Origin of the sequence: Dactylosporangium sp. CA-092794 (assembly GCF_050948465.1) — a bacterium.
In the GTDB taxonomy this organism is placed as follows: domain Bacteria; phylum Actinomycetota; class Actinomycetes; order Mycobacteriales; family Micromonosporaceae; genus Dactylosporangium.
The window spans coordinates 10,393,092-10,508,434 of record NZ_CP192044.1; the positions used below are offsets into that span (position 1 = coordinate 10,393,092).

The 115,343-nt window shown below is 72.0% G+C and carries 100 protein-coding genes, 3 pseudogenes and 1 riboswitch (2 of these 104 cut by a window edge); of the genes and pseudogenes, 43 read left to right on the plus strand and 60 right to left on the minus strand.

Annotated elements, in window-relative coordinates; translation table 11 throughout:
* The 4 genes from ACQPXD_RS44765 to ACQPXD_RS44780 form a co-directional block, all read left to right on the plus strand.
* A protein-coding gene (locus ACQPXD_RS44765; RefSeq protein WP_432829266.1) for a hypothetical protein crosses the window boundary here: on the plus strand, positions 1–452 show its 3' end. The gene continues 2,584 nt to the left of window position 1, outside the view; only the last 452 of its 3,036 coding nucleotides appear in the window; the start codon falls outside the window, past its left edge; it ends in the stop codon at positions 450–452.
* Between the two features lie 157 nt (positions 453–609).
* On the plus strand, positions 610–1,335 hold the full coding sequence (locus ACQPXD_RS44770) for an ABC transporter ATP-binding protein (protein WP_432829268.1): 726 nt from the start codon (positions 610–612) through the stop codon (positions 1,333–1,335).
* Between the two features lie 4 nt (positions 1,336–1,339).
* Positions 1,340–2,077 carry an ABC transporter permease gene (locus tag ACQPXD_RS44775; RefSeq protein ID WP_432829270.1) on the plus strand — a complete coding sequence of 246 codons (738 nt, stop codon included), beginning with the start codon at positions 1,340–1,342 and terminating at the stop codon, positions 2,075–2,077.
* Between the two features lie 168 nt (positions 2,078–2,245).
* Positions 2,246–2,836 carry a TetR family transcriptional regulator gene (locus ACQPXD_RS44780; RefSeq protein ID WP_432829272.1) on the plus strand — a complete coding sequence of 197 codons (591 nt, stop codon included), beginning with the start codon at positions 2,246–2,248 and terminating at the stop codon, positions 2,834–2,836.
* A gap of 136 nt (positions 2,837–2,972) precedes the next feature.
* On the opposite strand, the gene ACQPXD_RS44785 is transcribed toward ACQPXD_RS44780, so the two are convergent.
* The 3 genes from ACQPXD_RS44785 to ACQPXD_RS44795 form a co-directional block, all read right to left on the minus strand.
* Positions 2,973–3,413 carry a hypothetical protein gene (locus tag ACQPXD_RS44785; protein WP_432829274.1) on the minus strand — a complete coding sequence of 147 codons (441 nt, stop codon included), beginning with the start codon at positions 3,411–3,413 and terminating at the stop codon, positions 2,973–2,975.
* An 818-nt stretch (positions 3,414–4,231) separates the two neighbouring features.
* A complete protein-coding gene (locus ACQPXD_RS44790; RefSeq protein WP_432829276.1) occupies positions 4,232–6,013 on the minus strand; it encodes an ABC transporter ATP-binding protein in 1,782 nt (593 codons plus the stop codon).
* Positions 6,010–7,884, minus strand: a complete 1,875-nt coding sequence (locus ACQPXD_RS44795) for an ABC transporter ATP-binding protein (RefSeq protein ID WP_432844188.1) — start codon at positions 7,882–7,884, stop codon at positions 6,010–6,012. The genes ACQPXD_RS44790 and ACQPXD_RS44795 overlap by 4 nt, the downstream gene beginning before the upstream one ends.
* Positions 7,885–7,992: 108 nt before the next feature.
* Between ACQPXD_RS44795 and ACQPXD_RS44800 the strand changes: the two genes are divergently transcribed.
* Both ACQPXD_RS44800 and ACQPXD_RS44805 read left to right on the plus strand, forming a co-directional pair.
* Positions 7,993–8,622, plus strand: a complete 630-nt coding sequence (locus tag ACQPXD_RS44800) for a TIGR03085 family metal-binding protein (RefSeq protein WP_432829278.1) — start codon at positions 7,993–7,995, stop codon at positions 8,620–8,622.
* A gap of 112 nt (positions 8,623–8,734) precedes the next feature.
* Positions 8,735–10,579 (plus strand): AMP-dependent synthetase/ligase, encoded by a 1,845-nt coding sequence (locus ACQPXD_RS44805; RefSeq protein WP_432829280.1) that lies wholly within the window; start codon positions 8,735–8,737, stop codon positions 10,577–10,579.
* Between the two features lie 843 nt (positions 10,580–11,422).
* Here ACQPXD_RS44805 and ACQPXD_RS44810 read toward each other — a convergent pair.
* Positions 11,423–12,898 (minus strand): PLP-dependent aminotransferase family protein, encoded by a 1,476-nt coding sequence (locus ACQPXD_RS44810; RefSeq protein WP_432829282.1) that lies wholly within the window; start codon positions 12,896–12,898, stop codon positions 11,423–11,425.
* 21 nt (positions 12,899–12,919) lie between these two features.
* Positions 12,920–13,843, minus strand: a complete 924-nt coding sequence (locus tag ACQPXD_RS44815; protein ID WP_432829284.1) for an EamA family transporter — start codon at positions 13,841–13,843, stop codon at positions 12,920–12,922.
* Positions 13,844–13,915: 72 nt separating this feature from the next.
* Between ACQPXD_RS44815 and ACQPXD_RS44820 the strand changes: the two genes are divergently transcribed.
* Entirely contained in the window at positions 13,916–14,875 is a 960-nt protein-coding gene (locus ACQPXD_RS44820) for a LysR family transcriptional regulator (RefSeq protein ID WP_432829286.1), read from the plus strand.
* A gap of 117 nt (positions 14,876–14,992) precedes the next feature.
* Positions 14,993–15,475, plus strand: a complete 483-nt coding sequence (locus ACQPXD_RS44825; protein ID WP_432829288.1) for a hypothetical protein — start codon at positions 14,993–14,995, stop codon at positions 15,473–15,475.
* Positions 15,476–15,504: 29 nt separating this feature from the next.
* Here the strand turns inward: ACQPXD_RS44825 and hisF are convergent, their stop codons facing one another.
* From hisF to hisD, 8 genes are read right to left on the minus strand one after another with little or no spacing between them, the layout of a single operon-like run.
* A complete protein-coding gene (gene hisF, locus ACQPXD_RS44830; protein ID WP_432829290.1) occupies positions 15,505–16,266 on the minus strand; it encodes an imidazole glycerol phosphate synthase subunit HisF in 762 nt (253 codons plus the stop codon).
* Positions 16,263–16,991: a bifunctional 1-(5-phosphoribosyl)-5-((5-phosphoribosylamino)methylideneamino)imidazole-4-carboxamide isomerase/phosphoribosylanthranilate isomerase PriA gene (gene priA, locus ACQPXD_RS44835; protein WP_432829292.1), complete on the minus strand. Its 729-nt coding sequence runs from the start codon at positions 16,989–16,991 to the stop codon at positions 16,263–16,265. The genes hisF and priA overlap by 4 nt, the downstream gene beginning before the upstream one ends.
* 18 nt (positions 16,992–17,009) lie before the next feature.
* Positions 17,010–17,324 carry a hypothetical protein gene (locus tag ACQPXD_RS44840; protein WP_432829294.1) on the minus strand — a complete coding sequence of 105 codons (315 nt, stop codon included), beginning with the start codon at positions 17,322–17,324 and terminating at the stop codon, positions 17,010–17,012.
* Positions 17,325–17,328: 4 nt separating this feature from the next.
* On the minus strand, positions 17,329–17,952 hold the full coding sequence (gene hisH / locus ACQPXD_RS44845) for an imidazole glycerol phosphate synthase subunit HisH (protein ID WP_432829296.1): 624 nt from the start codon (positions 17,950–17,952) through the stop codon (positions 17,329–17,331).
* 10 nt (positions 17,953–17,962) lie between these two features.
* Positions 17,963–18,106, minus strand: a complete 144-nt coding sequence (locus tag ACQPXD_RS44850) for a hypothetical protein (protein ID WP_432829298.1) — start codon at positions 18,104–18,106, stop codon at positions 17,963–17,965.
* Positions 18,103–18,717: an imidazoleglycerol-phosphate dehydratase HisB gene (gene hisB, locus ACQPXD_RS44855; RefSeq protein WP_432829300.1), complete on the minus strand. Its 615-nt coding sequence runs from the start codon at positions 18,715–18,717 to the stop codon at positions 18,103–18,105. Before hisB ends, ACQPXD_RS44850 begins: the two co-directional genes overlap by 4 nt.
* Positions 18,714–19,805 carry a histidinol-phosphate transaminase gene (locus ACQPXD_RS44860; protein ID WP_432829302.1) on the minus strand — a complete coding sequence of 364 codons (1,092 nt, stop codon included), beginning with the start codon at positions 19,803–19,805 and terminating at the stop codon, positions 18,714–18,716. The genes hisB and ACQPXD_RS44860 overlap by 4 nt, the downstream gene beginning before the upstream one ends.
* Complete coding sequence (hisD, locus tag ACQPXD_RS44865) at positions 19,802–21,103, minus strand: histidinol dehydrogenase (protein ID WP_432829304.1); 1,302 nt, start codon at positions 21,101–21,103, stop codon at positions 19,802–19,804. Before hisD ends, ACQPXD_RS44860 begins: the two co-directional genes overlap by 4 nt.
* Before the next feature lie 138 nt (positions 21,104–21,241).
* Between hisD and ACQPXD_RS44870 the strand changes: the two genes are divergently transcribed.
* The gene (locus tag ACQPXD_RS44870) at positions 21,242–21,970 is read left to right on the plus strand and encodes an LON peptidase substrate-binding domain-containing protein (protein ID WP_432829306.1); all 729 of its coding nucleotides are present in this window, start codon (positions 21,242–21,244) and stop codon (positions 21,968–21,970) included.
* A 641-nt stretch (positions 21,971–22,611) separates the two neighbouring features.
* Here the strand turns inward: ACQPXD_RS44870 and ACQPXD_RS44875 are convergent.
* Both ACQPXD_RS44875 and dnaE read right to left on the minus strand, forming a co-directional pair.
* A complete protein-coding gene (locus ACQPXD_RS44875; protein WP_432829308.1) occupies positions 22,612–23,706 on the minus strand; it encodes a hypothetical protein in 1,095 nt (364 codons plus the stop codon).
* Positions 23,707–23,969: 263 nt separating this feature from the next.
* Positions 23,970–27,278, minus strand: a pseudogene (dnaE, locus tag ACQPXD_RS44880) (DNA polymerase III subunit alpha); the annotation flags it as partial.
* 51 nt (positions 27,279–27,329) lie between these two features.
* On the opposite strand from dnaE, the gene ACQPXD_RS44885 reads away from it, so the two are divergent.
* On the plus strand, positions 27,330–28,694 hold the full coding sequence (locus tag ACQPXD_RS44885; protein WP_432829310.1) for a transaminase: 1,365 nt from the start codon (positions 27,330–27,332) through the stop codon (positions 28,692–28,694).
* On the opposite strand, the pseudogene ACQPXD_RS44890 reads toward ACQPXD_RS44885, so the two are convergent.
* Together ACQPXD_RS44890 and ACQPXD_RS44895 are read right to left on the minus strand one after the other, a co-directional pair.
* A pseudogene (locus ACQPXD_RS44890) lies at positions 28,669–29,460 on the minus strand (MinD/ParA family ATP-binding protein); the annotation flags it as partial. The gene ACQPXD_RS44885 and the pseudogene ACQPXD_RS44890 overlap by 26 nt on opposite strands.
* Before the next feature lie 419 nt (positions 29,461–29,879).
* Positions 29,880–30,713 carry a hypothetical protein gene (locus ACQPXD_RS44895; RefSeq protein WP_432829312.1) on the minus strand — a complete coding sequence of 278 codons (834 nt, stop codon included), beginning with the start codon at positions 30,711–30,713 and terminating at the stop codon, positions 29,880–29,882.
* Positions 30,714–30,782: 69 nt separating this feature from the next.
* On the opposite strand from ACQPXD_RS44895, the gene ACQPXD_RS44900 reads away from it, so the two are divergent.
* On the plus strand, positions 30,783–32,282 hold the full coding sequence (locus ACQPXD_RS44900) for a carbohydrate binding domain-containing protein (protein WP_432829314.1): 1,500 nt from the start codon (positions 30,783–30,785) through the stop codon (positions 32,280–32,282).
* A 5-nt stretch (positions 32,283–32,287) separates the two neighbouring features.
* Here the strand turns inward: ACQPXD_RS44900 and ACQPXD_RS44905 are convergent, their stop codons facing one another.
* The 8 genes from ACQPXD_RS44905 to ACQPXD_RS44940 all read right to left on the minus strand — a co-directional run bounded on the left by ACQPXD_RS44905 (position 32,288) and on the right by ACQPXD_RS44940 (position 40,896).
* Entirely contained in the window at positions 32,288–33,217 is a 930-nt protein-coding gene (locus ACQPXD_RS44905) for an RluA family pseudouridine synthase (RefSeq protein ID WP_432829316.1), read from the minus strand.
* A complete protein-coding gene (gene lspA, locus ACQPXD_RS44910; RefSeq protein WP_432829318.1) occupies positions 33,210–33,803 on the minus strand; it encodes a signal peptidase II in 594 nt (197 codons plus the stop codon). The genes ACQPXD_RS44905 and lspA overlap by 8 nt, the downstream gene beginning before the upstream one ends.
* Positions 33,767–34,195 (minus strand): TraR/DksA family transcriptional regulator, encoded by a 429-nt coding sequence (locus ACQPXD_RS44915; protein WP_432829320.1) that lies wholly within the window; start codon positions 34,193–34,195, stop codon positions 33,767–33,769. The genes lspA and ACQPXD_RS44915 overlap by 37 nt, the downstream gene beginning before the upstream one ends.
* 495 nt (positions 34,196–34,690) lie before the next feature.
* Entirely contained in the window at positions 34,691–36,211 is a 1,521-nt protein-coding gene (locus tag ACQPXD_RS44920; protein ID WP_432829322.1) for a potassium/proton antiporter, read from the minus strand.
* Positions 36,208–36,495, minus strand: coding sequence for a DUF167 domain-containing protein (locus ACQPXD_RS44925; RefSeq protein ID WP_432829324.1), 288 nt, complete (start codon positions 36,493–36,495; stop codon positions 36,208–36,210). The genes ACQPXD_RS44920 and ACQPXD_RS44925 overlap by 4 nt, the downstream gene beginning before the upstream one ends.
* A 1,638-nt stretch (positions 36,496–38,133) precedes the next feature.
* On the minus strand, positions 38,134–38,721 hold the full coding sequence (locus tag ACQPXD_RS44930; RefSeq protein ID WP_432829326.1) for an N-acetyltransferase family protein: 588 nt from the start codon (positions 38,719–38,721) through the stop codon (positions 38,134–38,136).
* A 13-nt stretch (positions 38,722–38,734) separates the two neighbouring features.
* Positions 38,735–40,126 (minus strand): hypothetical protein, encoded by a 1,392-nt coding sequence (locus tag ACQPXD_RS44935; RefSeq protein WP_432829328.1) that lies wholly within the window; start codon positions 40,124–40,126, stop codon positions 38,735–38,737.
* A 128-nt stretch (positions 40,127–40,254) separates the two neighbouring features.
* Positions 40,255–40,896, minus strand: coding sequence for a hypothetical protein (locus tag ACQPXD_RS44940; RefSeq protein ID WP_432829330.1), 642 nt, complete (start codon positions 40,894–40,896; stop codon positions 40,255–40,257).
* 704 nt (positions 40,897–41,600) lie between these two features.
* Between ACQPXD_RS44940 and ACQPXD_RS44945 the strand changes: the two genes are divergently transcribed.
* The 16 genes from ACQPXD_RS44945 to ACQPXD_RS45020 all read left to right on the plus strand — a co-directional run bounded on the left by ACQPXD_RS44945 (position 41,601) and on the right by ACQPXD_RS45020 (position 55,146).
* Positions 41,601–41,924 (plus strand): hypothetical protein, encoded by a 324-nt coding sequence (locus ACQPXD_RS44945; protein ID WP_432829332.1) that lies wholly within the window; start codon positions 41,601–41,603, stop codon positions 41,922–41,924.
* Positions 41,925–42,258: 334 nt separating this feature from the next.
* A complete protein-coding gene (locus ACQPXD_RS44950) occupies positions 42,259–42,492 on the plus strand; it encodes a hypothetical protein (protein ID WP_432829334.1) in 234 nt (77 codons plus the stop codon).
* The gene (locus ACQPXD_RS44955; protein WP_432829336.1) at positions 42,489–43,142 is read left to right on the plus strand and encodes a GOLPH3/VPS74 family protein; all 654 of its coding nucleotides are present in this window, start codon (positions 42,489–42,491) and stop codon (positions 43,140–43,142) included. Before ACQPXD_RS44950 ends, ACQPXD_RS44955 begins: the two co-directional genes overlap by 4 nt.
* 185 nt (positions 43,143–43,327) lie before the next feature.
* Positions 43,328–44,734: an APC family permease gene (locus tag ACQPXD_RS44960; RefSeq protein ID WP_432844190.1), complete on the plus strand. Its 1,407-nt coding sequence runs from the start codon at positions 43,328–43,330 to the stop codon at positions 44,732–44,734.
* The gene (locus tag ACQPXD_RS44965; RefSeq protein ID WP_432829338.1) at positions 44,731–45,330 is read left to right on the plus strand and encodes a GNAT family N-acetyltransferase; all 600 of its coding nucleotides are present in this window, start codon (positions 44,731–44,733) and stop codon (positions 45,328–45,330) included. The genes ACQPXD_RS44960 and ACQPXD_RS44965 overlap by 4 nt, the downstream gene beginning before the upstream one ends.
* A gap of 111 nt (positions 45,331–45,441) precedes the next feature.
* Positions 45,442–46,002 (plus strand): hypothetical protein, encoded by a 561-nt coding sequence (locus ACQPXD_RS44970; protein WP_432829340.1) that lies wholly within the window; start codon positions 45,442–45,444, stop codon positions 46,000–46,002.
* Complete coding sequence (locus ACQPXD_RS44975; RefSeq protein ID WP_432829342.1) at positions 45,999–46,655, plus strand: hypothetical protein; 657 nt, start codon at positions 45,999–46,001, stop codon at positions 46,653–46,655. Before ACQPXD_RS44970 ends, ACQPXD_RS44975 begins: the two co-directional genes overlap by 4 nt.
* A 591-nt stretch (positions 46,656–47,246) precedes the next feature.
* Entirely contained in the window at positions 47,247–47,798 is a 552-nt protein-coding gene (locus ACQPXD_RS44980) for a helix-turn-helix domain-containing protein (protein ID WP_432829344.1), read from the plus strand.
* Between the two features lie 242 nt (positions 47,799–48,040).
* Complete coding sequence (locus ACQPXD_RS44985) at positions 48,041–48,721, plus strand: hypothetical protein (RefSeq protein WP_432829346.1); 681 nt, start codon at positions 48,041–48,043, stop codon at positions 48,719–48,721.
* 141 nt (positions 48,722–48,862) lie between these two features.
* Positions 48,863–49,591 carry a GntR family transcriptional regulator gene (locus tag ACQPXD_RS44990; protein ID WP_432829348.1) on the plus strand — a complete coding sequence of 243 codons (729 nt, stop codon included), beginning with the start codon at positions 48,863–48,865 and terminating at the stop codon, positions 49,589–49,591.
* 300 nt (positions 49,592–49,891) lie between these two features.
* Positions 49,892–50,281 carry a transcriptional regulator gene (locus ACQPXD_RS44995; RefSeq protein ID WP_432829350.1) on the plus strand — a complete coding sequence of 130 codons (390 nt, stop codon included), beginning with the start codon at positions 49,892–49,894 and terminating at the stop codon, positions 50,279–50,281.
* A 380-nt stretch (positions 50,282–50,661) separates the two neighbouring features.
* Complete coding sequence (locus ACQPXD_RS45000; RefSeq protein WP_432829352.1) at positions 50,662–52,287, plus strand: FtsK/SpoIIIE domain-containing protein; 1,626 nt, start codon at positions 50,662–50,664, stop codon at positions 52,285–52,287.
* Positions 52,284–52,559, plus strand: coding sequence for a spread protein (locus ACQPXD_RS45005; RefSeq protein WP_432829354.1), 276 nt, complete (start codon positions 52,284–52,286; stop codon positions 52,557–52,559). Before ACQPXD_RS45000 ends, ACQPXD_RS45005 begins: the two co-directional genes overlap by 4 nt.
* Before the next feature lie 6 nt (positions 52,560–52,565).
* Complete coding sequence (locus ACQPXD_RS45010) at positions 52,566–53,141, plus strand: DUF2637 domain-containing protein (protein ID WP_432829356.1); 576 nt, start codon at positions 52,566–52,568, stop codon at positions 53,139–53,141.
* Positions 53,138–54,940 (plus strand): replication initiator, encoded by a 1,803-nt coding sequence (locus tag ACQPXD_RS45015; RefSeq protein ID WP_432829358.1) that lies wholly within the window; start codon positions 53,138–53,140, stop codon positions 54,938–54,940. Before ACQPXD_RS45010 ends, ACQPXD_RS45015 begins: the two co-directional genes overlap by 4 nt.
* Complete coding sequence (locus ACQPXD_RS45020; RefSeq protein WP_432829360.1) at positions 54,925–55,146, plus strand: hypothetical protein; 222 nt, start codon at positions 54,925–54,927, stop codon at positions 55,144–55,146. Before ACQPXD_RS45015 ends, ACQPXD_RS45020 begins: the two co-directional genes overlap by 16 nt.
* A gap of 67 nt (positions 55,147–55,213) precedes the next feature.
* On the opposite strand, the gene ACQPXD_RS45025 is transcribed toward ACQPXD_RS45020, so the two are convergent.
* The 15 genes from ACQPXD_RS45025 to ACQPXD_RS45095 form a co-directional block, all read right to left on the minus strand.
* A complete protein-coding gene (locus ACQPXD_RS45025; protein ID WP_432829362.1) occupies positions 55,214–56,674 on the minus strand; it encodes a recombinase family protein in 1,461 nt (486 codons plus the stop codon).
* 136 nt (positions 56,675–56,810) lie between these two features.
* Positions 56,811–57,563 (minus strand): hypothetical protein, encoded by a 753-nt coding sequence (locus ACQPXD_RS45030; RefSeq protein ID WP_432829363.1) that lies wholly within the window; start codon positions 57,561–57,563, stop codon positions 56,811–56,813.
* Positions 57,564–57,957: 394 nt separating this feature from the next.
* Entirely contained in the window at positions 57,958–58,755 is a 798-nt protein-coding gene (locus ACQPXD_RS45035; RefSeq protein ID WP_432829365.1) for a DivIVA domain-containing protein, read from the minus strand.
* A gap of 49 nt (positions 58,756–58,804) precedes the next feature.
* Entirely contained in the window at positions 58,805–59,110 is a 306-nt protein-coding gene (locus ACQPXD_RS45040) for a YggT family protein (RefSeq protein WP_432829367.1), read from the minus strand.
* An 18-nt stretch (positions 59,111–59,128) separates the two neighbouring features.
* Complete coding sequence (sepF, locus tag ACQPXD_RS45045; RefSeq protein WP_432829369.1) at positions 59,129–59,842, minus strand: cell division protein SepF; 714 nt, start codon at positions 59,840–59,842, stop codon at positions 59,129–59,131.
* Between the two features lie 124 nt (positions 59,843–59,966).
* Positions 59,967–60,674: a YggS family pyridoxal phosphate-dependent enzyme gene (locus ACQPXD_RS45050; protein WP_432829371.1), complete on the minus strand. Its 708-nt coding sequence runs from the start codon at positions 60,672–60,674 to the stop codon at positions 59,967–59,969.
* Between the two features lie 70 nt (positions 60,675–60,744).
* Positions 60,745–61,854, minus strand: a complete 1,110-nt coding sequence (gene ftsZ, locus ACQPXD_RS45055; RefSeq protein ID WP_432829373.1) for a cell division protein FtsZ — start codon at positions 61,852–61,854, stop codon at positions 60,745–60,747.
* Between the two features lie 328 nt (positions 61,855–62,182).
* On the minus strand, positions 62,183–62,941 hold the full coding sequence (locus tag ACQPXD_RS45060; protein WP_432829375.1) for a cell division protein FtsQ/DivIB: 759 nt from the start codon (positions 62,939–62,941) through the stop codon (positions 62,183–62,185).
* 13 nt (positions 62,942–62,954) lie between these two features.
* A complete protein-coding gene (gene murC / locus ACQPXD_RS45065; protein ID WP_432829377.1) occupies positions 62,955–64,400 on the minus strand; it encodes a UDP-N-acetylmuramate--L-alanine ligase in 1,446 nt (481 codons plus the stop codon).
* A complete protein-coding gene (gene murG / locus ACQPXD_RS45070; protein WP_432829379.1) occupies positions 64,397–65,503 on the minus strand; it encodes an undecaprenyldiphospho-muramoylpentapeptide beta-N-acetylglucosaminyltransferase in 1,107 nt (368 codons plus the stop codon). Before murG ends, murC begins: the two co-directional genes overlap by 4 nt.
* Entirely contained in the window at positions 65,503–66,897 is a 1,395-nt protein-coding gene (locus ACQPXD_RS45075; protein WP_432829381.1) for an FtsW/RodA/SpoVE family cell cycle protein, read from the minus strand. Before ACQPXD_RS45075 ends, murG begins: the two co-directional genes overlap by 1 nt.
* 1,356 nt (positions 66,898–68,253) lie before the next feature.
* A complete protein-coding gene (mraY, locus tag ACQPXD_RS45080; RefSeq protein ID WP_432829383.1) occupies positions 68,254–69,375 on the minus strand; it encodes a phospho-N-acetylmuramoyl-pentapeptide-transferase in 1,122 nt (373 codons plus the stop codon).
* The gene (locus ACQPXD_RS45085; protein ID WP_432829385.1) at positions 69,372–70,760 is read right to left on the minus strand and encodes a UDP-N-acetylmuramoyl-tripeptide--D-alanyl-D-alanine ligase; all 1,389 of its coding nucleotides are present in this window, start codon (positions 70,758–70,760) and stop codon (positions 69,372–69,374) included. Before ACQPXD_RS45085 ends, mraY begins: the two co-directional genes overlap by 4 nt.
* Positions 70,757–72,250 (minus strand): UDP-N-acetylmuramoyl-L-alanyl-D-glutamate--2,6-diaminopimelate ligase, encoded by a 1,494-nt coding sequence (locus tag ACQPXD_RS45090; RefSeq protein ID WP_432829387.1) that lies wholly within the window; start codon positions 72,248–72,250, stop codon positions 70,757–70,759. Before ACQPXD_RS45090 ends, ACQPXD_RS45085 begins: the two co-directional genes overlap by 4 nt.
* Positions 72,251–72,268: 18 nt before the next feature.
* Positions 72,269–74,122 (minus strand): peptidoglycan D,D-transpeptidase FtsI family protein, encoded by a 1,854-nt coding sequence (locus ACQPXD_RS45095; RefSeq protein ID WP_432829389.1) that lies wholly within the window; start codon positions 74,120–74,122, stop codon positions 72,269–72,271.
* 108 nt (positions 74,123–74,230) lie between these two features.
* Between ACQPXD_RS45095 and ACQPXD_RS45100 the strand changes: the two genes are divergently transcribed.
* Positions 74,231–74,434, plus strand: coding sequence for a hypothetical protein (locus ACQPXD_RS45100; protein WP_432829391.1), 204 nt, complete (start codon positions 74,231–74,233; stop codon positions 74,432–74,434).
* A gap of 349 nt (positions 74,435–74,783) precedes the next feature.
* Here ACQPXD_RS45100 and ACQPXD_RS45105 read toward each other — a convergent pair whose 3' ends face one another.
* The 3 genes and pseudogenes from ACQPXD_RS45105 to mraZ form a co-directional block, all read right to left on the minus strand.
* A complete protein-coding gene (locus tag ACQPXD_RS45105; RefSeq protein ID WP_432829393.1) occupies positions 74,784–75,335 on the minus strand; it encodes a hypothetical protein in 552 nt (183 codons plus the stop codon).
* A 17-nt stretch (positions 75,336–75,352) separates the two neighbouring features.
* A pseudogene (gene rsmH / locus ACQPXD_RS45110) lies at positions 75,353–76,306 on the minus strand (16S rRNA (cytosine(1402)-N(4))-methyltransferase RsmH); the annotation flags it as partial.
* A 194-nt stretch (positions 76,307–76,500) separates the two neighbouring features.
* Complete coding sequence (mraZ, locus tag ACQPXD_RS45115) at positions 76,501–76,932, minus strand: division/cell wall cluster transcriptional repressor MraZ (RefSeq protein ID WP_432829395.1); 432 nt, start codon at positions 76,930–76,932, stop codon at positions 76,501–76,503.
* Between the two features lie 394 nt (positions 76,933–77,326).
* Here mraZ and ACQPXD_RS45120 point away from each other — a divergent pair, with 394 nt between their 5' ends.
* Positions 77,327–78,571, plus strand: a complete 1,245-nt coding sequence (locus ACQPXD_RS45120) for a MurT ligase domain-containing protein (RefSeq protein WP_432829397.1) — start codon at positions 77,327–77,329, stop codon at positions 78,569–78,571.
* Positions 78,561–79,271 (plus strand): type 1 glutamine amidotransferase, encoded by a 711-nt coding sequence (locus ACQPXD_RS45125; RefSeq protein ID WP_432829399.1) that lies wholly within the window; start codon positions 78,561–78,563, stop codon positions 79,269–79,271. The genes ACQPXD_RS45120 and ACQPXD_RS45125 overlap by 11 nt, the downstream gene beginning before the upstream one ends.
* A gap of 715 nt (positions 79,272–79,986) precedes the next feature.
* On the opposite strand, the gene leuS is transcribed toward ACQPXD_RS45125, so the two are convergent.
* Both leuS and ACQPXD_RS45135 read right to left on the minus strand, forming a co-directional pair.
* On the minus strand, positions 79,987–82,824 hold the full coding sequence (gene leuS, locus ACQPXD_RS45130) for a leucine--tRNA ligase (RefSeq protein WP_432829401.1): 2,838 nt from the start codon (positions 82,822–82,824) through the stop codon (positions 79,987–79,989).
* Positions 82,825–83,014: 190 nt separating this feature from the next.
* The gene (locus ACQPXD_RS45135) at positions 83,015–84,490 is read right to left on the minus strand and encodes a protein kinase domain-containing protein (protein ID WP_432829403.1); all 1,476 of its coding nucleotides are present in this window, start codon (positions 84,488–84,490) and stop codon (positions 83,015–83,017) included.
* 279 nt (positions 84,491–84,769) lie between these two features.
* Between ACQPXD_RS45135 and ACQPXD_RS45140 the strand changes: the two genes are divergently transcribed.
* From ACQPXD_RS45140 to ACQPXD_RS45150, 3 genes are read left to right on the plus strand one after another with little or no spacing between them, the layout of a single operon-like run.
* The gene (locus ACQPXD_RS45140) at positions 84,770–85,813 is read left to right on the plus strand and encodes an AAA family ATPase (RefSeq protein ID WP_432829405.1); all 1,044 of its coding nucleotides are present in this window, start codon (positions 84,770–84,772) and stop codon (positions 85,811–85,813) included.
* Between the two features lie 2 nt (positions 85,814–85,815).
* On the plus strand, positions 85,816–87,114 hold the full coding sequence (locus tag ACQPXD_RS45145; protein ID WP_432829407.1) for a DUF58 domain-containing protein: 1,299 nt from the start codon (positions 85,816–85,818) through the stop codon (positions 87,112–87,114).
* Positions 87,111–89,597 carry a transglutaminaseTgpA domain-containing protein gene (locus tag ACQPXD_RS45150; protein ID WP_432829409.1) on the plus strand — a complete coding sequence of 829 codons (2,487 nt, stop codon included), beginning with the start codon at positions 87,111–87,113 and terminating at the stop codon, positions 89,595–89,597. The genes ACQPXD_RS45145 and ACQPXD_RS45150 overlap by 4 nt, the downstream gene beginning before the upstream one ends.
* Positions 89,598–90,349: 752 nt before the next feature.
* Here the strand turns inward: ACQPXD_RS45150 and ACQPXD_RS45155 are convergent.
* Positions 90,350–90,814 carry a hypothetical protein gene (locus tag ACQPXD_RS45155; protein WP_432829411.1) on the minus strand — a complete coding sequence of 155 codons (465 nt, stop codon included), beginning with the start codon at positions 90,812–90,814 and terminating at the stop codon, positions 90,350–90,352.
* A gap of 67 nt (positions 90,815–90,881) precedes the next feature.
* Here ACQPXD_RS45155 and ACQPXD_RS45160 point away from each other — a divergent pair, with 67 nt between their 5' ends.
* Complete coding sequence (locus ACQPXD_RS45160) at positions 90,882–92,189, plus strand: DNA polymerase IV (protein WP_432829413.1); 1,308 nt, start codon at positions 90,882–90,884, stop codon at positions 92,187–92,189.
* A gap of 152 nt (positions 92,190–92,341) precedes the next feature.
* Positions 92,342–92,725 carry a DUF3040 domain-containing protein gene (locus tag ACQPXD_RS45165; protein WP_432829415.1) on the plus strand — a complete coding sequence of 128 codons (384 nt, stop codon included), beginning with the start codon at positions 92,342–92,344 and terminating at the stop codon, positions 92,723–92,725.
* Positions 92,726–93,669: 944 nt separating this feature from the next.
* Here the strand turns inward: ACQPXD_RS45165 and ACQPXD_RS45170 are convergent.
* The 9 genes from ACQPXD_RS45170 to thiE all read right to left on the minus strand — a co-directional run bounded on the left by ACQPXD_RS45170 (position 93,670) and on the right by thiE (position 101,215).
* Positions 93,670–94,821 carry an alkaline phosphatase family protein gene (locus tag ACQPXD_RS45170; RefSeq protein WP_432829417.1) on the minus strand — a complete coding sequence of 384 codons (1,152 nt, stop codon included), beginning with the start codon at positions 94,819–94,821 and terminating at the stop codon, positions 93,670–93,672.
* Positions 94,818–95,534, minus strand: coding sequence for a class I SAM-dependent methyltransferase (locus ACQPXD_RS45175; protein WP_432829419.1), 717 nt, complete (start codon positions 95,532–95,534; stop codon positions 94,818–94,820). Before ACQPXD_RS45175 ends, ACQPXD_RS45170 begins: the two co-directional genes overlap by 4 nt.
* 3 nt (positions 95,535–95,537) lie before the next feature.
* Positions 95,538–97,085 (minus strand): phosphomethylpyrimidine synthase ThiC, encoded by a 1,548-nt coding sequence (gene thiC, locus ACQPXD_RS45180; RefSeq protein WP_432829421.1) that lies wholly within the window; start codon positions 97,083–97,085, stop codon positions 95,538–95,540.
* Between the two features lie 81 nt (positions 97,086–97,166).
* A complete protein-coding gene (gene thiD, locus ACQPXD_RS45185) occupies positions 97,167–97,958 on the minus strand; it encodes a bifunctional hydroxymethylpyrimidine kinase/phosphomethylpyrimidine kinase (protein WP_432829423.1) in 792 nt (263 codons plus the stop codon).
* A complete protein-coding gene (locus tag ACQPXD_RS45190) occupies positions 97,955–98,473 on the minus strand; it encodes a thiamine phosphate synthase (protein ID WP_432829425.1) in 519 nt (172 codons plus the stop codon). Before ACQPXD_RS45190 ends, thiD begins: the two co-directional genes overlap by 4 nt.
* Positions 98,467–99,240 carry a thiazole synthase gene (locus ACQPXD_RS45195; RefSeq protein ID WP_432829427.1) on the minus strand — a complete coding sequence of 258 codons (774 nt, stop codon included), beginning with the start codon at positions 99,238–99,240 and terminating at the stop codon, positions 98,467–98,469. Before ACQPXD_RS45195 ends, ACQPXD_RS45190 begins: the two co-directional genes overlap by 7 nt.
* Entirely contained in the window at positions 99,233–99,436 is a 204-nt protein-coding gene (gene thiS, locus ACQPXD_RS45200) for a sulfur carrier protein ThiS (RefSeq protein ID WP_432829429.1), read from the minus strand. The genes ACQPXD_RS45195 and thiS overlap by 8 nt, the downstream gene beginning before the upstream one ends.
* Positions 99,435–99,545, minus strand: a riboswitch (TPP riboswitch). It overlaps the preceding gene by 2 nt.
* A gap of 24 nt (positions 99,546–99,569) precedes the next feature.
* Positions 99,570–100,610 carry a glycine oxidase ThiO gene (gene thiO, locus ACQPXD_RS45205; RefSeq protein WP_432829431.1) on the minus strand — a complete coding sequence of 347 codons (1,041 nt, stop codon included), beginning with the start codon at positions 100,608–100,610 and terminating at the stop codon, positions 99,570–99,572.
* Positions 100,607–101,215: a thiamine phosphate synthase gene (gene thiE, locus ACQPXD_RS45210; RefSeq protein WP_432829433.1), complete on the minus strand. Its 609-nt coding sequence runs from the start codon at positions 101,213–101,215 to the stop codon at positions 100,607–100,609. Before thiE ends, thiO begins: the two co-directional genes overlap by 4 nt.
* An 18-nt stretch (positions 101,216–101,233) precedes the next feature.
* Between thiE and ACQPXD_RS45215 the strand changes: the two genes are divergently transcribed.
* Positions 101,234–102,211: an aldo/keto reductase gene (locus ACQPXD_RS45215; RefSeq protein ID WP_432829435.1), complete on the plus strand. Its 978-nt coding sequence runs from the start codon at positions 101,234–101,236 to the stop codon at positions 102,209–102,211.
* A 107-nt stretch (positions 102,212–102,318) separates the two neighbouring features.
* On the opposite strand, the gene ACQPXD_RS45220 is transcribed toward ACQPXD_RS45215, so the two are convergent.
* Positions 102,319–102,723: a hypothetical protein gene (locus ACQPXD_RS45220; RefSeq protein ID WP_432829437.1), complete on the minus strand. Its 405-nt coding sequence runs from the start codon at positions 102,721–102,723 to the stop codon at positions 102,319–102,321.
* A 175-nt stretch (positions 102,724–102,898) separates the two neighbouring features.
* On the opposite strand from ACQPXD_RS45220, the gene ACQPXD_RS45225 reads away from it, so the two are divergent.
* Genes ACQPXD_RS45225 through ACQPXD_RS45235 form a run of 3 tightly spaced genes read left to right on the plus strand, consistent with a single transcriptional unit; the run spans position 102,899 to position 104,517 of the window.
* Positions 102,899–103,264 (plus strand): hypothetical protein, encoded by a 366-nt coding sequence (locus ACQPXD_RS45225; protein ID WP_432829439.1) that lies wholly within the window; start codon positions 102,899–102,901, stop codon positions 103,262–103,264.
* On the plus strand, positions 103,257–103,694 hold the full coding sequence (locus ACQPXD_RS45230) for a hypothetical protein (protein WP_432829441.1): 438 nt from the start codon (positions 103,257–103,259) through the stop codon (positions 103,692–103,694). The genes ACQPXD_RS45225 and ACQPXD_RS45230 overlap by 8 nt, the downstream gene beginning before the upstream one ends.
* A gap of 19 nt (positions 103,695–103,713) precedes the next feature.
* Positions 103,714–104,517: a hypothetical protein gene (locus tag ACQPXD_RS45235; protein ID WP_432829443.1), complete on the plus strand. Its 804-nt coding sequence runs from the start codon at positions 103,714–103,716 to the stop codon at positions 104,515–104,517.
* On the opposite strand, the gene ACQPXD_RS45240 is transcribed toward ACQPXD_RS45235, so the two are convergent.
* The 4 genes from ACQPXD_RS45240 to ACQPXD_RS45255 all read right to left on the minus strand — a co-directional run bounded on the left by ACQPXD_RS45240 (position 104,500) and on the right by ACQPXD_RS45255 (position 112,311).
* Positions 104,500–107,955 carry an error-prone DNA polymerase gene (locus ACQPXD_RS45240; protein ID WP_432829445.1) on the minus strand — a complete coding sequence of 1,152 codons (3,456 nt, stop codon included), beginning with the start codon at positions 107,953–107,955 and terminating at the stop codon, positions 104,500–104,502. The two genes, ACQPXD_RS45235 and ACQPXD_RS45240, sit on opposite strands and share 18 nt — an antisense overlap.
* A complete protein-coding gene (locus tag ACQPXD_RS45245) occupies positions 107,955–109,850 on the minus strand; it encodes a DNA polymerase Y family protein (protein WP_432829447.1) in 1,896 nt (631 codons plus the stop codon). The genes ACQPXD_RS45240 and ACQPXD_RS45245 overlap by 1 nt, the downstream gene beginning before the upstream one ends.
* Before the next feature lie 5 nt (positions 109,851–109,855).
* A complete protein-coding gene (locus tag ACQPXD_RS45250) occupies positions 109,856–110,665 on the minus strand; it encodes a hypothetical protein (RefSeq protein WP_432829449.1) in 810 nt (269 codons plus the stop codon).
* 1,130 nt (positions 110,666–111,795) lie between these two features.
* Positions 111,796–112,311, minus strand: coding sequence for an SAV_6107 family HEPN domain-containing protein (locus ACQPXD_RS45255; protein ID WP_432829451.1), 516 nt, complete (start codon positions 112,309–112,311; stop codon positions 111,796–111,798).
* 647 nt (positions 112,312–112,958) lie between these two features.
* Between ACQPXD_RS45255 and ACQPXD_RS45260 the strand changes: the two genes are divergently transcribed.
* The 4 genes in view from ACQPXD_RS45260 to ACQPXD_RS45275 are tightly spaced (each overlapping or abutting the next) and all read left to right on the plus strand, a layout consistent with a single transcriptional unit that may run on beyond the window.
* Positions 112,959–113,447, plus strand: coding sequence for a YbaK/EbsC family protein (locus ACQPXD_RS45260; protein WP_432829453.1), 489 nt, complete (start codon positions 112,959–112,961; stop codon positions 113,445–113,447).
* Positions 113,444–114,304: a monooxygenase gene (locus ACQPXD_RS45265; RefSeq protein ID WP_432829455.1), complete on the plus strand. Its 861-nt coding sequence runs from the start codon at positions 113,444–113,446 to the stop codon at positions 114,302–114,304. The genes ACQPXD_RS45260 and ACQPXD_RS45265 overlap by 4 nt, the downstream gene beginning before the upstream one ends.
* Complete coding sequence (locus ACQPXD_RS45270; RefSeq protein WP_432829457.1) at positions 114,301–114,837, plus strand: GNAT family N-acetyltransferase; 537 nt, start codon at positions 114,301–114,303, stop codon at positions 114,835–114,837. The genes ACQPXD_RS45265 and ACQPXD_RS45270 overlap by 4 nt, the downstream gene beginning before the upstream one ends.
* Positions 114,834–115,343: the 5' portion of a carotenoid biosynthesis protein gene (locus tag ACQPXD_RS45275; protein WP_432829459.1), read on the plus strand. 228 nt of this gene lie beyond the right edge of the window; only the first 510 of its 738 coding nucleotides appear in the window; its start codon is at positions 114,834–114,836; its stop codon lies beyond the right edge, outside the window. Before ACQPXD_RS45270 ends, ACQPXD_RS45275 begins: the two co-directional genes overlap by 4 nt.

The window sequence follows — 115,343 nt, forward strand, 5'->3', positions numbered from 1 at the left end:
CGACGGCCGAGGACGACGAAGACGAAGACGAGGACGACGAGGACGCTCCGGCCGCCGAAGCCGACGACGAGGAGGACGACTCCGAAGAGGACGAGCCGATCGCCGTCGTGGACGAGGACGAAGAGGACGAAGACGAGGACGAATACGCGGTCGCCGCGCTCGCGCCCGGGGACATCGTCGAAGAGCGCATCGTCGTGTGGAAGCAGAAGCGGGCCGACCAGTTCCGGCAGCGGCTGGTGAAGGCCGAGTCCAAGTTCGTCGACAACCCGGTCAAGGCGGTCGCCCGCGCGTCTGCTGTGGTCAGCGACGCGATCGAGACGCTCGCCGAGAAGCTGCAGGAGCAGCAGCACGCCCTCAACCCGAGCAAGACGGCGAAGAAGCCCGACACCGAGTCGCTGCGGGTGGCGCTGCGGCAGTACAAGGACTTCCTCGAGCGGCTCCTCTCGCTCTGATCGTCGCGTAACACCCCGGCAGGGGGCGGACCGGACACCCGGCCCGCCCCCTGCCGCATTTCGGGGTTTGACCGGGCCCGGATATTTCAACTACCGTTGATTTCAACAGACGTTGAGTTTCTCCACGGCACCCCCCCGGAGAGAGTGAGGAGCCACGATGACCAACGCGATCGAGGTCGAGCACCTCGTCATCGCGCGCGGCAAGCGGCGAGTGCTGCACGACTTCACCTGCGCCGTGCCCAGCGGCAGCGTCACCGGCCTGCTCGGCCCCAGCGGCAGCGGCAAGACCACGTTCATGCGCGCCGTCGTCGGCGTGCAGAAGATCATCAGCGGCACCGTCACCGTCCTCGGCCACCCCGCCGGGTCCAAGCAGCTGCGCGACAAGGTCGGCTACCTCACGCAGGCACCGAGCGTGTACTCCGATCTCACCGTCCGCGAGAACACGAGGTACTTCGCCTCCCTCTACGGCCTCGCCGCCAACGAGGCCGACGCGGTGATCAGCGATGTCGGCCTGACCAGCGCCAAGGACCAGCTCGTCGGCCAACTCTCCGGCGGCCAGCGCGCCCGCGCCTCGCTCGCCTGCGCGATCGTGAGCAAGCCCCCGCTGGTGGTGCTCGACGAGCCCACCGTTGGCCAGGACCCGGTGCTGCGCAACGAGCTCTGGCAGCATTTCCACGCCCTGGCAAAGGCCGGCTCGACGCTGCTCGTGTCGAGCCACGTGATGGACGAGGCCGGCCGCTGCGACCGCCTGCTGCTGATCAGGGACGGTGACCTGATCGCCGATCAAACCCCCGCGGCGGTACGCCAAAGCGCCGGCACCGACGACCTCGACGAAGCGTTCCTCAGGCTCGTGCAGGCCCGCGACACGGAAAAGGTGGCCTGAGCAGATGTCCCCGAGACTGACCCTCGGCACCGCCGGCCGCATCCTGCGCCAACTGCGTCACGACCGCCGCACGATCGCCATGATCCTCGTGGTCCCATCGGTGTTGCTCACGCTGCTGCGGTACCTCTACAACGACAACCCGCTGCTGTTCGACCGCATCGGCCTCATCATGCTGGGCGTGTTCCCGCTGGTCATCATGTTCCTGCTGACGAGCGTCGCGATGCTGCGCGAGCGCACCAGCGGCACCCTGGAGCGCCTCCTGACCACCCCGATCGGCAAGGTCGACATCCTGCTGGGCTACGGCATCGCATTCGCCGTGGCCGCCGCGGTACAGGCGGCCGCCGTCTCGGCACTGGCGTTCTGGCTGCTCGGCCTGGACACCCTGGGCCCGCCGTGGCTGGTCGGCGTGATCGCCGTCGGCAACTCGGTGCTCGGCATGGCCCTAGGCCTGCTCGTCAGCGCCTTCGCCAACAGCGAGTTCCAGGCCGTCCAGTTCATGCCCGCGGTGGTACTCCCCCAGGTCCTCCTCTGCGGCCTCCTCCAGCCCCGCGACCGGATGCCCGACTGGATGCACGCCATCAGCGACGTGCTCCCCATGTCGTACGCCGTAGAGGCCCTCACCGAGCTAGGCACCCACACCGACCCAACCTCGATCATGTGGCGCGACCTGATCATCATCATCGCCTGCGTGATCGTGGCACTCTTGCTCGGCGCCGCCACCCTGCGCCGCCGCACCCCCTGACCTGCCCCTCCCCGCAGCACCGCCACGCCCCTGACCCGCCGCGCGCCCCTAACCCGCCGCGCGCCCCTAACCCGCCACGCACTCCCGACCCGCCACGCACTCCCGACCCGCCACGCACTCCCGACCCGCCACGCACTCCTGACCCGTCCCGCTCACAGAGAGAGGCTCATGGCCCGCACCGGACGACGCCCCGGCAACCAGGACACCCGAGAGGCCATCCTGACCGCCGCCCGCCAGGCCTTCGCCGAACGCGGCTACGACGGCGCGTCCATCCGCCAGATCGCCACCGGCGCCGGGGTCGACCCGGCGCTGGTGCACCACTATTTCGGGGCAAAGGAGCAACTGTTCCTGGCGTCGATGGCGGTCCCGCTCAACCCAACGGAGATCATCCCCAAGATTTTCGAGCCAGGCCTGGAGGGCGTCGGCGAACGTCTGGTACGCACCTTCATCAGCATCTGGGACTCCCCCGCCGGCAGCACCGCGGTCGCCCTGGTCCGCAGCGCGATGCAGCACGAGTGGTCGGCCCGCATGGTGCGCGAGTTCCTGGTGGCCCAGATCCTCCGCCGCGCCACAAAGGCCCTGAACCTGGACCCGGCCGAGGCCCCGAAACGCGCCTCCTTGGTCGCCTCCCAGGTGATCGGCATCGTCATGATCCGCTACATCCTGAAGCTCGAACCCCTGGCCTCCATGCCCCAGGACGAGGTGGTCCGCACCATCGGCCCAACGATCCAGCGCTACCTGGCCGACCCTCTCCCCTGACCCCGCCCGCGGCCCGCAACAGGGCCACCGGCAGATCCTCCCCCGACGCCCCGCCCGGCCCACCGGCCGACCCCGCGCCGACACCTCACAGCCGCGCAACCCGCACCGGCCCCCACTACGGGCAGCGGCTCCTGGCTCACGCGTCCTCCGGTTCCGCGCAGTACGTGCGCGCCTCGGGCGTCATCAACAGCCCGAAGACCATGACCGCGACCAGGGCCGGCACCACCCCGAACGGCGTCGGCGCCGGCAACAGCCACGCCAGCAGCGGCGCCATCGCGCCGACGAACGCCCAGAACACCAGGCTCGCCAACCAGGCCCAGTGCTCACCACGCCGCACCCGCACGCCAAGAAAGACCAGCGCAGCGGCAAGCGGCGAAAGAAACAGGACGGCGTTGAAGAACAGCACGAAGTCCAGGTACCCGGTCCCCCCTTGCGCCACGGGATCCACCTGCATCCCGGACAGCAACACCCCGAGCGCCGTCAACGCCAACGTCAACATGACAGCGCCGACAGCATTGAACCCCGTCACCGCGATCCGCACCGACATCGGCACGTACCGCCGCCCCCCGGCTGTCATGCGCACAAGTTAGCGTATGGCGGCCCACCTGGCCCGCAACGCACAGAGCACCCGAAAGCGCACGCCGCGCAAAACCCCAGCCCCACCCCACCCAACCACCGACCGCGCAGCCCCAACCCCAACCCCAACCCCGCGCACCGCGCACCGCGCACCGCGCACCGCGCACCGCGCACCGCGCACCGAGCACCGAGCACCGAGCACCGAGCACCGAGCACCGAGCACCGAGCACCGAGCACCGAGCAACCACAACACGTGGCCGGACACCCACGACCCGTGCCGATCGACGCGACCGGGCCGGATGTATGTCTCCGTGATCATGAAGCACGCCGTGGCGAACCACGGGTTTGCCATGATCCCGGAGACTTCTGGCACACGGGTGTACATCAGCACTCCGTGATCATGAAAAACCGTTGGTGTCACCAGCAGGTGCAGCATGATCGCGGAGACTTCTGCTCGCTGCGCCGTGCTCCGCAGCGTGCAGCGCCGGCCGTGTGGAACCTGATCGCGGCCCACCGTGTGAGAAGACCTGCATCGCGAATCGCACTCGCCGCGCGCGGCCTGGACGCGCAGGCGGGGCAGCCCGGTCACCGACGGGCAGCGCGATCCCCGACGCGCGGGGCGGGGGTGCGGGGCGGGAAGGCCCAACGACGGACGGCGCAGCCCGGCGCGGCACAGCCCGGCGCGGAAGGCGCGGCGCGGAAGGCGCGGCGCGGAAGGCGCGGCGCGGAAGGCGCGGCGCGGAAGGCGCGGCGCGGAAGGCGCGGCGCGGAAGGCGCGGCGCGGAAGGCGCGTGGGGGCGGGGGCGGGGGCGGGGCGGGTTAGCGGGTTTGTTCGAGCCAGGACGCGTACAGGCGGGCGTAGATCGAGGTGGGCTGGGTGAGCAAGGTGGAGTGGGGGCCGCGTTGGACGATGCGGCCGTGGTCGACGACGATGACCTCGTCGGCGGACTGGGCGGTGGAGAGGCGGTGGGCGATGGCGATGGTGGTGCGGCCGCGGGTTACGGCGTCGAGGGTGCGCTGGAGGCGGACCTCGGTGGCTGGGTCGACGGCGCTGGTGGCCTCGTCCAGGACCAGGAGGTCGGGGTCGGCGACGTAGGCGCGGGCCAGGGCGACCAGCTGGCGCTCGCCGACGGAGAGGGCCTCGCCGCGCTCGCCGACGTGGGTGTGCAGGCCGTCGGGCAGGGCGTCGAGCCAGTCGGCCAGGCCGAGCTCGGTGAAGGCGCGGTGGAGGTCGGCGTCGGTGAGGGTGGGGCGGGCGAAGCGGACGTTGTCGGCGATGGAGGCGTCGAAGAGGAAGCCGTCCTGGGGGACCATGACGACGCGGCTGCGCAGGGAGTCGAAGCGGACGTCGGGCAGGGGGACGCCGGAGAGCAGGACGCGGCCGGTGGACGGGTCCATCAGGCGGGTCAGGAGCTTGGCGAAGGTGGTCTTGCCGCTGCCGGTCTCGCCGACGACGGCGACGCGGGTGCGGGCGGCGACGGTCAGGTCGACGTCGGTGAGGACCTCGGGGCCGTCGGGGTAGGCGAAGTGGACGTGCTCGAAGCGGACGCCGATCGGGCCGTCGGGCAGGGCGCGGCCGGCCGGGCCCGGGTCGGCGACGTCGGGCTCGGTCTCGACGACGTCGAGCACGCGGCGCCAGCCGGCGATCGCGTTCTGCGCCTCGTTGAGCACCTCGGTGGCGACCTGCACCGGCTGGACGAACAGCGTGGCCAGGAACAGGAACGCGGTCAGCCGGCCGACGCTGAGGTGGCCGCCGATGCCGACCAGCGTGCCGACGATCACGACGCCGCCCAGGGCCAGGCCGGCGGCGAGCTCGCCGAAGCTCATGCTGATCACGTTGTTGGTCTGGGCGCGGAACTGGCTGCGGCGGCTGCGCTCGATCGAGGCGTCGAGCCGCTCGCCGGTGCGGTGCTGGATGCCGTAGGCGCGCACGACCGGGGCACCGACGACGCTCTCGGCGATGACGCCGAGCATGGCGCCGACGCTCTCCCGGACCTCGAGGTAGAGCACGCTGAGCCGGCGCTGGAAGAACCGCACGACGAAGGCCAGCGGCGCGAAGGCGGCGAAGACCACCAGGGTCAGCTGCCAGGAGTAGACCAGCATGACGACGGTGGTGACCAGCAGCTGCCCCAGGTTGACCACGAACAGCAGGCCGCCGAACTGCAGGAACTGGCTGATCTGGTCGACGTCGCTGGTGACCCGGGAGACCAGCGCGCCGCGCCGCTCGGACTGCTGGTGCAGCATCGACAGATCGTGGATGTGGCGGAAGGTGCGGGCCCGGATGCCGGCCAGGGCGGTCTCGCTGACGATGAACAGGCGCACGTTCATCAGATACGAACAGACCATCGTCACCATGAGCACGCCCGCCGTGACCGCCACGATCTCGGTGAGCACGCCGAGGTCGGGCCCGCCGGGCGCCCGGATGCCGCGGTCGATGCCCTGCTGGATGGCGACCGGGACGGCGACCCGCCCGGCGGTGGCGAGCACCGCCAGGCCGAGCGTGCCGGCCAGCCCGGTGAACAGCTCCGGCGACAGCGCGAGCCCGCGACGCAGGATGCCGGCCCGCGGCGGCGCCTCGACAGTGGTGGTGGCGGTACTCACGCGCTCACACTCTCCTCGTCGACACGGCCGTCGAGGCGGTCGGTGTCGAAGGCGTGCTCGCGCTCGCGCTCCTCCTCGGCCTTTTCGTAGGCGGTGACCAGATCGGCGTAGCCGGGGGCGGTCTCGAGCAGCTCGGCGTGCGTGCCGCGGGCGACGACCCGGCCGCGCTCCAGGTAGACCACCTCGTCGGCGAGGGCGATGGTGGCCCGGCGATACGCGACGACGAGGATCGAGGCGGTCTGGGTCTCCCCGCCGGGGCGGCGCGGCGCGGGCAGGGTCTCGGCGGCGGTGCGGCGCAGGGCGGCCAGGATGGCTGCCTCCACGCGTGGGTCGACGGCGCTGGTCGCGTCGTCGAGGACGAGCAGGCGCGGTGCGCCGGCCAGGGCACGGGCGATGGTGAGCCGCTGGCGCTGGCCGCCGGACAGCGACGTGCCGCGCTCGCCGACGGTGGTGTCGAGGCCGCCGGCGAGCTGGCCGACGAACCCGTCGGCCTGGGCCAGTCGCAGGGCCCGCCAGGCCGCGTCGTCGTCGATGCCCGGCCGGTCGAGCGTGATGTTGCCGCGGATCGTGTCGTCGAAGACGAACGGCACCTGCGCGACCAGCGCGGTGCTGCCGACCAGGGCGTCCTGGGTCAGGTCGCGCAGGTCGACGCCGTCGAGCGTGACGGTGCCCGTGGCCGGGTCGACCAGCCGGGCGGCGAGGGCGGCGATCGTCGACTTGCCGGAGCCGGTCGGCCCGACCAGCGCGACGGTGCGCCCGGCCGGCACGTCGAACGTGACGCCGGTGAGCACGGGCGGGCCGGCGTTGCCCTCGGCGTCGCTGTAGGCGAAGCCGACGTCGGCGAAGCGCAGCGCGGCCGGGCCGGTGCCGGTCGCGGCGGTGGTGCCGTAGACGGTGTCGCCCTCGGCGTCGAGCACGTGCCGGATCCGCTCCCAGCCCACCACGCTGCGCGGCAGCTCGGCGAGGACCCAGCCGATGGCCCGGACCGGGAAGGCCAGGACGGTGAACAGGAAGGCGACGCTGACGACCTCCTCGACCTGGACGGCGCCCTGCCGGAAGCGCCACCCGCCGACCACGAGCACGGCGAGGGTGCCGAGGCTGGGCAGCGCGTCGAGGATCGGGTCGAACATGGCGCGGACCCGGCCGACCCGGATGGTGGCGTCGCGCAGCTCGACCGCCTTGGCGGCGAACCGCTCGGTCTCCGACGCCTCGCGCCCCATGGTCTTGACCACCAGGGCGCCGTCGAAGCTCTCGTGCGCGACCGTGCTCACCTCGGCCCGCAGCTGCTGGGCCCGGGCGACCCGGGGCGACATGCGGCGCGAATAGGCCACGTTGACCCCGAGCAGCGCCGGGAAGATGGCGACGCCGACCAGGGCCATCGCCCAGTCGGTGAGGAACAGCGAGACGACCGCGGCGACGAGCATCACCACGGTGCCGACGGCGAACGGGAACGGCGCGATCGGATACCACGCGGACTCGACGTCGGCATTGGCGTTGGACAGCAGCGTGCCGGTGGGGTGGCGCTGGTGCCACGCCAGCGGCAGGCGCAGATAGCGGCGGGTCACGGCGCGGCGGTACTTCGCCTGAAGGTTGAACTGCATCGCGCCGGCGCCCAGGCGGCGACCGAAGATGCCCACGATCTTGCCCAGGCTGATCGCGAGGATCGCGCATCCGCCGAGCAGCAGCGTGCCGAGCGCGACGCGGCCCTGGTCGAGGGCGGGCACGACGATCCGGCCCACCACGGCGCCGGAGACGAACGCCGTCGCGATCGTCAGGATGCTGAACAGCACGCTGGCGACCACGGAGACCGCGAACATGTGAGGCTCGTCACGGACGGCGTGCCCCAGCACCCGTAACCCCCTGATGAGCACCTTGCCGCTGGTCACATCCGCCCCCAGTTTCCTCGCGCCGGTAAGTAACCCGGCGGCACGCCTACCTTACCGACGACCTACGACAATTTCGGGGCTAGCGTTACGCGCATGACGTTCTTCGCCCGCGCCGAGCGCGCGGTGCTGGCCGACGCGCTGCTCGCCGCCGGCCCCGATGCGCCCACCCTCTGCGAGGGCTGGGCCACCCGCGACCTCGCCGCGCACATCGTGCTGCGCGAGCGCCGGCCCGACGCCGCGGCCGGCATCGCCCTCAAGTCCGCGGCCGGGCACATGCGGCGGGTCCAGGACCGGCTCGCGGCCGGCGACTACCCGGCGCTGGTGGACCGGGTGCGGACCCCGCCGCTGTTGCTGCGGCCGGCGTTCATGGAGGAGGCGATGAACCTCGTCGAGTTCTTCATCCACACCGAGGACGTGCGGCGCGCGTCGGGTGACTGGGCACCGCGGGAGCTGCCGGCCGACCACGAGCGGGCGCTGGCGTCGTGGGCAGGGCGCTCGGCCAAACGCTCCGCCCGCCGCTTCCCGGCCCGCATCCTGGTCAAGACGCCGGGCACGGAGCCGCTGACGGTCGGCCCGGGCGAGGGCGAGCCGGCGCTGACCATCGAGGGCGCTCCGGGCGAGCTGCTGATGTTCTTCACCGGCCGGCAGGGCGCGGCCGCCGTGGAGATCACCGGGCCGGACGATCTTGCCGAGCAACTGCGGGGCGCGAGACTCGGTATCTAGGCATCGTTTCGGTTTCGGGTCTAGCCGGTAACGGGATCGACGGTTTACGGTCACGTAACCGACGGACGTGACGGCAGTCACGGGCGACGGCGCACGCCCCTGGAGGCCGATCATGACTGAGACGCAGCGGATCGAACTGCCGTACCGCTCGATCCCGGAGATGTTCCTGCACCGGGTGGCCGAGACGCCGGACCGCCGCGCGCTCGGTGGCCCCGCGCCCGACGACGCCGGCGAGCCGGTCTGGCTGACCTGGCGCCAGGTCGACGAGCGCGCCCGCGCGATCGGCGCCGGCCTCACCACGCTGGGCATCCAGCCCGAGGACCGGGTCGCCGTGCTGGCCAACACGCGCGTCGACTGGGTCGTCGCCGACCTCGGCATCATGCTGGCGGGCGCGGCGACCACCACGGTCTACCCGACGACCGAGCCCGAAGAGGCGGTGTACATCGTCGCCGACTCCGGCTCCAAGGTCGTCATCGCCGAAAACGCCGCACAGGCGGCCAAGCTCGACGGCGCGGACCTGCCGAACCTGCGGGCGGTCGTGCTGATCGACGGGGCTCCGAGCGGTACCGAAGCCATCAAGACCATGAGCCTGGCGGACCTGGAGGCGGCCGGACGCGCCGCGATCGACGCGGACCCGGAACTGCTCGACCGGATCGTGGCCGGCATCGACGGCGACCGGCTGGCGACGCTCATCTACACGTCGGGCACGACCGGCCGGCCCAAGGGCGTCGAGCTGTTGCACGCCGGATGGGTCTGGCAGGGGTACACCCAAGGCTCGACCGGCCTGCTCGGCGCCGATGACCTGCAGTATCTGTGGCTGCCGCTGTCGCACTCGTTCGGCAAGACGCTGCTGTGCGGCATCGTCTACGTCGGCCTGCCGACGTATGTCGACGGCCGCGTCGACAAGCTGGTCGACAACCTCGGCAAGATCAAGCCTACGGTGATGTGCGCGGCCCCGCGGATCTTCGAGAAGGTCTACAACCGCGTGGTGACCGGCGCGCAGGCCGACGGCGGCGCGAAGTGGAAGATCTTCACCTGGTCGGTCGGCGTGGGCAAGCGGGCCTCCGCGCTCCGCCTGGCCGGGCGCGAGCCGGGCGGCCCGCTCAAGCTGCAGCACGCGGTCGCCGACCGGCTGGTGTTCAGCAAGCTGCGGGCCCGCCTCGGCGGACGGATGCGCGTGATGGTCTCCGGCTCGGCGCCGCTGTCGCCGGAGATCGGCGAGTTCTTCTTCGCCGCGGGATTGCCGATTCTGGAGGGGTACGGCCTGACCGAGACCTCCGCCGGCAACTTCGTCAACCCCGAGGCCGGCCCCCGCATCGGCACCGTCGGCCAGCCCATCGGCGACCTGCGGGCGAAGCTCGACACCGACGGCGAGGTGCTGATCAAGGGCACGCCGGTCATGCGCGGGTACCACAACCTGCCCGACGAGACGGCCGCGGCGTTCACCGAGGACGGCTGGTTCCGCACCGGCGACATCGGCGAGTTCGACGACCAGGGCTACCTGCGCATCACGGACCGCAAGAAGGACCTGATCAAGACCTCGGGCGGCAAGTACGTCGCGCCGAGCTACATCGAGGGCCTGTTCAAGTCGGTCTGCCCCTACACCTCGCAGGCGATCGTCGTCGGCCAGGCCCGCAACTTCGTGACCATGCTGGTGACGCTGGACCCGGACGCGATCAAGGGCTGGGCCGAGGGCACCGCGCTGTCCGGGAAGTCGTACGCCGAGATCGCCGCCTCCCCCGAGGCCCACGCGCTGGTCGAGGGCTACGTCAAGGAGCTCAACGCCAAGCTCAACCGCTGGGAGACGGTGAAGAAGTTCGCCATCCTGACCCGCGACCTGTCCATCGAGGACGGCGAGCTCACGCCCTCACTGAAGGTCAAGCGCCGGGTCGTGGAGAAGTCGTTCGCCGCCGACATCGACCGGCTGTACACGGGCACACTCGCCGAGATCGGCTGAGCGGCAAGACCTCAATTCACACCCCACAGTGTCGTGGCCCCCGGGAACCGCCATCCCCGGGGGCCACGACGCGGATAGGGACGAATCAGCAGCACCCGCGCCGGTCCACACCGCCACAAACCCGATAAGTCGGGCGCTCCGCGCCACGACTTATCGGACATATCACGATAAAGCGCGATCTCTCCGCGCGGCTCGCGGTAAGTCTCCGTGATCATGATGCCCGCGCTGACCGCACACCGGGTTTGCCATGATCCCGGAGCCTTTCGGTACACAGGGGTACATCACCACTCCACGATCATGAAAAACCCTTGGCGTCGACACCCGGACGCGCATGATCACGGAGACTTCCGGCCGCCGCGGCGCGCAGCGCCCAACAGGTGGGACGTGATCGCCGACCCGGCCCACCCTGGGACGCGCAGACCGGGCACCACGTGGCCGCCGGCAGGCATCAGGGCCAGCGGCGCCGGCTCCAGAGTGGCGCCGGCCAGCGCCGGGCCCGGACGGAGCACGGCCCGGACGGAGCACGGCCCGGACGGAGCACGGCCCGGACGGAGCACGGCCCGGACGGAGCACGGCCCGGACGGAGCACGGCCCGGGCAGAGCACGCCCCGGGCAGAGCACGCCCCGGACGGAGCACGCCCCGGGCAGAGCACGCCCCGGGCAGAGCACGGCGGCTGCGGGCCGGACACCCCCGGACCGCACGCGGCGCATCACGGCCGTGCCGAGCGCCGGCCCGCAGCCGACCACGCCAAGCGCCGGCGGACGTGACCGCAGCCCGCCAACCGCCAGTGCGGAGCGCAGCGGCTGCGGGCCGGGCACCCGACCACCTCGGCTGAGGCCCGCTCAGGCGACCACCGCCGGCGCGGACCAGGGGTGCCGGCGCGGGCGGTCCAGGTCGGTGCGGGCGACGGCGAGCCGGCGGACCGCCTCGACCAGGTCGGCCTCGGGCAGCGTGTACGGCAGCCGCATGAACCGCTCCATCGTCCCGTCCGCCCCGAAACGCGGCCCCGGTGCGACCCGCACGCCCAGCTCCTCCGCCGAGCGGGCCAGGGCGCTGGACACCGGCGCGTCGAGCTCGGCCCACAGCACCATCCCGCCGCGCGGCAGCGCGAAGCGCCACTGCGGCAGGTGCTCGCGCAGCGCCGCGACGAGCGTGTCGCGCTGCACCAGCAGCTGCTTGCGGCGCGTCTCGACGATCGTGTCGCGGCGCAGCAGCAGGCGGGCGGCGACGAGCTGGTCGAGCACCGGCGAGGCCATGTCCACGCCGACCCGGGCCGCGGCCAGCCGGGCGATGAGCGGCGCCGGGCCGCGCACCCAGCCGATCCGCAGGCCGCCCCAGAAGGCCTTGCTCATCCCGCCGATGGTCAGCACCCGGGCGGTACGGTCGAACGCGGCGATCGCGGGCGGCATGGCCTCGTCGGTCAGGTCGGGGTCCAGGGGCAGGTCGACGAACGACTCGTCGACGATCAAGTCGGTGCCGGCGGCGTGGGCGGCGGCGGGCAGCCGCTCGCGCAGCGAGGCCGGCATGAGGTGGCCGGTCGGGTTGTGGAACTCGGGGATGACGTAGGCGACCCGGGCCTGCGCCGCCCGCACCGTCGACAGCAACAGGTCGGCGTCCCAGCCGTCGGGGCCGATCGCGTAGGCGCTCAGTCGCGCCCGGCCGGCCAGGAAGGCGCTCAGGGCGTTCGGATACGTCGGCGTCTCCACCAGCGCCCGCTGCCCGGGCGCGACGAGCAGCCGCAGCAGCAGGTCGAGCGCCTGCTGCACGCCGCCGGTGATCATCACCTGGTCGGGCTCGGTGGGCAGGCCGCGCTCGCAGTAGCGGCGGGCGACCGCCTCGCGCAGCACGAGCAGCCCGGCCGGCTGGTAGCCGGGGCCGCACAGATACGGCTCCAGGTCGGCGACGGCCTCGGTGGCGGCCGCGGCGAACTCGGGCGGGGCGGGCATCGCGGCGCAGCCCAGGTCGATCAGGTCGGCGTCGTCGCTGGGGGTCCACAGTCCGGAGGTGCCGACCCGGTGCCCGGCGGGCAGCTCGGTCCAGCTGCCGGCGCCGCGGCGGCTGGACAGGTGCCCGCTCTCGCGCAGTTCCCGATATGCGGCGGTGACGGTGGTACGGCTGATGCCCAGCGCCGCCGCGAGTTCCCGCTCGGCGGGCAGCCGCACGCCCAGGGCCAGCCGCCCGTCGATGAGCAGGCCGCGCACGGCGTTGGCGAGCACCACGTACTCCGGGCGGCGCCCGCCGGGGCCGCGCACCCCGACCGCGACTTGCCAGGCGTTGAGCATGCGGGCCATCTGGGCGCCACGGACGATCGCTGACAAGGCCACTCCCTCGATTGGCTTTCACACCCGGCTGATTGGCCTCAGGCTGGCATGCTCGGCGGCCGCAGGCAAGTCCAATCCCACGCCCGGCTTCCGCACCCCCGTCGCGCCGAGCAGCACCCCGCCCAGGATCGCCGCGCCGCCGGCCAGGTCGTACCAGTGAATCCGCTCCTGCAGGAAGACCGCCGAGCTCAGGATCGCGAAGACGGGCGCGAGGGCGGCGAACGGGGCGACGGTCCCGGCCCCGTAGCGGGCGATGAGCCGGCCCCAGACACCGAAGCCGAGCAGCGTGCTGAGGTAGGCGATGTACGCGATCGCGCCGATGGCGGTGAGGTCAAGGCCCTTGAGGGTGTGCCAGACGTACGCCGGGCCGTCGATGCTCAGCGTGAGCACGATCAGCGGCGGGGTGGCCACGGCGCTGACCCAGGCCATGAAGTTCAGCATGTCGGTGGCGGACGCCTTGCGCATGGCGACGTTGGCCAGGCCCCAGGCCGCGCCGGCGGCGACGACCAGCAGGAACGCGCCGAGCGGGCGGTCCAGGCCGAGCTGGGTCGCGATCAGCACGATCCCGGCGCCGGCCAGCACCACGCCGGCGACGCGCCGCGGGCCCGGCCGGTCGTGCAGCAGGACGGTGGCGAAAACGAGGGTGAAGACGACCTGGCTCTGCAGTACCAACGCGGAAAGACCGGACGGCAGCCCGGCCGCCATGCCGGCGAAGAGCAGCGAGAACTTGACCACGCCGAGCGCCACGCCGGTGGCGATCACCCAGCGCCACGGCACCTTGGGCCGCCCCACGAGCAGCACCGCCGGCAGCGCGGCGACGCCGAAGCGCAGCGCGCAGAACAGCAGCGGCGACATGCTGTCCAGTCCGATGTGGATGACCACGAAGTTGACGCCCCAGATCGCGGTCACCAGGATCGCCAGGGCCAGGTCGCGAGGTTTCATGGCTTCGATGATTGGCCCGCTGATCGTGAAGTACCATCGAAAAATTCTGCATTCTGGTTTTACTATTGCTTCATGCTTGACCTCCCCCGCCTCCAGGCGTTGCACGCGGTGCAGACGTTCGGCACGGTCACCGCCGCCGCCGCGGCGCTGCACCTCACGCCGTCGGCGGTCTCCCAGCACATCGCGAAGCTCGAGCGGGAGACCAAGGCCACACTCGTGGAGAAGGACGGCCGGCGGCTGCGGCTCACCGAGGCGGGCCGGGTCCTCGCCGAGCACGCGAGCCGGGTCCTCGCCGCGGTCGAGGAGGCCGAGGCGGCGCTCGCCGCGCACCAGGACACGGTGTCGGGCCGGCTGAGCATCGCCTCCTTCCCGACCGCGTGCCGGGGGCTGCTGCCGCACGCGCTGCGCCGGCTGGCCGCCGACCACCCGAGCCTGGAGCCGACGCTGTTCGAGTCCGACCGGCAGTCGAGCTTCGACGGCGTGCTGCGCGGCGTGATCGACGTGGCCGTCGTCGACGAGTGGCTGGACATGCCGGCCACGTATCCGCCCGGCGTGGCCAGCGCCGAGCTCGGGCTCGACGTCGGCGACCTGATCGTGCCGGTCGGGCACCCGCTCGCCTTCGGCACCGGGCCGGTGACCCTGGACGAGGCCCGCGACGAGCGGTGGATCGGTGCCGGGCCGGGCACCGTCTGCCACGAGTGGCTGCTGCGGATGCTGCCCGGGCTGCGGCCGTCGATCCTGGTCAACGAGTTCGAGACGCAGCTGACGTTCGTCGCCGAGGGGCTGGGCGTGGCCTTCGTGCCGCGGCTGGCCCGCACCACCCTGCCGGCCGGCGTGGTGGCCCGCCCGGTCACGCCGGAGGCGGCCCGCCGGGTCAGCGTCGCGTGGCGCGCGGCGGCCGGCATCCGGCCCGCGATCGGCGCCACGGTCGCCGCGCTGCAGGACGCGTGGCGGCACCGGGCGGCCTCGACCGGCCCCTTCGCCGACCGCCTCGACTGGGTGACCGGTCACGACGTCGTTCACGTGGTCTGACCGGGTGTCCACCCGGGACCACCTGCACAGACGCCGTGACCGGGCCCGTTACCGCGAGGCGTTCATTCATCGTATTCACTTGAGCGCGGTTTCGGGCCACCCCTTACATTCATTGCTATGGCCCTCTTCCGTTCCCGGACGGCGACCGGCGCAGGCATCCTGGCCGCGCTGCTCCTGGTGCTCATCTTCGGTAACCAGATCTTCACGGAATGGGTCGACCGGCACAGCGACGGTTCGACCGTATGGGGGTTTTTCCTGCGCATGCTCACGTGGCCGCGATGGTGGGTCAGTCCCCGGGACGACTCCGGCGCCGCGGCTCGCGAGCTGCTCGCGAACGACCTGCGGGCGCTGCTGCTCGTGCTCTTCGTGGCCCTGGTGCTGTCCGTCGCCGCCAAGTCGGCGTCCGGCGGCGGCGCGTTCGTCGTGGGCTGGGCGTCGCTGATCTTCGGCGCCGCGCTGGCCGCCTTCACCACCCAGTTCATCATCTCCGACCCGACGATGCTGCGTGCGCTGGCGGCCGCCGCCGACGCGTCCGGCTACGGCCTGTTCGTGGGCTGGCTCGTCGGCATCGCGGTGGCGGCCGGCAAGGGCGCCGGCTGAGTTTCTGATGCTGTCGTGAGGCCGGCCGCCTACCGCACCGGGTAGCCGGCCTCGCGCAGCGCTACCTTCACGTCGCCGATGGCCAGGTCGCCGAAGTGGAAGACGCTGGCCGCGAGCACCGCGTCGGCGCCGGCCCCGACCGCCGGGGCGAAGTCCCCGACCTTCCCGGCGCCGCCGCTGGCGATCACCGGGATCGTGACGACCGCCCGCACCGCTTGGATGAGCTCCAGGTCGAAGCCGTCCTTGGTACCGTCCGCGTCCATCGAGTTGAGCAGGATCTCCCCGGCGCCGAGCTCGGCCACCCGGGCCGCCCACTCCACCGCGTCGATCCCGGCGCCGCGCCGGCCGCCGTGCGTGGTCACCTCGAAGCCGCTCGGCTGCCCCGACGCCCGGCGCACGTCCAGCGACAGGGTCAGCACCTGGTTGCCGAAGCGCTGCGCGATCTCCGCGATCAGCTCCGGCCGGGCGATCGCGGCGGTGTTGACGCCGACCTTGTCCGCGCCGGCCCGCAGCAGCGTGTCGACGTCGGCCACGGTACGCACGCCGCCGCCGACGGTCAGCGGGATGAACACGGTCTCGGCGGTGCGCCGCACCACGTCGAGCATCGTGGCGCGCCCGTCGGAGGAGGCGGTGACGTCGAGGAACACCAGCTCGTCGGCGCCGGCCGCGTCGTAGGCCGCGCCCAGCTCGACCGGGTCGCCGGCGTCGCGCAGGTTGGCGAAGTTGACGCCCTTGACCACCCGCCCGGCGTCCACGTCCAGGCAGGGGATCACCCGCACCGCGACCGTCATTCCGACTCCTTCAGTGCCTGCAGCGCCTCCGCGACGGTGAACGCCCCCGAGTACAGCGCCTTACCCACGATCACGCCCTCGACCCCGGCCGGCTGCAGCGAGCCCAGCTGGCGCAGGTCGTCGAGCTTCGACACGCCGCCGCTGGCGATCACCGGCCGCTTGGTCCGGCCGGTCACCTCCAGCAGCAGGGTCAGGTTGGGGCCGGTCAGCGTGCCGTCGCGCATCACGTCGGTGACCACGTAGCGGGCGCAGCCGGCCCGCTCCAGGCGGTCGAGGACCTCGAACAGGTCGCCGCCCTCCTTCGTCCAGCCGCGCGCGGCGAGCTGGTGGCCGCGCACGTCGAGGCCGACCGCGACCTGCTCGCCGTAGGTGGCGCAGACGTGGTCGCACCAGTCCGGGTTCTCCAGCGCCGCGGTGCCGAGGTTGACCCGGGTCGCGCCGGTGGACAGCGCCGCCTTCAGCGAGGCCTCGTCGCGGATGCCGCCGGAGAGCTCGACCTGGCAGTCGAGGCGGCGCACCACGTCGGCGAGCAGCGTCGCGTTGGAGCCACGGCCGAAGGCGGCGTCGAGGTCCACGAGGTGAATCCACTCCGCGCCCTGCCGCTGCCAGGACAGGGCCGCCTCGAGCGGGTCGCCGTAGGTGGTTTCGCTGCCGGCGGCGCCCTGGACGAGACGGACCGCCTGGCCGTCGGCGACGTCGACGGCGGGCAGGAGCTGCAGAGCCATGGTTCGGGAGCCTCCGGGTCAAATACGGCGATCGAGGACGAGCACGGTGAGCGCCGGGGTGGCGACGATGATGAGGGCGCTGATGCCGATCCGGGCGGACGTCGAGGGTATGAACAGCCACACCAGAACCAGGGCCACCAGCACGAGGGTGACGATCACCGACCGCTGCGCGCGGGACCGGCGCGCGAACAGCTTACCGGTGCGGCCGACGCGCACCTTCGGCACCAGCCGCCGCAGCGCCGCCCGGCGGGCCCGTTTACGCTCGTTGCGCCGCATGCGCGCGGCCCGCTCGGCCTCCAGGAGCGCGCGCCGCTTCGCCCGTTCCTTGCTCACCGCGTCACAGCGTCCCGAGCCAGTTGGCCAGCAAGGTCGCTCCGGCGTCGCCGGACTTCTCCGGGTGGAACTGCGTCGCGCGCAGCACGTCGGTCTCGAAGGCCGCGACGAACGGCTCCCCGTGCACCGTCGTGGCCACCCGCACGCCGGCCTCCGCCTGCGCGTCGGTCACGGTCGGGGCATACGAGTGCACGAAGTAGAACCGGGTGCCCTCCGGCAGGCCGGCGCCGAGCACCGTGTCCCGCGGCCAGGTCACCGTGTTCCAGCCCATGTGCGGCACCACCGGGGCCTGCAGCCGGGTCACCGCGCCGGGCGCCAGGCCCAGGCCCTTGGTGACCACGCCGTGCTCCTCGCCGGAGGCGAAGAGGATCTGCATGCCGACGCAGATGCCGAGCACGGGCGCGCCCGAGCGGACCCGCTCGGCGATCGCCGGACCGGCCCCGAGCGCCTCGATGCCGGCCATGCACGCCGCGTAGGCGCCCACGCCCGGCACCACCAGCCCGTCGGCCCGCGCCGCCTTGCCCAGATCCGCGGTGACCTCGACGTCGGCGCCGACCCGGGCGACGGCCCGCTCCGCGGAGCGGAGGTTGCCCGAGCCGTAGTCGAGAATCACGACCCGTTTCGCCACGGTTACCCCCTTACAGCCACAGCAGGCCGCCGGCCGCCGACAGCGCGGCGAGCAGCAGCGTGATCACGAACGGCACCTTGGACTTGCTCTGCTGCCGCAGCGACAGCGCGCCGCCGAGCAGCACGCCGGAGAGCGCGAGCAGGGCGATGCTCACAGCGCGCCCTTGGTGCTGGGCACGGCGCCGGCATTGCGCGGGTCGATCGCACACGCCTGGCGCAGGGCCCGGGCGACCGCCTTGAACTGCGCCTCCACGATGTGGTGCGCGTCGGGCTGGGCACCGGCCCGGCCGGCCCGCAGGATGCTCACGTGCAGCGTCACCCGCGCCGCGTGTCCGAACGACTCCCAGATGTGGCGGGTCAGGCTGGTCGGGTAGTTGCCGCCGATGTGCGGGGCGATGTTCGCCGGCTCGTCGTGCACCACATACGGGCGGCCGGACAGGTCGACCACCGCCGAGGCGAGCACCTCGTCGAGCGGGACCTGGGCGTGGCCGTACCGCGTCACGCCGGCCTTGTCCCCGAGCGCCTCGGCGAACGCGGCGCCGAGCGCGAGCGCGGTGTCCTCGACGGTGTGGTGCGCGTCGATCTCCAGGTCGCCGACGGTGTGCACCCGCAGGTCGAACCCGCCGTGCTTGGCGATCTGGTTGAGCATGTGGTCGTAGAAGCCCACGCCGGTGGAGATCTCGCCCACCCCGGTGCCGTCGAGGTCGAGCTCGACGAGCACCTTGGTCTCCTTGGTGACGCGCTCGATTCGGGCGGTACGGCTCACAGCAGCTCCTCGAGTGCGTTCAGGAAGGCGTCGGTCTCCTCCGGCGTGCCGGCGGTGACGCGCAGCCGGCCGGGCAGGCCGACGTCGCGGATCAGCACGCCCCGGTCGAGCAGGGCCTGCCAGACGCCCTTGCTGTCGCCGCGCGGCGCGCCGAAGAACACGAAGTTGGCGTCGCTGTCGGCGACCGGCAGGCCCCAGCCGCGCAGCGTCGTCACGATCCGGTCGCGCTGGGTCTTCACCGCGTCGACGGTGGACAGCAGGGCGTCGGTGTGCGCCAGCGCCGCCCGGGCGACCGCCTGGGTCATGGCGCTGAGATGGTACGGCAGGCGAACCAGCTGCACCGCGTCGACGACGGCCGGATCCGCGGCCAGGTAGCCGACCCGCCCGCCGGCCAGCGCGAACGCCTTGCTCATCGTGCGGGTCACGACCAGCCGGGGGTACCGCTCGAGCAGGCTCAGCGCGAACACGGTCCCCTCGCGGGCGAACTCGGCATACGCCTCGTCCACCACGACGATGCCCTCGGCCGCCTCGGCGACCGCCTCGACCACCTCCAGCGGCAGGGCGGTGCCGGTCGGGTTGTTCGGCGAGCAGAGGAACACCAGGTCGGGCCGGTGCTCGCGGACCTTGGCGACCGCGTGCTCGGCGCTCAGCGTGTAGTCGTCGGCGCGCCGCCCGTCGATCCAGGCGGTGCCGGTGCCGGCGGCCAGCAGCGGATGCATCGAATACGACGGCGTGAACCCCAGCGCGGTGCGCCCCGGCCCGGCGAAGGTCTGCAGCAGCTGCTGCTGGATCTCGTTGGAGCCATTGGCCGCCCAGAGGCTGCGCCAGGTCAGGCTGGGACCGTTTGTCGCACGGCTCAAATACTCGGCCAGGTCGGTGCGCAGCGCCATCGCGTCGCGGTCCGGATACCGGTTGAGGTCGCGCAGAACCCCGGCGAGGGCCTTCTCCATCTCGGCGACCGCGGCGTCGGGCACCGGATACGAGTTCTCGTTGGTGTTCAGCCGTACGGCCACCTCGAGCTGAGGCGCGCCGTAAGGCGACATCCCGCGCAGCTCGTCGCGCAGCGGCAGGTCGTCGAGGGTCGTCATGCGCCGAACCGGATCTTCACCGCGGCGCCGTGCGCGGGCAGGTCCTCGGCGTCGGACAGCGCGACCACGTGCGGGGCGACCTGCTCGAGCGCGTCCTGCGAGTATTCGATCAGCTGCACGCCGCGCAGGAACGTCTGCGTCGACAGCCCGGACGAGTGCCGCGCGCAGCCGCCGGTCGGCAGCACGTGGTTGGAGCCGGCGCAGTAGTCGCCGAGCGACACCGGCGACCAGGCCCCGACGAAGATCGCCCCGGCGTTGCGCACCCGCTCCGCCACCGCCCGCGGATCGCGGGTCTGGATCTCCAGGTGCTCCGCCGCGTAGGCGTCGACCACCCGCAGCCCCTGCGCCAGGTCGCCGACCAGCACCGTCGCGGACTGCGGCCCGCTCAGCGCGTCGGTCACCCGCTCCAGGTGCTTGGTCGCGGCGACCTGCCGGGCCACCTCGGCGTCGACCGCGTCGGCGAGCTCGGGCGAGGTCGTCACGAGGACGCTGGCCGCCAGGGGGTCGTGCTCGGCCTGGCTGATCAGGTCGGCCGCCACGTGCCGCGGGTCGGCGCTGTCGTCGGCGAGGATCGCGATCTCGGTCGGCCCGGCCTCGGCGTCGATGCCCACGGTCCCGCGCAGCATCCGCTTGGCCGCCGTCACCCAGATGTTCCCCGGCCCGGTGATCATGTCGACCGGCACGCAGGCCGGCTCCTCGTCGCTGAAGCCGTAGCCGAACATCGCGATCGCCTGGGCGCCGCCGGCCGCGTAGACCTCGTCCACCCCGAGCAGCGCGCAGGCCGCCAGGATGTTGCGGTTGGGCAGCCCGGTGTCCTTCTGCGGCGGGCTGGTGACGGCGATCGAGGCGACCCCCGCCGCCTGCGCGGGCACCACGTTCATCACCACGCTGGAGGGGTAGACGGCCAGGCCGCCCGGCACATACAGCCCGACCCGGCCGACCGGCAGCCAGCGCTGGGTCACCGTGCCGCCCTCGGCGAGCACCGTGGTGACCTCGGCGCGCCGCTGGTCGGCGTGCACCTTGCGGGCCCGCGCGATCGACTCCATCAGGGCCGCCCGCACCGCGGGGTCGAGCTCGGCCTCGGCCCGCTCGATCTCCTCGGCGGGCACCCGCAGCTGTTTGACGTCGATGCCGTCGAAACGCCGCGTGGCCTCGCGGATGGCGCCGGCGCCATGCTCACGGACGGCCTCGACGGTCGGGCGCACCTGCTCGGTGGCGACGGACACGTCGATCGCGGCGCGGGGCAGCAGTCGGCGCGGGTCCTCGGCGGAGCCGCGCAGGTCGATCCGGTTCAACACCCTTGCGAGTCTATTCGGCGCCGCCAGCGCTTATGCGTCGCCGTCCCGCCTTGCGGGCTGTCGGATCTTCGCCGTGCTCCCTTTTCCGGACCCTGTCCTGAGGGGCCCGCCGCGCCGCGCTCGGTTACGCTTCGGCTCGTGGAGGCACCGAACGAACCGGAGCGCACGCGGACGCTCCTGCCGCTCTTTCCGCTGGGCACGGTGCTGTTTCCCGGCTTGGTGCTGCCGCTGCACGTGTTCGAGCCGCGGTACCGCACCCTCGTGCAGCACCTCACCGAGCTCCCGGCGAGCCTGCCCCGCGAGTTCGGGGTGGTGGCGATCCGCCGCGGCTGGGAGGTGGGCCGGCAGACCGAGGCGGCCGACGCGTCGATCACGGCCGGCGAGTCGCTGTCCCTGTACGAGGTCGGCTGCGCCGCGGAGATCCGCCAGATCACGGAGCTCCCCGACGGCCGCTTCGACCTGATGACGGTCGGCCGCCGGCGGTTCCGCCTGCTGGGCCTGGCCCGCAACGACACCCCGTACCTGACCGGCGAGATCGAGTGGCTCCCCGAGCCCAAGGGCGAGCCAGACCGCGAGGGTGAGCTGGCCGCCGGGGTGCTCGCCGCCTACCAGGACTACTTGCGCGCGGTCCGCGCCGACAACGACGGCGAACAGCTCCCCGACGACCCCACGGTCCTGTCCCACCTGGTGGCGGCGACCGCGTCACTCACCTTGGAGGACCGCCAGGCTCTGCTGGCCGAACCGGACACGACCAGCCGCCTGAAGGCCGAACGCGCCCTCCTCCGCCGCGAGGCGGCCCTGCTCGCCCAGGTCCGCGCCGTCCCGGTGGCCCTGACCGACCTGGCCGTCCCCTCCAGCCCAAACTGACCCACCCCACCCCGCCGCCCACGCCGCCACGGTCGAGGCCGCCGATGTGCGGCAGCCCCGCGGCGTCGACGGCGCAGGCGGGCGGGCGAGGTAGGCGGGCAGCGCGCGCGGGCGAGGTAGGCGGGCAGCGCGCGGGCGAGGTAGGCGGGCAGCGCGCGGGCGAGGTAGGCGGGCAGCGCGCGCGGGCGAGGTAGGCGGGCGGCACGGGCGGGCGGGGTAGGCGGGCGGCACGGGCGGGCGGGGTGGGTATGCGCGGCGGGCGCGACCGGCGGCGACCAGGCCCGAAGTGGCGGCGCGCCGCGGTGGCCATTGCCGGCGACCACTCCGAGCCAGACGGCTGGCGGCGTCGGTGACCACCGCGCGTGTCCGCGGCCGTCGTGGCCCCGGGTGAGCAGGATGTATCCGTGATCATGCGTGTTGCCACGGCCGCACCACGAGTTCGGCATGATCGCGGAGACATTTGGTACACAGGTGTACATGTTCACTCCGTGATCATGAGAAACCCGTGGTGGCGGTGGTGGGTTGGGCATGATCACGGAGACTTTCGGTCGCACCGAGCCCGGGGTGGCACTGGCGATGATCGGTGGCAGCGCAGCGCAGCGGAGCCCGCCGGAACGGCGGTTCCGGATGAAACGAAGACGTCAGGAGTGCGGTTGGTCGGACGCCTGCGCTACGCCGGGATCCGCCCAGATGGAACCCGGTTTGGAATGGCCATTGGGCCCCTGCCCGGCCGAACCCGGCGCCGAGGAGTCAGGCTCGGACGAGCCAGGCGGTGAGTAACCGGGCGCGGAAGATCCGGGCGCAGAAGATTCGCGGGCAGAAGATTCGGGGACTGACGCGTCGGGCTGGCCGGGAACGGGCGAGCCGGAGTCGGCGCCCCGCCACGGCGCGGAAGCGTCAGGACCAGCGTCCCACTGCGGCACGGACGCGTCGGGCTGAGCATCCCGCCGGGGCGCGGAGGCATCCGGGCGAGCTTCCCACTGCGGCGCGGAGGCGTCGGGCCGCGCGTCCCACTGCGGGGTGGAAGTGTCGGGGCCGGCGTCGGCCCGCGGCGGCGCGGAAGCGTCGGGGTGGGCTTGGTCGGGGTGGGCTTGGTCGGGGGTGGTGGGCGGCGGCGGGTCGAGGAGGTCCTGCGGCATCGTTTCGTAGCGCAGGGTCGGGGAGGCGTGGAAGCCGGCCAAGGCCGTATACACGGCGGCGGTGGCCAAGGCCTGGATCAGCATCGTGCCGCGGACCCACGGCAGGAAGCCGAAGGCCAGGCTGGACGTGCCCGTGCGGAGCTTCACCGGGCGGAAGATGTGGGTGTCGACCGGGGCGTGGGCGGCGAGGTCGAGGTAGTGGGCGTAGCCGATCTTGTTGCCGAGCCAGGCGCCCAGGACCGAGGCGGCGGCGGAGCCCACGACCAGGCCGGCCAGGACGATCGGGCCGCGGTAGCGGCGCAGCAGCAGCCAGGCGGCGACCGCGAGGATGATGCCCATGCCGATCGACATCAGGATGAACCAGCCGTCGTCGGCCCAGTAGCCCTCGGGCTCCGGCTCGATCGGATACGGGCCATACTGCGTCTGGACCAGCTCGACCTGCGGCGCCACCCGCGACCAGAGCAGCCCCAGCGGCGCGCCCAGCGCGGTCACGACCACGGCCGCTATCAGGGCGAACAGCACCTCCCGCCCGATCGGCACGCGGGCAGGCTGAGGAGCCTCCGGCTGTTCGACCGGCGAGGTGGGGGCGATGCTCACGCTCCCATCCTGCCAGGCGTCGCGCCCATCCCGGCAAGCGAGTCAGGGCCGCTCCCGCCCGGCGGCCCCGCCGCGGCCGGCGGCGAAGCCAGGGCGGCGGCCGACCCACCCGACGCCACAGATGCGTCGGCCGCGGTGGTGGGTGAGTCTGCGGGCGGATCGGCGGCGGCTGCCTTAGCGGGCGGGCCGTTGGGTGGATCGGCGGACGCGCCCAAGATGCCGGCCGCCGCCGCGGGCAACTCATCCGAAGAGCCGCCCGCGGGCGAGGCGGGCAAAGGGCTGCCCACCGGTGAGGGAGGTGGGGGGAGGGTGAGGTCGGGCAGGGTCAGGTCGGTGGCCATCAGGCGGGGGGCCTCCTCGCGGCGGTCGACGCGGCCCTTCACGGCCACCACGGCGTCCTCGGCGACCCACTGGTCGACCAGCTCGTAGGTGTCGGGGAAGAACATCACCTCGACACTGCCGTCGAGGTCCTCCAGGGTGGCCGAGGCCCAGGGGCGGCCCTGGCGGGTGACGCGGCGCAGGACGCCGGAGAGGATGCCGGCCAGGCGGACCGCGGCGCCGTCGGGGACGGCGCCGTCCTCGGCGAGGGCGGAGATCGGGCGGTCGGCGGCGGCGCGCAGCACGTGCTCCAGGCCGCGCAGCGGGTGGTCGGAGACGTAGAGGCCGAGCATCTCGCGCTCGAAGGCTAAGCGCTCCGGCTTGTCCCACTCCATGGCCGGGACCGGCGGGGCGGACATGAGCGGCGCGCCGAACAGGTCGAACTGGCCCATGGCCTCGTTGCGCTTGACGCTCATGACCGCATCGAGGGCGTCGGCGTGGACGCTGAGCAGGCCGCGGCGGGAGTGGCCGAGGGAGTCGAAGGCGCCGGCCTTGATCAGCGACTCGATGGTCTTGCGGTTGCAGACGACCTGGTCGACCTTGGCCAGGAAGTCGTAGAAGTCGGTGTAGGGGCCGCGCTCGCGGCGGGCCCGGATGATCGCCTCGACGGCGGCGGGGCCGACGTTGCGGATGGCGCCGAGGCCGAAGCGGATGTCGGTGCCGTCGGCGGCGAAGCGGCCCTGCGAGGAGTTGACGTCGGGCGGCAGGACCCGGATGCCCATGTGCCGGCACTCGGCGAGGTAGACGGCGGAGCGGTCCTTGTCGCCGCCGACCGAGGTGAGCAAAGCGCTCATGTACTCGGCGGGGAAGTTGGCCTTGAGATACGCCGTCCAGTAGGCGACCAGCCCATAGGCCACGCTGTGCGCCTTGTTGAACGCGTAGTCGGAGAACGGCACCAGGATGTCCCACAGGGTGCGGATCGCGCCGTCGGAGTAGCCGCGCTCGCGCATCGCCGGCGCGAACAGCGTGAACTCCTCGTCGAGGATCTCCTTCTTCTTCTTGCCCATGGCCCGGCGCAGCCGGTCGGCGGCGCCCGGCGTATAGCCGGCGACCCGCTGGGCGATCGCCATGACCTGCTCCTGGTAGACGATCAGGCCATAGGTGTCGTCGAGGATGCCGGCCAGGGGCTCGGCCAGCTCCGGGTGGATCGGGGTGACCGGGCGGCGGCCGTTCTTGCGGTCGGCATACTCGTTGTGGGCGTTCGCGGCGATCGGGCCCGGGCGATAGAGCGCGCCGACCGCGGAGATGTCGGCGAAGCTGTCGGGCACCATGGCGCGCAGCAACTGGCGGACCGGCGCCGCGTCGAACTGGAAGACGCCGAGGGTGTCGCCGCGGGCGAGCAGCTCATAGGTCGGCTGGTCGTCGAGCGGCGCGTCCTCGATCACCACGTCGATGCCGCGGTTGTGCTGGATGGCCTCGAGCGCGTCGTCGAGGATCGTGAGGTTGCGCAGGCCGAGGAAGTCCATCTTGAGCAGGCCCATGGCCTCGCACGCGCCCATGTCCCACTGCGTGATGATCGCGCCGTCCTGCTCGCGCCGCTGGATGGGCAGCACGTCGAGCAGCGGCTCGCGGGACAGGATGACCCCGGCGGCGTGCACGCCCCACTGGCGCTTGAGCCCCTCCAGCCCGCGGGCGGTGTCGACGACGGTGCGCACCTCCGGCTCGGACTCATACAGCCGGCGCAGCTCGCCGCCTTCCTTGAACCGCGAGTGCGCCGGATCGAACACCCCCGACAGCGGCATGTCGCGCCCGAGCACCGGCGGCGGCACCGCCTTGCTGATCCGCTCGCCGAGGGAGAACGGGAAGCCCAGCACCCGGGCGGCGTCCTTGATCGCGGCCTTGGCCTTGATCGTGCCGTAGGTGATGATCTGCGACACCCGGTCGGCGCCATACTGCTCGGTCGCGTAGCGGATCATCTCGCCGCGCCGGCGCTCGTCGAAGTCCATGTCGATGTCGGGCATGCTCGGCCGCTCCGGATTGAGGAAGCGCTCGAAGAGCAGCCCGTGCGCGAGCGGGTCGAGCTCGGTGATGCCGAGGGAGTATGCGACCAGCGAGCCGGCCGCCGAGCCGCGGCCCGGGCCGACCCGGATGCCCTCCCGGTGGGCGTGCGCGACCAGGTCGGCCACGACGAGGAAGTAGCCGGCGAGGCCGGCCCCGGTGATCACGGACAGCTCGTAGCCGGCCTGCCGGGCGTGCTCGGCGGGCACGCCGCCGGGATAGCGGCGGGCCAGGCCCTGGGCGACCTCGGCGCGCAGGTGCGAGTCCTCGGTCTCGCCGGCCGGGACCGGGAAGCTCGGCATGAGGCTGCGCGGGGCGAAGACCTCGGCATAGTCGCCGATCCGCTCGGCGATGGCGAGGGTGGCGTCGCAGGCGCCGGGGACCTCGGCGTCCCACAGGCGGCGCATCTCCGTCGCGGACTTGAGATAGAAGTCGCGGGCGTCGAACTTGAACCGCTTGGGGTCGGCGAGCGTGGTGGCCGACTGCACCGCGAGCAGGGCCTCGTGCGCGTCGGCGTCGCCGGCGAACGTGTAGTGCAGGTCGTTGGTGGCCACCGGGGTCAGCCCGAGGCGCCGGCCCAGGCGCAGCAGGTCGGCCCGGACCCGCCGCTCGATCTCCAGGCCGTGGTCCATGAGCTCCAGATAGAGGTTGCCGGCGCCGAAGATGTCGCGCAGCTCGCCGGCCGCGGCGCAGGCCCGCTCGAAGTCGCCGATGCGCAGCCAGGTCTGGATCTCCCCGGACGGGCAGCCGGTGGTGGCGATGACGCCCCCGGCGAAGCGCTGCAGCAGCTCCCGGTCGGCGCGCGGCTTGTAGAAATAGCCCTCCAGGCTGGACAGGGACGAGAGCCGGAACAGGTTGCGCAGGCCGCCGGCGTCGGCGGCGAGCAGCGTGAGGTGGGTGTAGGCGCCGCCGCCGGAGACGTCGTTCTCCCCGCCGTCGGCCCAGCGCACGCGGGTGCGATCGGAGCGGTTGGTGCCGGGGGTCAGATACGCCTCCACGCCGAGGATCGGCTTGATGCCGGCCCGCACGGCCTGGTGGTGGAAGTCGTGGGCGCCGAACATGTTGCCGTGGTCGGTCATGGCCAGCGCGGGCTGGCCGAGCCGGGCCGCCTCGCCGAGCAGCGGGCCCAGCCGCGCCGCACCGTCGAGCATCGAATACTCGGTGTGCACGTGCAGATGAACGAAGGACTCCCCCACGGCCCCGAATCTATCTCCGGGGTACGACATTTTTGCGGCACACTGCATCGCATGATCGATCGTGACCGGCTCGGCGCGCTGCTGCGCCGCGAGCGAGCCGCCTTCGCCGCGCGCAACCCGCGCTCCCGGGCCGAGTACGACCGGGCCGGTCACCTCTTCGGCCGGGTACCGATGACCTGGATGAACAAGGCCGCGGCCGGCTTCCCGCTCTACCTGGCCGCGGCCCGCGGGGCGCTGGTCACCGATCTCGACGGGCACGAGTACACCGACTTCAGCCTCGGCGACACCGCCGCCATGGCCGGTCACTCCCCCGAGCCGGTCGTCGCCGCGGTCCGGGAACGCTTCGACACGCTCGGCGGGGCCTGCGCGATGCTGCCGACGCCGGACGCGGCCTGGGTCGGCGCCGAGCTGACCCGGCGCTTCGGGGTGACCCGGTGGAGCTTCGCGCTGACCGCGACCGACGCCAACCGCTGGGCGATCCGCCTGCTGCGGGCGCTGAGCGGCCGGCCGAAGATCCTGTTCAACAGCTACTGCTACCACGGCTCGGTCGACGAGTCGCTGATCGTCCTGGAAGCGGGCCAGGCACGCAGCCGGGAGGGCAACGTCGGCGCGCCGGTCGACGTGACCACGACCAGCCGGGTCGCCGAGTACAACGACCTGGACGGGCTGGAGCGGGAACTGGCCCACGGCGACGTGGCCGCGGTGGTGATGGAGCCGGCCCTGACCAACATCGGCATCGTGCTCCCCGAGCCCGGCTATCTGGCCGGGGTACGCCGGCTGACCCGCCAATACGGGACGTACCTGGTCAACGACGAGACCCACACGTTCTGCGCCGGCCCGGGCGGGGCCACCGGCGCGTGGGGCCTGGAGCCCGACGTGGTGACCATCGGCAAGGCGATCGGCGGCGGCATCCCGGCCGCGGCCTACGGGCTGTCGGAGGAGATGGCGACGGCCATCGAGCGCATGGAGGGCCTCGACCTCATCGACATGGGCGGCGTGGGCGGCACCCTCGCCGGCAACGCGCTGTCGATCGCCGCCACCCGCGCCACCCTGGAGCACGTTCTCACAGATCCGACATTTCGCAAAATGTCCGATCTAGCGCAACATTTCCAGCAAGGCACGCAAAAAATCATTGACGCCAACCAACTGCAGTGGTCGGTGACCAGGCTAGGGGCAAGGGTCGAGTACAGGTTCGCGAAACCGGCGCCCAGGACGGGTACCGAAGCAAACCAGGCAACCGACGCGGAACTCGAGGATTATCTCCACGTATATCTGGCGAACCGGGGCATCCTGCTCACCCCGTTCCACAACATGGCGCTCATGTCACCGGCGACCACGACGGCGCAGATCGAGCACCACGAGCGGGTGTTCGCGGACGCGGTCGGGGAGCTCACCGAGCATACGGATCCATCATGACGGCCGCCGCCCGCAGCCAGGCCCGCTTGGTCGCCGGCGCCAGCATCGGATACTCGATGTTGGAGCCGCTCTCCAGCGCCGGGTCATAGGGCACGACGACCACGGCCCGGGTCCGGGTGCGGAAGTGCCCGGCCAGGTCGTCGATGAGCGGCGTCGGGTTGGGCGTGGGGCAGGACAGCAGCGTCACCGCGTTGGCGACCAGCTCCTCCATGCCGGCCTCGTCGAGCAGGTCGAGCATCCAGTCGGCGGTGAACGCGGCGTCCTCGCGCGGCACGCTGGTGACGACCAGCTGGTCGGCGGTCTGCAGGACGGTCTGCCAGTTGGGGCTCTCGACGTTGTTGCCGGTGTCGACGCAGATCACGTCGTGGGTGCGACGCAGCAGCTCCAGCACGCGCCGCACGGTGTGCGGGTCGAGCCGCTGCGCGAAGCGCGGGTTCTCCTCGCCGGCGAGCACGTCGTAGGAGCCGTCGGAGGCGTGGCGCAGGTAGTCGTCGAGCATGTCGTAGAGGTCGTAGCCGCTCGCGTTCTCCACCCGCACCAGGTCGGCGATCAGGTGCCGGATCGTGCGGGCGTGCCGCGCGCTGCCGGCCCGCAGGCCGAGCGTGCCGCGCAGCTCGTTGTCGTCCCACGCGATGACGCCCTTGCCGCGGACGCTGCCGATGGTGGCGGCGGTCAGCACGGTCGCGGTCGTCTTGTGCACGCCGCCCTTGGGGTTGGCGAAGGCGAGGACCTTCGGGGTGGGGATCTCCTGGCGCAGGACCTGCACCATCTGCTCGGTCGGGTCGGCCGTGCGCGGCTGATACTCGACGGTCGGGCCGCGGCGTGCGGGCCCGTCGGAGCGGGGCGGCGCATCGAAGGGTCGGATGCCGTTGCTCGGTTGCATTGGCTCGTCATCGTAAGGCCGGGCGGGCGGATACGCCTCCGTGGGGCGCCCGAACCGGCCGTCGTAATCCAGATCACCCGGGCTGGCCCGGCCCAGCAGCGCGCGATCGAGTAGCGAGCGCCAGCGGGGAGCCGGCTCCGCCGAACTGTCCCACCCGGCGTCGGCCCGCTCAGCCACGACTGGCCCTCCCTCACCCCTGCGCGCGGACACCCGTGCTCCAGGCTACGGACCGAACGGTATTCGGACCACACCTACGAGCCCATCCCCTGCATCAACTGCACGACAGGCCGAAGGGATATCGCTCAGGACCCGACCGGCGCGGCGACCGTGGCCTGCTCGGGCAGCGGTGGGAGGAACACCGCGCGATCGAGGCGTTGCAAATCGGTGATCGGATCCACAACCCGGGTCTCGGGCCGGGCGGCGACGGCCCGCAGGGCGGCCGGGGCGGCAGAGACGACGGCGGCGTACACGCACGAGCAGTGCTCGCGGTAGGCGGTGGCCTCCTGATCGGCCACGATCGCCCCGGAGAGGTAGACGTCGCGCTGCTCGCTCGGCGCGCCGTCGGCCCGGGCGAGCAGGTCGCGGTAATGCTGCGCATCGTCGCTCTTGCGCCGCGCGGTGTCGTCCATCGCCGCGATCACGTCGTCGGGCACCCGAAATGCCCCGAGCCGCACGAGTTCCGTCTGAGTCTTTGGCAGGGGTACCCGGGCGAAGACGCTCGACACGGAGACGTCCGCGAGCACCGGAGTGAGCCGATCGGGCGCCAGGTAGGCGGTGAACGACACGAGCGCGTAGACCGGCGCGTCGCCGGTCAGCCCGGCCAGCTCGTCCCGGCCGGCCTGCACGTACGCCGGGATCGACCCGCCCTGCGGCACCCCGGCGCGCACCACGTCGCCGAGCGACGGGTCGCTGCGCGGCGGGCCCGGCCGGTGCACGGCGAGCAGCGTCGCGGTCACCGCGAGCACCCCCACGACGGCGGTGAACACGCGCAGCCGCACGGCGCCCCGGAAGATCCGGGCGAGCACGTCGCCGACCGGCGGGAGCAGGCGCTGGTCGAGTTGCTGGAGCCGCTTCATCGCCCCGCCAGGGTCGCACAGCGACCCCGCGGGGGTGACGCACGGGGTCTTGACATTCACCCGAGTGAAGGATTTCTATCAGGAAGGTTTCCTAATAGAAGCCGCCCACCCCCACCGGAAAGAGGTCCCATGCGCAGATCGACCACGATCCGTGCGGTCGGAGCCGCCGCGGTCGCGCTCACCGCGGCCGGGGTCGTCCTCGCGGTCGCGCCGTCCGCCCAGGCGGCGACCGCCATCCCGGCCCACGTGTTCGCCCCGTACTTCGAGGCGTACAACGGCGACAGCCTCAACGGGCTCTCGCAGCAGTCCGGCGACAAGTACCTCACGCTGGCGTTCATCCAGACCGCCGGCCGGGGCTCGTGCACCGTGTACTGGAACGGCGACACCGGCATGCCGATCGCGAACTCGACGTTCGGCAGCGACATCACCGCGATCCGCTCCCGCGGCGGGGACGTCATCCCGTCGTTCGGCGGCTACGCGGCCGACAACGGCGGCACCGAGATCGCCGACAGCTGCACCGACGTCAACCAGATCGCGGCGCAGTTCGAGAAGGTCATCACCACCTACGACGTCACCCGGATCGACCTGGACGTCGAGGACAACTCGCTGACCAACACCGCCGGCATCGACCGGCGCAACAAGGCCATCAAGATCGTCGAGGACTGGGCGGCGGCCAACGGCCGGACCATCCAGTTCGTCTACACGCTGCCGACCACCACGAGCGGGCTCGCCCCGAGCGGCCTGGCGGTCCTGCAGAACGCGGTGGCCAACAACGCGCGCGTCGACATCGTCAACCAGATGACCTTCGACTACTACGACAACGCGTCGCACCAGATGGCCAACGACACCAAGACGGCGTCCAACGGGCTGCACACCCAGCTGCAGCAGCTGTACCCGGGCAAGACCAGCGCGCAGCTGTGGAGCATGATCGGCGTCACCGAGATGATCGGCGTCGACGACTTCGGCCCGGCCGAGACGTTCACGCTCGCCGACGCGAGCACGGTCTACAGCTGGGCGACCCAGCAGGGCATCGCGGAGCTGTCGTTCTGGGCGCTGCAGCGCGACAACGGCGGCTGCCCGGGCGGCGCGGCGGCGGACAACTGCTCCGGCGTCTCGCAGAGCACCTGGGCCTTCTCGCACGTCTTCGCGCCGTTCACCACCGGCGGCGGCACCGGCTCGCCCAGCCCGTCGCGCAGCCCGAGCCCGACCCCGAGCCGCAGCCCCAGCTCCAGCCCGCCCGCGGGTGGCGGTTTGATCAACGGCACCTTCGAGACCGGCAGCCTGGCCCCATGGACCGGCGGCCTGTGCAGCATCGTCTCCACGCCCGTCCACGGCGGCACCAAGGCCCTCAAGGCGGCCGCGTCGAGCTCCGACAACGCGCAGTGCAGCCAGACGGTCACCGTGCAGGCGAACCACACCTACACCCTGAGCGCCTGGGTGCAGGGCAGCTACGCGTTCCTGGGCGCCACCACGGCGTCGGGCGACGTCAGCAACTGGACGCCGGGCGGCTCCGGCTGGACGAAGCTGACCGTCAGCGTACCCACCGGCAGCTCGACCTCGATCAAGGTCTGGGTGCACGGCTGGTACGGCACCGGCACCATCTACGTCGACGACGTCACGCTCGCGTAGCCGGCTCAGGCGGCGGCGCTGAGGATCTCCAGCGCCGCCGCCAGGTCGGGCGGATACTCGCTTTCGAAGGAGATGTACTCCCCGGTGCGCGGATGCTCGAAGCCCAGCTCGCGGGCGTGCAGCCACTGCCGGGACAGCCCCAGCCGGGCGGCCAGCGTCGGGTCGGCGCCGTAGGTGAGGTCGCCGACGCACGGGTGGCGCAGGGCCGAGAAGTGCACCCGGATCTGGTGCGTGCGCCCCGTCTCCAGCCGGATGTCGAGCAGGCTGGCGGCGGGGAACGCCTCGATCGTGTCGTAGTGCGTGATGCTCGGCCGCCCGCCCGAGACCACGGCGAACTTGTAGTCGTGGCTCGGATGCCGGTCGATCGGCGCGTCGATGGTGCCGCGCAGCGGGTCGGGGTGGCCCTGGACGACGGCGTGGTACCGCTTCTCCACCTCGCGGGCCTTGAAGGCACGCTTGAGGGCGCTGTAAGCCTTCTCGCTCTTGGCCACGACCATGAGCCCGGTCGTGCCGACGTCGAGGCGGTGCACGACCCCCTGCCGCTCGGCCGCGCCGCTGGTGGCCACGGTCTGGCCCATCGCGGCCAGCCCGCCGATCACCGTCGGGCCGGTCCAGCCCGGGCTCGGGTGGGCGGCCACGCCGACCGGCTTGTCGACCACCACGATGTCGTCGTCGCTGTAGACGATCTTCAGCCCGGCGACCGGCACCGCCTCGACGGCCACCGCGCCAGGCGGGGCGGGCAGCGTGACCTCGAGCCAGGCGCCGGCCCGGACCTTGTCGGACTTCGGCCGGACCTGCCCGTCGACGGAGACGTCGCCGGCCTCGACCAGGTCGGCCGCGACCGTGCGGCTCAGCCCGAAGAGCCGGGTCAGGGCCTGGTCGAGCCGCGTGCCGTCGAGCCCGTCGGGCACCGGCAGCGAGCGGACCTCACGCATCGCGCTTGACCCGCGTCCCGTCCCGCCGCAGGCCGCTGAACTCCAGCAGGACCGCCAGGATCACCCCGACCGTCAGGGCCGAGTCGGCGATGTTGAACACCGCGAAGTGGCCCGCGTGGTCGTCCAGGAAGCTGAACATGTCCACCACGTGCCCCCGGAACGGCCCGGGCGCGCGGAACAGCCGGTCGCCCAGGTTGCCGGCGGCGCCGCCGAGGATCAGTCCCAGCGCGACCGCCCAGGCCGTCGACCGGGTCCGGGTGATCATCCAGAACAGCCAGCCGATCACGCCGATCGCGATCACCGGGAAGATCCAGGTGTGGTCCTCCAGCATGCTGAAGGCGGCCCCGCTGTTGCGGGTGTAGATGACGTAGATCAGCCCGCCGAGCAGCTTCACCGGCGGCTCGCCGTGCGCGAGCGACGAGGTGACCCACTGCTTGACGACGAGATCGATGGCGACGATCGCGATGGCGACGAGGCCGAAGACCGCACCGGCCCGGACGCGTGGCGGCGCGCCCGGCTCGGTCCGGTCCTGGGTGGGATCCTGGGTGGTCAGCGCCGCTCCTCCAACTGCTTGCAACTGACGCACAGGGTAGCCGACGGGAATGCGGCCAGCCGCTCGACCGGGATGGGGTTGCCGCACTTCTCGCACCAGCCGTAGCCGCCCTCGTCGAGCCGCTCCAGCGCCCGCTCGACCTGGGAGATGCGCTCGGCCAGGTTGTTGGCGATGGTGATCTCCTGCTCGCGCTCGCCCGTCTTGGTGCCGGTGTCGGCCTGGTCGTCGCCGGCCGAGTCGGTCAGGCGGTGCTGCTGCAGCTCGTGGATCTCCAGCAGGGTCTGGTCGTGCTCCGCCTTGAGCTCGTCGCGGCGCTCGATGAGCGCGACGCGGATCTTCTCGGTCTCGGCTGCCGTGCGCGTGCCGCGGGGCTTGGCCCCGGCGGTCTTGGCCGCGGTGGTCTTCGGTTCGGCGGTCTTGGCCATCGTGGCTCCCTCGGCCGCACGCGCGGCGATTGACGTGGTCGGCGCTGTTCCGGTGCTGGTGGTGCTGTTGCCCGCCGCGCTACTGCCCGGCGCGGCCGGTCGTGTCGCGGCGCTGGTGTCCGGCTCGGGCGACGCCGGCGGCCGGCTGGCCGTGGTCCGCACCCGCCTGGCCGGGGCGGCCTTCTTCCCTGCCGGCGCGGTTACCTCCGGCTCCGCGGAACCCCCCTTGGCCCGCGTGCTTGTTCGGGCTTGCCGAGCGGGGGGTTTCTGTGCTGTTGTCACAGTGGTCACTCCCGTCACATCGGCGGCCTTGTTTTGCCCGGCACCGCTCGCTGACCGGCCTTTCGGCCCGGCACCAGCCCGCTCGGCCATGGCGCTCCCCCAGATGCAAAATGGGCGCGCGACCTGCGTCGCGCACTCCAGTGGCTGGCAAGAATACGGAATGTACACGCGTCCGACAAACGCGCCACACGCATTCGCACCAATTGGATCAGGTTATTGGCGCCGATCCTCGCCATGTTCGGCAAACCAGCGGGCGAGTCTTCCGCGTCGGCTCACCGCCCGCAGCCGCCGCTCCGCGATGTCGCGCACCTGCTCGGTGGTGACGATCAGGAGGCTGTCGCGGGTTTTCAGGCGGGTCTCGGGCGCCGGCACGAACGCCCCGCCGTCGCGCAGCACCAGCGTCACGACCGCACCGACAGGCAACCGTAACTCGTCCACGTGCACGCCGTTGAGCTTCGAGCCCGCGGGCACCTCGACCTGCAGCAGATCCGCCCCCATGCGCTCCAGCGGGGCCGCCTCGACCTGCAGGTCGGTCGGCTCGGCGGGCGCGGTGACTCCAAGCCGGCGGGCCGCCGGGGGCAGCGAGACGCCCTGGGCCGCGGTGTAGATGACGACCAGCACGAACACGACGTTGAACAGGTTCTGGGCGCCGGGCACGCCGGCCGAGAGCGGGATGGTGGCGAGCACGACCGGCACCGCGCCGCGCAGCCCGGCCCAGGACAGGAAAGCCTGGTCGCGCCAGCCGAAGCCGGTGCTGCTCCAGGCGAACGGCGCCAGGCTGAGCAGCACCGACAGCGGGCGGGCCAGCAGCACGAGCACCAGGCCGACCACGAGCGCGGGGATCACCGCGCCGCCCATCTCGCTCGGCGAGGCGAGCAATCCCAGCAGCACGAACAGGCCGATCTGGGCGAGCCAGGCCAGCCCGTCGGCGAAGCCGAGCATGGCCCGGCGGTGCGGCAGGCGGGCGTTGCCGAGCACCACGCCGGTCACGTACACGGCGAGGAACCCCGAGGCGTGCGCCACCGCCCCGGCCGCGTAGGCGAACACGGTCAGCCCGATCGCCGCCAGGGGATAGAGCCCGGCCGAGGGCAGCGCCGCCCGGCGCAGCGCCCAGGCCCCGCCGAAGCCCGCCACCAGGCCGATCGCCGCGCCGACGACCAGCTCGTACACCACCCACCCGAGCTGGACGAACCAGGGCCCCTCGGCGCTGACCGACGTCGCCGACAGCAGCACGACCAGGATCACCACGGGCGCGTCGTTGATGCCGGACTCGGCCTCCAGCAGGGCCGCGAGTCTTGGCCGCACGGGTACCCGGCGCAGGGTGGAGAAGACCGCCGCCGCGTCGGTGGAGGACAGCACCGCCCCGAAGAGCAGCGCCTGCTGCCAGCCCACGCCGAGCGCCAGGTGCACGACCACGCCGACCACCGCGACGCTGACCGCCACGCCGAGCGTGGAGAGCACCAGGGCCGGGCCGAGCACGGGCCGCAGCGTCGACCAGCGCGCGGTCAGCCCGCCCTCGGCGATGATCACGACCAGCGCGCAGATGCCCAGCGTGCGGGTCAGCTCGGCGTCGGCGAACTGGATGCCCAGGCCGGCCTCGCCGATGGCCAGGCCGAGCAGCAGGTACACCAGCAGGCTGGGCAGCCCCAGGCGCACGGACAGCCGGACCGCGCCGACGCACACGAGCAGAACCGCCGCGCCGAGCAGCAGCGCGACGTTGAGCTGATGGCTCAACGGCGGCCCGCCAGCAGCTGCGCGACCCGCTCCGGCAGGCCCTCGGGAGGGTTGTCGAGCTCGACCAGCTTGTCACGGCTCGCGGCGCCGGCCTTGAGCCGCAGCGCCGACGGGCGCACTCCGATCGCGCCGGCGAGCGCCTTGAGGGCGGCCTCGGTGGCCTGCCCGTCGACCGGCCGCGCGCCGACCGCGACGATCACCGCGGGACCATACGGCCCGGGGTGACTCCCGCCGACCGCCGGGCGCGACGCACCGGGCCGGACGCGGATCGGGATCGTGGCCACGCTTCATTGTGCCGGTCCGGCGAACCGGAGACCATCCTCCGCTCGGCCATCCCTCGGACTTCGGGCCTATTTTTGGACTCCGGTCCGTAGCAAGCCGAGTTGTACACACACGGTCTAGGTTGTTTTCGCACAGTCTGAAACGCCATGACCAGGCAGGACACTGCGACTGCAAGGGTGCGAGTACATCCGTTGTGTCAGGTCCTGGCCATACGGTCGACTGGTCCCGGACGCTGCCGGTCGATACGGTTTGCCGGTGCCGGGCGGCTCCCCCGTGGCTGCCCGGCACCCATAGTCGCGTCAGATCGGACCGGCGGGCGGGCGTGCCTCCTGACATGCAAGTCGGGTCGTACGCACACAGCTTCGTTATTTGCGACCGTCTGATCTAGCGGGTCTACCGGGGGGCAGCGGGCACCGGCAAGCCAGATCTGAGTTAGTGACACACGTTTCCGGGCTGCGCGGTGCTTCGACACTGCCCGCACGGGCCGCTCTCGATGGGACGCTGCCCGAGCGGGCGCATCGCCTCACAGCCTTTAGTTCGCCATACGGCATATACTTTCGGCGATCGCTCCAGCAGCCTCGGGCGTTCCTCCCGGCTCGGACCGGGAAAATGCTCGGCAAACGCTTTAGCCTCGGAGGTTCCCGTCGATGAGTATTCCTCCACCGCGTCCGCCTTTGCGGGACACGCCTTATTCCGCATATCCATGTCAAGATTGTGGCATGCAAGGCTACTGGCTAAAGACCCTCGGCGCGAAGTCGGAGCATCACATGCGGCGCGGAGAGTACGTCCAGGAATGGACGCCGTGCGCCAGATGCGAAGGAACGGGATACGACCAATATCCAGGCAAGCCAGTGCCCTCCAAATGGAATGGCTGGAGAACGTGGGCAGTGCTCGGCCTTGTGTCGGCAATTGTGATCATATGTTGTGGCATATGTACTTTTGTTGAATTCGCGACTCAGCTCTCAGGCCCGCCGTAGCGATGGATGCACATTCGTCTACCTCGTCGGGGCTGGCCGTGCGATTGAGCTGAGTGGTCGATACCGTGTGTGCGTCGCCGGGTGACTCGGCCCCCTCGGTCGCTCGGCTTATTGATCGGTCATGCCGGACCGCCGGACCTCGATGTGCCCTGATCGTTCGCGGCCTGTCGGCGTGCTGGGCGCGGTGTCCCGCCCGCGCGGCTTACGGCTCCGGCGCGCCAGCGCCGGAGCCGGTTCCAGCGCGGAGCGGCCTCCCGCGCCCCAGAAACCCGCAGGTATGCCCGCTACGTGAGCGGAGTCTCCCCGTATGCCGTCGGCCATCCTCGCCTCAAGCGGGGCGGCGCCGGGTGTGCCAGGCTCGCCGTCAGGCGACCGCGTAGCGGCTTGGCCTGGCGCGCCCGGTGCCGTTCTGCTCGGCTCGGACAGCCGGCGGCATGCGGAGAGCGCAGCGACCCCCCCCGGAGCCAGAGGTCCCGCCAGAGGCAAGAGCGCGACTACACGCGAATGGTGAGGCCGCGGGAGCAACGGTCAGAAGCACGACGGGCATCGCGGTAGCTCAAAGCTTCAACAGCAGCCCGACGCTACGCCGAACCCGACTGGCTATGCGCCGTGCGACGCGCGGCGCCTTGATCTAAGAACAGGCTAATTCGGCAACACGACGGCCTATGAAGAGTGCTGATCGGCGACGGGTATCGCTCGCCACGAAGTCAGGTCCAAAATCAGCGAATCATAGGTGGGTGCATCATCGAACGGCCGAAGTTGCCCCACCATCTCCCATCCCCAGGAGAAATACGCGGTGCGGGCTGGCGTGTTGTTAGGCAGAACGAGAAGCGTTGCTCGAAGCTCCGCCCTGCCGCTAAGCAACGCGTCATGGAGGATGCGGGCGTATCCCTTGCGACGATGTTCGGCAAGCACCATAATTTCGTTGAGGGCAAACGTTCGGCGTCCATCTTCCTCCAGAAATTCGGAAGGGACGCCCGCCTCTAGACCACGCCACCAGCCAGAGCCCTTTGGCAAAGTGTAGCCAAGTGTATAACCAATAAGCCTGCCGTTTACTCGACCAAGAACAAGCGAAAAACCGTCGCGGGATGCGTATGCTTCGAGGCGTTCCCAATAGCGTTCGACCGAGAAGAACGGGTCAGACAAGCTGTCCTGATAGACCTTGCTGTACACGTCGAGCAAGTCTTCTCGCTGCTGGCGCATTCCTTGCTGGTTCAGGTGCTCGGTGGTAAGCAAGGGCGTTTCAGTCATTGTGTCGGCTCCGTCATGCGCTGCGAGTGGCGGAAAGGGCATATTGGTGTAGGAATTCGTCGACACCATCGATCCCTCGATGACTAGACAGTCGTTGGGCGATCTGGTCCAACTCGGCGCTGACTCGCCAGCTCGCCACTTGGCCGCGAAGGTCGTCAAGTGCACTGGCGGCGGCCTCGGCTGCGCCGTCGATGGTGCTGTTGTCCAGCCGAGCTTGAGCAAGCCTGACGCTATAGAGAGCCCGATTGCGGGCATAAGCGTCAGAGTGTCCTTGTATCGCTCGCATCAGCAAAGGCTCGGCCCGGCGTGGATCATTTAGATTGAGAGCGCAGGTCCCCTCGACGCCGTCGAGTTCGATGGGTGAAAGGAAGGAGTACCACTCCGTAGTTGGTTTGTCGGCGTCGCCGTCGATTATATGCCGCGCTTGTTTGATGGCGGCATTTGATCCATTCTTGTCGTTGGATGCAGAAAGTGCCATCGCAATTCTGAGCTGCGGAACGGCTGCGAGCCGAGTTGGTGCGTTCGGCGCAGAGGCGGCCCGTGCTGCCGCGTTTGCGAACCGCAAACCTTCCCGGGGCTTGCCGAGGATGTTGCTCTGAAATGCGAGGTTCGCGAAAGCATGTGCCTCAACGTCGGGATCTGTGGCTTGGTGGGCGACCGAGAGTGCCTCGTTGTAGCAGATGCGGGCGTCATCATGTTGGCCGGCATCGAACGCCAACCATCCAGCGCACAGATGCAACCGTCCAATGGCGCTCAGCAGAGACCGCTCGATTTCATCTGTGTACGAGCCCTGCTCCAACATCAGGTGTGCATCAGCCGCCATCGCGCGTGCCGCAAGCCACAGGGTGTCGCCGCCGTGCTGGTAGTCGAGCGCGTACAAACGTGCGGCTCCCTGCTGGAGCTCCTGGATCTGGGCTCTGCCAACCCGACCAACAGTCCGACGTCGCGGGCCCAGTGCGGCAACACCAGCTGCGGCAACGCCCCAGGCCACGAGAGTTCGTCGGTCCACAGTGTCCGACGCTACTGTGAGGTTGGGCTGGAAGGTAGCGCTGCCGACTGGGTCCGCGTCGCCGGTGCCGGTGACCGATGGAGTGCTGGCGTGCACGCGGTTGGCGAGTCCGAGGCGATTGCGGGCGTGGTCTGGCATGTGGAGGCCGTCAGCGATGCGGATGAAGACTTCGAGCGCTTTCACCCATGGCGCCTTGGGGTTGGTGCTCATGATGGCGTTGACGCTGCTTTGGGGCATGGCGACGGCGATGCTGATGCGGGTTTGGCTGGCTCCGCCGTGTTTGCTGACGAGTCGGAAGAGGGCGCCCATGTCGCGCTCGTGGAGGGCGGCGTGTACGTCGGCGCGGTTCCAGAACTCGGCGGGTAGGCGGATGGGTTCCAGTACATCGTTGCGCATGGCTGCGTCCCCGGGGGCAATTGGCGCAATGGTTGTGTGCAGCCTACCTGGTTGCTTGCATATGTGGGCAAGCTGTAAGTCGTCGGAATGAGCGTATCGGCGCGGTGGGACCGGTCAATGTCCGGGGTTCAGTCGCATTTGGCGTAGCCGGTGGTGGTGCCGTCGTCGTGGAGGGTGCCGCACCAGGGCGGCATGGTGATGGTGACGAGGCGCCAGCCGTCGCGGTCGTGGTGGGCGGTAGCGGTCCAGGGTAGGGATTGGCTGGTGTAGCCGAGGGCTCCGCCAATCTGGGGTTGGGCGAAGTCGAATTCGGCGCGCCAGTATTGGGTGACGGTGGCGTCGTCGCCGTGGATGGTGACGGCGTCTTGGGGGTTCGGGTCGTCGCCGAGGGCGAGTTTGGCGGCCAGGTCGGGGTGGGCGTGGTTGGTGGCGTCGATGGCGCCGAGGTAGTCGGCGCGCTGCTGGAGCAGTTCGGTGCGGTGGTTGCGGACGATGAGGGGTTCGGCCTGGCCGCGTTTGGCGTCGGCGGGTGGCTGCATGGTGTACATGAATTTGAGCAGGGCTTCTTGGGGTGCGTTGCTGCCGTGGCCGGCCGCGATGGTGTCGCGGATGAGCGGCACGGCGATGACGGCGACGGGCACGGCGAGGCAGCAGGCCACGGCGGTGGCGATGATGGCGATGATCCATGGCCAGCGGCGGCGGCGTTTGGTGGGTTTGGGCAAGACGACGTCCGGGCCGCGAAGGACGTCCCCCGTGAGAACGCGGTCCATACATCGAGGGTAGCCACTGGCCTGTCGGGTTGCCGTCTACGGTGGTCGATTTGCTCGGTTCCGACCGGGTGCGTCACGTTATCGAGTGACGCGGAACACGGGCGACCGCCATGCGAGTACAGGCTGGTCAGGTGGCCTATCGGTCCGGCTTATAGGCGGCACGGGTTAATACGGGCCGTGTCCTCTGTCACGGTCTCTGTATGACTGCACGGGGTGATGTCGGGCCTGGCCGGTGGCAGCGGTGCGGGTGTCGCCGGTCTGGCCGGGCGTGGTCGGAGGGACGCGGTTGACGGTGACGGTCGTCGTATTCCGGCGCCCGGAGCGCTGCCGTGGCTGTGATGATCGGGGCTGGCGAGTGGCGTCTTCGGTCCGGGTGGTGCCGGTGGAGGACGTGGCGCGGCTGGTCCGACAGGTGTGCCCGGATTGTCTGGGCCGGACCGGGGCCCGCGCGGCTTAGGTCCGGGCTGGGTGACGGGCTGGCCGTTTGTAGGGCTCCCTGCTGCTGCGTGCTGACGGTGCCAGTGGCGGCAGGTGATGGGACGTGCCGTACGGCGCGGGGTACGGCGGTGCGGACTGTTCGGGTTCGCGTCGTGCGGCACGTCCCTTTCCACGCGTGTGTGCTGTCGCGCTGCGCGTGTGGCCGGCTGTTCGGCGGCTGGTGATGGAGAGATGCGGCGACATTTCGTATGCCTGGGGAGGCAGCGGTGAAGCTCACGTGGCACAGGCACGGTGGCGCGGCCCGGCCCGGCAAGTTCGTGCTGTCGTCGGCGTGGGATGGCGGGTTCGCGGTGCGTCGGGACTGGCCGGACGGTACGCACGACTTCTTCGGGTTGAGCCGGGACCTGGAGCGGGTGCTGCGGCGTAAGGCGCGTGATGAGCGGTTGTGGCGGCGGGGTCCGATCCGTCCGGTCAGCTGGATGGTGGTGTACGTGGACCGGGTCACGTTCGAGGAGCATCCGCCGTGGTGCCGGAAGCTGTGGTGCGTCGGCGGCTTGGTCGTGCTGGCTGGTCAGGATTTGCAGTGGTGACGCGGGGTGCGGGCCGTCCCGCTGGCGCGGCGCACCCTGCGGCGACGACGGGGCGCGCTGGATCGGCGGCCGGGAGCGGACCGGAGTTGGGGCAGCAGCCGGGTCATCCGCTGCGGCGGGCGCGGCTCGGGCCGTCGGGCCCGTCGGGACCGGAACCGGCGACATCCGGTGCGTGGTTCGCCGACGCGATCAACAGCCGCATGTTCACGCGCCCGGAGCGGGTGACGACGGATGATTCGGGCCGACTCGAAGAGGGTCGGATCCGTTGGGCGCACGGCAACGACCGTGCCGGGCTGGGCGCGGTGCGGCGGCGTGCGGGGACGGGAACGCTGTGATGGTCCCGCCGATCAAAGCCGGTGACCTGCTGAGCCTGCGAGAGCCGGATTACCGCTACGGCGCGGGCGAGCTGACGCTGCGCGTGACCGTACCGCCGGTCGAGTCGCCGGATCCAGAGTGGATGACGCTCACGGGGGTCGAGATCCTCTGGAACGGCGATCGCGGTCGTGAGCGCCAGGTGGCGGTGCGGACCAGCGCGCTGCATGACCCACGGATGCGGACTACGTCATGACCGAACCGCTGGCGCTGCGCATGCCGTTGACGGACAGCTATTACCTCATCGCGCACGACTTCCAGGTGGGCCGGCATCGGCTGGACGGGCGGGTGCTGGGGATCGGTCTTGCCGCCGGGTTGCTCGGTGAGCTGGTCCTGGCCGGGGCCATCGATGTGCACGACCGGACCGTGTATGTGGCGCGCCGCGACCCGCCGCGTGATCCGCTGCTGCGCGAGTTGACGGCGTTGCTGGTGTCGCAGCCGCAGCACCGGGACCTGCCGACGTGGCTGGCCTATTTCGCGGTGACGGCGCAGCCGTGGGTGGTCGAGCGGCTGCGGCGGGACCGTCGGTTGCGGCCGGTCGATCGTCGCGGCTGGGTGCGCTGGCGTCGCGTGTTCGTGCCGGCCGACCCGAACGAGGCGGCGTGGCAGGCGGTCCGGCTGGAACGGCTGCTCAACACGGCCACGCCGATGCGGCATGCCGATGTGTTCCTGGCCGGGATCGTGGCGGCGACCGGGCTACTGCCGCACGTGCTGTGGGACCCGAAGACCAACACGGCCGGGTTGACCTACCTGCCGTGGGCGGTCGATCGCCTGGATGCGTCACTGCTGGCCATCGTCACGCACGCCGACGCCGCAGTCGGCCGGGCGGCGCTCGCACCCAGGTAACACCCGCTGCATGCCGATGTTCTGGCATCCAACCATTCCAAGACATCCACCTCTCTCGATATAGGAGGTTCGTTGTGGCCCATTCGTCAGCGGGTGCGCAGTTCGACATCGTGTCGCAGACGCTCGCGCGTAACCGGCTCGGCGTGTTCGCCGTGGTCTTCTTCGTCCTGGCCGCCGCCGCACCCATGACCGTCGTGGCCGGCGGGGCAACGACCGGCTGGGCGGTGACCGGGGTGCTCGGCATCCCGATCTCGTACCTGGCGGTCGCCGTAGTCCTCGCGGTCTTCTCGGTCGGCTACACGGCGATGAGCCGCAGGATTGTCAACGCGGGCGCGTTCTACAGCTACATCACCCGCGGGCTCGGCCGCATCCCGGGAGTGGCGGCGGCGTTCGTGGCGCTGCTGAGCTACAACAGCATGCAAATCGGGCTGTTCGGGGGTTTCGGGCCGGTGCTGGCGGGGCTGGTCAGTGACCGGCTGGGGTTCGACGCGCCGTGGTGGTTGTACGCGTTCGTCGCCTGGGCGGTGATCGGCGTGCTCGGGGTGCTGCGGGTCGACGTGAACGGCTGGGTCCTGGCGGTGCTGCTGGTCGCCGAGATCGCGATCGCCCTCGTCTACGCCGCCGTGGAGCTGGCGCACCCGGCCGGGCACCGGGTCACCTATGACTCCCTGGCCGTGTCCTGGTTGTGGAACAGCGACATCGGGGCTGGCCTGGCGGTCGCTGTGGCTGGTTTCGTCGGGTTCGAGGCGACGGCGGTGTACGCCGAGGAGACCAAGGACCCTCGGCGCACCGTGCCGCGCGCCACCTACCTGGCGCTGCTGGTGATCGGGCTGCTGTACGCGGGGAGTTCCTGGGCGATGTCGGTCGCGGCCGGGCCGGACACGATCGTGGCGCGGGCCAAGGCGGAGTCCACGGAGCTGATGTTCAACCTCGTCTCGCCGCACCTGCACCGGGTCTGGCTCGACATCGGCCACATCCTGTTCGTCACCAGCCTGTTCGCGGCACTGCTGGCCTTCCACAACACGGCCGCCCGCTACAGCTTCGCCCTCGGCCGGGAACGCGTGCTGCCCGCGTGGCTGGGGCGCACGGGCGCGAATAACGCGCCGAAGTGGGGCTCGATCAGCCAGACCGTCCTCGCCGGGGTGGCACTGGCCGTCTACGCGGCCACCGGCCTGGACCCGATCGTCTATCTGTTCTTCTGGCTAACCGTGCTCGGCGGTCTCGGGGTGCTGATCCTGATGTTCGCGACGTCGATTGCGGTCGTCGCGTTCTTCGCCCGCGAAGACCAGCAGGCCGGTACCAGCATCTGGAGTACGACGATCGCGCCGACCATCGCCTCGCTGGCGCTGGGCTCCATGCTGTGGCTGACGCTGGCCAAGTATGACGTGCTGCTCGGCGTCGCCGATCCCTCCTCCAGGGCGCCGGTGGTGCTGCCGTCGTTGTTCGGGGTCGCGGCGATCGCGGGCGCGGTGTGGGCGATCATCATCAAGACGACCCGCCCGGCCATCTACCGCAGCATCGGTCTGGGCGCGACGACCGCCACGGCGGCACCGCGCATCGCCGCCGAACTGAGCACGGATGGCGTGCGGTGACCCGCACCCGTATCCGCCAGGCCAGGCCGCTCGACCTCGACGACGTGACCGACACCCTCGCGACGGCGTTCCTCGGCGGCGACCTGGCCGGCTGGCTGATCCCCGACCGCAACACCCGCCAGACCGTGTATGCCGACTACTTCCGGATGTGGGCCGAACACTTCCTCCAGCACGGCCAGGTCGACGCCACCGACGACGCGGATGCGGTGGCCCTGTGGTGGCCGGCCGGTAACCACCTGGACCTGGACATCCCCGACTACGAGACCCGGCTTTCCAAGATCACCGGGGAAGCCTACGGCCGGTTCGTCGCGCTGGACATGGCCATGCACATGCACCACCCGCACGGCCAGCCGCATCACTACCTCGCGTTCGTGGCGGTGCAGCCCGACCGGCAGTGGCAGGGCCTGGGTTCGGCCCTGCTGCGCCACCGGCTGGAGCGTCTCGACGCCGAGGGCACGCCCGCCTACCTGGAAGCGACCGGCCCGCGCAGCAAGGCGCTGTACCACCGGCACGGCTTCCGGCTGCTGTACCCGGTCGACATCCCGGGCGGGCCGGAGCTGCTGCCGATGTGGCGGCCACCATCCGGCGCAGGGTGAGGGCCTGTGTGCTGGCCCGCCGCTAGGGCTGCGGCAGGCCCGTGCAGGGACACGGCCGATCCACCGAACGTTGATCAATTGAGGAGTACATCGTTGCCGAGGTTCAGGATCGTGTGTGAGGGCACAGCACCGCTGCTGATGCACAACGCACGGCTGGTCGATCCGCTGGACACCGTGGCCCAGCAGATCAAAGAGGTGTCGTCCAAGCGGGTCAAGACCGCCGACGACCACGCGGAGATGGCGCAACTGGAGTGGCTCGGCGGCATCTACTACCAGCCGGACGTGGGGCCGTTCCTGCCCGCCTCGAACCTGCAGAAGTCGCTGGTGGAGGGCGGCCGGCTCAGCCGGGACGGCAAGAAGGTCGAGCGTGGCGTGTTCATCGAGACGATCGTCATCCCGCTGGGCTACGACGGTCCGCGGGAGCTGGACCAGCTGTACGCGGCGAAACGGTTCGTGCACCGCTCCCCGGTGGGGGTCGGCAAAGCCCGGGTGATGCGGACCCGGCCGGTCTTTCCGCAGTGGACATTGGCGGCGATGGGGCAGTTCGACAGCGGCGTGATCGACATGTCGGGCCTGCGCAGGGCGGCGACGGTCGCGGGCGCGATGATCGGCATCGGCGACGGGCGGCCCATGTACGGACGGTTCACCGCGGTGCTGGAGGCGGCCCAATGACGGCCCCTGCGGCGCCGCCCGCCAGCGGCGAGATCGTGCCGCGCAGGCCCGGCCAGCCCATCGGCGCGCTGCCCCGCTGGCAGCAGCTGTACCAGGCGATGGCCGGTCTGGCTCCCGGCGCGCTGCTGCGGTACGAGGACATGGGTGAAGTACTGGGCCTGGACTTCCAGAACCTGCGCGGGAAACAGGCCATCCTCGCCGCCGCCCGCAAGGCCGCCGACCAGCTGCGCGAGCACGACCGCAAGGTGTTCATCATCGTGCGTGGCCACGGCTACCAGCTCGCCCAACCGGGGCAGGTCCTCGCCGCAGCCCACCGGCACCAGGCGCGGGCCGTGGGCGAGGTGCAGGCCGGCCACGCCAAGGTCGACACGATCGATCTCGGGCAGCTCGACGTGACCACGCGACGGCTGGTCGAGGCGACCGCGATGGGCTTCGCCCGGCAGGAAGCCATCATGCGGCAGTTCGACGTGCGCCAGCAACGACTGGAAACGGCGATGGCCGCCCTGACGGCCACCACCCACACGGTGGCGGAACAGGCCGCGCAGACCTCGAACCGGGTCGACGCCAACGAGGCCGAGATCGCCCAGCTCCGGCAGCGGCTCGCCGAACTGGAAACCACCCGCACCGGTCGGCAGCCACCCGCGCCGCCGTAGGCGACCGGGCCGCACACCGTACGCACACCCGCAGCGACGCCATCGCAGCCGCAGCGGCGGCGCAACACCGGCGGGCACACAAGCTTCGGCACCGGCACCCGGGTTCGTCACCGGGAGTTCCTGCCGGACTGCCGAGGGTCTCGACAAGCCGAACCGTGGCATGTCTTGGCAAGTCCTGGCTAGGCCCGGCTGGGCGAGGCGGGGCAGGGCTCCTCAGGGAAGCCCGGAGCGCGGGCACAGGTCACCCGACCAGGCCAGCGCTCCGGGCACTGGAGAGCGTTACGACCATCCCCCCGACCAAGTCCACGGCGGCCAGGCGCGCAGGCCGCAGACCCGAGCCGGCCGACCGCTCACAGCGGCCACGGCTCACCTCCCCCGGCTTGAGTTCGCCAGATCCTCGGCCGGGAAGCGGTGCCGGACAGGGCACCGGCAACACCCCGACCACGGCGCAGGCCAGACGCCGGGTCGGGAACGGGGCGTCCTGGTCCCCCGGCCAGGACGCCCCAACCACACAGCGGCAGGCACGACCAGGCCCGGTGCGGCGTTGCGCGCCGTCGCCCGGCGGGCGAAACGTGAGATCGGAGGCGGTACATGGCACTGGCGTTGACCGACGGACAGGTGGCACTGCTCCTGGCGATGGGCACCTCGTCGGAGGCGCTGGCCAACCCTCAGCAGGCGCTAGTGCGGGTCGGCACGGCCGAGTTCTCCATCCGGGACCTGTACGGGCTGCGGGCGGCCGGGCTGGTCAAGCACCCGCCCGGCGCCCCGCGGGTGTTGCAGCACAGGTTCGCCCTGAGCGAGCGCGGCGCGGCCGAGGCGAAGCACAGGCGGCAACAGCAGGCAGCAGACAACAGCGGCGTCGCGGTCCCGGCCCCGGTCGAGCGCCCCGCCGCTGCGGCCCGGCGCGGCCGCCCACTGGGGCAGCAGCAGATCGATGAGATCGTTGACCGGTACGTCAACGGTGGTCAGTCGATCCGGACGATCGGGGCTGCCCTCGGACTGTCCTACGGCGCGGTCCACGCTGCACTCACCGCATCTGGCACCACACTGCGGCCACGAGGCGGCGGCTACAGCCGCAGCAGCAAACAGCCGCAGACGCCCGCCGCGCGCGTGCCGTGGCCGAGATGGCGGGAAACGAAGTGATGGCGTTCGCGGTGCAGCGATGCGCTGTGCGCGGCGACTGCCGACCGCTGGCAGCGGCAACGGCTCACCTCCCCCGGTTCGAGTTCGCCAGATCCTCGGGCCGGGAAGCGGTGCCCACTGCCGACAGGGGCACCGGCAACACCCCGACCACGGCGCAGGCCAGACGCCGGGTCGGGAACGGGGCGTCCTGGTCCCCCGGCCAGGACGCCCCCACCACACAACGGCAGGCGCGAGGAGTGAGGGTGCGCGGCGAGCTGTTCTCGGTCGGTGTGACGCGGATCCGCGCGGTGTGGGCGCTGTACGACTCGCAGGAGTGGCCGGGGCCGGTGGTGCGCCGGTGGGGGCGGTGGCTGGGTGTCGCGGTCGGTCTCGTGCTGGGGTGCAACCTCGCCCTGGTGTTCGTGCTGGGGTGCGACCTCGCGCTGGTGGTGGGCGGGGTTGGCTACGGCATCCCGGCCGACATGGTGTCCTACGCGTTCGTCATGGTGGGCATGGACGCTGCCGGGCTGTTGCTGGTGCCGGTGGTGGTGGAACTGGTCGCGGTGCATGACCACCTGGCGACGGTGCGGGCGCCCGTGGCGGATGACGTGGCCGTGCCGGTGCGGCGGGTGGCTGAGCCGGTGTGGCGGGTGCTGGGGCCGCTGCCCGATGACGGCAATCTGCGGTGGTGGCAGGTGGCGCGCAGTATCCGGCTGGCGGTGGATGCCGGGTATCTGCGGGCGGGTGACCTGTTGCCGGGTGACCGGGTGTTGGCGCGGCACTGGCGGGTGTCGGGTACGTCGGTGCGGCGCGGCAAGCAGACTGCGGTCCGCCAGGGGTACCTCGTCGTCCGCGCGGACGGTCGGTGCCTCGCCGCCGAGCGGCCAGCACCCGCGCCTGCGCCCCAGCGCGGCACGGCAGCAGCGGTGGCTGCCGATGGCTGAGCACCTGCGGGTGCCGGCTGCGGCGTGCGTTGGGTGTCAAGGTCGAGTTGACACGTACGTGTCAGACCGGCTAAACCTGCAACCGTACGTACTTAAGTCCTTGACCAGACAAGTGTTCAACCCTTCCGGATGGTGGTTGCGATGCCGATCGAGTACGCCCCGCCGATGTACGCGGTCATCGTGAACACGCTGCAGGAGCGCATCAGCGACGGCAGCTACCCGCCGGACGCGAAGCTGCCCAGCGAGACCGAACTCATGGAAGAGTTCGGCGCGTCGCGGACGATCGTGGTCCGCGCCCTCGACCTGCTGCGCCAGGACGGGTGGATCTACTCCCGGCAGGGCAAGGGCCGGTTCTCCCAGGGCAAGCCCCCGGAACCGCAGCGGGTGCCGCAGCACGTTTCGGCGCTGTTGGCGGCAGAGGTCGACGGGCGGGTACGGGTGCTCGACGCGCGGGAGGCTGCGGCCCCGACGCGGGCGGCGTGGGCGCTCGGCGTGCAGGAGGGCGCCCCGGTGATGGTGCGGCGGTGGCTGGTGAGCGTCGATGAGGTCGGGCCGGTGGAGCTGGGCACCGCGTATGTGCCCCTCGACCTGGCGGCGGGGACCGGTGTCGGGTCGGTGGAGCCGTTGCGGGAGGGTCTGGCGCGGCATCTGGCGGACCGGGCCGGGTTGGAGCTGGACCACGCCACGCAGCGGATTTCGGCCCGTCCGGCGACGGTGGAAGAGTCCCGGTTGCTGGAGGTCGGCAAGCGGGAGTGCATGCTGACGGCGTTGCTGGCCGTGTACGACCGGCAGCAACGCCCGGTCCTCGCCCTCGACGTGGTGATGCCGCCGTCCCGGCATGAACTTGAGGACACCTTCACCCTGCGGTAGCAGCATCCACCACAGTCCACGGCCCTCGGGTGCCCGCGTCGGCATCCCGGGGGCTCGTTGCGTCGTGGCACCTGGTGACACCCCCATGACGCGGGCTGACACCTGTGGTCGCGGCGGGGGTCGGCGTACGGTCGGACGCGTAGCCGCCCCTGCCGGGTTGCATCGGTGTTCGTGAGTCTCGTCACCGTCGATCACTGCTGGACGTGTCAGGGGCGAGCTACAATCGAAGCACTTGACACGTTAAGTGGTCGCCCCGAGAACTGGTCGACGGGTGGCCCAGGCTGAAGGAGGAACGACGGTATGGCGCTGAAAGGTGGGACCCGGTTCGAGGTCCCGTTCGAGGCGGTGTTCCCGGCCGGCTGTGCGCTGGTGCCGGACTCGATCACGGAAGCGCAGGACTACAACCCGGCCAACGGGGCACGGACCCCATCGATTGACAAGGTGTCCGGGCTGCGGGTGTGGACGGTGCGGGTGGTGGACCTGGACCCGGAGCTTGGCGGCCGGTCCCATGAGGTGGCGGTGAAGATCTCCGCCCCGGTACAGCCGGTCCCGGACAACGGGGCGCCGTTCGCGCCGGTCGAGTTCGAGGGCCTGTCGGTGACCCCGTACGTGGCGCAGAACGGCAGGCTCGCGTACTCGCTGCGCGCGACCGGCTTCCGCACCCCCACGCCCGGCGGTGACCAGGCCTGACAACCGGGGTGGGGCGGTCCGGCTTCCTACGGCATCGGACCGCCCCGCTCGCTCCCCAACGCCCCTGCTGAGGCAAGGAAGGCGGGCTCCATCATGCCCAACTCCAGCCCTCGCCAACAACAGCACCCCCGCCGTACCCGGCCCGTGCCGGTGTGCCGGGGACAAGTGCAGCTGCTCACGCCCGTGGCGCGCGACGCCTCCGGGCGGTTCACCCGCTGGTCTCCCGGCCTGCCGGTGCAGTTGGTCGCGACCCGCCGTGACGCGCGCGGCCGGTTCACCACGCCCGGCGGCCGGGCCGCCAGCGGCCCTCGTGGTGTGTCTGTGAGAAAGGGCTGAAACCGTTGTACCGCAACAATCTCCCCCTGGTCCACGCCCGGCGCATGTCCATTCCGCTGCCGTGGTGGCTGATCATCTGGGTGCTCATTCCATACCTGCTGTACAAGACCGTCCGGGTGCTGCTCGTGCGGGTGCTGCCGTTCACGTGGCGGAACTGGTGCTCGCTGCTGATCGTGGCGGGCGCGCTCTATCTGCGGCACCGCTCCGGCTGGCTCGGCCTCGTCCTGGTCCTGCTCGTCACGGCCGGGCTCCTCACCGTGTGGTGGTGGCGGCGCCCGGCGTCGTTCGCCCGCTGGGTGCGGCTGCCGGTCCGGGCCTGGCGGCTCAGGGTGTTCTTCTACCGCCGTCACTGGCGCGAGGCGATGACCACGTGCCGGCTCGCGCAGCGCTTCGACGCGACGCTGACCGTGCCGAAGCTGCTGCGGGTGCGCTGCACCCATGCCACCGATGAGTTGACGGTCCGCATGCCGCGCGGGCAGAACCCCGACGACTGGCACCGCGCCGCCACCGATCTGGCCTACTCGTTCAACGCCCGGGTCTGCCGGGTCTACTCCGGCACCGCCGGAACCCCGCCGCTGCGCACGGGCCGTCTGGCCCCGATCTGGCGGGCGGTGGATCGGGTGCGCTACCGCGACCGGCCCCGCCTCGTGCGCCTCGTCGTCGTCCGCCGCGACCCCCTGTCCGCGATCGTGCCCGCGCTGCCGGTCCCGGCCATGCCCGACTTCGCCGCGCTGCCCCTCGGGCTGCGGGAAGACCTGCACCCGTTCCTGCTGCGCCTCCTCGCCACACACGTGCTCATCGTCGGCGCCACCCGCTCCGGCAAAGGCTCCGTGCAATGGTCCCTGGTCCGCGCGATGGCCCCGGCGATCCGCTCGGGGCTGGTGCGGCTGTGGGGCATCGACCCGAAAGGCGGGGTCGAGCTGTCGATCGGCGCAGCGCTGTTCACCCGCCTCGAATACACCGACCCCGGGCCGATGGTAGCCATGCTGGAAGACCTCGTGAGCATCATGCGCGACCGGCAGGCCCGGATGCAGGGCCACATCAGGGCCCACACGCCCACCCTGGATGAGCCGCTGTACGTGCTGATGGTGGACGAGATGATCGCCCTGGTCGCGCTGCTGCTCGACGTGGAACTGCGCAACCGGGCACGCTCCGCCCTCGCCCTGCTGCTCACCCAAGGCGCCGGGCTGGGCGTCCTCGTCGTCGGCGCGACCCAGGACCCGCGCAAGGAAATCATCGAACTGCGCGACTTCTTCCCCACCCGCATCGGGCTGCGACTGACCGAACGCAACCACGTCGACATGGTGCTCGGCGACGGCGCCCGCACCCGAGGCGCACTGTGCGACCTGCTCTCGCCTGATCCGGGCCTGCGCGGCATCGGATACGTGGTCCTCGACGGGCAGCCCGAGCCGATGCGGGTCCGGTTCGGCTACTGCACCGACACCGACGTGCGAGCGATGGCCACCCGCTACGCCGCCCCGGCCACAACCGCCCCCGGCCCCCAACCGTCCGAGCCGCAACCGGCGTCCCGGACCGAACCGCCGGCGACGCCACCGCGCCGGGTGCCCCGGCCCCGGACGGCCGGGCCGCTGCTGCCCGACAGCCTGGCGGAGTTCCTCGGCCGCGACAGCCACCAGGAACGCGACGGGGACGGGCGGGATGCCGCATGACCGGCACGACACCACCCCCGGCCACCGGCGGCGAGCCTGACCGCCGGTTCTACCGGCTCCGCGCCCCGGACACCGAACACGGCTCGTCGGCGGTCACGGTCCGGGTCACCGACGGCGACGACCTCTACGTCGCGGTCGGCGGGGGGCGGCGGCGCATGTACCTGACCGTCGCGGAGGCGTGGGCGTTGTGGCGGTGCCTGTCCGAAGCCGTCGCCTCGACCGGCCAGCCTCCCGAGTGGATTCGTGTCCCTGTCGTGCCGAAAGGCCGGTGAACACTGGTGAGCAGCATCCGGCAGCGGCCCGGCCGGGTCTGGGCCTACCTCGGCACCCTCGTGGGCGGCCTGGCGTCCCTGGCCGCGAACGTGGCGCACTGCTACGTCCCCCCGTCCGACGCCCGCGCGGGGTGGGCACCGGAGCCGGGCGCGGTCCTCGCGGCGATGTTCTGGCCCCTCGCCCTGTTCCTCGCGGTGGAGATCCTGGTCCGCACCCCGTGGCCGGCTGGCGGCTGGTGGCGCCTCGCCCGGTTCGGCGGCCTGCTGCCCGTCGCCCTGGTCGCGGCCGTCGTGTCGTACCGGCACCTGTCCGGACTGCTGCGGCATTACGGCGAAGACCCGTTGACCGCCGTCGCGGGACCGGCCGCCGTCGACGGGCTGATGGTGATGGCAGCGGCGGCCCTGCTCGCATTCGGGACCCACAGCGAGCCGGGCCGCACCGCCCCGACCGTACCAGAGGTATCGACCCCGCCCACTCCCGCGCCGGTGACGCCGGAACCGTTGTTGCCCGGTACCGAGATTGCGGTCGTCGCGCCGCCCCGGGTGGTCACCGGCGGCATCCGCTCCGGGGTGATCCGATGACCCTCACCGCCGACGCGCTGCCGGGCCTGGGCGACCCGGCCGACGAACCCCGCCCCGGCTCCCGCGCGGCCCGCATGCTCCTCCCCCTCGCCTCCAAAGTCGTCCAGGACATGGCGGCCGAGGCCGGGGTGTGCCTGCGCCCGGTCGGGCTGCGCCGCACGGACCTCACCACCGGCCAGACCGAGATCATCGACGTGCCGTGCGGCGCCACCCGCGAAGACAAATGCCCATCCTGCGCCAAGCGGGCACAGCGCCTGCGCAAGGTCCAGATCCGGGATGGCTGGCACCGCACCGACGAACCCGCCCCCGGCCCGAAACCCGCGACGGATGAGCACCGGGCGCTGATCAGCCTCCGCGCCCACCTCGAACACGGCCGGGACCAAGCCGTCCGCGCCGCACAGTGGGACCAGGTCGCCGAGGTCGACGACGCGATCGGCGAGGTGGAGGAAGCCATCGCCGTGCAAGGGCTCCGGGGAACAGTGGCGCCCGGCCACGACGTACGGAGCGAGCCGAAGCGGCAACGGTCCACCCGGCGGCGGCAGGACGCGCCCGCGCTGCCCCGGCAGAAGGTGGCCCCGCGCACGGTCGGGCGGGTGTACACGGCCCCGGACGGCACGGAGTATCGGCCGTCGATGTGGCTCACGCTCACCCTGGACTCGTACGGGGCCGTGCGGGACGACGGCACCCCGGTGGACCCCGCGACGTACGACTACCGGCGCGCGGCCTGGGACGCCATCGCCTTCCCCCGGCTCCTCGACAGGTTCTGGCAGAACCTGCGCCGCTGTGTCGGCTGGAACGTCCAATACGCCGGCTGTGTGGAGCCGCAACGGCGGCTCGCGCCGCACGCGCACTTCGCCATCCGGGGCACCATCCCCCGCACGGTGCTGCGCGAGGTGGCGGCGGCGACCTACCACCAGGTGTGGTGGCCCGCCATCGACACACCCGTCTACACGCCGCACCGGCTGCCGGTGTGGGACAGCGACACGGAGGTGTGGCGGGACCCCGATACCGGGACGGCGCTGCTGGCCTGGGATGCGGCGTTGGACGCGATCGACGCTGACCCTGCAGCGGCACCGGCGCACGTGGCCCGGTTCGGGGTCCAGATGCGGGCGGAGGGCCTGACCGCCGATCACCACAACGTGGACCGCACGATCGGCTACATCACCAAGTACATCACCAAGTCCGCGGCCGACTGCCACACCATCACCACCGACCGGCAACGTGACCACCTGGAACGGTTCTGGCAGCAACTCCGCGTGACGCCGTGCTCCGACCGGTGCGCAAACTGGCTGCTCTACAGCATCGCCCCGAAGCAGGCCCACGGCCGGCTCCGGCCGGGCAACTGCAAGAGCCGCGTCCACCAACGCGCCACGCTGGGCATCGGCGGGCGGCGCATCCTCGTGTCCCGGGACTGGTCCGGCAAGACCCTGGCTGATCACCGCTACGACCTGCGGGCCTGGGTTCGTGCGCTGCTGGCCACGTCGACCGGTATCGACCAGGACCCGGTCACGGACGGTGAGGACGGCGGACCCCCGGAGGGGGGCGGGGGTGGGTGGGTGGCACCAACGCCCGCCCCGGTCGCGTGGGAACTGGCTCGGCCGAACGATCCCGACCTACCTCCGATGCGGCACCGCCTCCTGCGCGCCTTGGCACAGCGCATGCAGTGGCGGGCGGCGCTCAACGCTGCCAAGGACCGGGCCGCGCAGTATCCGGCGCCGGTGCAGCGGAATGTTTCGGCAACTGGGCTCAACGAGCACGATCACCACGGGGGAGAAGGTGGGGAGTGGACACCAGGTTGAGCGCGGCACGCGACAACCACCCAGCACAACGGCGCGCCACCAACACGCTCACCGAACCGGAAGCGGTGGCCGCTGACCCGGCCGATGACACAGCACCGTTGACCGTGATCGTCCACCCGCAGGATTTCAGGCTTCCGGACGTGCTCCGGCAGATCGAGGCGGGAAAGATTGTGCTCGTCATGCCGCAGCACGACGGCCGTGACTAGCCGTCCAGCCGGAAACGGCCGAGGCTCACTCGATACACCTCCGAGTGAGCCTCTACCGCTGCTGGTCCTACCGCCGGAAACACAGCCCGTTACCGAGGTCGACAATCCCGGTCATGCCTGGGTCCTCCGCGCCCGCCGTGCCGATGGCGATCCCCCACCGTCCACCGTGGTGCACCAGACCCAAGCCCCACGACGCCTTGACCGCACGGACCATGCCCCGCTTGACCGTGTCATCACCCGCATGCCACATCTCAGCAACCGTCTGCCCCGTGGGCGCATAGTCGAAACTGTCCGGAACGATCACGAACCGCTCGATGCGCGCCTTCATCGCCTTCCGCTGGGCGATCAGCGCGTCAAGCTCGTCATCGTCCTCGGTAGCGGACAACCGGGCCTGAATCTTGCGGAGCTCGGCGTTCAACTCGTCCAGCTCGTGAGCGTTGCCCGCCACCCGCTGAAAGGCCAGGATGGCGGTCGTGTCGTTGGCGAACATGTCGGCAATCACGTCCATCACCGGCTGCGCCTCGGCACCCTTGAACCTGCCACAGGCCAGCCGCCGCCGCTCACGACCAGCACACCGCAGCGTCGGGGTACGCGGCTTCTGCGCACGCGGCTCGCCCGTGCGCGCGTCCTTCCCCGGGGTCAGGCCAGCATGGACCAGCAGTTTCCCCGCACACTCGGGACAGTCCAGCAGGCCGGAAATCCAGGTGACTGGACTGGCCACAGGTCGGCCACCCTTGTTCACGCGGCTCTCGTCCTTGTTCGCCTCAAGGACCTTGTTCGCACGCCACCACAACGCCGACTCGACCACGGGCTCAACCGCATGGGTCCACGTCTCCGTCCGGCCCTCGTGCGTGTAGGAGCACTCCACCACACCGGTATGGTTCGCAGCGAACCTGATCAGGCTCTTCACCGAAGTCGGATACAGGTCGTACGCCCGCGCCACGCTGTTCACCGGTTCCAGATTCGCGACACGCTCGTAAATATCCACAACAGCGGCGGGGTTGGCACACGACGCCTGCTTGGCGTACCGGACACCGCTCCTCGTCCAGAACGCCGGCAACGGCCCGCGATGCGCCTTATTGTCACGGATCATCATGATCCCGCGATACGTCGTACTCTTCACCGTCCTGGACTTCTCCGCGTTCGCGTGCTGCGCCACCAGCGTCACGATACGACCAGCGAAGTCGGTACGCCCGAACTGCGGCTCACTGATCGAAACGACATCCCCACCCGCCGACCGGATCTCCAGCAGAATCTCCGCCTGCGCGTCCAAATCCTCCCGCCGGTCAAGACGAGACGACTCGGTGACCATCAACGTCCTGTAGTCCCCGCGCTCAATATCCCGGATCACTTCACGCAACGCCGGTTCCTGCGTCCCATGACTCGCCGAGTAACCATGCAGCCGGAACCACTTCACGATCGTCACACCGCGCTCAACAGCGGCGGCATCAATCACCTTGATCTGCGATGCCTCGTCCTGGCTGCCAGTGCTGACCCGCACAAACCCCGCGCCGAGTGAAATCCCCATGTGTGTATTCTACTCAACAACCTACGACCGTTGCTCCCGTCAGACACCGGGCCCGGCCTGCCCTGAACGGGCGGCCGGGCCCTGCCAGGTCCGCGGTGCCAAGAACACGGCCGGCGCGGCGGCGGGGAGGGCGTCGTCAGCGGCGGGCGGCGAGGAGCACGTCGTTGGGGTTGCAGGCGCTGCACGGGGTGAAGCCCAGCTCCACCGCCTCGTGCGCGGGCAGCCCCTCGCTCTCCCGGCCCAGCAGGTGGGGGCAGCTCGGCACGTGGTAGCGGGGCCGGCCGTCGATCACCAGGACCTCGGTGTCGAGCGTGGCGATGCGGGCCAGGTCGGCGGCGGACGAGTGCTGGATCGGCGGCTCGTCCGCGGGCTCCTCGTCGTCGTACTCGTCATCGTCGTCATCATCGGCGTAGTCGGCCGGGTACTCCTCGTAGTGCCGCCGATCCTCGGTCTCGCGTTGCGAGACGGTGACCGGCGGCTCCGGCTCGTCGCGCACCGGCGCGATCATCGCGGTCTCGTCGGCCGGCTCGGCGCGGGCGGCGGAGCGGGTGCCGGTGGCGGTGCCGTAGGTGGTCCCGGCACGGGCCCCGGCGCCGACCGCCTGGCGCTCGGCCGGGCGGGCGAACTCGCCCGAGCCGCCCAGGTCGAGGTCCTCGACGCCGAGGTGGGAGGCGAGCGGGTCGTACCGCTCCACGGGCACCTGGCGCCCGGTGCGGGCGCGCGAGGAGGTGCGGGCGGCCGCGGCCTGGCGCCCGCCGACGATGAGCGCCACCGCGGCCAGCAGGCTCGCCCCGATGGACGCTACGAGCAGGGCGTCCGAGCCCTGCAGCAGCCCCAGCACGAGCAGGCCGACGGCCACCACGATCAGCAGCAGGCTTCCGACGATCACGGCCCTGTCCCTCCGCAGCGCGAGTCCCGGGTCGAGTGCAGAGCCTCTCCGGGCGAGTGTCTCTCAGCCGGTACAACGACCGAACCTGCCGGAAGTCTCCCAAAACGACTGACGCTCCAGCCGAATTTCGACTGGAGCGCCGCGTGTCGCATTGACTACGCCTCACCCAAGACCGCCGCTGAGCCCAGCCGCGCTCGCGGCCCCGACCGCCACCGACACCGGGGGTTGGACCAGGTGCACTACGCGGCCCCCGACCACCGCAACCACCAACACGGGGGTGTGGGTGGCGAAGCCCCCACTGCGGAGCGAGCGAAGCGAGCGCGAAGAAGGCACAGGCTCCCCGGCGAGCAGCCCGGAACGGGCTGCGAGCAGGATGAGCCCAGCCTGTCGCCTCTCAGCGGCCGGCGCCCTCGTAGCCGCCGGCGAGGCCGGCCGTGGCCAGGCCGCCGCCGACCGCCGGGCGGGAGCCCGTGTTCTCGCCGCGCTGCGTCATCTCGGCCTCGAGGCTCTGCTCGCGGCCGGTGAGGTCGCGCAGCTGGCTCTCCAGGTAGGCCTTGAGACGCGTGCGGTACTCGCGCTCGAACTGCTTGAGCTCCTCGATGTGCTTCTGCAGCGCGGTGCGCTTCGCGTCGAGGCCGCCCATGGCCTCCTGGTGGCGCTGGCGGGCGTCGCGCTCGAGCGCGTCGGCCTTCGCCCGCGCGTCGCGGGTGACCTCCTCGGCCTTGGTGCGGGCCTCGGAGAGCAGCTTGTCGGCCTCGCGGCGGGCGTCGGACACGTGGTCGTCGGCGGTGCGCTGGGCCATCATCAGCACCCGCAGCGCCTGCTGCTCGCCGTCGCCGGAGACGGCGCCGCCGCCTCCGCCGGTGCGGATCTGGTCGAGCTCCTGCTGCATGCTGCGCGCGGCCGACTCCGCGGACGACTTCTCCCGCTGGACGCGCTCGAACTGCGTCTTGAGGTCGGCGAGCTCCGCGGCCAGGCGGGGGTCGCCGCCGGCGCCGGTGGAGACGCGGGCCGGCGCACCGCCGCCGCGCTCGAGCTGGGCGCGCAGCTCGTTGTTCTCTTCGATCAGCCGGGCGAGCTCACGCTCGACCTCGTCGAGGAAGGCGTCGACCTCCTCCTCGTCGTAGCCCCGCTTGCCGATTGGGGGCTTCTTGAAGGCGACGTTGTGAACGTCGGCCGGGGTCAGCGGCATCGAAACTCCTCGGGTCAGTTGCGGCCGCGCGGCCGCCGAGCGGTGCGTGTCACGAGAACGCCGCGATCAGCCGCCCTAACACGACGTACATCAGCACGAACAGGATAACCAGCAGCACAAGCGAAGACAGGTCCACGGCCACGGTACCAATACGCAGCGGACGAATCACCCGCCTCAACGCTTTGAGCGGCGGATCGGTGACGCTCCACACCACTTCAAGCGCCGCCGCGGCACCCCGGCGGGGTTGCCAGCGGCGTCCGAACTGCATGACGTAGCCCATCACGAAGCGTGCGAGGAGCGCCACCAGGAAGAGGTAGAGCAGCAGATGCACGATCTGCAAGGTGATGGACACCACGGTCGTTGAGTCCTCGCATCAGCTCTGGTTGAAGAACCCGCCCTCGGCGATCTTAGCTTTGTCCTCGGCGGTGACCTGGACATTTGCCGGAGAGAGCAGGAAGACTCGGTTGGTCACCCGCTCGAAGTTACCACGCAGGCCGAATACCAGCCCCGCCGCGAAGTCGACCAATCGCTTGGCGTCCGCCTCGTCCATTTCGGTGAGGTTCATGATCACCGGGACGCCGTCGCGGAAGTGCTCACCGATCGTGCGCGCCTCGTTATACGTCGTGGGGTGCAGCGTGGTGATCGCGTAACGGCGGTCGTCGCTGTCTTCCTCCACCTGGGGCCGCTCCCGGACCGAGCCGGCCGGCGTGAGGGCGAGATTGTCGCGCGTCGGGTAGCTGATCGACGAAGTCGGGCGCGTGATCGAGCGCACGGTGCTGGTGCGGTCCGCGGCCGAGAGGCGCTCCGAAGCGGACAGCCGCTCGGACGCCGACAGGCGCTCCGAGGCCGAGAGGCGCTCGGAGGCGGACAACCGCTCGGAGGCCGAGTGCCGCTCCGACGCCGAGAGGCGCTCCGAAGCGGAAAGCCGCTCCGAGGTCGAGCGGGTGCGCGGCGCCGGCACCTCGTCGACGTCGTCCTCGTCGTCAAGCAGGTCGTCGCCGTACCGGTAATGACGATCATCGTAACCGCGATCGTCCTCGTCCTCGACGAGACCGAGCCAGACGCCCGCCCTGCGCAGAGCACCCATCCGCGCTCCTCCGTCCACCGCCATGCGGCACTTCCCCCCGTTCGGTGCCACCGATCACGTCGTGCGACACCGCCCCGCCGGCGCAGAACCACACCCGTGTAGTTTTTCCGTTCCCGCGGTCAGGCTACCCCAGTGGAGTACGTTTTCCGAGCAATGCGCTGCCGACACGGACATGTGTCGAGCCGTGCAGAATCGCGGATTCCAGGTCGCCGCTCATGCCCGCGGAAATCCAGTCCGGCGTGCCGTCCGGCCCGGTGAAGCGCTGCTTGATCCGGCCCGAGATCGCCGCCAGGCGGGCGAATGCGTCGTCGGGCGCCCAGTCCACCGGCGCCACCGCCATGACCCCGAGCAGCCGCAGCGCGGGGCTGGCCGCGATCGCCTCGGCGACCTTCTCCACGGCGCCGGTGACCGCGCCGCCGCGCCGCTCGTCGTCGTCCAGGCTCACCTGGACCAGCGCGCCGAGCGGCGTCTCGCGCCCGGATCGGACCACGGCGTCGGTGAGCGCGTCGACCAGGCGCAGGCTGTCCACGGAGTGCACGACATCGGCGTAGGTCACCACCGAGCGGGCCTTGTTGCGCTGCAGCTGCCCGACGAAGTGCCAGCGCACGTCGGGCACCGCCGCCGCCTTCGGGGCGGCCTCCTGGTCGCGGTTCTCCCCCACGTCGCGCACGCCCAGCTCGACCAGCCGGGCGACGTCGTCCGCCGGATAGGTCTTGGTGATCGCCACCAGCGTGACCGACTCCGGCTCCCGGCCGGCGGCGCGGCAGGCGGCCGCGATCCGCTCCCGGACCGCCGCGAGATTGGCCGCGATCTGCGCCGTGCGCGGGTCCACCGGGAAAGACCTCCGAAAATGCCGAACGGGTGAGCCGCGATTGCGACCCACCCATTCAAGCAGAAGTCGATCAGGCGCCGTTCTTCAGGAAGTCCGGCACGTCGACGTCGTCGAAGAGCACCCGCCGGGGCGGCGGCGGGGCCTGACGCTCCTGGGGAGCGGGCTCCTTGGGCTGGCTGTGCTGCCCGTGCTGCGTGCGCGGGGCCCGTGCCTCGACCGGGCGGTACGCCGGGGCGCCGCCGTCGAAGCCCGCCGCGATGACCGTGACGCGAACCTCGTCGCCGAGCGCGTCGTCGATGACCGCGCCGAAGATGATGTTGGCGTCCGGGTGCGCGGCGTCGGTGACCAGCTGCGCCGCGTCGTTGATCTCGAACAGGCCCAGGTCGGACCCGCCCGCGATGGACAGCAGCACGCCGCGCGCCCCGTCCATGCTCTGCTCCAGCAGGGGGCTGGAGATCGCCGACTCGGCGGCCTCGACCGCGCGGTTGTCGCCGCGGGCGCTGCCGATGCCCATGAGCGCGCTGCCCGCGCCGCTCATGACGCTCTTGACGTCGGCGAAGTCGAGGTTGATGAGGCCCGGCGTGGTGATCAGGTCGGTGATGCCCTGAACACCGGAGAGCAGGACCTGGTCGGCCTGGCGGAACGCGTCCATCATGCTGATGCCGCGATCGCCGAGGGCCAGCAGGCGGTCGTTGGGGATCACGATGAGCGTGTCGCACTGGTTGCGCAGCTCCTCGATGCCCGCCTCGGCCTGCACCTGCCGGCGCTTGCCTTCGAACGAGAACGGCCGGGTGACCACGCCGATGGTCAGCGCGCCGAGCTTCCGCGCGATGTTGGCCACGACGGGAGCGCCGCCGGTGCCGGTGCCGCCACCCTCGCCGCAGGTGACGAAGACCATGTCGGCGCCCTTGAGCACCTCTTCGATCTCGTCGCGGTGGTCCTCGGCCGCATTCTTGCCGACATCGGGATTGGCGCCCGCACCGAGCCCGCGGGTCAGTTCCCGGCCGACGTCGAGCTTGACGTCGGCGTCGCTCATCAGGAGGGCCTGGGCGTCGGTGTTGATCGCGATGAACTCGACGCCCTTCAGGCCAACCTCGATCATGCGATTGACGGCGTTGACACCGCCGCCGCCGATGCCGACGACCTTGATGACCGCGAGATAGTTGTGCGGATGTGTCATCGGACCACCTTTCCTTTCGAGGTTGGCGAGCGCCGATCCTGTCCGGGGTCGTCGATGCGAATCCCGGTCCGGTTCCCCGATGGGAACCTGTCCCGAGCCCGACCCCGCGACGGGCGGCGTCCGCCAATGCGAACGCACCGGATGGGGGTCCCGCAAACCCTCACCCTTTACTAGAGGCTTATAGTTATGTCAACTAATGCCTTATCGCAAGGTAAGGGCCTGACTGTCGTGATCCAAGGACCACGCCCGGCGTGTCGGCCATTCGCCCACCGCGCCGCCGACGATTTCCTTAACGCGGCCGGGGTACCGCGTGTGACGGCCGGGCCGGCTACTTCTCCACGACCACGCCGGGGGCGCTGACGTCCAGGGTGTGGCCCGGCTCGATCCGGGTCAGCTCCAGCACCCGGACCTTCGCCGGGTTCTGCGTCGCGTCCCCCCACACGACCAGCCGATTGCCGGTCAGCTCGAGCCGGATCCGGGTCGGCGACTCGGCGACCAGCGTCACCAGCTGCGAGCGGATCACCGGCGGCAACGCGGCCAGCACGGTCAGCGCGCCCATGGTGGTGGCGTCGCCGGGCTCGGGCTGGGCGATGCGGACCTGCGGCAGGCCGGGCGGGGCGGCGTCCACCGCCAGGAACGCCACGCCGTCGGCGTCGAGCAGGGTGTAGCCGCGGACCCTGGGCACCACCGCGACCGCCGTGCGCTCCTGCACCGTGATGGCCAGGGTGTGCGGGTAGCGGGCGGCGACGGTCGCCGCCTTCACCGGCTTGAGGTCGCGGACCCGCCGCTCGACCGCGCCCAGGTTCAGCCTGGGCAGCGGGGTGCCGGGGCGGACGGCGGCGGTTCGACGTACCACCTCTGGATCCAAAACGGACGCGCCGGTGACCTCAATCCGCTCGACGCCCAGCGCCGGGGTCAGGTAAACGATCGCCGCCACCCCGCCGAGCAGCGCGGCCACGCCCAGCGCCACCAGCCAGGGCAGTGCCGCGCGGAGGCGGTGCCGCCTGGCCCGCCGGGCGAAGCGCCGCACCGACTGCGGCGCGCCGCGAGGGGCCAGGACGAGCCGCCAGCCGCGCGTCTGGGTCAACCGGGATCAGCCCTCAGTCCTCGGACCGCGAGTGGCGGCCCACGTAGCCGGCCGCCTCCGGGTCGCCCTTGAGCGCGGCGAGCAGCTCGTCGCCCATCAGCGAGACCGGCGGCGCGCCCATGGTGACCACCACGTCGCCCTCGCGGACCCGGGCGGCGACCTCGCCGGGCACGTCCTCCCAGGACGGCACGAACACCTTGCGGTCCTCGGGCAGGTCGACCGCGGCGGTGAGGGCCACACCGCCCTCCCCCGGCTCGCGCACCTCGCCGGGGCCGAAGACCTCCATGATGATCGCCTCGTCGGCGAGCGACAGCCCGGCCGCGATCTCGGCCTGGAAGTCGCGGGTGCGGTACACCCGGTACGGCTGGAAGACCACGATCAGCCGTCCCTCGCCGGCGACCTCGCGCAGCGTGCGCAGGGCCATGGCGATCGGCACCGGGTGGTAGGCGTACTCGTCGTAGACCCGCACGCCCGCCTCGGCGCCCTTGAACTCGAAGCGGCGGCGCACCCCGGGGAACGTGGCCAGCGACTCGATCGCGGTCTCGGCCGGCACACCCAGCCGCAGCGCGGCGAGGATCGCGCCGGCCGAGTTGAGCCCCAGATGGGCGCCGGGCACCGGCAGGAACACCTCACCGAGCGGCACTCCGTCGTGGTGGGCCACGTAGCGCACGCCGTTGACCGACGAGCGGACCTCGCTGATGCGCAGGTCGGCGTCCGGCGCCGTGCCGTAGGTGACGATGTCGGCGCCGGCGGCCCGGGCGCGCACCGCCATGCGCATCGCCCCGGCGTCGTCGGCGCAGGTCACCACGAACCCGCCCGGCTCCACCCGGGCGCAGAACTCGACGAACGCGTCCTCCAGGCCCTGCAGGTCACCGTAGGTGTTGAGGTGGTCGGCGTCGATGTTCGTGACGACGGCGACGTGCGGGGTGTACAGCAGGAAGGACCGGTCGCTCTCGTCGGCCTCGGCCACGAAGAGGTCCCCGCTGCCGTGGTGGGCGCTGGAGCCGATCGCGGAGATCTCGCCGCCGATGACGAAGGACGGGTCGAGCCCGGCGTGCTGGAGGATCAGCGTGATCATCGACGTGGTCGTGGTCTTGCCGTGGGTACCGGCGACCGCGACCGCCCGCCGCCCGTTCATCGTCGCGGCCAGCGCCTCGGAGCGGTGCAGCAGCCGCAGGCCCCGCTCGCGCGCGGTGACGAGCTCGATGTGGTCCTTCGGGATCGCGGTGGAATACACCACCGTGTCGACCCCGTCGAGGTTGGACGGCTCGTGGGTGCGGTAGATCGTCCCGCCGAGCGCCTTGAGGGCGGTCAGCTGGGGCCACTCCTTCAGTTCGCTGCCCGACACCGGGATGCCGCGGGTCAGCAGCAGGCGGGCCAGCCCGCTCATGCCGACCCCGCCGACGCCGACCAGGTGGACCTTGCCCAGGTCCTCCGCCGTTAGAGTCTGCTCGCTCATCCCCCGACCACCTTCAGTACGTACCGACGCAGGGCCTCGTCGCCGTCGCGGCGGCCGTAGCCGGCGGCCGCGCGGCTCATCGCGGCGAGCCGGGCGCCGTCGCGCACCAGCGGCACCACGGTCTGGACGATCAGCTCGGGCGACAGGTCGCCGTCCTCGACGATCAGCCCGCCGCCGGCCTCGACCACCGGCAGCGCGTTGCGCCGCTGCTCGCCGTTGCCCCACGGCAGCGGGACGTAAACCGCCGGCATCCCGATGGCCGCCGTCTCGGCACAGGTCATCGCGCCACCCCGGCACAGGGCCAGGTCGCCGGCGGCGTAGCCGAGCTCCATCTCGGAGAGGAACTTGATCCGCACGTACGGCGCGGCGAGGCCGGCCGGGACCTCGAAGTCCTCGTTGCGCGCCCCGATGATGTGCAGCACCTGTACCCCGGCCGCGGTGATCTGCTTCGCCGCGCCGGCCACCGCCTGGTTGATCGACCGGGCGCCCGAGGACGCGCCGAACACGAACAGCGTCGGCAGGTTCTGGTCGAGCCCGAAGCGGGCCCGCGCCTCGGCCCGCAACGCCGCCCGGTCCAGCCTGGCGATGCTCTGCCGCAGCGGCACGCCGACCACCTCGGCGTCCGCCACGGCCGGCATCTGCTCCCGCTGGTGCGGGAAGCCGAGCACGAGGTGCTTGGTGAAGCGCATGCCCATCTTGTTGGCCACGCCGATCGGCACGTTGACCTCGTGGATCACGGTCGGCGTCTTGCGCCGCCAGGCGGCCAGGTAGGCCGGCACCGACACGTAGCCGCCGAAGCCCACCACCACGTCGGCGTCGACCTCGTCGAGGATCGCCCGGGTGGCCCGCGCCGCCTTCCACATCCGGTCCGGGGTGCGGACCAGGTTCATGTTGACCGAGCGGGGCAGTTGGTACGCCGGGACGTGCCGCAGGTCGTAGCCGCGCTGCGGGATGAGGTCGTTCTCCATCCCGCTCGGCGACCCGATGCAGGTGATGCGGACGCCGGGGTCGTGCCTGCGCAGGCAGTCGGCGAAGGCGAGCAGCGGGTAGATGTGCCCGCCGGTGCCTCCGCCGGCCAGCACCACCGAGCGCAGCGCTGCCATCAGGTGCTCCTTCCGCGGGACGGCCCGGTCATGGTGGGCCGGCCCGTCGTGCGTGTCGAGGGGTCGGCGCCGTCGCCCTCCGCGCGGACGCGCGGGAGCGGCGGCAACGGCGCCCAGAGTAGTCGCACCCACTTGCGCGGCGGACGGGCGTGCATGGCTCGGGCGCAGTCGGGCTCGGCACGGGCGGACGAGGTGAGGATGCCGGCCGCGCCCAGCGCGACGACGAGCGCGCTGCCGCCGTCGGAGATGAACGGCAACGGCAGGCCGGTGATCGGGATCAACCCGACGACCCCGCCGATGTTGATGATCGCCTGGCCGACGAACCAGATCGTGATCGACGCGGCCACCAGCCGGCGGAACGGATCCTCGACCCGGCGGGCGATGCGCAGACCGGTGTACGTCAGCATGCCGAAGAGCAGCAGCACCACCATGCAGCCGACCACGCCGAGCTCCTCGGCGACGATGGCGAAGATGAAGTCGTTGTGCGCGTTGGGCAGCCGGCCCCACTTGAGCTGCCCCTGCCCCAGCCCGACGCCGAACCAGCCGCCGTCGGCGACCGCCCACAGCCCGCGCAGGTACTGGTACCGCCCGGCCTTCGCCTCAGGGTCGATGCTCGGGTCGAAGAACACCTTGAGCCGGTCCAGCCGGTAGTCTTTGCCGGGCGGGAACAGGATGAGTGCGACGATGCCGCTGACGAAGAACGCGCCGAGCCAGCCGAAGACCGCGAGCCGCGCCCCGGCCGCCCAGAGCAGCCCGGTGAACAGCACAATCATGCAGATGGCCGACCCGAGGTCGTTGTAGCCGACCAGCAGCAGCAGCGTGATCGTGACCGGGAACAGCGGCGTGAGCAGCTCCCGCCAGGCGAGGATGGTGCGCCCTTTGCGCACCAACAGGTCGGCCCCCCAGATCACCAGCGCGAACTTGGCCAGCTCGGCCGGCTGCACCTGCAGGCTCCCCACATGCAGCCACAGGTCCTCGACCCAGATCGGCCCGAGGTGGATCGACGTGACCTCGTCACCGGTGGCGCGCCGGGCCGCCAGCCAGCCCATCAGGTCGACGAAGCACATGAGCGTGAACGCCGACAGCAGCAGCGGGATCGCCACGGCCCGGAACGTGCGCACCGGCAGCCGCTGGCACACCCAGAACACGATCAGCCCGACCACGGCGGAGGCGGTCTGCTTGGCGATCTGGGTGAACGGGCTACCTGTGGTGGCGTAGCTGCCGACGCTGGTCACGGAGAAGACCATGACCAGACCGATGAACACGAGCAGCCCGACGCTGGACAGCAGCAGGTAGTACGAGGCGAGCGGACGATCGAGCAGCCCCCGCAGCGTGCCGACGAAGTTGCCGACCCAGCCGCTGCCGGCAACCTCCTCCCCATCGCTCCTCATCATGACGCCCATCATTCCCGCTACCCGCAGGCTGGCCGCCTACGACGCGCTGTTCTTGCCTGGCTGTTTCTGGGCTGGCGGCGCGGTGGTTGGGGTTTTTTGCTGCGCCTTCGGCGCATTTGGTTGCGGCCGGAAGCTAGCCACGCGCGACTCCGTCGCGGCGCTACACCTGGGGGGGGTTCCCACCCCAGACCCCCCATGGCCGCTGCGCGGCCACTCTCTGCCGCGCTCCGCGCCCCTGACGTCCTGGTTACGGTCCCCTATCGCGCCTGCGGCGCAGTGCGCGCTGTTGCTTGTTGCGCCTCTGGCGCAGCGGGCGCTGCCCCTTCTGGCGCCTCCGGCGCAGCGGTTGCGGCCCCTTATGGCCTCTCCCGGCCGGCCTGCGCCGCCCGCGAATCGGGACCATCGGCGCGGCCGTGCCCGTCGGCGAGTGTGTGCCTGGGTCTGCGCGTCCAGGCGCCCACGGCGAGCGTGAGCCATCCCACACGGCCGGTGCTGCACGCCGCGCTGCGCGGCGCAGCGGCAAGAAGTCTCCGCGATCATGCTGTACCCGGCACCGACACCATCGGTTTTTCGTGATCACGGAGTGTCCATGTACACCCGTGTACCGAAAGTCTCCGGGATCATGGCAAACCCGTGGTGCGGCCATGACGGGCAGCATGATCACGGAGACATACGTCCGGCCGGGCGCCGGCGCCTGTCGCGCCTCCGGCACAACGGGCGCTGCCCCTTCTGGCGCCTTCGGCGCCGGTGGTTGCGGCCCCTTATGGCGCCTGCGGCGCAGTGGTTGCGGCCTCTTGTCGCGCCTGCGGCGCAGTGGGCGCTGCTCCCTGTCGCGCCTCCGGCGCGGTGGTTGGGGTTTCTTGTTGCGCCTTCGGCGCATTTGGTTGCGGCCGGAAGCTAGCCACGCGCGACTCCGTCGCGGCGCTACACCTGGGGGGGTTCCCACCCCAGACCCCCCATGGCCGCTGCGCGGCCACTCTCTGCCGCGCTCCGCGCCCCTGACGTCCTGGTCACGGTCCCCTCTCGCGCCTCCGGCGCGGTGGGCGCTGCCCCTGGTCGCGCCTCCGGCGCGGTGGCTGGGGTTTCTTGCTGCGCCTCCGGCGCATTTGGTTGCGGGCGGAAGCTAGCCACGCGCGACTCCGTCGCGGCGCTAACCCTGGGGGGTTCCCACCCCAGCCCCCCCATGGCCGCTCCGCTACCACTCTCTGTCGCGCTCCGCGCCCCTGACGTCCTGGTCACGGTCCCCTCTCGCGCCTGCGGCGCCGCGGGCGCTGTCCCTAGCGCCCGCGGCCCGGGCGCGCCGGGGCTTGCGGGTGGGGGTTCCGGGGCGGAACCCCCGTGCTGTCGCTCGGGCTGCTACGAGGCGCCGCTCATTACTCTTAGGAAGTCGGTGGCGAAGAGGCCCAGGGCGGCGGCTACGCCTAGGCCGGCGATGATCCAGAAGCGGACCACGATGTTGACTTCGCTCCAGCCGGCCAGTTCGAAGTGGTGCTGGAGGGGGACCATTCGGAAGATGCGTTTGCCGGTGGTGCGGTACGAACCGATCTGCATGACCCAGGTCACCACGATGATCACGAAGAGCAGGCCGAGCAGCGGCAGCAGCAGGATGGTCTTGGTCGCCACGGCGAAGCCGGCGATGAGGGAGCCTAGGGCCATCGAGCCGGTGTCGCCCATGAAGATGCGGGCCGGGGAGGTGTTCCACCACAGGAAGCCGACCAGGGCGCCGGCCGCGGCGCCGGCGATCAGGGCTACCTCCAGGGGGTCGCGCACGTCGTAGCAGTAGCCGGCCTGGTACGACGGGTCGGCGCACCAGTGGCGGTACTGCCAGAAGGCGATCGCCATGTAGCTGATGATCACCAGGATCGAGGTGCCGGTGGCCAGGCCGTCCAGGCCGTCGGTGAGGTTCACCGCGTTGGACATCGACATGACGATGAAGACGAAGAAGACGACCGCGCCGATCTTGGTGATGTTGAGCCAGTCGATGTCTTCCACCCACGACAGCTTCGGGCTGGCGACCGTCGTGATCACCTGGCGGCCGGTCTGGGTGGCCGGCACGTAGAGCGCGATCGCGCCGAAGATGGCGCCGATGAGGGCCTGGCCGATGAGCTTGCCGCGCTTGTTGAGCCCGTCGCTGTTGCGCTTGGCGACCTTGAGGTAGTCGTCGAGGAAGCCCAGCAGGCCGGTGAAGACGAACAGGCCGAGCAGCACCACGGCGGTGGCGGTCGGGCCGGTCGGGCGCAGCTGCTTGTCGGGCAGCGTGGTCAGCGCGATGTGGCCGCCGGTGTAGGCCACCAGCGTGGCGAAGATGAACGTCACGCCGCCCATGGTGGGCGTGCCCTTCTTGCCGAGGTGGGTCTTCGGGCCCTCGGTGCGGATGGGCTGGTCGGCCTTCAGGCGGGTGAAGTACCGGATCGCGATCGGCGTGCCGAACAGCGAGATGAGAAACGCCACGAAGGCCGCGACGAAGACGGCCCTCACTTCTTCGCGGCTTCCGTGCGCAGGGCGTCGGCGACGTCCCAGGTCCGGTACCGCGATCCCTTGACCAGGACCACGTCGCGCGGAAGCAGCTCGGCGCGCAGCAGCGCCACGGCGGCCTCCTGATCGGTCACGAGCACCGAGTCTCCTCCCCAACTCGCCACGGCGGCCGCCCCGTCCAGGATCGGCGCGGCCTGCTCGCTGACGGCCACGATACGGTCGACGCCGAGTTCCGCGGCGAGGCGTCCGACGTCCTCGTGTCCAGCCCGCTCGTACTCGCCGAGCTCCGCCATGAAGCCGAGCACGGCGATCTTGCGCCGACCGCCGGCCACGTCGACGAGCGCGCGCAGCGCGGCCGCCATGGACGCCGGGTTGGCGTTGAACGAATCGTCGATCACCGTGACATCGTCGGCACGGTCGAAGACATCCATCCTTCGGGTCGACAGTCCCTCCAGGTCGCCGAGTCCGGCGGCGATCGCGGCCGGGTCGAGGCCGGCGAGCGCCGCGACGGCGGCGGCGAGCAGGGCGTTGCCGACGCTGTGCCGCCCGGCGACGTCGAGGCGCACCGGGACCGGCTCGGCGCCGGGCAGGTGCAGCGTGAAGCCGAACCGCCCGCGCTCCAGCGCGACCACGTCGGTGGCCCGCACCTGCGCGCCGGCGGCCTCGCCGGTGAGCACCACCCGGGCGCTCGTGCGGGCCGCCATGGCCCGCACCCGCTCGTCGTCGGCGTTGAGCACCGCGACGCCGTCCGGGCCCAGCGCCTCGACCAGCTCGCCCTTGGCCTGGGCGATGCCGTCGACGGAGCCGAACTCGGCGATGTGCGCGACGCCCACGTTGATCACGACCGAGACGTCGGGCGGGGCGATCTCGCAGAGGTACCGCAGATGCCCGATGCCCCGCGCGCCCATCTCCAGCACCAGGAAGCGGGTCTGGGTGGTCGCCTTGAGCACCGTGTACGGCGTGCCAAGCTCGTTGTTCTCCGACCCGAAGGTGGCCACCGTCGGCCCGTGCAGGGCGAGCAGCCGGGCGACGAGGTCCTTGGTGCTCGTCTTGCCCGAGGAGCCGGTGATCGCCACGACGGTGATGGCCAGCCGGTCCAGCACCGCCCGGGCCAGCCGGCCGAGCGCGTCGCGCGGGTCGGGGACGACGATCGTCGGCACGCCCGGGATCGGGCGGCTGCCCAGGACGCCGGCGGCGCCGTCGGCCATCACCTTGGGCCCGAACTCGTGCGCGTCGACCTTGGCGCCCGCGAAGGCGACGAAGAGCCCGCCGGGGCCGATCTTGCGGGAGTCGTACTCCACGGGGCCGTCGACGACGGCCTCCGGGTCGCCGTCGTGCAGCACGCCGCCGACGATCCGGGCGATCTCGCCCAGGCTGGTCGCGATCACGCCGCCTCCCGCAGGGCCGCCGCCAGCTCGACCCGGTCGTCGAAGGGCAGCACCTCGCCGTTGATCTCCTGTCCGCTCTCGTGCCCCTTGCCCAGCAGCGCGATGACGTCGCCGGGCTTGGCCTGCTCCACGGCGTGAGCGATCGCGGCCCGCCGGCCGCCGACCTCGACCACGGCGGCCGGTCCGCCGGCCGCGCCGGCCAGGACCTCGGCCCGGATCGCGGCCGGATCCTCGGTGCGGGGGTTGTCGTCGGTGACGATGACCAGGTCGGCGCCCTCGGCGGCGGCCCGGCCCATGAGCGGGCGCTTGCCGCGGTCCCGGTCGCCGCCGGCGCCGACCACGCAGACGACCCGGCCACCGCGGGTGGCGGCGAGCGCCCGCAGCGCCTTGAGCACCTCGACCATGGCGTCGGGCTTGTGCGCGTAGTCGACGACCCCGACCACGTCCCCGGGCGCGTCGACCCGCTCCATGCGCCCCGGCGAGCCGGGCGCGCCGGCCACGGCCCGCGCCGCGACCTCGAGCTCCACGCCGACCGCGACCAGCGCGGCGATCGCCAGCAGCGCGTTGGCCACGTTGTGCCGGCCGGGCAGCCGCACGCCGGAGCGGGCGGTCCGGCCGCGCCAGTGCACGTCGAACACCTGCCCGTAGCCGTCGGCGGTCACGCCGGAGACACCGAAGTCCGCATCCTCACGTGCTACGGAATAGGTCCATGAGGCGGGCTTGCGCAGTCGCATTACCGACACGTCGTCGAGGTTGAGGATCTCGATCGCGGCACGGCCGTCGAACAGCCGGGCCTTGGCCGCGAAGTACGCCTCCACCGACGGGTGAAAATCCAGGTGATCCAGGCCGAAGTTGGTGAATCCGGCGGCGGCGAAGCGCACCCCGCCCACCCGGCCGACCTCCAGCGCGTGGCTGGAGACCTCCATCGCCACCGACTGCACGCCCTCCTCGAGCGCCGCGGCGAACAGCGCGTGCAGGTCGGTCGCCTCGGGCGTGGTGCGGATGCTCGGCACGGTCAGGTCGCCCAGCCTGGTCTCGACGGTGCCGATCAGCCCGGTGACCTGCCCGGCGGCGCGCAGGCCGGCCTCGATGAGGTACGTCGTGGAGGTCTTGCCGGCGGTGCCGGTGATCCCGATCGTGGTCAGCCGCCGGGTCGGCTCGCCGTAGACCTTGGAGGCGATGTCGCCGAGCACGTCGCGCGGCCGCTCGGCCACGATGAACGGCACGCCCGCGTCCTGGCGGACCCCGGCCGGGTCGGTGAGCACGGCGACCGCGCCGCGCCGCAGCGCCTCGGGGATGAACTGGGCGCCGTGGACCCGCGCGCCGGGCAGCGCGGCATACAGATCACCCGGACGGACCGCCGAGCTACTGTGCGTCACGCCGGTGACGGCCACGTCTCCTTCGCCGCCCAGCTCACCGATGAGCACGGGGCGGACATTCCGCGGACGGGGATAGCCGGACACGGGGTCAGACCCTACCCGCCCGGCCATAAGGCCCCGGAGCCGGTGTCACGGGTAGATCGTGAGCTTCGGCGGCTCGGTGCCGGTCGGCACGACACCGAAGCTGGACAGCGTCAGCGCCATCATCTCCTTGAACGCCGGGGCGGCCACCGAGCCGCCCGCGCCACCCGGCACGTGCGCGTTGACCGCGACCACGTAGCGTGGCGCCTCCGCCGGCGCCATACCGATGAACGACACGACGTCGCCGTCGGCGTACCCACCGTTCTGGGGCAGCTTCGACGTTCCGGTCTTGCCGGCGATGCGGTACCCCGGGATCGCCGCCTGATGCCCGGTGGCGTCGTCCAGCGTGGTCACGCCCTCCAGCATGGTCCGCAGCTCGGCCGCGACCTTCGGGTCGAGCACCCGGCGGGTCGCCGGGGCCGGCGGCTTGGTGGCGGTGCCGTCGGGTGCGATGATCTTGCGCACCAGCGTCGGCTGGACCCACAGCCCGTCGTTGGCGATCGTGGTGTACACCATCGCCATCTGCAGCGCGGTCGTGGCCACGCCGTTGCCGATCGGGATCGACCCCGGGCTGGAGCCGGTCCACTTGTCCGGCGGCAGCAGCTGGCCCGGCGACTCGTTGGGCAGCCCGACGCCGGTGCGCTGACCCAGGCCGAACTTCCGCTGGTACTCGTAGAGCCTGTCCTTGCCCAGCTGGTCGGCCACGGCGATGGTGCCGACGTTGGACGACAGCGCGAGGATGCCCGGGATGGTCATCTTCGTGCCGTCCTTCTGCGGCGGGTGGTCGGTGTAGGTCGTGTCGCCCTTGCGGACCTTCGAGTTCACCGTCACGGCGGTGTCGGGCGTGATGATGCCCTCCTGCAGCGCGGCGCCCATGACGATCACCTTGTGGATCGAGCCGGGATCGAAGACGGTCGCCGTGCACTGGTCCTTCCACTGGCTCTGCGGCGTGCGGTCGAGGTCGGCCGGGGCGAAGGACGGGTAGCTGGCCATCGCCATGATCTCGCCCGTGTGCACGTCGATCACGATGGCGGAGGCGAAGTCGGCCTTGAGCGGCTCCATCCGCGCGGCCAGGGCGCTCTGGATCGAGTACTGCAGATCGGCGTTGATGGTCAGCTCGACCGAGCTGCCCGGGCGGGCCGGGTTGAGCTCCTCGTAGCCGTAGGGCAGCGGCTTGTCGAGCTCGCCCTCGCCGTGCTCGTAGGTGTGCAGCCCGTCGACGCCGCGCAGCACCGAGTCGTACTGCTGCTCGATGCCCATCTGGCCGGAGAGGTTCTCGCGCGAGGTGTAGCCGATGATGTTGGAGGCCAGGTCGTAGCCGGGGATCTCGCGCCGCTCGTCGCGGGCCACCTTGAGCGCGCCGACGTGCAACGCCTCGATGCGGTCGCCGTCGGACACGTCGATCTGGTGCGCGACGTATTCGAAGCGCACGTTGCCCTTGCCGTTGGCGGTCTTGTGCGGCGTCATCTTGCGGACCAGGTCGGAGCGCAGCACGCCGTACTTGTCGAGGATGGCGAAGAGCTGGTCGGCCAGCGCCTCCGGGTCCTTCACGGCCATCGGGTCGACGGCGACGTAGCGCGTCTCGATCGAGTGCACGAGGATCTTGCCGTCGCGGTCCAGGATGGCGCCGCGCGAGGCCGGCAGCACCGCGTGGATCAGGCGGTCCTGGAGGCCGGCGGCGGCGTAGGCGCTCGCATCGGTGAGCTGCAGCTGCACCAGGCGCACCCCGATGGTGGCGAACATGAGCAGCGCGAGCACGGTGGCCAGCCGCAGCCGGCGCCGCGGCTCGGCGAGCTTGGGCAGGCCCGGCCGGCGGCGGATCAGCCGGGGGACCCGGACCCGGCTGGATCTTGCCGTGACGCCTCGCGTGGCTTTCGCGGCTTTGGTACCCTTTGTGCCCACTCGAGCGCGAGGGCCGCCCTTCGGCCGCGCGACGCGCGGCGGCGCGGGCCGTTGCCGCACCGGCGGTCGGAAGGTCTGTGCCGCGGGGGTGGCGTCTTCGTGCCCCGCTTGCTCCTCGCGCGGGCGGCGCGCGGTGGCGCGATCCCGGTCCGCGCGACCCGGATCGGTGCGACCCCGATCGGTGCGATTCCGGTCGGTGCGGCTGGGATCGGTGCGCCGGGGATCGGTGCGGCGCGGCTGCTCGCTGCGGCCGCCCTGGATCACCTCGAGCGCGGGGCGGAACGGGTCTTTGCGCCCGCCCGCCTCGACTGAGGCGTCGCGGACCGAGCGCCCGCGCGGTGTGTACCGCTTGGCCTCTGACATCGTGCCGCGCAGCACCGGCTCGGCCGTACCACCGCGGCGTTCTTCGTTCTTGGCGGCGGCGCCCGTCGCGCCACCACGCGAACGGGCGGAGGCACCGGCACCCCCCGCGCCGGCGCGACCGCCCGTCCGACGAGGGCCGGCGTCACCGCCGTGACCGGTGGGATCCCTGCGTTCGGCGCCCCCACGCCGCTCGCCGCCACCCCGCCGGTCACCCGTGTCGCCAGCCATCGTCCCGACTTCCGTTCGTCCGTCCACTATGGACTTTGGATCCGTCGTTCACGTTTCCTGCTCGGCGCTGTTACCGGCTCGGCCCGGGCATCTCCAGCTTCGTGCCGTCGGGCAGCACCAGGAAGGCCGGCGTGCTCGACGGCACGAGGCCCAGCTGCTTCGCCCGCGACGCCAGTGTCACCGGCGACTCCTTGCTGGCCAGGTCGCTGCGAACCTTCTCCTCGTCGCGATCGAGCCCCTGCTGCTTGGTCTTCAGCGCGTCGAGCTTGAAGGCGTTCTCGGCGATCCGCGTGTTGAGCACCAGGATGCCCACGACGCCCGAGAGCACCAGCACGAGCACGAGCGCCACGAAGGGCGCCCGCGGCGCACTGACCGGCGCCGGCGGCGCCACCCGCAGTCGCGGGGACGCCGGCTGCTGCGTGTCGGGCGCGTGCCGCTCCGGCGCCGCGTCCGGCTTCGTGGTCTCGTGCTCCGGCTGCAGTGCCGTCGCACCGTCGATCGGGTGGTCCCGGCGCTGCTGCTCCATCTCCTCAGCGGTCTGCGCCGCGGTCCGGCCCCCCGACCGCGATGCACCCTGCTGAGCCCTGCGCTGCCGGTTGGCCGGCAGTGTCGTCACGTTCATCACACCTCCCCCGATGTGTCTGTCCTGTTGGGACGTTCCTTGCGTTCCGCCGCACGGAGCCGCACTGACGCCGCGCGTGGGTTGGCCGCTGTTTCGGCCGCGCCGGGGAGCTCGGCCCCCCGGGTGAGCGCCCGCAGCTCCGGTTCGCTGCCGGGCGGCTCGAACGGGAGCTCGACCGGTACTTTCGAGCGGGTCCGCTCGGCGATCGCCTGTTTGACCAGGCGGTCCTCGAGCGAGTGGTACGACAGCACGACCAGCCGGCCACCAGGCGCCAGCGCGTCGAGCGCCGCCGGTATCGCCCGCTCGAGCACCGCGAGCTCGCGGTTGACCTCGATGCGCAGCGCCTGGAAGGTGCGTTTGGCCGGATGCCCGCCGGTACGCCGGGCCGGCGCGGGAATCGCCTCGCGAACGAGTTCGGCAAGGCGGGCCGAGCTCGCCAGCGGGGACTTCTCCCGCTCCCGGAGGATCGACGCGGCGATGCGGGAGGCGAACTTCTCCTCCCCGTACACCCGCAGGATCCGGGCGAGGTCGGCGTGGCTGTAGGTGTTGAGCACCTCGGCCGCGGTCGTGCCCCGCGTCTGATCCATGCGCATGTCCAGCGGTGCGTCCTGGGCGTAGGCGAACCCGCGCTCGGGCTCGTCGAGCTGCATCGACGACACGCCCAGGTCGAACAGTCCGGCGTCGATCTCCGCCCCGGCCAGCACCTCGGGCAGCTCGTCGTAAACGGCGTGCACGAGGCGGATCCGGTCGGCGAACGGCGCGAGCCGCTCCCCCGCCAGGCGCAGCGCCTGCGGGTCGCGGTCCAGGCCCAGCAGCCGGGCCTGCGGATGTGCCAGCAGCACCGCCTCGGCGTGACCGCCGAGACCGAGCGTGGCGTCGAGATACAGCGCGCCCGGCCGGTGCAGCGCGGGGGCCAGCAGCTCGAGGCAGCGCTCGAGCAGCACGGGCACGTGAACGTCCCGCTCCCCCATCGTCGACCCCCTGCCGGCGGCGGGTTCGCGGCCCGCCGTGGTGCTGAACCCCTGCTCAGTGCGCGAGCGCCGTACCGCCAGCTCCCCATCCGCCCCGCCCTGGCGCCGGGGAAGTGGCGTCAGGACTTCGAGAGACTCTGAGCGGCTGAGGAGCTGCCGGTACGGCGGCTCAAGTCGGTGACTGCAGTTGGACCTCACAGCCCTCCCGGCAGCACCCCCTCCTCGATGCCCGCGAAGTCCTCCTCGCTTTCAGCGAGGTAGGTGTCCCACGCCTGGCGGTCCCATATTTCGACCCGGGTGCTTGCCCCGATCACGACGAGCTCGCGGTCCAGCCCGGCATACTCGCGCAGATGCTGCGGGATGGTGACCCGGCCCTGACGGTCGGGAACCTCGTCGTGAGCGCTGGCGAAGAACACCCGGGAGTAGGCCCGGGCGGCCTTGTTGGTCATCGGCGTGGCACGAAGCTGCTCGGCGATCCGGGCGAACTCGACGCCGGGAAACACGTAGAGACAGCGCTCCTGTCCCTTGGTGATCACGACACCTCCCGCCAGCTCGTCCCGAAACTTCGCCGGCAGGATCAACCGGCCCTTTTCGTCCAGGCGAGGAGTGTGGGTGCCCAAAAACATGCGGCAGCCACCCCCTCCCACCGCGAACGGTCCCCCCGGGGCCGGCCGAGCCCCCCGGCTCCGCCATCGCGCTCCACTGTACTCCACTTCCCTCCACCGTCAACGGAAAACCACCCGGTCCCACGCGCGTGGCTGTGAAGAATTCCCACGTCAAACGGGGTGGTGTCGGGTGGAGGACCTCGGGCGTGCCCGATCGGCGGAGTGCGTTCCCCGTGTATTTCTTGGGCGGGAAAATCGGTACAAAACAGTCAACGAGGCAGGGTTCTCCACGGACCGCCGTGGTTTGGCCGGCGCAGTGGAGGAAAGTGGGGAGTCGCGGGGACTCCGTGGGTCGGTTGGGGGCGATGCGCGCTACGGGTAGGGTCAGCGCATCGCCGAACACCGTGGAAGCGAGATGACGGACAACAAGCTGCCGATGCGGGCGAAGCTCGCCACCTCACTGTCGCGCGGTGCCGCCGCGCTGTCACGCGCCACCGGCCGGGGGGACGGCTCGGTCATCGGCGGCCGGATCGGCCTGATGGTCGACCCCAACCTGCTCGCCGAGCTCGCCGCCGGTCGCGAGATCGCGCTGATCTCCGGCACGAACGGCAAGACCACCACCACCCGGCTGACCGCCGCCGCGATGGGCGTGCTCGGCCCGGTCGCCACCAACAGCCTCGGCGCCAACATGCCGACCGGCCACACGTCGGCGCTGGCCAAGGCCGGCGCGACACCGTATGCGGTGCTGGAGGTCGACGAGCACTACCTCAAGCAGGTGCTCGACCAGACCCGCCCGAGGGTGGTGGCCCTGCTCAACCTCAGCCGCGACCAGCTCGACCGGGCCAAGGAGGTCGCCATGATGGCGGCCCTGTGGCGCGACGCGCTGCCCGGCCGCGGCCTGCACATCGTGGCCAACGCCGACGACCCGATGGTGGTCTGGGCGGCGTCCAAGGCGGTCGCCGGCGGCACCCGGGTCACCTGGGTCGCGGCCGGCCAGCGTTTCCACGACGACTCGTGGGTGTGCCCGGAGTGCGGCGCCTCGATCGAGCGCATGGGCGAGGACTGGTCCTGCGTCGAGGGCAACCTGCGCCGCCCGGCACCGCACTGGAGCGTCAGCGGGGACGGCGTGGTCGACAACACCGGGACGTACCACCACATCACACTGCAACTGCCGGGCCGGGTGAACCGGGCCAACGCGGCGACCGCGCTGGCCGTGGCCGCGCAGTTCGGCGTGCCGCCCGCGAAGGCGGTGCCGGAGCTGTCGAAGGTCGCCTCGGTCGCCGGCCGCTACGCCGTCGTGGTCCGCGACGGGCGCACCATCCGGCTGCTGCTGGCCAAGAACCCGGCCGGCTGGCTGGAGTCCTTCGACATGGCCGAAGACGTGCCGACGCTGCTGTCGATCAACGCCCGGGACCCAGACGGCCTCGACACCTCGTGGCTCTACGACGTGGACTTCTCCCCGCTGCGCGGCCGCCGTGTGCTGATCACCGGCGACCGGGCCATGGACCTCGCCGTCCGGCTGGAGGTCAACGAGGTGCCGTTCGAGCCCGTGCGCTCGTTCGGCCAGGCGGTGTCGCTGGTGCCGCCGGGCCGGCTCGAGGTGATCGCGAACTACACCGCATTCCAGGACATCCGAGCGGAGCTGGACCGTGTCAACTGAGTCGCACCTGCGCCTGATCTGGCTGTACCCGGACCTGCTGTCCACCTACGGCGACCGCGGCAACCTGTTGATCCTGGCCCGCCGCGCCGACCTGCGGGGCCTGCCGGTGGCGTGCGCCGAGGTCCGTGCCGGCCACCCGGTGCCGACCGACGGCGACATCTACCTGCTCGGCGGCGGCGAGGACGGCCCGCAGGCACTGGCCGCGCAGCGCCTCGCCACCGACGGCGGCCTGCACCGCGCGGTCGAGCGGGGCGCGACGGTTTTCGCCGTGTGCGCGGGCTACCAGCTGCTGGGCCACTCGTTCTTCGCCAAGGGCGCGAAGTACCCCGGGCTGGGCCTGCTGGACATAGACTCGGACCGCGGCGAGACGCGGGCGGTCGGCGAGCTGGCCGGCGAGATGCACCCGGCGCTGGGCCTGCCGACGCTGACCGGCTTCGAGAACCACGGCGGCCGCACCCACCTCGGCCCGGGCGTGAAGCCGCTGGCCAAGGTGACCACGGGCATCGGCAACGACGGCCAGTCCGAGGGCGCCTGGAACGGCCGCCTGCTGGGCACCTACTCGCACGGGCCGGCCCTGGCCCGCAACCCCGCGCTCGCCGACCTGCTCCTGCGCTGGGCCACCGGCGCCAACCTGGAGCCGATCGACGACCGCTGGCCGACGGCCCTCCGCTCGGAGCGCCTGGCCGCCGTCGCCCGCTAACCGCAGCCGCCGCACTCGGCCGCGCTCGCCCGCCGACGGCGGTCGAAGCGGTCGCCCACCGACGGCAGCCGGAGCGCTCGGCCGGCGACGGCAGTGGGCGCACCTCACCGGTGACGGCGGTCGGAGCGCTCGGCCGCGCTCGCCCACTGACGGCAGCCGGCGCGCTCGCCCGCCGACGGCGGTGGGATAGCACCTCACCGCTCTCGCCCGCTGGCGGCAGCCGTTGCGCTCGGCTGCGGTCGCCCGCTGACGGCAGTCAAAGCACTTGGCCGCCGACGGCGGTCGAAGGGCTTGGCCGCAGCCGCCCGCTGAGGGCCGATGGCACCACAGGTCGCCCCCTGGCACGCTCTAAGTCTCCGTGATCATGCTCAACTGGCGGTGTGCACACGAGTTTTTCATGATCACGGAGTCTTGATGTACGCCCAGGTACCGTATCTCTCCGTGATCATGGGAAACCCGCGAATCGGCGTGCTGGCCTGCATGATCGCGGAGACTTAGCGCGCGGGTGTGACTTGCCAAATCGGATATATGCCCTGTCGGGCGATAAATCCGATGCGGGAGTGCGCGGGATTCGGTGAAACGGATTTTTGCCCCGTCGGGGTATAAGTCCGAAAAGTCGTGGCGCGGAGCGCCCGACTTTTCGGATTGCGGCCGGGCGGGAGAGTGCGGGCTGCGTGGGCGAAGGGGAGGGCCGGGCGGGCCCTCCCCCTCGGGGCTAGACGACGACCGAGACCATGCGGCCGGGGACCACGATGACCTTCTTCGGGGTCTTGCCGGCCAGCTGGTCGGCCACCGCGACCAGGGCGGCGTCGCGGACCGCGGAGTCGTCGGCGTCGGCGGAGATGTCGATCTTGCCGCGGACCTTGCCGTTGACCTGGACCGGGTAGGTCACCGACTCGGCGACCAGGTAGGCCGGGTCGGCCTGCGGGAAGTCGGCGTAGGCGACCGTGGACTCGTTGCCCAGCCGCTGCCACAGCTCCTCGGCCAGGTGCGGGGCGAACGGGGCGATCATGCGCACCAGCGGGTCGGCCGCCTCGCGCGGGGTGCCCTTGACCGAGACCTGGGTGATCCGGTTGGTCAGCTCGATCATCTTGGCGATGGCGGTGTTGAAGCGCATCTCCTCGATGTCGACCCGGACGCCGTCGATGACCCGGTGCAGCAGGCGGCGGGTCTCGTCGTCCACCGGGTCGTCCGTCACCCGCATCCCGTCGGTCTGCTCGTCGACAATCAGCCGCCAGACGCGCTGCAGGAACCGCTGGGCGCCGACGACCGCGCGGGTCTCCCACGGGCGGGAGACGTCCAGCGGGCCCATCGACATCTCGTAGACGCGGAACGTGTCGGCGCCGTAACGCTCGCACATCTCGTCGGGCGTCACCACGTTCTTCAGCGACTTGCCCATCTTGCCGTACTCGCGCTGGACCTCCTGGGCGCCGTAGTAGTAGCGGCCGGGCTGGCGCTCTTCCACCTTCTCGGCCTCGACGTACACGCCGCGGGCGTCCTTGTAGGCGTACGCCTGGATGTAGCCCTGGTTGAACAGCTTGCGGAACGGCTCCTCCGACGAGACGTAGCCGCGGTCGAACAGCACCTTGTGCCAGAAGCGGGCGTACAGCAGGTGCAGCACCGCGTGCTCGACGCCGCCCACGTACAGGTCCACGCCGCCCACGTCGCCGGGCCGCTGCGGGCCCATCCAGTAGCGCTCGTTGGCCGGGTCGACCAGCTTCGCGGCGTTGGCCGGGTCCAGGTAGCGCAGCTCGTACCACGACGAGCCGGCCCACTGCGGCATCACGTTGGTCTCGCGGGTGTAGGTCTTCGGCCCGTCGCCCAGGTCCAGGGTGACCTCGACCCACTCCTTGGCCCGCGACAGCGGCGTCTCCGGGTTGCTCTCGGCGTCGTCGATGTCGAAGGTGCGCGGCGAGAAGTCCTCCACCTCGGGCAGCACGACCGGCAGCATCGACTCGGGCAGCGCGATGGGCAGGCCGGTCTCGTCGTAGACGATCGGGAACGGCTCGCCCCAGTACCGCTGCCGGCTGAACAGCCAGTCGCGCAGCCGGTAGGTGATGGCACCGACGCCGTGGCCGTTGGCCTCCAGCCAGTCGATCATCTTGGCCTTCGCCTCGGCGACGCCCAGGCCGTCCAGGAAGGCCGAGTTGATGGCGGGGCCGTCGCCGATGTACGCCTTGCCGTCGAAACCCTCGCTCGGCTGGACCGTGCGGATGATCGGCAGCTCGAAGACCTCGGCGAACTCCCAGTCGCGCTCGTCCTGGCCGGGCACCGCCATGATGGCGCCGGTGCCGTAGCCGGCCAGCACGTAGTCGGCGATGAAGACCGGGATCCGGCGGCCGTCGACCGGGTTGGTCGCGTAGGCGCCGGTGAAGACGCCGGTCTTCTCCTTGGCGTCGGCCTGCCGCTCCACGTCGGTCTTGCCCGCCGCGAAGGCGCGGTAGGCCGCGACCGCCTCGGCCGGCGTAGCCGCTCCGCCGGTCCACTTGTCGTGCGTGCCCTCCGGCCAGGCGCCGGGCACGATGGCGTCGACCAGCGCGTGCTCCGGGGCCAGCACCATGTAGGTCGCGCCGAACAGGGTGTCGGGGCGGGTGGTGAAGACCCGGATCGGCGTGCCCTCGTCGGTGGCGAAGTCCACGTGCGCGCCGCGGGAGCGGCCGATCCAGTTGCGCTGCATGGTCTTGACCTTCTCCGGCCAGTCCAGCCGGTCCAGGTCGTCCAGCAGGCGGTCGCCGTACGCCGTGATCCGCATCATCCACTGGCGCAGGTTGCGCTTGAAGACCGGGAAGTTGCCCCGCTCGCTGCGCCCGTCCGGGGTGACCTCCTCGTTGGCCAGCACCGTGCCCAGGCCCGGACACCAGTTGACCGGGGCCTCGGAGATGTAGGCCAGCCGGTGGTCGTCGACGGCCTGCCGCCGCTCGACCGCGGACAGCTCCGCCCACGCCCGGCCGCCGGGCACCGGACGCTCGCCGCTGTCGAACTCCTCGATCAGCTCCTCGATCGGGCGCGCCTTGCGCTGCTGCGGGTCGTACCACGAGTTGAAGATCTGCAGGAAGATCCACTGGGTCCAGTGGTAGAACTCGGTGTCGGTCGTGGCCACGCTGCGCCGGTCGTCGTAGGCCAGGCCCAGGCGGCGCAGCTGCGTGCGGTACCGCTCGATGTTGGCCTCGGTGGTCACCCGCGGGTGGGTTCCGGTCTGCACCGCATACTGCTCGGCCGGCAGGCCGAACGAGTCGAAGCCCATCGGGTGCAGCACGTTGTACCCGGCCATGCGGAAGTACCGCGTGTAGCAGTCCGTGCCGATGTACCCCAGCGGATGGCCGACGTGCAGGCCGGCGCCCGACGGGTAGGGGAACATGTCCATCACGTACAGCTTCGGCGCGCCCGCGCGCGGGTGGCCGGAGTCGCTGAGCGGGCCGGTCGGGTTCGGCGCGTGGAAGGTGCCGTGCTCGGACCAGTAGTCCTGCCAGCACGCCTCGATGTCCGCCGCCATCGCCGCGGTGTACCGGTACGGCGGGATGTCGACCGCTCCGTCGGTCACTGCCTCGCTCATCACTGTCGCCCACCTCAGTTGTCGGAATCCCTCAAGCATTCTCCGGGCATGAAAAAACCCCTCGCACAGGAGGGGTCGCCGTGCCGTCGCGTTATCGCGTCAGCACGGCCGATCAAGAAGCCGGAACACCGAGGCCATAACGGCAGTGTACCGCAGCCCGGCGAGGCGATTTCCGGGCCGTCACGCACCGCTATGCGATGGCCACGCCCGGGGCCCCGCCCCGGCAGGTGACGACGTAGCGCAGCCGCTGCCCGTCGCGGTCGAACTCGACCCGCGTGTTGCTGCGCAGGCCGGGCTCCACCTCGACCAGCTTCACCCCGTCGGCCGGCGCGACGTGCAGCACGCTGACCTTCTTCCCGACGCAGACGGCGACGATCACGCCGGCGTCGGTCGGCATGCCCGGGTCGCCGCCCTGGCCGTTCTGGTTTCCCCGCTGGTCCTGGTCGCCCTGCTCGCCGTCCCCCGCCCCCGGGTTGCTCGCCGCCACCGACGCCGGGTCACCGGTCGTGGTGGTCGGATCGACGGCGGGTGGTGGCGCCTCACTCGACGGCGCGCTCGGCGAGGCGGTCGGCGCCGGAGCCCCGCCGCCCACCGGCATCCCCTCCGCCGAGGTCCGCGAGCCTGCCGGCGACCGGCTCAGCGCGATGCCGACCAGCAGCGCCGCGATCGCGGCCAGCACGCCCACGCCGAGCAGGACCTGCCGGCGGCTCCCGCCCGGCTCGTCCGGCTCGTCCGAGTCCTCCGGCTCATCCGGCTCATCCGGCGCGGGCGGCGCGACCAGGTGGGTGGTGTGGTCCGGCGGGGGCGGCGCGCCGGGCGCGGGCTCCTGCAGTACCACCGAAAAACGCGGAACGATCCCGGCGGCCCGGGCCAGCCCGGCGGCGACCGCCACGGCGGCCGGCCGGTCCCGGGGCTCCTTCGCCAGGCAGCTCATGCACAGCTCGCGCACCTCCGCCGGCACGCCGGGCAACTCCGGCAGCGGCTCCGGCGCGACGGTGATGTGGGCCATGACCATCTGGGTCGTGGTTTCGGAGTCCCAGGGCAGCCGGCCGGTGAGGCAGCGGTAGAGCAGCAGCCCGAACGCATAGACGTCGCTCGCCGGCGTGACGTCGTCGGAGACCAGCCGCTCGGGGGCGAGATAGGCGGGGGTGCCGATGACGAGCGCCGGATCGTGGCGCACATCGGGAATTCCGACGAATCCGACGATCCCGAAGTCCAGCACCTTTGCCGCATCCGGGGTGAGAATGACATTGGCCGGCTTGACGTCGCGGTGCACGAGGTCCTCGGCGTGGGCGGCGGCCAGGCCGGCGGCGACCTCGGCGCAGATGCGCACCGCGGCGGCCGGCGGCAGCGGCCCGGCCAGCAGCCGATCGGCGAGCGTCGGGCCGCGCAGCAGTTCCATGACCACAAACGGCACGTGCTCGGCGGTCTCGCCGTAGTCGTAGACGCTGGTGATGTTCGGGTGCGACAGCCGGGCCGCGGCCCGCGCCTCGAGCCGGATCCGGTGGCGCGCCTCGTCGTCCCCGGCCAGCGCCGGCGCGAGCACCTTGACCGCGACCTCGCGCCCGAGCACGCGGTCGTGGGCGCGCCACACCACCGACATGCCACCCTCGCCCAGTCGCTCGTCGAGGAGATACCGGCCGCCCAGGAGGTGTTTGCCGTCCACGACCACAGTCTGCCGCAATCGACGCGCCCCGACATCTTGGGCGATCGTTTAGGGGGTTTTCGCACGGGTACGTCGGGACGTTTGAAAAATCGCCGGGGCCGGCCGGGCGGGATGTCCGCAATGACGGAATCCAGTGCGGCGGCCTGTCGATTCCCCGGCTAGCCTGAGGGATACGACGGCTCAGGTTGCAATCCGATGACAACGTTCTTGCGCAACCGAGCGGTTCACCTACGGGTCTTACACCTAACGGTGGCCACGGCACGACCATGAGGAGGCCAGTTGACCAGGCACCGCACGTTCGAGGAACTCGGGGCCCCACTCCCGTCGCCCGAGTTCCGCACCGCGACCGATGCGATCGTCGCCAATATCGAACAGGTCATCGAGGGCAAGACCGCGACCGTGCGGCTCGCCCTGGCGGTGCTGCTCGCTGAGGGCCATCTCCTCATCGAAGATGTTCCCGGCGTGGGCAAGACCAAACTTGCCAAGGCCCTCGCGCGGTCCATCGACTGCTCGGTGCGGCGCATCCAGTTCACTCCCGACCTGCTCCCCAGCGACGTCACCGGGGTCAGCGTCTACAACCAGGAGACGCGCGACTTCGAGTTCAAGCCCGGCGCGGTGTTCGCCAACATCGTCGTCGGCGACGAGATCAACCGGGCCTCGCCGAAGACCCAGTCCGCCCTGCTGGAGAGCATGGAGGAGCGGCAGGTCACCGTCGACGGCGCGACCTATCCGCTGCAGGTGCCGTTCATGGTCATCGCGACGCAGAACCCGATCGAGATGGAGGGCACCTATCCGCTGCCCGAGGCGCAGCGCGACCGGTTCACCGCCCGGATCGCGATGGGCTACCCCGACATGGGTGCGGAGCTGGCCATGCTCGACGTCCACGGCCGCCACGACGCGCTGGACGACCTCTCCCCCGTCTCCGACGCCATCATCATCCGCCGGATGATCGCCACGGTCCGTGACGTGCACGTCGCCGACGCGGTCAAGCAGTATGCGGTCAACATCGTCACCGCCACCCGCGAGTCGGGCGAGCTGCGCCTCGGCGCCTCCCCGCGCGCCACACTGCAACTGCTGCGCACCGCCCGGGCCGTCGCCGCCATCGAGGGCCGCGAGTTCGTGCTCCCCGACGACCTGCAGGCGCTCGCCGTGCCCGTGCTCGCACACCGGGTCATCCCCACCGCCGAGGCGCAGCTGTCCCGCCGGACCACCGATGCGATCATCGCCGAGCTCGTGCACCGGCTACCGCTGCCGACCGACCGCCAGCAGCGATCGCCATACGACACCCGCCCGCAGCGGCCCCAGCAGTACGGGGGCCGCTGAGCATGCGAGAGGCGCTGCGGGGGCTCACCACCAGGGGTCGCAGCTTCCTGGCCGCCGCCGCGGCGGCCCTCATCGCCGCACTGATCCTGGGCGAGCGTGACCTGCTGCGCGTGGCGATCCTGCTCGCCGCGCTGCCGTTGCTTTCCGCGGCGTACGTCGGGCGCACCCGCTATCGCCTGTCATGCAGCCGCATGCTCGACCCGCACCGCGTCCAGGTCGGGGCGAGCGCCCGGGTCATCCTGCGCCTGCAGAACCTGTCCCGGCTGCCCACCGGCACGATGCTGCTGGAGGACCGGCTGCCCTACGCGCTGGGCAGCCGGCCGCGGCTGGTGCTGGAGAAGCTCGGCGCGCACCAGGCCAGCTCGGTCGCCTACACGGTCCGCGCCGACGTGCGCGGCCGCTACGAGGTCGGCCCGCTGGTCGTGCGGCTGACCGATCCCTTCGGGCTGTGCGAGCTGACCCGGGCCTTCCCGTCCGTCGATCGGCTCACCGTCATCCCGCAGGTGGTGCCGCTGCCCTCGGTGCGCCTGGCCGGGGAGTTCGCCGGGTCCGGCGACAGCCGCGCCCGGTCGGTGGCCGTGCACGGCGAGGACGACGCCGCCACCCGGGAGTACCGCTACGGCGACGACCTGCGCCGGGTGCACTGGCGCTCCACCGCCCGCACCGGCGAGCTCATGGTCCGCCGCGAGGAGCAGCCCTGGGAGAGCAAGGCCACGGTCGTGCTCGACACCCGGGCCGCCGCCCACCGCGGCGAGGGCCCGACGGCGAGCTTCGAGTGGGCGGTCTCCGCGGCCGCGAGCATCGCGGTCCACCTGCGCCACGCCGGTTACAAGATGCGCCTGGTCACCGACGCCGGCGTCGACGTCGACGCGACCGAGGTCGACGGCGACGGGCCGCTGCTCGACCAGCTCGCCGACGTGCGGCTGGCCCAGCGCGGCGACATCGCCGCGCTGATCGAGCGGGTCCGCCGGCGCAGCGACGGCGGGCTGATCATCGGCATCTTCGGCCTGCTGTCCTCGGCCGAGGCGGAGCTGCTCGCGTCGTTCCGCTCCAACAACGCGACCTGCGTCGCGCTGTTCATTGACTCCTCCACCTGGCTCAACCTGCCGACCGCGGCGCGCGAGGAGGCGGACAAGGCGCACGGCGTCGCGTCGCTCGCGCTGCTGCGCAGCGGGTGGCGCGTGGTGGAGGTACCGCACGGGGCCAAGCTGACCGCGCTGTGGCCGCAGACCGGGCGCGGATCGCAGGGCTTCGCCTGGCGGGCCGCGTCCGCGGAGAGCGTCGCTGGGGGCGTCCGGTGAACCAACGCAAGCATCTGACGCTGATCGCGGCCGGCTCGGCGTTCCTCGCCTCGCTGCCGCTGATCAACGTCTTCGAGCACTACACGTGGGCGATCCGGGCATTTCTGGTCGTCGCCGTCATGTGCGGCGTCGGGTTGCTGGTGCGCAGCCTGCGGGCCCCGGCGTGGGCGCCGACGGCCGCGATGGCGCTGGCCGGGCTGCTGTCGCTGACCTGGCTGTACCGCAGCCACGAGGAGTTCCTGGGCATCCTGCCCTCGCCCGGCACGTTCGTGCACTTCGGCCAGCTGTTGAGCACGGCTTCGGAGGAGATGAGCGAGTACGCCACCCCGGTCGGCGACCGCGAAGGCTTCCTCTTCCTGGCCACCCTCGGCGTCGCCGCCGTCGCGCTACTGGTGGACTTCTTCGCCGTCGTCGTGCGCCGCCCGGCCCTGGCCGGCCTGCCGATGCTCGCCATCTACTCGGTGCCGGTCACGGTCGACACGGAGACCACCAACTGGCTGGCGTTCGCCCTCGGCGCGGTCGGCTTCCTCTGGCTGCTGGTCACCGACAACGTCGACCGGGTGCGCCGCTTCGGCCGCCGGTTCACCGGCGACGGGCGTGACGTCGACCTGTGGGAGCCCTCGCCGCTCGCCGCGGCCGGCCAGCGGCTGGGCGTCCTCGGCGTCGCCTTCGCCGTCGTGCTGCCGCTCATCCCGTTCGCGATGCCGGGCGGGGTGCTGGAGGGCCTGGGCGCGGGTGCGGGCGGCAGCGGGGGCGCCGGCGTCGGCAACGGGCGCAACGGCCGGTCGGTCAGCATGTTCGCGCTGCTGTCCGGCCAGCTCAACCGGGACAAGGCGTTCGACATGGTCAAGGTGACCAACATCGACGACACCAACCCGTTCTACCTGCGCTTCAACGTGCTCGAGGACCTCACCACCAAGGGCTTCAGCGCCCGGCCGTTCACCGGCGGCGCGCCCGTCGCCAACGGCTTCGGCCGGCCCGAGTGGGACTCGTCGGTGAAGTCCACCAACCACCAGGCGCGCGTCGAGGTCACCAACGAGCTGGCGATCAGCTACCTGCCCATCTACACCTGGCCGACCAAGGTCGACAAGGTCGACAACAGCTGGGCCTTCGACCCGCGCACCGCGGTGGTGTACTCCGGCAAGGAGACCACGGCCAAGCGCACCTACACGGTCACCTACAGCCGGCCCGAGATCACGCCCGAGCAGCTGCGCACCGCCAAGCCGCTCAACATCAACGACCCGCAGCTCAAGGACGTCACCACGGCGCCGGCCAACGCCGTCGTCAAGGCCCAGGTCGACAAGCTGATCCAGGGCAAGACGACGGAGTACGACAAGGTCAAGGCGATCTACGACTTCTTCTCGCCGAGCAACGGCTTCGTCTACGACATCACGACCGGCCCCGACACCAGCGGCACGAAGATCGCCGACTTCCTGCAGAACAAGCGCGGCTTCTGCGCCCAGTTCGCGGCCGCGTTCGGCTGGCTGCTGCGGGAGGCGAAGATCCCGGCCCGGGTCGCCTTCGGCTTCGCCCGGGGCGGCACCCGCGCGGGCAACACGATGACGCTGACCAACTTCAACCTGCACGCGTGGACCGAGGTGTACTTCCCCGGCTTCGGCTGGCTGCCGTTCGACGCCACGCCGTCGACGGCGATCGGCGGGTCGGTGACCACGACGTACATGCCGGCCCCCGGCGCGGTCACCGGCGACGACCCGGTCAACCGCGCGGGCGGACTGGGCGGCCCGGCCGCCTCGGCCGGCCCGGCGGACCCGAACGTCGGCACACAGGACCACGGCAACACGTCCAGCCCCGGCCAGGGCGGCACGACCGACCGGTCGCCGCTCTCCTCCCTGCTCAGCTTCTTCGGCAGTACCCTCGGCGTCGCGACCCTCATCACCCTCGTGATCGCCCTGGCCCTCGGCGCACCGTCACTGGCCCGCGCCCGGACCCGCCGCCGGCGGCTGAGCTTCGCACCCCAGGGCACCCCGCCGCCCGGCGACGGCCCGACGATGGTGGTGGTGGCGACGGACGACCGCGCCTACGGGTCCGCCCGCGCCGACGCCCACCGCGCGTGGGACGAGCTGCTCGACACGATGGTGGACTACCGCGTGCCGATCGACGAGGCCGAGACCCCGCGGGCGACGGTCGACCGCCTGGTGCAGAAGGAGCGGCTGCGCGACAAGGCCGAGTCCGGCGCCCGGCTGATCAGCACGGTCGAGGAGCACGCCCGTTACGCCCGCACGCCGCTCACCGCACGCGAGCTGCGCGCGGCGCTGTCGTCGGTGCAGTCGGCCTTCGCGGCCAACGCCTCGCGCAAGGTCCGCATCCTGGCCGTCGTCCTGCCGCCGTCGGTGCTGCGCCGCTGGCGCACGGGCCTGAGCTACCGCTCCGGCTCCCTGTCCGTGGCCACCGGCCGTGGCTGGGACCAGCTGATGCGGACGCTGAGCGTCCGCCGCCTCGCGGCCCGCCGCGCCGACCGCTGACCCGGTCACGCCGCGCCGACCGCCGGCCCGGTCACGCCGCGCCGACCGCCGGCCCGGTCACGCCGCGCCGACGGCTGACCTGGTCGGGCGGCGCCGACGGCTGACCTGGTCGCGCCGCGCGGAACGTCCCTCGGTCGTTCCGCGCGGCGTTGTCCGCCCTCTGCGGGTCGGATCGGGATCGCGCGAGCACGCCCCAGCCCGCACCCTGCGGGGCCGGCCACGCCGCGCGGACCCGCTCATTCGCGAAGCCGGACGCTCCGCTCCGCGACTTGTATCGTGAACCACCCGGGCATCGTGACTTGCCGGCCGCAGCGCTGGAGCGAACGAATCTCTCCGTGATCATGCGACTCCCGCTGGCGGACGGCGCGTTTTCCATGATCGCGGAACCTTAAGGTACCTATGGGTACATCGACCTTCCACGATCCTGGAAAACGCGTGGTTCGGGCAGCGACTCAGGCATGATCACGGAGAGTTCTGGCCGCGAGGCCCGAGGCCCGAGGCCCGAGGCCCGCTGGAGTCAGGCCGATCGAGGGCCCGCCCGAGGGCGGCACAGCATGCCCGCCGCCCAGCCATCATCGGCTTCTACCACCACCTTCACGCGCAGCACTAACCCACAAAGGGCCCACACCTCGAATGAACCGGTCGATGGTCGCGCTTAACGGATTTTTCGCCTGACGGGGTATAAGTCCGAAAAGTCGTGGCGCGGAGCGCCCGACTTTTCGATGGGACGGCGCCGGGGCGGGGGGCTGGTGTCAGAGGGTGGCGCCGGCCGGGATCGGGACGGGTTGTGGGGCGGTCAGGATGGCGGTCAGCCGGCGGAGGTGGCGGGCGAGTTCCGCCGCGGCGGGGCCGGTGCCGGCGTGCTCGGCGACCAAGGCGAGGAGTTCGGCGCGGTCGCGGGCGACCACGACGCCCAGGGAGCCGGCGGCCGGGTCGCCGGCGAGGACGGCCACTCGCGCGCTGCTGATGCCCAGCCGTCCGGCCCGATCGATGTAGGTTTCACCCGGGGTCAGCAAGGGGACACGGAGGGCTCGCGTCCAGCCGGCCACTAGGAGTACCGCCGCGGCTTCTGGGTTTGTGCCTTTCGACCAAGCGGGCGTGGGGGTGATCACCACGCCGGGGGCGACGCCGCAGACCAGGGCCGGATGGCGGCGGCGAAGGCCCTCGACGGCGGCGACGACGGGCGCCAGGGGCGAGGTCATCGCGAGAGAGGCCATGCCTGGAAGGTAAGGCAAACCTAAGTTTTCGTCAATTTTGTCAGAGGGTCCCGCTAAGGTTCGCGGTGTGGGGCGAAGTCAGGTAGTGCCGCGCGGTGACGCCGGGGAGTTCGGGCCCGATGCGGATGACACGGGCTGCACGGTGCTGCATGTGGACATGGATGCGTTCTATGCGTCGGTCGAGATCCGGCGCCGGCCCGAGCTGCGCGGCAAACCCGTGATCGTGGGCGGAGCGGGGCCGCGCGGGGTGGTGTCGGCGGCGAGCTACGAGGCGCGGAAGTTCGGCGTGCGCAGCGCCATGCCGGGCAGCCGGGCCAGGCGGCTGTGTCCGCACGCGGTGTTCCTGCCGCCGGACTTCGCCGCCTATACCGAGGCGTCCCGGGCCGTGATGTCGATCTTCCGCGACGTGACGCCGCTGGTCGAGCCGCTCTCGCTCGACGAGGCGTTCCTCGACGTGGCCGGGGCGCGGCGGCTGCTCGGGCGGCCGGCCGAGATCGCCGCGCTGATCCGGCGGCGGGTCGCGCAGGAGCAGCGGCTGACCTGCTCGGTCGGGGTGGCGGCGACGAAGTTCCTGGCGAAGCTCGGTTCGACGCGGGCCAAGCCCGACGGGATGGTGGTGGTCCCGCGGGAGCGGTCGCTGGAGTATCTGCACCCGCTGCCGGTCGAGGCGCTCTGGGGCGTCGGCGAGCGCACCGCCGAGACTTTGCAGCGGCTGGGCCTCAAGACCATCGGCGAGCTGTCCGCCGCGCCGATCGGCATGCTCCGCGCCGCCGTGGGTGACGCGGCGGCGCATCACCTGCACGAGTTGTCCTGGGCGCGCGACCCCCGACGGGTGATTCCCGACCATGTCGAGAAGTCGATCGGCGCCGAAACGACCTTCGACGTCGACGTGAGCGACCCGGCGACCATCCGGCGCACCATGCTGGCCCTCTCCGGCAAGGTCGCCGGCCGGCTGCGCCATGCCGGGCAGGCCGGCCGGACGGTCTCGGTGAAGATCAGGCTGGCCGACTTCCAGACCCTGAGCCGGTCACGCACCGTAGACCGGCCGACCGACGTGAGCCGCGAGATCTTCGAGATCGCCTGGGCGTTGTTCCAGGCCACACGCCCGGGCGAGCGCATCCGCCTGATCGGCGTGCGCGTCGAGGGCCTCGCCCAGGCCGACGGCGCGCCCCGGCAGATGACGCTGGGTGAGCGCGACCACGGCTGGCGCGAGGCCGAGCGGGCCGCCGACGCGGTCGCCGCACGGTTCGGCGCCGACCTCGTCAAGCCCGCCAGCCTGCTGCGCGGCGACGGCATGCGCACCGACGGAAACGGCGCCGCACCGGCCGGGGAGGGGGCGGCAGAGTCTCAGAAGCGACACAATGGAAGGACATAGGAGCCAGACTCGTCGGAAAATCGGCACGACCGGACCATCGTCCCGCTTTCCGACGCGTTGACCCCCTCGTAAACTTGCCAGTACGCAGCCGTCCGGCTGTGCCGGACAGCCGGTCCCCAAAGGGCCGGCCTTCGCGACCGGGGAGGAGTGCCGTGCCGCTCTCGGAGCACGAGCAGCGGCTGTTCGAGCAGATCGAGCGGTCGCTAGCCGAGGATCCCAAGTTCGCTTCGGCGGTGCGCGCCACCGACCCGCGGTTCCATGCCAAGCGCCGGATGATCGCCGCAGGGATCCTGCTGCTGGCCGGCATGGCGCTGCTCGTCTACGGCGTTGCCATCTCGATCCCACTACTGGGTGTGGGCGGCTTCCTGGTCATGCTCTGCGCCTTGGCGTTCGGCGTGCAGGCATACCGCCGCGGCCAGTCAACCGACCTACGCGCCGTCGGCGGCACGGCCTCGCGCCGCACCCGCCAGCGACGCGGCGGCTTGGTCGACCGCCTGGAGGAACGCTGGCGCCGCCGCCCGGAGGGCGACCTCTGACGCCGGCGTAGCCACCGGGGCGCCCGCTCCACGCCGGGCGCCCATTCCTCCACGCCCTCCCACCGCCACCGCCACCGCGCCCCGCCGGCCCCGCGCCCGCCGGCCGCCCGCGCCACTCGCCCCGCCGGCCGCCCGCGCCAACCGCCCCGCCAGCCGCCCGCGCCACTCGCCCCGCCGGCCGCCCGCGCCAACCGCCCCGCCGGCCGCCCGCCCCAACCGCCCCGCCGGCCACCCATCCCGCCGCCGCCCGCCCATCCCGCCGCCGGCCGCCCGCCCCGCCACCGCCGGCCGCACTCCCATCCCACCACCGCTGGCCGCACTCCCCAGCGCACGACGCCCACCACGCCCCCGGCCCCAGCCCCAGCGTTGCGACGCCCTTTCCGGCTAGCGCTCACGCGGTCGGCCGCCGGTTCGGCCCTCAGCGTGCGACGCCCCTTCCGCCGGCCCCCGGCCCCCGCGTCCCAAGCGCGCACCGTGCCGCGACGCACGCCCCGCCCCCGCACTGCGCCACGTCGGCGTGCGCGCCAGCACGGCGCTGCATTCATTGGAGTCGACCCGAGACGCCACGCGCGCCGTTGATGGGCCGCGGCATTAACGGCGCACTCCCTGTGAGCATCGGATTGCTCGGAGCGACCGTCAATGCCCGGTGCCGGGGTCCGGGGCGGCGTTGCGCGGCAGAAAGTCTCCGTGATCATGCAGGTGAGCGGTGTGCACTACGGGTTTTTCATGATCGTGGAGCCAAAATGTACGCCTGGGTACCAGATGTCTCCGCGATCATGCGGAAGCCGGGGTGACGGAGGCGCGGCGGGCATGATCACGGAGACTTTTCGCGCTGGTGCGCCGGGCAAATGGGGGCGATCGCTGGTGAATCGTGGTTTATTACGAAATAACCGACAAATCCGGACTTCGGAGAAGTCTGGATTTGTCGGTTCAAGGAGGGCGCGTCAGGGGCGGACTACGAGTAAGGGGATGTGCATCTCGGCGGCGGTGCTGGAGCCGTGGAAGGCGATCATCTTGCCCAGGCGGGCGGGCTCGTGGGCGCTGGCCAGGACGATCCAGCGGTCGCGGCAGGCCACCACCACGTCGCCGATGCGGGACAGGTGGTGCTCCGGGACCGGGCCGAACCAGCCGGTGGCGACCGCCTCCTCGCGGGTGGCGACCCAGGCGCCGTCGCCCAGGGTTTCGCGCCATGCGGACAGGACGTCCGGCTGGGCGCCGGGGACGGTGTGCAGGTAGCGGACGCGGGGTTCGCCGGCGACGATCGCCACGCCGGCGGTCAGGCGCGGGTCCGTGTCCAGGTCGAGGCGGCGGTCGGGGGGCACGTCGAGCTGGCCGTGGTCGGCGGTGACCAGCAGCGCCGCGTCCGGCGGCAGAGCGTCGACCAGGCGGGTGATCAGGCGGTCGGCGTCCGCGGCGGAGGCTCGCCATTCGGGGGTACCGATGCCGAAATCGTGGCCGGCCCGGTCCACGTCCGGCAGGTAGCCGTAGACCAGGCGGGACTCGGCCAGCATGGCGAGCATCTCGGCGGCCACGGCGTCGGCGGCCACGCCGGGGCCGAACCTCGCGCCGCGGTAGGCCGAGGCGGTCAAGCCCGTGCCGGTGAAGGCCGGGTTGGTGACCACGGCCGGGTCAAGGCCGGCGGCGCGGGCGCGGGTGAAGGCGGTGGGCAGCGGCTGCCAGGCGGCCGGGTCGGGCTCGTCGATCCAGTGCAGGTGGTTGACGACCTTGTCGGTGCCGGGCTGGTTGAGGGTGAAGCCGACGATGCCGTGCCGGCCAGGGGCGGCGCCGGTGCCGAGGGTGACCAGGCTGACCGGGGTCGTGGAGGGGAAGCCGGCGGTGATCGGGCGGGCGGAGCCGAGGCGGCCGCCGGCGATGTCGGTGATGGTGGGGGTGTACGGGGCGGCGGTCGGCAGCTGGTGCCAGCCCAGGCCGTCGAGCAGGACGATGGCGAGGCGGCGGACGCCCTGCAGCATCGGGGCCAGGCCCAGGAGATCCGGCTCGCCGGGCACGCCGAGCACGTGCAGGGCGCTGGGCAGCACGTCGGCCAGGCTGCCCCGGCCGTAGCGGGGCTCGACCGGGGCCAGCAGATCGATCATGAACGGCGGGCGAGCAGGTGGAGCTGGGTGGCGATGTCGCGGTAGGGGGAGGTGCCGGCCAGGGCCAGCTCGAAGGCGGCCAGGGCCTCCGGCTCGCTCTCGGCCACGGTGCCGGGGACCAGGTCCGCCACGACCCGCACGCCGTGGATCTGTTCGACGGTCAGGCCCTCGTCGGCCAGCAGCGCCGACGCCGTCTCGGCCGAATACCGCCGGCGCAGGCGGTCGCGGGCGTCGCCGCGGCCGTCGGGGCTGGCCACGAGCAGCGAGGCGGCGGCGAGGTTGCCGCTGATCGCCCGGGCGAGGACGGCCGCGGCGCGGTTGGCGACCACGACGCTCGCCGCGCCGCCGGGGCGCAAGGTCCCGGCGAGCGCGGCGACGACCTTGTGCGGGTCGTCCACGACCTCCAGCAGGCTGTGGCAGAGCACCAGGTCGACGCTCTCCGGCGCGACCAGGTCGGCCAGGCCGTCGGCGTCGCCCTGCACGGCCCGGACCCGCTCCCCCACGCCAGCCTCCGCGGCCCGGCGGGTCAGCGCGGCGAGCGCGTCGGGGCTCGCGTCGACCACCGTCACCGCGTGGCCGGCCCGGGCCAGCGGCACGGCGAAGCCGCCGGTGCCGCCGCCGACGTCGAGGGCGCTCAGCGCACGGCCGGCCCGGGCAAGCTCGCGGCGCAGCACCTGCCATACGACCGCGGTGCGGGGCGCAGAAGACTCCACATGTCAGACCTTAGTGGAGAGCGGCAGGTACACCTGATTGCCCGCCGCCGCGAACTCCTCCGACTTCTCGCGCATGCCGAGCTCCGCGTACTCGCGCAGGTCCTGGCTGATCTTCATGCTGCAGAACTTCGGGCCGCACATCGAGCAGAAATGGGCGGTCTTGGCCGGCGCGGCCGGCAGGGTCTCGTCGTGGTAGGCCCGCGCGGTGTCCGGGTCCATGGCCAGGTTGAACTGGTCCTCCCAGCGGAACTCGAACCGGGCCTTGGACAGCGCGTCGTCCCAGGCCTGCGCGCCCGGGTGGCCCTTGGCGAGGTCGGCGGCGTGCGCCGCGATCTTGTAGGCGATGACGCCGGCCTTGACGTCGTCGCGGTCGGGCAGGCCGAGGTGCTCCTTCGGGGTGACGTAGCACAGCATCGCCGTACCGTGCATGGCGATCATCGCGGCGCCGATGGCCGAGGTGATGTGGTCGTAGGCGGGCGCCACGTCGGTGGTCAGCGGGCCGAGGGTGTAGAAGGGCGCCTCGTGGCACCACTCCCGCTGCAGGTCGACGTTCTCCTTGATCTTGTGCATGGGCACGTGGCCGGGGCCCTCGATCATGACCTGGACGTCGTGGTCCCAGGCGATCGTGGTCAGCTCGCCGAGGGTGCGCAGCTCGGCCAGCTGGGCTTCGTCGTTGGCGTCGGCGATCGAGCCGGGGCGCAGGCCGTCGCCGAGCGAGAACGCCACGTCGTAGCGGGCGAAGATCTCGCACAGCTCGGCGAAGTGGGTGTACAGGAAGTTCTCCTCGTGGTGCGCCAGGCACCAGGCCGCCATGATCGACCCGCCGCGCGACACGATGCCGGTGACCCGCCCGACGGTGAGCGGCACGTAGCGCAGCAGCACGCCGGCGTGCACCGTCATGTAGTCGACGCCCTGCTCGGCCTGCTCGACGATGGTGTCGCGGTAGGCCTCCCAGGTGAGCTGGACCGGGTCGCCCCCGACCTTCTCCAGCGCCTGGTAGATCGGTACCGTGCCGATCGGCACCGGGGCGTTGCGGATGATCGCCTCGCGGGTGGCGTGGATGTGCTTGCCGGTCGAGAGGTCCATCACGGTGTCGGCGCCCCAGCGGGTCGCCCACGTCAGCTTGGCGACCTCCTCGTCGACGTTCGATGAGACGGCACTGGTACCGATATTCGCGTTGACCTTCACCAGGAACCTCGACCCGATGATCATCGGCTCGCTCTCCGGGTGGTTGACGTTGTTGGGCAGGATCGCCCGGCCGGCCGCGATCTCGTCGCGGACCAGCGCGGGCTCGACGCCCTCGCGGATGGCGACGAACTCCATCTCCGGGGTGACGATGCCCTGCCGGGCGTAGTACAGCTGGGTCCGCTCGACCGGCCCGCGCTCGGCGATCCACGGTGCGCGCAGCGCCGCGAGGCCGGTGGGCGGGTCGTTGTGCGGGCCGGACGTGTCGTAGAGGCGGACCGGCGGGTTGTCGCCGGTGAGCTCCACCTCGGCGAACGGCACTTGCAGGTCGGGGCGGGAGCCGGGCACGTACACCTTGCGTTTCATCGGCGCTCCTCAACAAGGGCATGGCGCGGCCGACCCCCGCGGTCGCGGGGATCAGCAAATGTCCGAGATATCGGGAAACGGCTAGCTGAACGGGCCCCAGGCGAGCGGGCCGTGACCGGTGCCGAGCGTCCACGAAGCGGAGCGGACCAGAGCCTCGTGGACATACGACTTGGCGCCGGACAACGCGTCGGTGAGCGATGCGCCGCCGGCCAGGCGGGCGGCGGTGGAGGCGGCGAAGGTGCAGCCGGTGCCGTGGTTGTTGGCGGTGTCGATCCACGGCGCGGTCAGCAGCGTGACCTGCCCGTCGTGCCAGACGGCGTCGACCGCCTCGGCGCTGCCGCGCAGGTGCCCGCCCTTGACCACGACGCACTTGGGGCCGTAGGCGGCGAGGTCGGCGGCGGCCTTGGCCGCGTCGTCGGCGTCGAGCACGTCCCGGCCGAGCAGCACCGACGCCTCGCGCAGGTTGGGCGTGACCACGGCGGCGTGCGGGAAGAGCAGGTCGAGGTAGGCGCGCTCGGCGTCGGCGGTGAACAGCCGGTCGCCGGAGGAGGCCACCAGCACCGGGTCGACGACCAGGCCGGGCAGGCGCGCGGCGAACCGGGCGACCAGGGCGACCGTCTCCGGGGTGGCCAGCATGCCGGTCTTCACGGCCGCGACGGGCAGGTCGTCGAGGACCGCCTCGAGCTGTGCGGCGACGAAGCCGGGGTCGACGGCCGAGATCGCCCGCACGCCGGCGGTGTTCTGCGCGGTCAGCGCGGTGATCACGCTGGTGCCGAAGACGCCGTGCGCGGCGAAGGTCTTCAGGTCGGCCTGGATGCCGGCGCCGCCGCCCGAGTCGGAGCCGGCGATGGTGAGCGCGACGGGCGGGTTCATGCGTTCAGCAGCTCCTTCACGAGCCGGGCGGGGTCCTCGGCGCGCATGACCGCGCCCATGACGGCCACGCCGGCGGCGCCCTCGTCGAGGCAGTCGCGAACCCGGGCCGGCGTCTCGACCCCGCCCAGCGCGTACACCGGGACGGACACGACCGTCGCCATGCGCGCCAACGCGGCCAGGCCCAGCGGCGGGCCGTAGCCGGGCTTGCTGCGCGAGGCGAAGATCGGCGAGAGGGTGGCGTAGTCGACGCCCGGGTCCTGCGCGGCGGCGACCAGCGACTCGAGGTCGTGGCACTTGCGCAGCGCGGTGTCCTCCTCCAGCAGGAGCCGGCCGCCGACCCGGTCCAGCAGGTTGCGCAGGGTCGACGCGAGCTTCAGGCGACGGCGCGGCGGCAGGTCGTGCTCGCGCACTACCACCACCCGGGCCCCGCCGTCGATCGCGCCGGCGATCACGTCCTCCAGCGGCCGCTCGGCCTGCCCGCGGTCGGTGAAGACGATCAGGCCCGGCGCTACCACGGCAGTCCCCCGGTCGGGCTGGACGCGGTCGCGTGCAGCCGGCGCGGGATGCGCCCGGCCAGGTGCGCGAGGCGGCCGGCCCGCACCGCCAGGCGCATCGCCTCGGCCATGCGGGCCGGGTGCTCGGCCCGGGTGACCGCGGAGGCGAGCAGCACGCCGTCGCAGCCGAGCTCCATGGCCAGGGCCGCGTCGGACGCCGTCCCGATCCCGGCGTCGAGAATGACCGGGACGGCCACTTTCTGCCGGATGAGGGCGATGTTGTGCGGGTTGCGAATGCCCAGGCCGGAGCCGATGGGCGCGCCCAGCGGCATCACCGCGGCGCACCCGGCGTCGGCCAGGCGCTGCGCCAGGATCGGGTCGTCCGAGGTGTACGGCAGGACGACGAACCCGTCCTCGACCAGCTGCGCGGCGGCGGAGACCAGCTCGACCCCGTCGGGCAGCAGCGTGTCCTCGTCACCGATCACCTCCAGCTTCACCCAGGCGGTGCCGAACGCCTCGCGGGCCAGGTGCGCGAGCTTCACCGCCTCCGTCGCGGTGTAGCAGCCGGCGGTGTTGGGCAGCACGCGCACGCCGCAGCGCTCGACGACGCCGAGCAGCGAGGGCGCGGCCGGGTCGAGCCGGCGCAGGGCCACGGTGACCAGGGCCGTGCCGCTGGCCCGGATCGCCGCCTCCAGCGCCGCGTGGCTGGTCGCCCCGCCGGTGCCGAGGATCAGCCGCGAGGGCAGCTCGGTCTCGGCGATGACCAAGGTGTCGAGGTCGTCAGCCACCTTGCACCGCCGTGAGCACCTCGACGTGGTCGCCGTCGGCCGGATGGGTGGAGGCCCAGCGGGAACGCGGTACCACATCACCATTGACGGCCACCGCAATCCCGCGCGGATCGTCTCCGGCAAGGGCGCGGACCACATCGGCGACGGTGGTGCCGTCTTCGACGGTCGATGCGACGGCGTTGACCACGAGGTGCATACGGCTCACTCCTGCCTCCCTGCGCCGGCATGATCCGGATCAGGTTCGACGGTCGGGGGCTGACAGCCCCCCTCTCAGCCCGGTCGCACCGGACTCCCGTGGGGTACTCCTCGACCATAACCCGCCCACCGGGTCAGGTAAAGCGGCCCGCCGCGAATGCGCCGATGTCGATATCCGTCGATCCGTCCAGGGCCAGGCCGGCGATCGCCGCGGCGGTGACCGGGGCGAGCAGCACGCCGTGGCGGTAGTGCCCGGCGGCCACCAGCGCCCGGGTGCCGGGCAGCGGGCCGAGCACCGGCGCGTTGTCCGGCGTGCCGGGGCGCAGGCCGGCCAGGGTCTCGGCGAGGACCAGCTCGGTCGCGCCGGGCAGCAGGTCGGCGGCGGGGCGCAGCAGATCGAGCACCCCGCCGGCGGTGACCGAGGTGTCCGCGCCGCGCTCCTCCTCCGTGGCGCCGACGACGAGCTCGCCGTCGGCGCGCGGCACGAGGTACACGTGCCGGCCGCCGGCCACGCCCCGGATCACGTGCCGCACCAGGGGCTCGGCGCCGCGCAGCCGCAGCACCTGGCCCTTCACCGGCCGGATCGGCAGGCCGGTCAGGCCCGCCGCCCCGACGCCGTTGGCGACAATGATCACATCGTCCCGTACCGTGGAAAGATCATCGATCGCGGTCGACTCGAACCGCAGCGGCAGGCTCCGCAGGGCGCGCAGGAGCAGCCGCGGGTCGGCCTGGTGGTCGCCCGGGGCGAACGCGCCGCCGCGCACCCGCGGGGACAGCAGCGGCTCCCGCTCGCGCAGCTGCCGGCCGGTCAGCGGCTCGATGTCCGCGCCGGCCCGCCGGTAGTAGCCGATGAGCCGGTCGATCTCGGCCTGGTCGTCGACGGTGAGCGCGACCAGCAGCGTGCCCTCGGTGCGGTGGCCGACCGGCAGCCCGGTGCGGGCCCGCACGCGCCCGGCGAATCCGGGCCAGCGCCGCACCGACTCGAGCATCAGCGCCTGCAGGGCCTCCTCGCCGAAGACCGCCTCGGCGGTGGGCGCGAGCATCCCGGCCGCGACCAGCCCGGCGCTGCGCGACGGGTCGGGGTCGTAGACGGTGATGTCCTGCGCGCCCCGCTCCAGCAGCTCAAACGCGATGCTGAGCCCGATCACCCCGCCGCCGACGATCCCGATACTCATGCCAGGAACTCCATCGCCGCAGCGTAAGGGTCGGCGGCGCCGCTCACCGCGCCGACCACGGCGACCCCGTGCGCGCCGGCCGCGAACAGCTCGCCGGCCCGGGCCGCGGTCACCCCGCCGATCGCGACCACCGGCACGTCGACGGCCGCGGCGACCGCGCGCACCCCGGCCGGGCCGATCGCGGCCGGCAGCCCGTCCTTCGTCGTGGTCGCGAACGCGGGCCCGACGCCCAGGTAGGAGGCGCCGTCGGCGACCGCGCGGCGGGCCGTGGCCGGGTCGCGGGCGGTCGCGCCGAGGATCGCGCCCGGCCCGAGGATCCGCCGGGCGGCGGCCACCGGCAGGTCGTCGGCGCCGACGTGCCCGCCGTCGGCGCCGGCCGCGAGCGCGATGTGCAGCCGGTCGTTGACCAGGCAGGCGCGGCCCAGCTCGCGGCACATGGCGAGGACCCGGACGGTCAGCTCGAAGGCCTCGCGGTCGGTGACGGCGTCCTCGGGGCGCACCTGTACCACGTCGAAGCCGGCGCGCAAGGCGGCCGCGACGACGCCGAGGGTGTCCCGCCCGGGCCGGGTGTCCGTGATGAGATGCAGTCGTCCGAGGGTTGGCACCGCGATAGCTTTTCAGACATGAAGCAGGTACGACTGGGCCGGACCGGCCTTCAGGTCTCCGAAATCTGTCTCGGCATGATGAGCTACGGCGACCCCGCCCTGCGCGCGTGGGCGCTCGCCGAGCAGGACGCCGATCCCTTCGTGCGGCGCGCCGCCGAGGCCGGCATCACGTTCTTTGACACCGCCGACGTCTACTCCACCGGCGCGAGCGAGCAGGTGACCGGCCGGCTGCTGGCGAAGTACTTCACCCGGCGCGACGACTACGTGCTCGCGACCAAGGTGCACGGCCGGATGAGCGACAGCCCCAACGACGCCGGCCTGTCCCGCAAGCACATCCTGGCCGGCATCGACAACTCGCTGCGCCGGCTCGGCACCGACTACGTCGACCTCTACCAGATCCACCGCTGGGACCCCGACACGCCGATCGAGGAGACGATGGAGGCCCTGCACGACGTCGTGCGGGCCGGCAAGGCGCGCTACATCGGGGCGTCGAGCATGTATGCCTGGCAGTTCTCGAAGGCGCAGTATGTCGCGCGCTCGGCCGGCTGGACGCCGTTCGTGTCCATGCAGAACCACTACAACCTGGTGTACCGCGAGGAGGAGCGCGAGATGCTCCCGCTCTGCGTCGACCAGGGCATCGGCGTGATCCCGTGGAGCCCGCTGGCCCGCGGCCTGCTGGCCGGCAGCCGGGGCCGGGGCGGCGAGCGGCGCACGACCCGGGCCAACAACGACCCGTTCGGCGACGCGATGTACACCGACGACGACTTCGCGGTCGTGGACGTCACCGCCGAGGTAGCGGGCGAGCGCGGCGTCACCCCGGCCCAGGTGGCGCTGGCCTGGCTGCTGTCCAAGCCGGCGGTGACCGCCCCGATCGTCGGGGCGACCAAGCTGCACCACCTGGAGGACGCGATCGCCGCGGCCGAGCTCACCCTGGACGAGAAGGAGATCGAGCGCCTCGAGGCGCCCTACGTCCCGCACCGGATCCTCGGTCACTGAACATGCTCGGTCACTGAACATGCTCGGTCACTGAACATGCTCGGTCACTGAACATGCGAAGGGCCGGCCACCGACGGGAGTGACCGGCCCTCAGCGAAGTCGCCACGTCAGCTCGACGCGATGCCCAGCCCGGCGGAGCCGCCGTGGATCTCGGTGCCCGAGGCGAAGTCGCCCTCGAAGCGCTGCTGCAGGGCGTCGAGGTTGTCGAACTCGGCCGCGTGCGAGCTCTCCGAGCCCTCGGACGCGAAGGCGTGGTCGTCGACCGACGCGTCGTGGCTGTAGTTGGTGAAGTCGTCCGACTCGTAGTGCACGGCCGCCGGCTGGTCGTACTCGACGTGGTGGCCCTGCGAGAAGTCGGTCGACTCGGCCGCGTGGTGGTCCTGCTCGTACACGCCGAACTGGTTGTTGTAGTCGGCCTCGGAGCCGTGGTCCTGGTGCAGCTGGTCCAGGCTGTCGGCCTCGTGCCCGGTCTCGAAGTGACCGAAGTCGGTGCCGCCGTCGAAGTCGCTCATTGCTGTTTCCCCTTGTACTAGCAGGTGCGTTGGGTTGAACGGTACGGCCAGCCTCGCGCCGGTGAATCCCTGAAACGTGCCAGTGGCGCCTAGCCGACAGAAGTGAACCATGCTCGGACCTGCCGGCCCGGCCCGGGCAGCGGGTGAGCAGGGCCGCGGGGCTACGCTGACCGCCGTGATCGGGCCGCTGGTAGTCACCATCCACGTGCTGTCCCTCGCGCTGGCCGCCTGGGCGTTCGTGGAGTTCTTCCGGCACCGGGAGCCGAAGCGGCCGCTCTTCGCCGGGCTCGGCGTGGTCGAGCTGCTCGTGCTCGTGCAGGTCGTCGTGCTCGTGGTGCGCCTCGCCGGCGGCCAGGGCCCGGCCGCCGGGGGCGACCAGGTCACGCTCATCGGGTACCTGCTCACCGCGGCCCTGCTCCCCCCGGCCGGCGCGGTGCTGGCCCGGATGGAGCCGACCCGCTGGGGGTCGCTGCTCATCGGGGCGGCCGCGGTCATCGTGCCGGTGCTCATCCTGCGAATCGGACAGATCTGGAATGCCTGAGTCTCTCCCCAAACCGCTCAACCGCGGGCCCGGCCGGGTCCTGGTCGCCGTCTACGGCGTCTTCGCGCTGTCCGCCGGGGCCCGCGCGAGCGTGCAGATCGCCACGAAGTTCCGCGAGGCACCGCTGGCGTACTCCCTGTCGGCCCTCGCCGCGGCCGTGTACATCGTGGCGACCGTCGCCCTAGCCCGCTCCACCGCCCGCTCGCGCCGGATCGCGTTCGCCGCGGTCGGGTTCGAGCTGGTCGGCGTGCTCGCGGTCGGCACGGCGAGCCTGGCCGACGCGGCGGCGTTCCCGGACGCCACGGTGTGGTCGGATTTCGGCCAGGGCTACGGATACGTGCCGCTGGTGCTGCCGTTCGTCGGCCTCTTCTGGCTATGGCGCACCTCCCGACGCGAACCCGTCGCCGAGCCGACTGCATCGCGGGACTGACTCCCCCACCATTCGCGGCATGACCTCATCCCGCGGCCCGGCCATCGCGATGTTCCTCGTCGCCGCCTTCGAGTTCCTGCTCGGCGTCGGCTTCCTCATCGGCTCGGCGCTCGTGCCCGAGGTCCACGAGACGTTCCTCGTGGTCGGCGGGCTGCTCGCGGCCGGCGGCGTGGTGCTGCTGCTGATCGGTTTCCGGTTCAACCGGCGGTACCTCATGGCGCAGGCCCTGCGCGCGAACGGCGTCCGGGGCACGGCCCAGGTGCTGGCGGCCCGGCAGACCGGCGTCACCCTGAACGAGCAGCCGCAGGTGGCGCTGAACCTGCGCATCACCGCGCCCGGCCACGGCACCTACGACGCCACCGTCAAGGAGTTCGTGCCGCTCATCGCCCTGGGCATGCTCGCCAGCGGCCAGGCGCTGACGGTGCTCGTCGACCCGCAGGACCGCACGCGGATTCTCGTGGAGTGGTCGTTCGCCACCCCGTTCGCCGCTCCGGCGGCGGCCGCGGGACCTGTGGCACCCGCCGACCCCGCCGAGCAGGCGCGGATCAAGGCCCAGATCCTGGCCACGGGCATTCCGGGGGTCGCCCGGGTGCTGTCGGCGGAGTTCGCGGGCAGCCTCGACGAGCAGGGCCGGCCGTTGTACTCCGTGCAGCTGCACATCCAGATCACGGGCCGACCGGCGGCGACCGGCCCGGCGGTGTTCGCGGTGCCGCTGGAGCGCGTCTCGGTCATGCAGCCCGGCGGCGTGATCCCGATCAAGGCCGACCCCCACGACCCCCGGCGCTTCGCCGCCGACTGGGACCGGCTAACGGAAGTCGCGTGAGGCGGAACGGATCGGCAGGGTCAGCGCGGCCAGGTGGTCGGCCCGGAGGTTGAGCACACCCTCGGCGTTTTCCAGCACCCCGCGCACGACCATGGCGTTCGCCGTGCGGGCGACCCGGCGGTACCGCTGCCAGAGACCGGGCGTGCAGGTCACGTTGAGCATGCCGGTCTCGTCCTCCAGGTTGATGAACGTCACCCCGCCGGCCGTCGCCGGGCGCTGCCGGTGGGTGACGATCCCGCCGACGAACACCCGCCGGCCGTGCTCGACCCGCTGCAGCTTCTCGATCGAGACCGCCCCGATCGTGTCGAGGTAGGCCCGGGCGAACTGGGCCGGGTGCGCGTCCGGCGCCAGGCCGGTCGCCCACACGTCGGCGACCATCCGCTCGACGGCGTCCATGCCGGGCAGCATCGGCGCCTGCGTGCCGCCGGTCGTCCCGGGCAGCCGGCCCGCCGTCTCCTGCGCCGCCGCGCCGGCCGCCCACAGCGCCTCCCGCCGGCTCAGCCCCAGGCTCGCGAACGCGTCCGCGGTCGCCAGCGCCTCCAGGTGGGCCGTGGTCAGGCCGGCCCGCCGGGCGAGGTCGCTCATCGAGGTGAACGGCCCGCCCGCGCCCCGTTCTTCTTCGATCCGCTTGGCCACCGCCTCGCCCAGCGACCGCACCGACTGCAGCCCGAGCCGGACGATCGGCCCGCCGCGCCCCCAACTGCGCGGACCGTCCGCCCCCTCGCCACTTGCCCTCGCCTCGCCACCGCCGGCCCCCGCCGCGCGGCCGGCCGGCGGCGCGGCTGCGGCGCGGCCATCTTGCGCTGACATTTCCGTTAAATCGGAAATGTCGGGTGGCGGCTCCAGGGTTGCGGCGGCGGCGCTGAGGTTTACGTCTGGGCGGCGGACGGTCACGCCGTGGCGGCGGGCGTCGTCGACCAGGGTCTGCGGTGAGTAGAAGCCCATCGGCTGGGCGTTGAGCAAGGCGGCGCAGAACGCGGCCGGGTGGTAGCGCTTGAGCCAGGCGCTGGCGTACACCAGATAGGCGAAGCTCATCGCGTGGCTCTCCGGAAAGCCATAGTTCGCAAACGCGGCCAGCTTGTCGAACAGCTCATCCGCCAGGGGGCCGGTGATGCCGTTGTGAGCCATGCCCGCGTAGAGCCGGTCGCGGATCGCGCCCATCCGCTCCATCGAGCGCTTCGAGCCCATCGCCCGGCGCAGCTCGTCGGACTCGGCCGGGGTGAAGCCGGCGACGTCGATGGCCATCTGCATGAGCTGCTCCTGGAAGAGCGGGACGCCTTTCGTCTTCTTCAGCGACGCCTCCAGCAGCGGATGCGGGTAGGTGACCTCCTCCAGGCCGTTCGCCCGGCGGATGTAGGGGTGCACCGATCCGCCCTGGATCGGGCCGGGGCGGATCAGGGCGACCTCGACCACCAGGTCGTAGAACTCGCGGGGTTTGAGCCGCGGCAGGGTGGCCATCTGCGCCCGGCTCTCCACCTGGAACACGCCGACCGAGTCGGCGCGGCAGAGCATGTCGTAGACCTCGGGGTCGTCCAGCGGCATGTGGGCGATGTCCAGCTCGGAGTCGATCATCTCGAAGGCGTACCGCAGCGCCGAGAGCATGCCGAGGCCCAGCAGGTCGAACTTCACCAGCCCGACGGAGGCGCAGTCGTCCTTGTCCCACTGCAGCACGGTGCGGTTCTCCATGCGGGCGTGCTCGACCGGGCACACCTCGATCACCGGCCGGTCGCAGATGACCATGCCGCCGGAGTGGATGCCCAGGTGCCGCGGGAACGTGAGCAGCTCGTTGGCGAAGTTCACCACCGGCGCGGGGATCTCCTCCAGGTCGACCACGGCTTGCGCGCCCCAGCGGTCCACCTGCTTGCTCCACGCGTCCTGCTGGCCCGGCGAGTGACCGAATGCCTTGGCCATGTCGCGGATCGCCGATTTCGGGCGGTACGAGATGACGTTGGCCACCTGGGCGGTGAAGGTGCGCCCGTACTTGCCATAGACGTGCTGGATGACCGCCTCGCGCCGGTCCGACTCGATGTCGATGTCGATGTCCGGCGGGCCGTCGCGCTCCGGCGACAGGAACCGCTCGAACAGCAGCCCCCACCGCACCGCGTCGACGTTGGTGATCCCCAGCGCGTAGCACACCGCCGAGTTGGCCGCCGAGCCGCGCCCCTGGCAGTAGATGCCGTTGTCCCGGCAGAACGTCACAATGTCGTGGACCACCAGGAAGTACCCCGGAAAATCGAGCTCCTCGATCATGGCCAACTCGTGCTCGAGTTGTTCGTAGGCTTTCCGGTTTCCGTGGTACCGCTCGGCCGCACCCTCCATCGTGAGGTGCCGCAGCCACTGCATCTCCGACACCCCGGCGGCGGGCACCGGATACTCGGGCAGGCTCGGCGCCACGAGCTTGAGGTCGAACGCCAGCTCGTCACCGAGCGCCGCGGCCCGCGGTACCGCATCCGGAAACGCGGCAAACCGGGCGGCCATCTCGGCGCCGCCGCGCAAGTATGCGGTCCCGGCCGCCGGCAGCCAGCCGTCGATCTCGTCGAGGCCGCGCCGGGCCCGCACGGCGGCGAGCGCGGTGGCCAGCCGGCGGCGGCCCGGCGTGGCGTAGTGGACGTTGTTCGTCGCCACGACCGGCAGCCCCCGCGGCAGCGCGAGGTCCGCGAGCGCGTCGTTGCGCTCGTCGTCGAGCGGGTCGCCGTGCGCGGTCAGCTCGACGGCCACCGAGTCCGCCCCGAACAGCGCGACCAGCCGGTCCAGCTCGGCGCCCGCCGCGTCCACGCCCGCGGACAGCAGCGCGGCCGGGACGTGCCCCTTGCGGCACCCGGTCAGCGCCAGCACGTGGCCACGCAGCCGCGCGGCGGCCTCCTCCAGGTCGTAGACCGGCCGCCCCTTCTCACCGCCGCGCAGGTGCGCCTCGCTGATGAGGCTGGACAGCCGGGCGTACCCCTCGGGCCCCCGGGCGAGCAGCAGCAGGTGCCGCCCGAGCGGGTCCGGCTCGCCGTTCTGCGGCCCGGGCAGCCCGAGCGAGAGCTCCGCGCCGAACACGGTCCGCAGCTCGAGCGCCCGCGCCGCCTCGGCGAAGCGGACCACGCCGTAGAAGCCGTCGTGGTCGGTGATCGCGATCGCGGACAGCCCGAGCCGGGCCGCCGCCTCGGCCAGCTCCTCGGGGTGGCTGGCCCCGTCGAGGAAACTGAAGTTGCTGTGGCAGTGCAGCTCGGCGTACGGCACGCTGCTCTCGGGCCGCTCGACCTTCTCCGGCGGACGGTACTCGGCGCGCTTGCGGGTCCAGGCCGGCGAGTCCCCGCCGTCGCCGTGGTCGGCGGACAGCACGTCGGGGTGGTAGTCCGGCCCCGGCGCCTCCCAGCTCTTGGCGTCGCTTTTCCGGCCGGACAGCCGCCGCTCCAGCTCGGACCACGGCACGTCGGGGTTGTTGAAGCCCATCAGTCGTACAGCCCTTCCACGAACCAGGCGCCGCCCCGCAGTACCGCCAGCACGGCCCGGTCGTCGGCGAGCTGCAGCTGGAATCGGGCCACCCGGCTCGCCTCGCCCTCGGCCCACCAGCGCTCGTCCACCGGCCAGGGCCCCGCCCATCCGACGATGTCCACGAATGGTTCTTCCTTGGCGATCTTTGCCTTCCTGGGTACACCGCTGAGCTCCAGCCGCCCGCCGACGCGCACCGGCCGCCCGTCGTCGTCGACCACCTCGGCCGGGATCGGCTCGACGTACACGGTGGCGGGGCTGGGCCCCGGCAGCCGCCCCGGCCAGGGCGCCTCGACCCCTTGCGCGACCCGCTCGTCCCCCCAGGCCACCAGCCGGATGCGGCTCCGATCGGCCCGCCCGCCGTCGAGCACGGCGGTGAGCACGGCGTCGGGCCCGAGCAGGCCCTGGATCCGGGTGAACGCCCGATGCGCGCGGTCCCGCTCCTCGCCGGCCTCACCCCACAGCCCCGGCTGCAGCCCGAGGTGCTCCACCACCCCTTCCGGCACGAGCCGCAACCGCACAATCCCCGACGCCGGCGGCCTCTCCCCCCACCTCCGATCCGCCCAACCACCGCCCGACGGCGACCGCCCCTCCCCCGCGCCGCCCCTCGATGCCTCCCACAGCCGGGCCGCTCCCGCGCCACGCTCCGACGCCTCCCACGGCCGGGCCGCCCCCGCACCGCCAAGGGCGGCCGGCGGCCGGGCCGCCCCCACGCCACGCTCCGGCGCCTCCCACGGCCGGGCCGCCCCATCGCCGCCGAGGCCGACCGGCGGCCGGGCCGCTCCCGCGCCGTGCTCCGGCGCCGGGCCGTTCGCCCATGACGGCCCTTCTTCTGCGGCGCGGGGCTCCCATTCCCCCGCGCCGCCCTCTTTTGCTTCCATTTTTTTCGGATATTTCGCGCTTTCTCGGCCTTTGCGGCTACGGAGCCAGCCGTCGAGTTGCCAGCGGAGCCGGTCGGCGATGGCGTTCACGGTGAGGAGGCCGTCGTGGCGCCAGGTGCGCACCAGTTCCTCGCCGGTCTCGGTGACCGCCTCGATCGCCAGGCGGGTGCAGGCCAGCCCGTGCGAGCCGAGCCGCTCGTGCAGCCGCTCGGCGAGCGCCCGGGCCGCGAACGCCGCCGCGTCGACCCGCTCGATCGGCTCGTCGAACACCTCGGCCACGTCCAGGTCCGGCGGCGGCCGGCGCGGCGCGAGCGGCCGCTCGTCCCGCCCCCCGGCGAGCCGATGCGCGAGCGCCGCGTCGAACCCGAACCGCCCGAGCACGTCGGCCCCCGGCAGCGCCGCGAACTCCCCGAGCGTGTGAATCCCGAGCCGCCGGAGCAGGTCGACCAGCCCCGGCCGCCCGAGCGCCGCGATGCTCAACCCGGCCAGGAATGCCGGCGTCTCCCCGTCCGGCACGATGACCCCGGCCCGCGCCGCCAGCCCCGCCGCGAACGTCCCTTCGGCGATGCCGATCTGCGCCTCCACGCCGCACTCCTGGGCGATCTGCTCGACGATCCGCTCGGCCGCGACCGCCTCACCGCCGTAGTACCGCGCCACCCCGCGCGCCCCCACCGCACACGCCCCCGGCCGCAGCGTCTCAACCCCGGGCGCCAACGCCTCGACGGCCGCGAGCACCGGCTCGAACGCCCGCATGTCCCGCCCCGGATCATGCTCGAGCACAATGAGCTGCGGACACCGCCCTTGCGCCTCCCGCTTGCGCAATCCCCGCCGCACCCCTTCTTCCCGCGCCGCCGGCGAGGCGACCAGCACCCGGTTGGCGTGCATGACCGCCACCGCCTCATGCGCCGGATACCCGTCCACAATCTCGGCCGCGATCACCGGCCAGTCCGGACACCACACAACGATCGTCCGCATCCGCCTCACCCCACCCTGCGCAACGCCCGGACGTTCTCCACCCCACCGGCGTCCACAGCCGCGCCGAGGGCGGCGGCCCCGCCGAAGCCCGCATCCGTATCGGGAACGGCGGACGGGAGGGGCCGAGTGACCGGAGGCAGGACGCCCTCCATGGCCGGCAGCCAGAGCGTCACCTGGCGCGGCGCGGAGGCGGCGCCGCGACCGCGGGCCTGGATGGTCATCTCGCGGCAGCGCAGTCGGCCGCGGCCGGCGCCGAGCCCGCCCCAGGCCCCGCGCACGGGCGCGACGGTCAGGTCGGCCCCCGCCCACGGCCCCGCCGGCATGAGCACGCTGCCGCGCTGCCGGGCCCGCGCGGCCAGCCGCCCGGCCACCACGGGCGCGACCGGCCCGGGCGGCGCCGCCACGACGATGTCGACCCCGTCGAGCAGCGCGGCCACGATGGTCGTCCACTCGGTCCCCGGATGCGGCACCAATGCCAGCCGCTCCAGCGCGATCCCCATCTCGGCCGCGGCGATCGGACTCAGCGCCGGCAGCCCCACGACCGCACACCACGACCCGGCCCGCGACGCCGCGGCGATCAGGGCCAGCAGCACCGACGAGGTGTGCACGGCGATCGTCGCCCCGCGCCGCAGCCCGCCACCCGGCAGCAGCGCCCGTAACTGCGAGAGCACCGGCAGCGTCCGGGTGCTCCCCACGCCCTCCGCGCCGTGCTCCCCGGCCGTCCGGACCAGCCCACCCAGCCCCGCGGCCCGCACCACCTGCAGCCCCGCCGCCCGCCGCGCCGCACTCCCACCCGCCGCGCCGGCACCTGGCACACCGGCAAGCCCTCGGACCCCCCGGTCCGGCGCCTGGACAAGGTCCCCGGGACGCACATCGTCGTTCGCCTCGTCGTATAACTCGGCGGCCGCCGAAGCCGACATGCCAGCCACGGCACCTGTCTCCCCCCACTGTCGCGCTGCCGGTCCCCCACCCCCCCCGGGAGGACACATACCATCAAATGCGAATAAATCGCCCAAATCGGAAAGAACTTACAGAATCACCCCCTTCGCGATCCGGCCGCCCTTGGCTTACGGCGACCGGAACTCCCCACGCTCGCCGCCGACCAGACCGAACGCGGAGGCACAGCAGTTGGCGAAGGCGACCGGGGGCGGACACGGCAGCGGGAACCGCCGAACTCCGGTAGGCACAGGCCAAGGCAGACACAAGTCTCCGTGATCAGGCTGCTCGCGATGACCACGCCCTGGGTTTTTCATGATCACGGAGTGTTGGTGTACCCAGGTGTACATCAACACTCCGTGATCATGAAAAACCATGGATGCCGGTAGCCGGTGCTGCATGATCGTGGAGACTTTCTGTCGCTGCACCGCGCTCTCTGGCGGGCAACGCCGTGGCGCGGGGTTTGTCGCGGATCGCGCCGGCCGTCGACATCGGGACTCGCGGGCCGGGCGCCTCTGCTCGTCGGCCGGCGCGGCGGCCGGCGGTGCTGGTGCGCGGCTTGGCGCAGGCCGGCGCAGGGATCCGGACGCGACCCGGTGGCTGCCGACGCGCTGTGCCGGTCCGGCTGGGCAGCCCGAGCCGACAGGGCGGCCAGGCCGGGCGGAGAGCGCCGAGCCGACAGGGCAGGCAGGTCGGGCGGAGAACGCGGGGCGGCCAGGCCGGGCGGAGAGCGCCGGGCCCGCGGGGCGGGCCGAGCCGACAGGGCGGGCGGAGAGCGCCGGGCCCGCGGGGCGGGCGGAGGGCGCGGGGCAGGCAGGTCGGGCGGAGAGCGCCGGGCCGGCAGGGCGGGCCGAGCCGGCAGGGCGGCCAGGGCGGGCGGAGAGCGCCGGGCCTGCGGGCCGGGCGGAGGACGCGGGGCGGGCGGAGGGCGCGGGGCGGGCGGGCCGGGCGGCGCGGGGGTTGGGGGGTGTGGGCACGGTGTGGGCCGTGGTGAGGGCGGGCGGGGCGGTCAGCTGGCCAGGCCCTCGAGCCTTGGCTGGTATGAGTAGCCGAGGGCGACCTCGACGACGGCGATGAATTGTTCTGCGGCGCGCATCAGGTCGTCGGCCTCGCGGGCGGTGACCACGCGGGGGATGCCGGCCTCGGCGGCGGAGCGCTTGCTGGCGCCGGCGGCGAAGAACGAGGCCCACTCGGTCAGTTCCGGGGCGACGAGCACGAGCAGCGACCAGACGCTGGTCACGCGGCTGCGGCGGCCGGGGGCGGCGGGGACGGCACGGGCGGCGAGCACCGCGGCGGCGGCGCGCAGGGCGGCCAGGTGGGCGGTCGCGTAGCGCATGCCGTCGGCGCGGATCTCCGCGGCCTCCTCCAGGCCGTGGCGGGCCATGGTCAGCAACTCGCGCGGGGTGCGGTGGGGAAGCGCGTGCGCGGGGACCGAAAGCTGCTGGCGGGACGCAGCACCGCCGCCCGGCGTGGGGGCCGGGAATCGGCTGATGTTGGACGAGCTGGTTGAGCGGTTCGTCGGCATCGGTGCTCTCCCTCGGTGGTGCGTCGGCAGGTCTGGACCTGTGCCTGTGGTGCGCTGGCGCGCGAACGGTGCCGCTGCGGGGGGAGTCGCAGCGCCACGCGGGTCGAACGAATGCCTGGCCCGCGACGGGCGACGGCGTTGCCGGCCGGGCGTGGAGCTTCCCCACACCACACCCGGCCGGCTGGGCCGCCGCCCGCCGCCCGGGGGTCGTGGGCGGCGAGCGGCGACCCCGCCTGAGGCCAGACCCGCGAAAATCCGGCCTCCGCGGTGTCGCGGACCGCGCTCGGGATCGGCGCCGCGAATCGCCCTCCCGAAGCTTTCGAACATTCGTTCGATGGGTTGAGACTACACCGGGGGGTGGGGGGAGCGGCAGTGGTTGGGGGAGAAAATTCGAACATTCGTTCGGACGATCATCGGCAGCCGCCGCACCGGGGTCGGGTTCGCGCTCATGCCCGGCACCATAACCAGGGGACGACAAAAAATCGCCGCGGCAAACCGGCGAAACGGACACGGTAAGGGGTACATGGGCTAAAACCCATGACCGGGTGACACGCCTGGCCAGGAGCCGACGCCGACCAGCGGGGGTAAGCGAGCAGACCCCGGGGCCGCTCGGCCGATTGCCAGGATCGGCGGGCAAGATGGGGACCATGCAGCCTCATCCCAATGTCCAGGCGGTACAGGACGCGCTCGATGCTGCCGGTGCGCGGGACGCGGCCGGTGGGTCCTGCCGGGTCAAGGTGCTGGCCGAGCCGGTGCACACCGCGGCGGCCGCGGCCGCGGCGATCGGTATCGAGGTCGGGCAGATCGCCAACTCGCTGATCTTCAATGCCGACGGGGAGCCGCTGCTCGTGCTCACCTCGGGCGCGCACCGGGTCGATACCGGCAAGGTCGCCGGGCTGCTCGGGCTGGCGAAGGTCAAGCGGGCCGACGCCGAATTCGTGCGGGAGCACACCGGGCAGGTCATCGGTGGCGTCTCGCCGTTGGGGCACCCGAAGCCGCTGCGCACGCTCGTGGACGTCGACCTCGGGCAGTATGACGAGGTGTGGGCGGCGGGCGGCATCCCGCAGGCGGTCTTCCCGATCACGTACGCCGAGCTGGTGCGCGTCACCAGTGGTACCACCGCAGAAGTGGCGTGATCGCGCGGCTCTATGTCTGGCGGGTGCCGCACCGGGCGGTGCCCGCGATGTTCTGGTCCATGGCCGTCGACCGGCGGAAAATCCGGAAAAAGGCGGACTTCGCCAAGCTGCTCGGGACCGGGAACGGCAGTGAGTTCGGGGTGGGCGCGGCCGATCTGACCCGGTGGGCGGCGATCGTCGTGGGGGAAACGGCGGTGCGGCCGCCGATGCGGGGTGCGTGCGGCAGCTGCACGATCACGCTGGAGCCGATCGCCAGCCGTGGCGCCTGGTCCGGCAAGTCGCCCTTCAGCCCGGAAAAGCTGAAAAATCCGGCATGGGAGAGAACCGGCGCCGCAGCGGGCAAGGCGCGCAGGCCGGCGACCGGCCGGAACGGCGGTCCGGCCAGCGGCGCGGGCGGCGCGCGCGGTGAGCTGGCGGCCGCGTGCGGTGAGATCGCGGCCGCGCACGGTGAAACGACGCACGCGGCGGGCGGTGCGACGACGGCCGCGCACGGTGAAATGGCAGAAGCGGTGGGGGGTGCGGAGCCGATAGCGGTGCTGACCAGGGCGCGGCTCAAGGCGACGCAGGCGTGGGCGTTCTGGCGGGCCATCGATCCGGTGGGGCGCAGCCTGGCCGGCGCCGAGGGGCTGTACTGCGCCTTCGGCATCGGTGAGGCACCCGTAGGATTCCAGGGCACGGTGAGCGTCTGGCGCTCCGCGGCGGACATTGTGCGATTCGCGTACCGTCAGCCCGAGCATGCCGCGGTCGTGGAGCGCACGGCTCGGCAGGGCTGGTATGCGGAGGAGCTGTTCGCCCGGTTCCGCGTGCTCGACATCGACGGCGACCGAGAGGTGATCGGGTGGAGGGACGGCCAGTGAGGCTGGTGCGGTGGCGCGGGGAGGACCTGCTGCAACGCCTCGACGACGTCATCGCCGTGTACGGGGAGGCGATGGGCTACTCCGTGCAGCTGCTGCAGACCCGCCGCGGCTACGTCGCCGGGCACACCCGGCGCGAGTCGTTCCAGGCGGTCGCCACGCTCGACGACGAGGACAATCTGCTCGGGTTCGGGTACGGCTACCGCGGTACCACCGGGCAATGGTGGCACGACCAGGTGCGCAACGCGCTGCGCCGGGACGCGCGCAAGTTCTGGCTGGCCGACTGCTTCGAGCTGGTCGAGCTGCACGTCCGGCCGCACGCGCAGGGGCACGGCATCGGCGCGCGCCAGCTGCACGACCTCCTCAGCACCGCGCACCACCAGACCGTGCTGCTGTCCACGCCGGAGGCGCCCGAGGCGACGTCGCGGGCCTGGCGACTGTACCGCCGGTTCGGCTTCGTCGACGTCCTGCGCCACTTCAACTTCCCGGGCGACGACCGCCCCTTCGCGGTGCTGGGCCGGACGCTTCCCCTGTGAGGCTCTGGTTCGGCCTGGGCGCGCTGGTGCTCGCCGAGATCGGGTACCCGCTCACCGGCGGCCGGGCCCGCGCGGCGCTCGTCGTCGCGACGGTGTGCGCGGGCTTCGCGCTGTCGATGCTGCACGCGTACTCCACCAGGGGCGTGCGGGCGGCCGGAGCGCTGCTGCTGGTGACGACCGGCGGCGGGTTCGCCGTCGAGGCGGTGGGGCGGGCGACCGGCTACCCGTTCGGCGCCTACGACTACACCGGCGCGCTCGGGCCGCGGCTGCTCGGCGTGCCGCTGGTGATCCCGCTCGCCTGGACCTGGATGGCCTGGCCGGCGTGGCTGGCGGCGGGTCGCCTGGTCGCGGGACCGCTCGCCCGCATCGGGGTGGCCGGCGCCGGACTCGCCGCCTGGGACCTCTTTCTCGACCCGCAGATGGTTTCCCAGGGGTACTGGCTGTGGCACACGACCACGCCCGCGCTCCCCGGCGTGCCGGGCATCCCGGTCACCAACTACCTGGGC

Coding starts and splice junctions, on each gene's coding strand:
- ACQPXD_RS44820 (WP_432829286.1), top strand. CDS start 13,916: ATGCTTGACCTCCCCCGCCTCCAGGCGTTGCACGCGGTGCAGACGTTC.
- ACQPXD_RS45090 (WP_432829387.1), bottom strand. CDS start 72,250: ATGGCCGGGCGGGTAGGGTCTGACCCCGTGTCCGGCTATCCCCGTCCG.
- ACQPXD_RS44900 (WP_432829314.1), top strand. CDS start 30,783: ATGCGCAGATCGACCACGATCCGTGCGGTCGGAGCCGCCGCGGTCGCG.
- ACQPXD_RS45005 (WP_432829354.1), top strand. CDS start 52,284: ATGACCGGCACGACACCACCCCCGGCCACCGGCGGCGAGCCTGACCGC.
- ACQPXD_RS45145 (WP_432829407.1), top strand. CDS start 85,816: ATGCGAGAGGCGCTGCGGGGGCTCACCACCAGGGGTCGCAGCTTCCTG.
- ACQPXD_RS45255 (WP_432829451.1), bottom strand. CDS start 112,311: ATGCCGACGAACCGCTCAACCAGCTCGTCCAACATCAGCCGATTCCCG.
- ACQPXD_RS44825 (WP_432829288.1), top strand. CDS start 14,993: ATGGCCCTCTTCCGTTCCCGGACGGCGACCGGCGCAGGCATCCTGGCC.
- sepF (WP_432829369.1), bottom strand. CDS start 59,842: ATGGGTGCTCTGCGCAGGGCGGGCGTCTGGCTCGGTCTCGTCGAGGAC.
- ACQPXD_RS45170 (WP_432829417.1), bottom strand. CDS start 94,821: ATGATCGATCTGCTGGCCCCGGTCGAGCCCCGCTACGGCCGGGGCAGC.
- ACQPXD_RS44940 (WP_432829330.1), bottom strand. CDS start 40,896: ATGGACCGCGTTCTCACGGGGGACGTCCTTCGCGGCCCGGACGTCGTC.
- ACQPXD_RS45215 (WP_432829435.1), top strand. CDS start 101,234: ATGAAGCAGGTACGACTGGGCCGGACCGGCCTTCAGGTCTCCGAAATC.
- mraZ (WP_432829395.1), bottom strand. CDS start 76,932: ATGTTTTTGGGCACCCACACTCCTCGCCTGGACGAAAAGGGCCGGTTG.
- ACQPXD_RS45240 (WP_432829445.1), bottom strand. CDS start 107,955: ATGGGCTTCAACAACCCCGACGTGCCGTGGTCCGAGCTGGAGCGGCGG.
- ACQPXD_RS45075 (WP_432829381.1), bottom strand. CDS start 66,897: ATGATGAGGAGCGATGGGGAGGAGGTTGCCGGCAGCGGCTGGGTCGGC.
- ACQPXD_RS45035 (WP_432829365.1), bottom strand. CDS start 58,755: ATGCCGCTGACCCCGGCCGACGTTCACAACGTCGCCTTCAAGAAGCCC.
- ACQPXD_RS45120 (WP_432829397.1), top strand. CDS start 77,327: ATGACGGACAACAAGCTGCCGATGCGGGCGAAGCTCGCCACCTCACTG.
- ACQPXD_RS44950 (WP_432829334.1), top strand. CDS start 42,259: ATGGTCCCGCCGATCAAAGCCGGTGACCTGCTGAGCCTGCGAGAGCCG.
- ACQPXD_RS44885 (WP_432829310.1), top strand. CDS start 27,330: ATGATCGATCGTGACCGGCTCGGCGCGCTGCTGCGCCGCGAGCGAGCC.
- ACQPXD_RS45235 (WP_432829443.1), top strand. CDS start 103,714: ATGACCTCATCCCGCGGCCCGGCCATCGCGATGTTCCTCGTCGCCGCC.
- ACQPXD_RS44960 (WP_432844190.1), top strand. CDS start 43,328: ATGACCGTCGTGGCCGGCGGGGCAACGACCGGCTGGGCGGTGACCGGG.
- murC (WP_432829377.1), bottom strand. CDS start 64,400: ATGAGCGAGCAGACTCTAACGGCGGAGGACCTGGGCAAGGTCCACCTG.
- ACQPXD_RS45105 (WP_432829393.1), bottom strand. CDS start 75,335: ATGAACGTGACGACACTGCCGGCCAACCGGCAGCGCAGGGCTCAGCAG.
- ACQPXD_RS45220 (WP_432829437.1), bottom strand. CDS start 102,723: ATGAGCGACTTCGACGGCGGCACCGACTTCGGTCACTTCGAGACCGGG.
- ftsZ (WP_432829373.1), bottom strand. CDS start 61,854: ATGACACATCCGCACAACTATCTCGCGGTCATCAAGGTCGTCGGCATC.
- leuS (WP_432829401.1), bottom strand. CDS start 82,824: ATGAGCGAGGCAGTGACCGACGGAGCGGTCGACATCCCGCCGTACCGG.
- ACQPXD_RS44915 (WP_432829320.1), bottom strand. CDS start 34,195: ATGGCCAAGACCGCCGAACCGAAGACCACCGCGGCCAAGACCGCCGGG.
- ACQPXD_RS44905 (WP_432829316.1), bottom strand. CDS start 33,217: ATGCGTGAGGTCCGCTCGCTGCCGGTGCCCGACGGGCTCGACGGCACG.
- ACQPXD_RS44955 (WP_432829336.1), top strand. CDS start 42,489: ATGACCGAACCGCTGGCGCTGCGCATGCCGTTGACGGACAGCTATTAC.
- ACQPXD_RS44800 (WP_432829278.1), top strand. CDS start 7,993: ATGACGTTCTTCGCCCGCGCCGAGCGCGCGGTGCTGGCCGACGCGCTG.
- ACQPXD_RS45025 (WP_432829362.1), bottom strand. CDS start 56,674: ATGGGGATTTCACTCGGCGCGGGGTTTGTGCGGGTCAGCACTGGCAGC.
- ACQPXD_RS44975 (WP_432829342.1), top strand. CDS start 45,999: ATGACGGCCCCTGCGGCGCCGCCCGCCAGCGGCGAGATCGTGCCGCGC.
- thiD (WP_432829423.1), bottom strand. CDS start 97,958: ATGAACCCGCCCGTCGCGCTCACCATCGCCGGCTCCGACTCGGGCGGC.
- ACQPXD_RS44995 (WP_432829350.1), top strand. CDS start 49,892: ATGGCGCTGAAAGGTGGGACCCGGTTCGAGGTCCCGTTCGAGGCGGTG.
- ACQPXD_RS44990 (WP_432829348.1), top strand. CDS start 48,863: ATGCCGATCGAGTACGCCCCGCCGATGTACGCGGTCATCGTGAACACG.
- ACQPXD_RS44770 (WP_432829268.1), top strand. CDS start 610: ATGACCAACGCGATCGAGGTCGAGCACCTCGTCATCGCGCGCGGCAAG.
- ACQPXD_RS44935 (WP_432829328.1), bottom strand. CDS start 40,126: ATGCGCAACGATGTACTGGAACCCATCCGCCTACCCGCCGAGTTCTGG.
- ACQPXD_RS44785 (WP_432829274.1), bottom strand. CDS start 3,413: ATGACAGCCGGGGGGCGGCGGTACGTGCCGATGTCGGTGCGGATCGCG.
- thiO (WP_432829431.1), bottom strand. CDS start 100,610: ATGAGTATCGGGATCGTCGGCGGCGGGGTGATCGGGCTCAGCATCGCG.
- ACQPXD_RS44775 (WP_432829270.1), top strand. CDS start 1,340: ATGTCCCCGAGACTGACCCTCGGCACCGCCGGCCGCATCCTGCGCCAA.
- ACQPXD_RS45155 (WP_432829411.1), bottom strand. CDS start 90,814: ATGGCCTCTCTCGCGATGACCTCGCCCCTGGCGCCCGTCGTCGCCGCC.
- ACQPXD_RS45260 (WP_432829453.1), top strand. CDS start 112,959: ATGCAGCCTCATCCCAATGTCCAGGCGGTACAGGACGCGCTCGATGCT.
- ACQPXD_RS44815 (WP_432829284.1), bottom strand. CDS start 13,843: ATGAAACCTCGCGACCTGGCCCTGGCGATCCTGGTGACCGCGATCTGG.
- thiC (WP_432829421.1), bottom strand. CDS start 97,085: ATGAAACGCAAGGTGTACGTGCCCGGCTCCCGCCCCGACCTGCAAGTG.
- priA (WP_432829292.1), bottom strand. CDS start 16,991: ATGGCTCTGCAGCTCCTGCCCGCCGTCGACGTCGCCGACGGCCAGGCG.
- hisF (WP_432829290.1), bottom strand. CDS start 16,266: ATGACGGTCGCGGTGCGGGTGATCCCCTGCCTGGACGTGGACGCCGGG.
- thiS (WP_432829429.1), bottom strand. CDS start 99,436: ATGCACCTCGTGGTCAACGCCGTCGCATCGACCGTCGAAGACGGCACC.
- ACQPXD_RS45000 (WP_432829352.1), top strand. CDS start 50,662: ATGTCCATTCCGCTGCCGTGGTGGCTGATCATCTGGGTGCTCATTCCA.
- ACQPXD_RS45230 (WP_432829441.1), top strand. CDS start 103,257: ATGCCTGAGTCTCTCCCCAAACCGCTCAACCGCGGGCCCGGCCGGGTC.
- ACQPXD_RS44980 (WP_432829344.1), top strand. CDS start 47,247: ATGGCACTGGCGTTGACCGACGGACAGGTGGCACTGCTCCTGGCGATG.
- ACQPXD_RS45015 (WP_432829358.1), top strand. CDS start 53,138: ATGACCCTCACCGCCGACGCGCTGCCGGGCCTGGGCGACCCGGCCGAC.
- ACQPXD_RS44930 (WP_432829326.1), bottom strand. CDS start 38,721: ATGACTGAAACGCCCTTGCTTACCACCGAGCACCTGAACCAGCAAGGA.
- ACQPXD_RS45245 (WP_432829447.1), bottom strand. CDS start 109,850: ATGCGGACGATCGTTGTGTGGTGTCCGGACTGGCCGGTGATCGCGGCC.
- ACQPXD_RS44805 (WP_432829280.1), top strand. CDS start 8,735: ATGACTGAGACGCAGCGGATCGAACTGCCGTACCGCTCGATCCCGGAG.
- ACQPXD_RS44780 (WP_432829272.1), top strand. CDS start 2,246: ATGGCCCGCACCGGACGACGCCCCGGCAACCAGGACACCCGAGAGGCC.
- ACQPXD_RS44860 (WP_432829302.1), bottom strand. CDS start 19,805: ATGACGACCCTCGACGACCTGCCGCTGCGCGACGAGCTGCGCGGGATG.
- murG (WP_432829379.1), bottom strand. CDS start 65,503: ATGGCAGCGCTGCGCTCGGTGGTGCTGGCCGGCGGAGGCACCGGCGGG.